Raw genomic sequence first — 98,603 nt, forward strand, 5'->3', positions numbered from 1 at the left:
TGTAGGACACGGTCTAAGGGCTGTCCCGTGAACGATCTCCAGTGGGCGAGACTCGGTTCAGGCGCGCAGCTTCCTCGGAGGCTCTGCTCGTGTGCTGTTTCAGCCCCGGGCGGGGAAGTCGGGATGGTCGGCGTAGGGCGAAGCAAGGTCACGCAAGTTGTGGCATGGCCAGGGGTCGCGGGCGTGGCGGGCCAGGATGCGCCGCTTGGCCTCGATCTCGCGCAAGACGCGGGCGGGGTCGTGGAGAGCCACATGCAAGGCAATCGTGGGGTGGAAGCCGGAGAGGTCGACCTGGCAGAAGTCGACCGTGTGTCCGCGGGCAGACCACTCCCCGCATCCGTCACCGTCGCAGCGTCGGGCCAAGTCGGCCTCCTCATCCAGTCGCGCCTCAAGGAACCTCACCAGCTCTTCAGTCATGGGGGCATTCTCGCGTTGTGCTGGGCACATGAAATGGTCGTCGTGGTCGGCCGGCCGCTCGCCGGAAACCGCAACGACTGCAAGGCATGGGAGGAATCCGGCGCCAAAGCCGCCGTCGGCAAGACCATGACGATCGCTGACGGCGGCTACCCCGGCACCGGACTCGTCATGCCCCACCGCCGCCGCAAGGGCGAAGACCTGCCCGAGTGGAAGCAGTAGCACAACAAGTCCCACAAGCAGGTCCGGGCCCGCGTCGAGCACGTCTTCGCCCGCATGAAGACCTGGAAGATCCTCCGCGACTGCGGCCTCAAAGGCGACGGCGTCCACCACGCCATGCTCGGCATCGCCCGGATGCACAACCTCGCCCGCGCCGGATAGGACTGCATGCCACACGGCAGCCAAGCATGTCCGAGCGACCTGGAGATCATTTACGGGACAACCCTTAGGGCATCCTGCTCGTCCTGCATACCGGGACCGCATGGGAGTACCTACCGCAGGTGCTCGGCTTCGGCTCGGGCACGACGTGCCGGCGGCGCCCGGCCGAGTGGACCGAGGCCGGCGCGTGGCCCCGGCTCCACGAGGCTCTCTTGGCCGAGCTCCGCAGTGTGTGGATGCCCTGGACTTCTCCCTGACGGCGGTCGACGGCTCCCACGGCAGGGCGTTAGAAGGGGCTCCAAGACGGAACGAAGTCCGGTCGACCGGGGCAGGACGGGCAGCAAACACCACTTGATCACTGATGCCGCCGGCGTCCCCCTCGCCGTCACCCTGACCGGCGCCAACCGCAACGACGTCACCCAGCTCATCCCGCTGCTCCAGGCAGTACCTCCCGTGCGGGGCAAACGTGGCTGACCTCGGCGCCGTCTCGACGCCGTGCTCGGTGACCGCGGCCACGACCACGACAAGTACCGCCGCCTCATCCGAGCGCTGGAAGTGAAGCCACTGATCGCGCGACGCGGCACCGAACACGGCGCCGGTCTCGGCACTCAACGCTGGGTTGTCGAGCGTGCTTTCGCCTACTTGCGCTGGTTCCGCCGCCTGCGGATCCGCTGGGAGATCCGCGACGGCATCCACGAAGCCTTCCTCCCCGGGGACGCGCGCTCATCTTGGCGACACCTGTCACAGCCGGTCCGGGCCCTCGCCCTCCCGCAGTAGCCATTCCCGGACCGAAGGAGCTTGGTCGAGGAGCCGTCTGACCTGCATCCCTTCTTCGCGTGAGGTAACCCTCGGCAGCGGGGTGAAGTCGTCGGGAATCACATCCAGCAGGCTCAGCACGCGGTCTCCCGCACGCAGAGTGATCAGGAGTTCGCACCGCACTTGACGTGGAACGTCCGGGCGGTGGGACAGGCTGTGCCACAAGGTCGGCCACAGGTAGTGGGTGCCGTCGGGCGCTGCATTCGCTCGTACCCACGCCGGGTCCAACCGCTGGCTCAGGCGGAGGTCAACCGCCTGCTCCTCCAGTCTGAACAGCGAGACCGAATCGATGACCTTCACCTCGCGAGGCAGCGGCTGTTCGAAGTCCATCGCCCCATGCTGCCCGACAGCACCCCACGTCAGGCAGCCGACCCCAAAGAGACAGTTCTCAGACCTCGTCGCACTCGGAGGGCTGAGCAGTCTGCGGTGGCCGTGGTCGAGCGCTTGGTGCCGGACGAGCTGCGGGAGGCTGGGTTTCCGCAGCCTGCACCGCCGGTACGAGCGCAAGTCCGAGCACTACCTAGCCTGTGCCGGGAACGCAGCCCTCATCTGCTGTCGCAGGCCGGCGGCCTGACGATCGGTGGTCGCAGATGGGACGATCCACAGCGTGATCGGATGGATGCACCACACCCCGCGCTGGGCGGTCATATCGGTCTGCGTCATTGCGTCCGCCCTGCTCTTCGTCGGCGCTTCTGCGCACGTCACCGACCTCCTCAGCCATGGTCTGCACCCGTATGACTGGGCACCGGACTGGCTCAACCTCTACTGGTCGTCGCTGGCGCTGTTCGACGCGCTCGCCGCCCTGTTCCTGATCAGGGGCAAACGTCGAGGAACCGACCTCACCTGCGCCATCATGGCGACCGACCTCGCCGCCAACTGGTACGCGGTCTACGGCATCCAGCACAGCGACCTTGCCGCCCAGCCCGGCCTTCAACGACTGACCCTCTTCGCCGCAATCGTCCTGGGAACGGCGCCGTTCATCCGACGACACCTCACCCATTGAGATGTCGTCTCCGCCAACGGGCGTGGCCGGTCGGCCCGGGTGCCCTCGCCGCGGCCCGCCCCCCCGGCGCTCCGCACGGCTGGGACTCCTCAGAATTGGTCTCGGCGCCGGGAGAATCGGTCGGTCAGGCGGCGATGCGCACCGAAGAGGTAGGCCTACCGGTCGGCGCACCCCCCAGCGGGTGTGAACCGCCACTCGGTGGGGGATCCGAGGCCTCAGGGGGTGGAACGCATGAACGATGAGGGCCGCAGTATCGGGGAGTTACTCAAGGACGAGGCCGTTCGTGAGCGGCGCGGCGCGCTGCGCGGGTGGATCAGCGCCGCTGGGATCACCGTCCAGGACATCCTGTGCTGCGAGGACAGCTCGGGATTCGTCGGGCCCGGGCACGCAGACGGGTACACCGTGGTCCTGGCCCGGTCCGGCGGCTATCTCCGCCGGATCGCCGGCGAGGAGTTCTTCGTCGACGCGAGCGGCGGTTACCTCACCCGGCCGGGCGACGAACACCGGGTCGCCCACCCGATCGGCCCCGGTGACCGGTCCACCGAGATCCGGATCGGCGCCGCACTGTTCGCCGACCGGTTCGACGGCCCGCCGCTCTCCCGTCGCTTCACGGTCACCGGTGCCACCGACGTGCACCACCGCTCCCTGCTGGCTGCGGCACGGCGCGGGGCCGAGGACTTCGAACTGGGAGAGCGACTGCACCGGTTGCTCGACGACGTGGCCGCCTCCGCCGGACACTGGCGCACGGACACGAGCGGCCGCCCCGCCGCCGCCCTCGCCCACGCCCGACTGGTCCGTGACGTCTGCGCCGTCCTGGCCGGCGGAACCCCGGGGCTCCTGCTCTCCCTGGAGGAGCTGGCCCGCGAGGTGGGGGTCTCGCCTCACCATCTCAGCCGCGTCTTCCGCGCCGTCACCGGTACGACCCTCACGCACCACCGCAACGAGCTGCGGGTCCGGGCCGTCCTGCACGCGCTTGAGGAGGGCGAGGGCAGCCTGCGCACCCTCGCGTACGCCTACGGATTCGCCGATCAGGCCCACCTGACCCGGGTCTGCCGCAGCCATACGGGGTGTGTCCCCAGCGCCTTGAGGGGTGTTCTCGCGGATCGCGCATGAATGTCCAACGCCCCGGTGCGGGGCGCGCCGCAGACTGGCGGCGGCCGGAGACCCGGCCGGCGCCGTGCCCCCGCGGGTGTTGCACGGCGCTCCGTCTTCCTCGTGGGGGAACGCGACGATGATCTTCCTGACCAGAGCCGGTACGGCCGTTGCGGCCGCCCTGGCGGCCATCGCGTGCGTGGGCTCCGCACCAGACGCCGTACCGGCCCCGTACCCCTCAGTCCCCACCGCCCCCGCCGCAGCCTCTGTCGCGGCATCAGGGCTCACCGATCCGCGTCCCTGCCCCGGACAGACCGACGTGACCTGCGCCGATCTCACCGTGCCTCTCGACCGTACGGGCGCCGTGCCGGGCACCCTGAAGCTCCGGACCGCGGTCTTCGGCACCGCCGACGCGCCCAGGGGGACGCTGCTCTTCCTCACCGGAGGCCCAGGCCAGCCGGGCGTCCCCTTCGTCCAGCGGATCCGCGAGCGGCTCCCCGAAGCCCTGGCCCAGTACCGGCTGGTGATGATCGACCAGCGCGGCACCGGCGACGCGGCGGTCGACTGCCCGGAGCTCCAGCGGGAGGTGGGCAGCAGCGACACCGTCGCCCCCACGCCCGGCGCCGTCACCGCCTGCGCCGAACACCTCGGCGTGAAGCGGAACTTCTACACCACCGCCGACACCGTGGCCGACCTGGAAGATCTGCGGCGCGCCCTCGGCGTGGGCTCCTGGACGCTCGACGGGGTCTCGTACGGCACGTTCACCGCCGGCCAGTACGCCCTGACCCATCCGCGTCGGGTCCGCAAGCTCGTCCTCGACTCCGTCGTACCGCTCGACGGTGCGGGCGTGCTGTACGAGGACGCCCTCGGCCACTCCGCGCAGGTGCTCCGCACCGCCTGCCGTGAGCAGGGGTGCCGGTTCGACCCGGCCCGCGACCTCGCGACGGTCGTCCGGCGCGACGGCAACGGGGTCGGTGTGTTCAACCTCCTCGTCATCGCGAGCATCATCGACCCGAAGCTCGACAACCCCCGGTTCGGCATCCTCGAGGCCATCCATGCCTCTGCCTCCGGTGACCGGGCCCGCCTCGACGGTCTCGTCGCCGGGTTCTCCGCGCCGTCCGATGAACCGCCTGCGGAGTTCAGCTCCGGACTGCATGCCGCGACGCTCTGTGCCGACTCCCGATGGCCGTGGGGCGATGCGTCCGCGCCCGTCGAGGGACGGGAACGAGCCCTGAACCGGGCCGTCCAACGGATCCGGCCGGCGGCGGTGTGGCCGTTCGAGCGGGAGACGGCGGGCGCGCAGGGCATCCCGCGGACCTGCCTGCCCTGGCCCGCCTCGCGCCCCAACCAAGCCGCGCCCCGCCACACCCTGACGATGCCGGTGCTGATCCTCGCCGGCGACCGGGACCTGTCGACGCCGGTGCGATGGGCCCGCGACCTGGCGGCCGTAACCCCACGGTCCGAACTCGTCGTTCTCGCCGGGGCAGGCCACTCCACCCAGAGCCGCAGCGACGGCGGGGCCCGGGCTGCCGAGACATTCCTGCTGCGCTAGAGCGCTACGGACCGTGGAGGACTGTCTACGAACGCTTCCGGCACTAGGTGTATTGCCTCGTTGGGTTGGGGACTCGGCTTGCGGGTGGTTTGCCTGCGAGTGCGGTGTGTCCGCGGTGGTGATGGTAGGAGTGGAGCCAGCCGGGGAACGCTTCGCGGCGTTCGATGTCCGACCGGTAGGGGCGGGCGTAGGCCCATTCGTCGAGCAGGGTGCGGTTGAAGCGTTCGACCTTGCCGTTGGTCTGGGGCCGGTAGGGCCGGGTTCGTTTGTGAGTGATCCCGGCCGCCGCCAGGCTGTCGCGCCAGTCGCGTGAGCGGTAGCAGGAGCCGTTGTCGGTCAGAACCCGTTCGACGGTGATCCCAGCGCCGGTGAAGAAGGCGTGGGCCCGTTGCCAGAAGGCGGTGGCGGTCTCCTTCTTCTTGTCCGCGTGGATCTCGCTGTAGGCGAGGCGGGAGTGGTCGTCGACGGCGGTGTGGAGGTAGCTGTAGCCGGCGTTCCTGCGGGTCTTGCGGCCCGCTTGCCGGCCCAGGACCTTGTGTCCGCCGCCGTCGGGGATGTTGCCGAGCTTCTTGATGTCGACGTGCACGAGCTCGCCGGGTTTCTCGCGTTAGTAGCTGCGTATGACGTGCCCGGTCGCGCGGTCGAGGTGGGTCAGGCGGGCCGGCCGGTAGCGGGTCAGGACGCGGTGGACGGTCGAGGGGACCAGGCCGAGCAGGTGGGCGATACGGGCCGGTCCCCAGCGGCGCAGGAGGCGGACCTTGATGATCCGGCGTTCGGTCCGGGTCGGTGTCCGGCGCGGCGTGTGATGGGGACGGCTGGAGCGGTCACCCATGCCCGCTTCGCCCAGGGCGCGGTAGCGGTCGGCCCATCGCTGGGCGGCAGTCGGTGAGACCTGGAAGCGTTCGGCGGCCCGGCGCAGGGGCCGGCCGTCCTCGACCACACAGCGGGCCGGACGCAGTCGGCCGGTCTCGGTCAGGGGTGCATTGCGGTGGGCACGAGGGCCGTTCGGTCAGGTGTAGACGTCGTAATCCACACCGGACCGGAAGGCCTTCACCTGTTCAAGGGGTGTGACCCAGATACGGCAGAAACCCGCCAGAACTTGATCTTGGGTTGAGCCGGCGGTTTACCACGTCTTGCGTTGTGCTGTCGTGGCTACGGGCCTTCTGACTCGCGGCATGATCTCGGGCGGCACGATGCGGCGCGGGAGGAGGCGGCGTGGGCGGCGGAGCGGATGGACGCGGATGGAGATCAGCTGGCCCTGCTGCTGGCGTTGAAGTCGTACCAGCGGATGGGCCGGTTCCCGAGGCCGGAGGAGTATCCGGAGGCGGTGGTCGATTTCGTGCGCCGCGCGGTGGAGCTGCCGGAGGCTACGCCGGTTGTGGTGGGTGGTCGTACGGCGATGCGGAAGCGGCGGGCTGGTCTGCTTGCCGGGAATCGGATCGCCATCAACGGGGTTGGTGGGGGATGAGCCGTTAATCGCCATCAACGGGGTTGGTGGGGGATGAGCCGTTATTGGAGTGTCATGCGAGCGATTCAGGTGTACGAAGTGGGCGGTCCCGAGGTGCTGCAGGAGGCCGAGGTGGACCAGCCGCGGCCGGGTCCGGGCGAGGCGATCGTGGAGGTCGCCGCATCCGGGGTCAACTTCCTCGACGTCTACCACCGCGAAGGCCGGTACAGCCTCCCGCTGCCCTTCACCCCGGGCGCTGAGGGCGCCGGCACTGTCGTCGAAGTTGGACCCGGCGTCGCTGACGTCGCAGTCGGGGACCGGGTCGGTTGGGTGGAGATTCCCGGCACGTATGCCGAGCGGGCCGTCGTGGACTCCTCCCGGCTGGTGCCGCTGCCCGACGATATCGGCTTCGAGACAGCCGCCGCCGTGCTCCTTCAAGGCATGACCGCGCACTATCTCGTCAAGGACGCCTACCCGGTTCAGGGGGGCGACACGGTGCTCGTGCATGCTGCTGCTGGTGGCATGGGGCTGCTTTTGACCCAGCTCATCACCCATCTCGGCGGCAGGGTGATCGGCACGACGTCGACCACGGCGAAGGCCGAGCTGGCGAAGCGTGCCGGGGCCGCTGAGGTGATCCTTTCCTCCGCAGTCGACGATCTCGCAGCCGAGGTGAGGCGGCTCAACGGCGGTCAGGGACTGCCGGTTGTCTTCGACGGCGTCGGCGCGCACACCTTCGATGCGAGCCTCGCCAGCCTGCGAACCCGCGGCCATCTCGTGCTCTTCGGCGCGGCAAGTGGTGCCGTGCCGCCGTTTGATCCGATTCGGCTCGCCCATGGCGGTTCGCTGACCCTGATCCGGCCCAGCCTCGGGGACTTCATCGCCGATCGGTCCGAACTGCTCCGACGGGCCGCCGATGTGTTCGAGTGGGTGCGCTCCAAGGCGCTTGAGGTCACCGTAACGGGCCGCTACGCATTGTCCGAGGCCGCCCAGGCCCACAGCGATCTGGAGGCTCGGCGTACCACCGGCAAGCTGCTCGTCGTACTCGATGCGGCCGCTATTGGACGCCGCGAGGAGACGCAGAGCTGATCGCGGGTGACGAGGTCGGGGATCTTGGAGACTGAGATATCGAGGGCATGGCCGACCGTCATCGCCAAGATCCCCGACAGCGTCAGGCACTCAGCAGGCCAAGATCAAGTTCTGGCGGGTTTCTGGCGTATCTGGGTCACACCCCTTCAAGATCCGTCAGCCGAGACCTGGCTCACCCGTCCACAACCTCCAGGTTGCCTTCGGCGTCGGCCTGGGCGAGGAGGGGGCGAAGACGCGGTCCCATGTGCCGTCGATCGCCCACGTCCGCAGTCAGCTGTATGTGCCCTTCCATGAGCCGAAACGCTCGGGGAGGTCCGTCCATGGTGTGCCGGTGCGGTACTTGAACGCGATCGCATCGATCACCTGCCGATGATCACGCCACCGCCCACCCGCTTCGGTGTCCGGTCCGGTAACAACGGCTCGATCCGCGCCCACTGCACGTCCGTCAACGACACACATCAACCAGCGATCAGATGATTCGGAGAGAAATGGCCTAGACCACGGACGGGCGGTGCGGGTCGACCGGATCGATCTCCCGCTCATCGAAGAGGCTCTCCAAGGCCTCGAGGCCGTGTTCGCGGCGGTGGTCCTTCTCCGCCCTGGTGATCGGCAGCAGCCACAAGAGTCGGGCGTGGGCCGTTTCGTCCCAGGCGCAGACCTCGAAGTCAGGGCCGTACGGGTACGGCAGGCTGATCAGGTAGTGGTCGCACGCGGAGTCGTCGAGCCACGGCCTGCCGATGGGGACGGTGTGCCCGACGTCCAGCCGCTGATGGTCCGGGCCGCAGTGGTAGTACGCGTTGACGGTGAGGCTTTCCCGGTTCCGCCAGTCGTCCCGCGGGGCCGCGAGGAAGAACTCCGCCCCGTGCCCGCCCTCCTGGGTCGCCGCCCAGCAGCCGGACGTCACGTACACCCACCACTCGCCCGGCCCACCGGGGTGGATCCGGAACACCCGGAACCCGGGCACCCGCTCCTCAATGGGGCCGTCGACGCCCGGCAACTCGTCGATGATCTGCCCGGGGAAGTGCCGCTGCAGGTGCGCGCGCAGGGCCGCCCGGGCGGCGAGCAGGGAAACGGAAGACATGCTCCGATCATGGCAGCCGCGTGGCTGTCGGCCACAACGGGGCTCCGCGCAGGGACCGGAGCCAGGCCCTGGTTCGCCGACGGCACCGGGGACCGCCTCCTGGCCCATGTCCAGTAGCACTCCGATGTCGTCGGGACCGTGGACTGGTCGATTCCGGATCGCCCGGCTGGGCTCGGGCAGGCCCCGGGCCCGGGCCCGACCGAGTCGTCGCCGACAAGGGTTACTCGGCCCGGAAGATCCATGCCTACCTACGACGACGAGGAATCGCCTGCACCATCCCGGAACGGATCGACCAGATCACTACGGACGCATCCGCCGCGGCGAGACCCGCTGTCGCCTCGACAAGGCCGCCTACCGCAGGCGGAACTTCGTCGAACGCTGCTTCAGTCGCCTCAGGCAGAACCGGGCCTCGCCACCCGCTACGACAAACGAGCCCGGCACTACCAAGCCATGGTCACCCTCACCAGTCCGCCGTTATCTACCTGGGGAAACGACCTCTTCCAGTGTCAGGGGCATCGGGTAGGTGAGCTCCGCAGGAAACAGCCGCTGTGCCTTGGTGGCGTGCCCGGTTTGTATCAGTGTCGCTGCCTTGCGGACCTGGGGGGTCAGGTCGGTGAGACTGACGATCCAGTCGTCGGTGAACGTACGGATCAGGTGGCGGCCGATGCCGACCTGGATGCTGTAGTGGTTCAGTGCCGCTCCGCGCGGCGAACGCTCCGGGTCCCACTGGACATGTACGGCTGCCTGGGCCACCGCTGCCGGGTCGGCGGTCGTCAGCACGGCCTGGGACAGGGCCTCCTCCCAGCCCTCCCGGGTGATCCGTACCGCGAGAACACGTTCCTGGCCCGGTTTGCGGGCCCAGTTGCTGCGGTGCATCAGCCACATGAACGACGGCTTGATCCACGTCATTCGGTGGAACGAGAACGGCGCAACGAAGCGGCCCGCCCTCAGCGCCGCGTCAGCGATGGCAGGCGAGTACGCCTGATAGACCACGATCGTGCGAGCGTCGTAGTCGGCACGAATCTGATACTGGGGCGTCATGCGCCGCACCCTGCCATCTGGTCCGCCGGCGCGGCGAGCCGATTTTGCCTCACCGCCCCCGGGGCAGGTTCGCACGCGCTGCTGGCCGCGACGAGGACGGTCGCCTCATAGCGAACCGCGAACCGCGAACCGCGAGCCCTGAGGCGGGGCACGCGGACTTTTTCAGCACGGGTTCGAACTGCGGCGCGTCTCCACGCTGAACAACTTCACGGCGCCGTTCGCGCCGCACCGCGGCTTTGGCGAGGTCGCCGCTCGCGTACAAGAGCAGGCTGAGTGCGGGCGACTCGCCCCGGAGAGTCCGGCTCGACGGCCCGCAGGTACCGGGCGTTCGCCTCCTCCTCAAGGCCGACCTCGCGCAGTAGATAGACCGCAGTGGTAGACGGCGCCGCGGACCGAACGACAGCAGCGAGTGGTACCGAGCGTGAGCCGTTCCGGTCTTCCTGACCGAGCCTGACCGAACCCGGCCGAGCCGCTGTCCAAGAGTCGTCAAAGACGTTCTGTGCGTTGAGCAATGCAAAACCGGGCGGGCTTCACGGGGTCGTACGTTCCTCGTGTGACTCCTCCTTCCTCTGAATCTCACATATCCGAGAGCCCTTCCGCGGCCTCTTCCTCCTCGCGCCGCACACTGCTGCGCACCGCCCTCACCGGAGCGGCGCTGACCGCCGGATCCTGGGCATGGGACCTTCCCGCGGCCGCGGCCACGCCTCGCGTGAGCGAGAAGCCGCGGCCCGCCACCCCCGCAGCGGCCTTACGCGAGCTCAACGCTGGCAACCGGCGCTGGCGCACCCACCACCAGCGACACCCTCACGAGACGCTCGCCGTCAGGAGGGAAATGGTCTCAGGACAGCATCCGTTCGCCGTCGTACTCGGCTGCATCGACTCCCGCGTCGCGCCTGAGCTCGTCTTCGACCAAGGTCTGGGCGATCTGCTCACCGTGCGTTCCGCGGGTGAGGTCCTGGACGAGGCGGTGCTGGGCAGTGTGGCATACGGCGTGCTGGAGCTGGCCATCCCGCTCATCGTGGTCCTCGGGCACCAGTCGTGCGGCGCCGTGTCCGCAGCCGTCCACGCGGAGGAGACCGGAGAGCGGCTTCCCGCACACATCCAGTACATCGCCGACCGGATCAAGCCCGCGATCGACCACTCGCACGAAGGAGCAGCCCGCATCGACGCGACCGTCTCGGCGCAGGTGCGGCGTGTGCGGTCACAGCTCGCCGCGGAGCCCGACCTCGCCGCGAGGATCGGGGCGGGACGGCTGGCGATCGTCGGCGCGCGCTACGAACTGACCAGTCAACTCGTCCATCCGGTCGACTGATCGAGAGCGCCTCGAAAGCGTTTCGAGAGCCGATCGAGAACGGATCGGCCCGATCGCGACTGATCGCGCCCTCCGCCCCACCGCCGGCCGGTGTACGCACCGGTCGGCGCCCGCTGTCCGTAGCCCTGGCCCGTCGGCTCTCTGTAGCCCTGGCCCATCGCCATCGCCATCGGCTTCAAGAGGCGTCATGCGCTCTTCCACGCCAAAAAGAGCTGATCCGGAAGGCGGTTAATGGCTGGGCGCCACCCTGCCTCGACGTGCAATGGCCCCTAGCATTCGACCATCCCCGCTCGCACCGGCGGGGTGGCCGGACAGAGTTCATTCGCATGATAGTTCAACCATTGCCGGTTGGACTACCCCGCTGCGTATTTCCGGCCCTTCCGATTCCCCGCGCCATGTCACCACCGCGGTAGGTCCCTGCCGACCACCGCACTTGAGCATGGCGCGCCGCATCCAAGCCCGTGGGCGCGGACACACCCGTGCGTCCGCGCCCACGGGAACCGAAGCACCGGATGGGAGAAACATGAGATTTCCCCTGCTCGTGAGCGGGGCGGTCGCCGCGCTGTTCGCCTCGGCACTGCCCGCCGAAGCCGGCCCGTCGTCGATCGTCGACCCGCCGCCGGACAGGATCGTCATCGACATCGCCACGGTGAACGGATCCGGCTGCCCCCTGGGCACCGCCGCCATCGCCGTATCCGAGGACAACACCGCCTTCACCGTCACCTACAGCGAGTACCTCGCGCAGGTGGGCGGCGGTTCCTCCCCCACGGCGGCCCGCAGGAACTGTCAGCTGAACCTTCTGGTGCACGTGCCGCAGGGGTTCACGTACGCGATCGCCAGCGCCGACTACCGGGGCTACGCCTCGCTCAAGCCCGGAGCCAGCAGCACGGAGAAGGCCTCGTACTACTTCCAGGGCTCGCCGAGCACCGCCTCCCGCACGCACACCTTCCGCGGCCCGTACGAGGACAACTGGCAGGCGACCGACGACACAGACTGGGCCCAACTGGTGTGGGCGCCCTGCGGTGTGCAGCGCAACTTCAACATCAATACCGAGCTCCGGGTGAACGCCGGCACGTCGAATCCGAGTGCCACCAGCTACATGACCATGGACTCCACGGACGGTGACATCAGCACGATCTATCACCTGGCGTGGAAGGAGTGCCCGGCCGACTGACGCGCGCGGCGGCCGTGGCGCACCGACGCGCCCGGCCGCCCACCGGCCGACACGACGTCTGATCGCGCCACAGGAAGAGAGCATCGGCCGAGGCCGTGCGCACCGACGCGGCTCCGGCTGCCCTGTCCGCCTCGCCGACAGCCCCGTGGCCCGTGTCGCCGCCGGGAGATCTCCCTCGCACGGACCGCCCCGGTGTACGTCTCGCTGTGGAGCCCCGACCACCGCGTAGTACTTGAGTATGACCCGGTGCCCGTACGGAGACGGACATTGCCACCGAGGAGGAACCTGGGCCCCGGACAGGCGTCTTGATCCTCGCGTCGGCTTGATCGTCGAGTCGACCCGAGGAGGTTCTGATGGCAGGTCAGGTGACGGAGAGGCCGGCGATGGCATCGGCGCCGGAGTACCAAGGCGCGCTGGGGTCATTGTCGGTGAACGCCTCACTGCCCGAGGTGCTCGCCCGGGGCGTCCGGGAACTCCGGGCGGCCGAGGAGTCCGGGGACCTGCGGGAGGCGGCGCGCTGCGGGCTGGCCGTGGCGGAGGCATGCCGCAGGCTCGGGCGGATCGAGGAGGCCGACCGGGCGTGGAAGGCGAGCTACCGGGCGGCGCGTTCGGCCGGTCACGAGGGGGCCATGGCGTGGGCGCTGTGGAGCGGCGGCACCCTGGCCCGCCAGCGCGGTGCGCTCCGGCTGGCGTACCGGCTGCTGGGGCTCGCGGCCGAGATGGGGGAGCGGGGCGGGGACGTCGTCGTGCGGGGGTACTCGCTGGCGGGACTCGCCGAGACCGGGCGCGTCCAGGGCGATTACGAGGCGGTCGGGAGGCTGCACGAACAGCTGCTGGCCGAGGCTCGCCGCCGCGGTGAGGCCCGGCACACGGTCTGGGCGCTGGAGGGCATAGCGCAGATGCACCGCAACACCGGCTCCTACGACCGGGCCCTGGCCCTCTTCGAGGAGGCGGCCGAGACGGCATCGCGCGCCGAGGACCGACGCGGATGGGCATGGGCCCTGCGGGGCATCGCCGACGTGGTGTCCGTGCGGGACGGGGACGTGGAGCGAGCCCTGTCCCTGCTGTCGCAGGCGGAGGAGGCGTGCCGGGAGATACGGCTGGCCAGCGCGCTCGCCTACAACCACAAGATGCGGGGCAACGTGCTGTACCGGGCGGGCCGTTACGAGCAGGCCCGTGAGTGGTACGCGCAGGCGCTGGAGGAGTTCCGCGAGATGGAGGAGCCGCGGGGCACTGCACTGTCGCGGCTGGGACTGGTCAAGGCCGACGCCCGCCTGGGCCGCGACGCCGCGGACACCGCCGCGGAACTGGCCGGACTCCGCACGACGCTGGACCGTATCGGGCTGCGGCACGCCCGGGACATGGTGGACAAGGCCGCGGCCGAGCTGGGGGTGGGCCCACTGCCGGACCACACCGGAGACGGACCGGGGGCGGCCGCACCGGTACTGCCGGCAGTCGGGGCGGCAGCCCTGCGGAAGGCCGACGTGGAGGGGCTGCGGTGAGCGCTCGCCCGATGTCCGCCCCGGCGGTCTGCTCACTCACCGTCGCGCCGGGTGCCACGGCCGTGACCGAGGTGAGTACGTCTCGTGTGCACGAGGCCTCGGCGACCGTTCTCCTGGGGCGGTGCCGTGACCGGGTCCGGCCCGCGCTGGTCGAGGCGGTGGGCCACTTGCACCCGTGGACCGGTGAGATGGCGGCGTACGCGCTGGGCTGGGCCGATGCGACCGGAAAGCCGGACCCGGGCGGATCCGAGGGCAAGGGGGTGCGGCAGACGCTCGCCGTGCTCGGGGCCGAGGCCGTCGGCGCGGACGGCGCCGTCGCAGTCCCGGGCGCAGTCGCCGTCGAACTCGTCCACACCTTCTCGCTCCTCCACGACGACATCATGGATGCCGACGGCCTGCGCCGGCAGCGCCCGGCGGTCTGGAAGGCGTACGGGACCGGCCCGGGCGTCCTGGCCGGCGACGCGCTCCTGGCCCAGGCCGTGACGATCCTGGCCGAGGCCCCGGGTCACCACACGGCTGCCGCGGTACGGCACCTCTGCCGCACCCTGAACGCGCTGGTGTCCGGCCAGGCGGAGGATCTGCGCTTCGAGGACCGCCCTTGGCGCGGACCCGGCGCGGTCGAGCCGGAACAGTACCGGTCCATGGCCGAACACAAGACGGGAGCCCTGCTGGGCTGCGCGCTCGCGCTCGGCGCGATCCTCGGCGGCGCCCCCGACGGGACCGTCACCACGCTCGACCGAGCCGGTCGCCATCTCGGCCTCGCGTTTCAGGCGGTGGATGACATCCTCGGTATCTGGGGCGACCCGAGAGTGACCGGCAAACCCGTCCACGCCGACCTCCGACAGGGCAAGAAGACCTTTCCGGTCCTCATCGCGCTGGCCGGCGGAGGCGAGGCCGCGCACGAACTCGCGGTGCTGCTCGACTCCGTCGAGCGCATCGACGGCGAGACCGCCGAATACGCCGCGGAGCTCGTGGAGGAGGCCGGCGGCCGGACCGGGACCCGCAGGGAAGCTCGCCGGCACCTGGACGCAGCTCACCGCACCCTGCGTGAGGCGTCCCTGATACACCCCGCAGCACAGGAACTGGACGTGCTGTTCACCCACTTGCTCGACCGCACCTGGTGACACCGGGGTCCTGGCGGGCAGCACCCCCGCTCCTGCCCGCCGGCACCCGTGCGGCCAGCAGGAACCGGAAGTGGCCCTCCACTGGCGTGTGGAGGGCCACTTTCGTGGCTCAGTGGTCGGCCGACCGGTGGTGCGGTGCTGCTACGGCGCCACCTTCAGGAGCTTGTTGGCGGTGCCGGAGGACGGGTTCTTGATGGCGTCGGCGGTGGCCGCCCCGGTCAGCGCGGTGGCCGTATCGGCCGGCGTCGCCGACGGGTTGGCCGCCAGGTACAAGGCCGCGGCACCCGCCACGTGGGGGCTGGCCATCGACGTACCGGAGATCGTCTTGACGCCCGTGTCGCTGTCGTTCCAGGCCGAGGTGATGTCCGAGCCGGGCGCGTACAGGTCCACCACGGAGCCGAAGTTCGAGAAGTCCGACTGCTCGTCGTCCTTGGTGCTGGACGCCACGGTGAGCGCCTCGGGCACCCGGGAGGGCGAACCCTGTCCGGCGTCGGAGGACTCGTTGCCGGCCGCCACCGCGAAGGTCACGCCGGAGGCGATGGCGCGCTGGACCGCCGCGTCCAGAGCCTCGTCGGCGCCGCCGCCGAGGCTCATGTTCGCGACGGAGGGGCCGGAGTGGTTCTGGGTCACCCAGTCGATGCCCGCCACGACCTGGTCGGTCGTGCCGGAGCCGTTGTCGTCGAGGACGCGAACGGCCACGACCTTGGCCTTCTTGGCCACTCCGTGGGCCGTACCGGCGATGGTGCCGGCGACGTGGGTGCCGTGGCCGTTGCCGTCGTCGGCGGTCTGGTCGTTGTCCACGGCGTCGAAGCCGTGGCTGGCCCGACCGCCGAAGTCCTGGTGCGAGATCCGGACGCCGGTGTCGATGACGTATGCGGTCACGCCCTCGCCGCCGGCGTCGGGGTAGGTGTACTTCTGGTCGCCCGCCGTGTCGGCCTGGTCGATCCGGTCCAGGCCCCAGGACGGGGGCTGCTCCTGGGTCTCGTTGATGCTGAAGCGCTTGTTCTGCACGACCGTGTCGACGGCCGGGTCAGCGGCGAGGCGCTTGGCCTCGTCGACGGAGAGACCGGAGGCCGAGAAGCCGTTGACCTCCGAGCCGTAGGAGCGCTGGAGGGTGCCGCCGTACTTCTTCGCGAGCTCCGCCTTGTTCGCGGATGCGTCGAGGATGACGACGAAGCTGCCGGAGACGGCGCCCGGGGCACCGAGTCCGTGCACGGTGCCTTCCGCCGGGGCGGCTGCCCCGGCGAGGTTGCCCGCGAACAGCGCGGCGGCTGCCGCGGCAGCGGTACCTGTGGCTATCGCCGCGTTGCGAAGTCCGTGGGATCGCTTGTGAGTTGCCATGAAGGTGGTTCTCTCCTCGTGTTGACGTGTGGGGCGTCAAACGTTCGAGAGAACCCTGTGCGGGTTGGCAGGAGCAAATCAAGTGCGAACCCCGGGTAGGCGTTATTCAACAAGGTTTCTTAAAGATCTCTCCGCACCTCCTCCATGTCGCACACGCGATCTGGCCAACTCCTGCAGGAAATGGGCACGGAGCGGTGCCGGTGCCTCGGTTCACGTCGACAGTTCGGAACGGGCGACGGTGACCGGCGTGGGAAGCGAGAGCGCCGACTGCGCGCCCTGCACGTCTGCTTGGCCCTGGCGGTCGTCCGGTCCGAGGTGACGCCATCGGCCGATGCCTCGTCATCGAGGCGGGCGTCCGTGCCGAGGTGATCTGAAGGCGGCCCCGAGGATTCTGATTGAATCGACTTTGTGTACGTCATATACTCGCGCTTATGGCATATACAGCATCGCATCTGGACGGCCTACCGCTGCGACGCTTCACCGGAATCACCGGCGTGGCGTTCACGGTCCTGCAGGTCATCGAGGTGCCGCTCTACTTCGTCCATGACGGGGCACCGCCCGACTCCAACGTGCTGACCCGCATCATGCTCAGCCTTGTCGTCCTCGTACTGCTTCTAGGCTTCGTCACCGGGGTTCGCGAGCTCGTCCGCCAGGCGGACCCGGCCTGCGGCTGGGTCGCAGACCTCGCCTACGGCGCGGCACTGGCCTACATCGCGGTCACCTTCGTTGCACACTCCCTGCAGGCCGGGGAGGTTATCGCCGCCGAAGAGCCGGTCGATCCGACCATCACCGCCGAGGGCTCCTACCTGCTGTACGGCTCGATCGGTCGCATCCTCACTGCGGTGTTCCTGGTGGCCGCCGGGTATGCCGTGGTGCGCTCAGGACTGCTGTTTCGGTGGGCCGCCCGGTCGGCGTACGCCATCGCCCTGATCAATCTCGCGTTCGTCCCGTCGCTGTACTTCGGCAACGACACCGGACAATTCTTCAGCGCCAACGGCTGGGGCACCACGGCCACCATCGCCAGCCTCTATGCCTACTGGGTCCTCGCGTGCGGCATAGCGCTGCTCCGACACCGCAATGCCCGCCACTATGCTGGGCGACCGGGATCGGCCTCGGAGAATCGGCGGTAGAAGTGTCAGCGGACAAGAGCGCGGCGGCTACCTTCCGTCTCCTGTGGGAGACGAAGGAGAGCGCGCGGTCCTCCCTCAGCGTCGGCGGCATTGTCGAGGCCGCCATCGCGCTGGCCGACGCCGAGGGCCTGGGCGCGGTGTCGATGCAACGGGTCGCCGGCGAACTCGGCTACACCGCGATGGCCCTGTACCGGCACGTCCCCGGGAAGGACCAGCTGGTCGCCCTGATGGCCGACCGAGCGCAGGGCAATCCACCAGTGGAGTCGGGGAAGGAGTGGCGCACCGAGATCCTGAACTGGGCCGATGCGGCCTGGGACTTCTACCTCGCCCACCCCTGGATACTCCGCGTAGCGACCACCGGGGCCCCGACCGGCCCGAACGAGCTGGCCTGGTTCGAGGCCCTTCTGCGTCCTCTGGCCCAGTCCGGCCTCGCCACCGAGAACCTGGTCGCCACGGCCATGTTCATCTCCAGCGCCGTCCGCGATCTGGCCCGGATCGCCACCGAGATCGTCCCGTCCGGCTCCGACTACGGGAACCTTCTCGCCCAGGTCATCCGGCCCGACCGGTTCCCCACTCTCGCGTCCCTGATGACCTCAGGCGCCATGGAAGACGACGGCGATGTCAGACCCGCCCTCGACTTCGGCCTCAATCTCATCCTCGACGGCCTCACGACCCACACTTCCTGACGCCGGCTCGTCACCCCGGTCTGCAACATCCGACCAGAAACCGCGGTGACCACCTTGGCCGGCACACCGCGACGATCATCAGCAAAGCTGGCTGGGGCTTCCGCTGGAAGGACCGGTTGCTCCTGGTGGTCGCGTACTGGCACCTGCACGACAGAGATCATGTACGCCCGGGATCAGCCTGGGAGCAATCTCAGCCGAGGAAGTCCTTCCAGAACGGCACGGACGGCCGCGGAGCCCAAGGCACGTCCTCGTCGACCTCGCCGAACTCGCGGTCGATGTAGTCGGCCAGATCGTGGCCGTAGCAGATGATGTCCGTCCCCCACATCGACAGGACCGGATGCCCCACACTGCTGCGACCTCCGGGTATGAAACGGCGCGCGTAGACGGGAACGAGTCGCGCGGCTCGGGCAAGTGCCGCTCGGGCCGCCTCCACAACCTCCTCAACGGAAGTGGGACGCACCCCCAGTCTCGATACGGCTGAACTCTTCCTCCGTGAGCCCTGGAGCCATCTCGCAGCAGTCCGCCTCTGCCAACCGCCGCGCAGCCTCCGCACCCAACCAAGCGCCGTCAAAGTCGATCACTCCGGGCACCGTACACACCCTGCATGCACGGCATCGCATCCTTTTGATCCCCGACGCGGGCCTCCAGGTCGTTGCAGGACAGCTCTTGGGCAGCCTGATCGCCAGGGCTGACAGCTGAACCGACATTCGTGGATGTGGTCGTCGGATCCGCGAGTGGCCCCGAGACCCCGCTTTATCCCGACACTTCCCGGGGTGAGTCGTTGAGGGATCGCTCGGCCTGCCAGCGGGCCCGCACTACTCCGTCCCCGTCAGGCATGACAGCGGAGAGCAGAGGGACGCGTTCATCGGCGTACATGGGCAGAAGCGCTGCAGCATCGGCACCGGCGATGAGGTCAGCCAGCTCCGGGAACTCGTCCTCGTCAGCGACGGCGCTGTGGATCTGGCCCTCCTTGTCCTGCCAGACGCCCTCGACGAGGCCTTCGGAGGGGAGGGCATCGAGGACGGCAGCGGTATCGGAGGACAGGTCCGGCCACACGGCCAAACGAGCGCGGGGAGCGAGGGCGGCGCGAACCGTGTCGATGGTGTCGCCGGTGAGGCGATGCCATCGCGAGGCGTTCTGGACGTAGATCTCTTCCAGGAGTCCCGCGCGGCCGCAGGCAACTGCGCTGTACAGGCTGGCCCAGAAGTCGTTGTCGCCCGGAGGTTGGACGCCGTCCTCGTCGGGCTCGAAGTTGTAGGGGGACACGTCCAGGCGTTCCGGGAACAGGCCGAGCTCGCGGGTACGGGACAGTGCTTCGTGGCAGGGCCGGCTGCTGCCGACATAGACGTACTGGTCCCACCCGACGTGCACAGCGAACGCCCCTTCCACCTCCAGCCTGCACCAGGCGCCGCTGTCCCGCAGCATGAGCCGCACCAGCTCCAACCCGGTGTCCAGCGGCACCTCCGCTCCGTCGTGGAAGCCGTCAAGACCGCCCGGAAGGAGAGTGCCGAGACCGAAGCCGTCCATCGGCGCCTCGAGGCCGAAATGGACGAACGTCGATACCTCCGGCTCACGGACGGACAAACGGTCGACGCCTGTTTCTGAGGCGAAGGCCTGAACCGCCTGAAGATAGGTCGCCTCCACCTTGCCGTGATCGCTGGTGACGTCCTCCGCGCCGGTGTAGTGCCCGTGATCGTCACGGTTGGCGGGGTCGTACTTACTGACGCGATAGACGTGGGAGAGCTGCACGTCGTCATCTTCCAGCGCCGCCTACAGGCAGTGCCACGGATTTGGGACAGGGCGTCAGCATGCGCCGTGAGGTCGAACCGGCCATGCAGCCGCGCACTAAGAAGCCGTCTCATTTGGTGAGTCTGCGGTAGCAGATGAGGGTGCAGGCGATGCTGGTGAAGGCGAGGAAGTGGTCGGCCTTGCGTTCGTAGCGTCGGTGGAGTCGTCGGTAGCCGGCGAGCCAGGCCATGGTGCGTTCGATGGTCCAGCGGTGACGGCCCAGACGCTGAGAGGACTCGACTCCCTTGCGGGCGATGCGGTGGGTGATGCCACGCTCGTGTAACCAGCGTCGTAGGTGGGAGTAGTCGTAACCCTTGTCGCCGTGAAGCTTGCCCGGCTTGCGCCGCCGCGGCCCTCGGCGGGACCGGATTGGGGGTATGCCTTTCACCAGAGGGATCAGGGCCTGGCTGTCGTGTAGGTTCGCCGCTGAAACTCCGACAGAGATGGGCAGACCGGTGCGCTCGGTGATCAGGTGGATCTTCGATCCGTACTTGCCCCGGTCGACAGGATTCGGACCCGTCAGGTCCCCCTTTTCATCGCCCGCATGTTCACCGAGTCGATCGCACAGCGCGACCAGTCCAGCTTGCCTCGCGAGCCGAGATCGTCGAGGACTAGGCGGTAGAGCTTGGCCCACACGCGGGCCTTCGTCCATTCCGAGAAACGCCGGTGGGCTGTCGCTCCCGACGGCCCGAACGACGCGGACGGCAACTGCTGCCAGGTGCAGCCCGGCGGGGCCACAAACACGATCGCGGCCAGCACCTCCCGGTCGCCATGCCGACGCCGGCCACCGCCCTGGGGGCGCGAGGGTGCCTCCGGTACCACTCGCTGGAACAGTTCCCACAACTCGGACGGCACCAGCCGCTCAATGATCCCCACCACGAGCCCGCACCCTACCGACCCATAGGAAGCGTGCTGTAAATGTGACGCCCTGCGATGACAGCCGTGGCAAGATCACCGGATGTCCACCGACGTTGCCTATCCCGTCTTCCGTACTCCCGACCCAGAGCTCGCCCTGTGTACGGCGCGCCGTCTCATGGAGTTCGGCCGCTGCGAGTATTCCGAGGTCTCGGCGTACGCGAAGCTTGCCTCCGTCGCTGAGGTGCGGCGGATGGCGAAGGCCATGCCCCAGGGATGGTTCCGCGGGGCGTCTGAACTGGACGAATTTGAAGGGGTGCCGTTCGAGGACCAGCCCGCTTTCGTCGTCGGTGTCGAGGCGAGCGGCTTGCCGACCGAGGAAGCCGCGTTCGAGGGACGGCTGCCGGTGGAGTGGGAGGTGTGGGACCTCCCGATCGGCAGTGTCGAGGCGGATTTCACCGCGGCAATCGGTCCGAATGTGGGCCTGATCAACTGGGATTCGCTGCAATGGCCGGCCGCGCCCGAGGCGGGATTCCACGGCGATTCCAAGCACGCTGAAGTGACACTTCTCTTCAACACCTACACCCGCGAGCTCGATGAGCCCACCGACGATCACAGCGTCCTCGTCCACGTCCGCAGCGCCGTCTTCGACGGCCGCCAGAGAAACGAGCCGTATGCCCACTGGCTCGCCGCACAGGTGGGCCTCACGGTCATCGGGCCCGCGCAACGGTGCTGAAGGGACCCGCCAACCCTCGGAACAACAGACGGAAGAGCCGCCGGAACAGCCCCCACAACTCATCCGGTACCAGCCGCTTAACGATCCCCGCCACGGCCTGCCGGCTACCCAGCCGCTGGCGGCCCAAATGGGCCGGACCGATCATCCGCTCAGCGCTATCGTCTGCCGGACAAGAGCCGTACGCCCGGGGGGAAGTGTCTTGAGACAACGGTTTCTCATGAGCGCCGCAGCCATGCTGCTGGTGACATTGGCTGGTTGTACGTCGGGGACGGAACTGCCGCGGGACTCCGCGAAGCCCGCGCGCACGAAGTCCTCGGCCACTACCCGACCGGCAGTCACGCAGCGGCCGTACGACAAGATGCCGGCGCGGCCGCTGGGCGAGGCGGCGGTCAACGATCGTGACCACGCTTTCCTGCAGGAGGCGTTTGCGATCCAGATACCGGCAGGACACAAGGTTCCACCGGCCGACGAGGTGGCCGTGATCCGTCGCATGGACGCCAAGAACGGGGAGCTGGCCTGGATGTCCGACGGACGCACCTTCTGCTACGGCAAGATCCGGGAAGGCTACAGCTCGTACAGCTGCGGCCGACTTCCTGAGGAGGCACCGGCGCCCGGTCTGCTGTTCACGATCTGGGGCGAGCCTGACCGGGTGAGCAACGGGGAGAATAACGCCGCGGTCCGTGTCGTGAGCTTTGTGATCGCCGAAGGCGGTCCGGCACGGTTCGACCACGTCAAGCGCAGTAAGGAGACGGGGCCGGTGCACCAGGCAGTCGCGAGGTTCCCCTCCGGCCGCATGGTCACCTTCCTGACCTTCGACCGTCCCTACGGGCCCATCGACCCCGAGGCGGAGATCTGCAGGAGCGACCGGAAGATCTGCTTCCCGTCCGAAGACTTGCCCCTCTGACAAGACCGCGGTGTGCGGCCCTCAGCCGCGCACCGCTCTATGGGCTCCAGTCTGTTTCAGTCCCACCAGAGTGACCACATCGTCGAGCGGGCCATCGTGTCGCCGATCCTCACCGGATCGTGCACGGTGTCGTGGCAGTAGGCGTGCAGCTCCGCGGCAGCCTGCGCGGCGCCCCGCGGGTCCAGGGGCGGCCGGTCGACGACCAACTCCAGGTAGGAGCCCTGGGCGAAGAAGAGCTCGGCGCCCCACTGCTCGTGCCAGCGGCGCAGGAGCGCGGAGGTGTCGAGGGGTGTCAGGCCGCGGTCGCCGTACCCGGACCAGCCCCACGTCGTGTAGACGAACGGCAGAAGCACCGGAACCTCGTAGCCACCACGCGCGGCCACGAAATTCACCCACCGCAGGTCCTTCTCGAAGAAGTCCCGGCTGCCGGTCGCCCACTGCGACACCCCCCGCAGCGGCCGTTCCACGGCCGGTACGAGCAGTGGTGCCAGCCGGTCGGGGTCGTAGTCGGACCGCCAGAGGTCGAAATCGTCGTCCGCATTGGCGACTTCCTCCACCGCCCATCGGCAGGCCGACACCAGTACGGACGCCGCCCTCGCGTCGTGGTCCTGAGACGCGGCTTCACCGACCCACTGCTCCAGCACGCCGGCATCCCACGCCGCATGCCCGTGCCACTCCGTCGCATCGCTCGGCGGGCTCAACGTGACGTACGGCCACCAACCGGTCTGGCCATGCCTGCCGCGCCACTCCTCCCACACCGTACAAGCCTGCTCGCGCGGCACGCGGACGCCGAGGACCTCGACACCCGCCGCGGTCACAGCCCGCTCGGCCTTGGCGGTGGGAAAGGACATCCGCAAGCGGTGAAGGAGGTCATCGGAGGAAACAAGCGGCGGGCGGCGGAACGATGTCATGAGATCAAGACTCTCAACGATCCCGGAATGGCGAGCCCCTCCCCTACCCTCGCCTCGTCGAAGCAGCAGCGATTCTGGCCGAACCGAGCCCCCTCCGGACCGGTAGCCCTCTAACGAAGGCAGCCATCGTCATCGCTGACGCATTCCACCTCACCCTGAGCCTGGCCACCCTCCATCACTGCCTGCACGAGTCCAGGACGCGTGTGCTCGCCCCCATTCGCGCGAGGCACAGGTTCGGGCGTCACGGTCCGTATCGCCAGGCTTCGTGCTCATCACCAAATGAGACGGTGTCTAATACTCCAGTGCGGTTTCGTGATCTATCCGCTGGCTTCGTGAGCTGAGCGTCGTCGGTAATGGCTGTGGCGGGCTGTTGCCTGGTGGCGTCTGCGCCAGTTCGACCAGTGCAGCAGTCTGGCTGGGGATACAACTGGTGGGTTGAAGACGGCGGTGAACAGGTGGCGGATCTCCGGAACGGTCAGCGAGATCGGGTTGCTGCCCCGGGTGTGGTGATGTGGGTCGGCTGGCCGGTCGGGGGCTGCATCGGCGGCGACGGTGGCGAGGAAGGCCAGCGCGAGCATGGCGAGCGTGACGTGCCGGTGCCATGAGGTCCAGTTCCTCACCTGGTAGTGGTCCAGGCCGACTTGGCCTTTGGCGGCCTGGAAGCACTCTTCGACGCTCCAGCGGCTGCCGGCCACGCGGACGAGTTCGGCCAGCGGTGCTGCGGTGGGTGACCAGCACAGGTAGAAGGCGAGTTCCCTCGTGGTGGGGTTGCGGCGGATCAGCAGGTGGCGGTGTTCGCCGGTGCCGATATGGATCCAGGCCCAGTCGTAATAGCGCAGGCCCTTCGCGCCGGTGCCGGCGCTTTGCCGGTGCCAGGCAGCCTTGGGCAGGCGGTCGGCGAACGTGTCGGCGCGAATCGGTGTGCGGCCGGAGTTGATCCGGACCCGGATAGAGCAGGCGACGGCCAGAACGTAGCCGGTCCCGCGGGCCTCCAGGGCGGCACGAAGCTGCGGGTCCTGTCCGTATGCCTCGTCGCCGGTCACCCACGGTGCTTCCACCCCGGCGTCCAGTGCGGCGGCGATCATCTCCCAGGCCAGGCGGGGTTTGGTCCCGAACTGCACCTCGTTGGGTATCCCGGCCGCCTGGCGGCGCTCGGGATCGGTGCACCAGGAATGCTCAGGCAGGTAGAGCCGGCGGTCGATCAGCGCCCGCCCCCGGCCGGTGGCGTAGGCGAGAAAGACACCGACCTGGCTGTTCTCAATGCGTCCGGCGGTGCCGGTGTACTGCCGCTGCACGCCCGCCGAGGCCCGGCCCTTCTTCATGAAGCCGGTCTCGTCGACGATCAGCACACCACCGTCGCCGCCGAGGTGGTCGACGGCGTGAGCGCGGACTTCGTCGCGGACGGAATCAGCGTCCCAGCGGGCACTTCGCAGCAGACGCTGCATCGGTCCGGGACGTGCGTGACCAGCCTGTTCGGCCAGCCGCCAGCAGTTCTTGCGCTCGACGCCGGACAGCAGCCCGAGCAGGTACGCGCGGGCAGTCGCCCGCGGTTCCACCCGTCGGAACCGGCCCGCGATCCGGGCCATGGCCTGGTCGAACAATGCCCGCCACCGGATCGGGTCTACGCTCTGGCTCGCGGCCACCGCACGATCTTCTGGAGTCCACACAACCCCCGATGATCACGCGGTGGCTGCTCTCGCTCCAGGCCGGGTCCTGGGCAGTGCCGAACTCCTTGCTGCGGTCCGACGGCGGCCCCTGACCGACACAATGAGCACATGGACAGCGAACCTCTGCGGATCCCGCTTGATCAGCTTCGGACGGCCTTCGAGCTGGCACTGCAACGCATCGAAGCGTCAGCCGGCAGCGCAGTGGCGCTCGAGCACGATTACTTCTGGTCTGTTCCGGGCGACGAACTCTACGACGTCCTCAACGAACCGAAAACGATCACAATCGGGCAGCTCTCCGAGTCATGGCAGCACCTTGAGGACCTCCTCGCCGACCCGAACCGGGCCGTGGGCCACCACCTGGTCTGGCTCGCCGATGTCCTCCGCGCGATCGGTCAGGACACCGCCCGATAGCCACCACACGTGCGACATGACGTGGAACTACGAAGTCACACTGGAGTACTAAGGGTTGTCCCGCAAATGATCTCCGGGGCTCGGGGGGCCTTGTCGATCATGTGTGGGACGTGCCGCCCACGGGGGAAGCGGACTTCCCGCTCTTGTCGCGGGCGGCAGCGTTGTTGTACGGATCGGGATGTACGGGCTGTGCGGTATCGAGTAGGCCGCCTACCGTTCGGATGTGAGTAGCTCTTTTCAGACGATCGTTGACCTGGACGCGACCGCCGAGGACGCCGTCGCGCACGGGGAGCGGGTGGCGGCGTGGCTGGTGGGCGAGGGAATCGTGGGGCTGCCGGATTACGGTCCTGGGCCGCGATGGGAGCAGGCGACCGGGTTCCAGGAGGCGAGCGGGAGCGATGGGCTGACCGTTGTCACTGGGCGGACGGTGTTCTTCTCGCCGCAGCACGGCGGGCCGCCGGTCTGTCCGTACTGCGTGGTGGCATTCGGGGATGAGCACCGTGAGGCGTTCTCGCCGGCCATGGACGAGTGGTGGAACACCGGCTGGGCCGAAGTGTCGTGTCCGGCGTGTGGACGGGTGGTGCCGTTGGCCGCATGGGAGTGGGCTGGTGACGGGCTCGCCTTCGCGTACCTGGGGTTCGAGTTCCGGAACGGGCCCGCGCTGCTGCCGGAGTTCGTTGCCGAGCTGGGCCGGGTGCTCGGGCACCGGACGCGGTTCGTGCGGGGAAGGATCTAGGGGCTGTCCGATGGGTCGTGAGAGCCGATCAAGGCTGTGGCCTAGTCTTCGCTGAACGAAGGGGGTCGCATGTCGCGCTACACAGCCGAAGCAGAGGCGGGGATGAAGGGGATCACGTTTCCCGCCTGGCACGGAAAGCACTACGTGACCCTGGCCGAGCTGCTGGTTCGCCTCGGCAGCTTCGGCCTGGACCTGACCTGGCGCGTCGAACTCGACTGGATCGTCGGTCCTCGCTGTGTCGAGATGGAGAGAAGGTCCGCCGATTCCGGCATGGACACGTTGACGCTGTTGTCGTTGACGACCCCCTTCCTCCAGTTGATCGACGCCGAAGCATGTGGGTTCGCCGGGGACGAGCTGGTGGTCGTCCTGACCGAATTCGACAGTTCCTTGTGGGACGTCAGGGCTGTCGACGAGCGCGTACTCAGCGACCTTCGTCGCCACTACCCGGGTGCCAAGGACCTCTGAAGGGGGAGCTTCACTCCGGGCGGAGCCATAGGCGGATCGCGGCCACGGTGACCGTTCCGTGGAAGACCTACGCGCGCTTGTCGAAGCGCGTGGCGACGGCCCGGAAGTTCTTGAACCGGTTGATGGTCCGCTCGACTTCGTTGCGGCGGCGGTAGATCGTCTTGTCGAACCCCGTGGGCCGGCCGCCTTGGCTGCCGCGGCGTTGGCGGTTGGCCCTCTGGTCTCTCGGCTCGGGGAGCGTGTGCTTGATGTGGCGTCTGCGCAGGTGACGCCGATTGCGGCGTGACGAGTACGCCTTATCGCCCCCGACATGGTCGGGCCGGGTGCGCGAGCGTCCCAGGGCCTCATCGGAGCGGTGACGTGCCGGGCTCCTGCGCCGACCCGGGATCTTCGGGGCACGAGTGGAGGCGCCGGCCGCGTGCTGATGAGCGCGGCAGGTCGTGGAATCGACGCTGACCATGCTCCAGTCGATCCGGCCCTCGGTATCGGCGTCGGCCTGGACGGCCCGCAGAATTCTCTCCCACGTGCCGTCCGCCGACCACCTGCGATGACGATCGTGGACCGTCTTCCAACTACCGGAGCAGGCAGGCAGGTCCCGCCAGGGGAGGCCGGTCCGCTGCCGGAACAGAATCCCGTTGATCACACGACGGTGGCATTGCCAGCGTCCTCCCCGCCCGCGATTCGCTGGCATGTGCGGCAGAGGCAGGCTCCACGGCCGGCCTCTTCGAACGGCGTCAGCTCCTTCGTGCCGCAGCTGTGTCACCAACGTGCCGAAACGGCGGGGGCTCAACCCGTTGAACGGGACTATCCAGGACGGCTGCGACGCCGTGATCACACCAGCCACGGCGGGAGCCTCACACGCTTCCCGCCGTGGCATGTTCTGCTGCTGGACAGGCGGAGATCTCCGGACCAGGTCTCGCACCGGACACGGCCAGAGCCGAAGATGATCTCGAGTGCGAGCCGCCCGCTGTCCGGGGCACCGTCTTCGCTGACGGCCAGTACCGTCTCGCCAAGGTGATCCGAGAACGGGGTCTCGCCCTCATCGACTCCACCCAACGACCGTACCGTCAGGCAGAGCCCCAGCTCACGCCCTCATACAAGGCAAGCCTCAGTTCCGCAGGACCTTCACGGCCCGGTCGAAGGCCGAGTCCTTGTTCTGGTCGAACTCCTCTGCGGTGAAGACCGGCTCGGTGAGGTGTGGCGGGATGCCCGTGCCGTCGAAGGTCCTGCCCGACCTGGTCAGCAGCTCCTCGTTCGGCAGCCAGACCGACATGCCGTTGGGGAGCTTCCGCACCATGACGTCCGAGAAGACACCCTGCGTGGACTGCCCGATCCGCACGGTCCGGCCGGGCCGGTCCATGAGGGCCTGGGTGAAGGTCTCTCCCGCGCTGACGGTCGAGCCGCCGGTCAGCACGGCGACCGGACCGGTGTAGCGGGGGCCCGGGGTGGGCGTGACGTACAGGGGCTGGGGGCGCGTGTGCCGGGTGGGGTCCGCGGGATCGTTGCGGGCCCGCTTGGAGTAGGCGAGGTAGGGGGTGTCGGTGAGCCGCCCGGCGATGTGGAGCCCCATGGCGTCGGAGCCGCCGCCGTTGACCCGCAGGTCGATGAGCAGGCCCTTCAGGTGCCGGGTGCGCTCCTGGTCGAGGATCGTGTCCAGCGCCTTGTCGAGCTCGGCCAGCTCGGCGGCGTAGGTGGCCTTGTCGCCTGCGTAGCCGCCGAAGCCGGAGATCCGCAGGTAGCCCTGCCCGCCGGGGAGGTCGGCGTAGGTGATCCGCCCGGCTCCGAAGTCCTGGATGTTCCGGGCGTCCTTGAGGTCGCGCTCCACGACGAGCTTCTTGACCTTGGCGTCGAGCTCCCCGCCGGGCATGACGGTGCCGGGGCGGGCCTGCCCGAAGATCCGGTCGGGGTAGCCGTCGCTGTCGCCGTCGACGTCCGCGACGGCGACGTGGGCGTCGTAGAGCGGCTCCACCATCTTGCTGAAGACGGCGAAGAGTTCGTCCGGGGTCGTCCCTTCGTGGACCGTGGGCCGGTACTGGTCGCGTACGGCGTGCCAGTCGATGCCCTTGGCGGCGAAGAACGGGTAGTTCTCCTCGAAGGACTGCCAGAAGACGTCGAAGGAGTCGAGCGGACCCTCGGGGGCGGAACGCTTACAGGCGTCGGGCAGTTCCGTCATCCGGCGCAGGTTCCGTTCGCCGACGTCGCCGTCCAGCCGTACGGAAGCGCGGTCGCGGTCCCCATGGGTGCGCACGGTGAGGACGGTTTTTCCAGGCGTGGTGTAGACGCCGGGGCCGGTCCGCCGCGCGGTGTCGCCCGGGATGCAGCTGACGGCGGTGGTCTGGTACTCCTGGAGGGTTCCGTTCCGGATGGACAGCACGGTGCCGTAGCCGTCGGTGCGCCAGACTCCGTCGGTGACGGGCTGGTGGGCGGCGGCGGTGGCGGCCGGCGCGACTGCGCCGACGAGGGCCAGGGCGACGGCGGTGGCCGTGACGATGCGCACGATCTTGCCTTCTCTGTAGGTGACTTGCTGCTACCGCTCCACCGTCGCCGACACGGGATTCACCTGGCCATCCGGCTGTCCGGCCGATCGGGGGTGGGGCCAACCCCCGCTACCCGCCGTACCCGGGACGACACGACCTGACGGACGGGCGCCTTGGTGGCCTCGCGATCGTGACGACCAGGGGGAGTTGGACCCTCACGACGTAAGGCAGTCCTGTCGGCCGTCCCCTGCCTCACAGGCTGCACGGCCGACAACCCGCCCGCCGACGACCGTTGACGAGAAGCGCGCCGCCCACGCGGATGGCGTACGCGATGCCTGCCGGCTCAGGCGCAGCGCGAGTCTGGAGATGCACGCCGGCCCACGGCCACGGCAGATCTCAAACGCGTTCTCTGACGGAGCTGCCGGCCTCTTCGTAGTCCGGCTCCGGTATCGGACCCTTCTTCTTTTCGGCAGCAGGCAAGGTAGTCAACAGCACAGCTGCTCCGAGGAGTGTGATGACCGCGATCCAGCCCGCGCCCACGTGCATAGCATGGATGAACGCATCATCAGCAGCCTGAGCAAGAGTGGGCCGATGGATAGTGGTGGCGATGTGGCGGGCCTGCTCGGCGGAAACTCGCGCCTGATCCTGTACTGGACCGGACGCACCCTCCAGTGAAGGTTCGATCGCACGGCGGTACATGATCGACATGATCGTGCCGCCGACTGCAATTCCGATCACACTGCCGGTTTGCCGCACGGTGTTGGTGACGGCCGATCCCGCACCGGCCTGTTCCAGCGGCAGGTTGCTGAGCAATGCGGCCGTAACGGGGCCGATCACCATGCCGATCGAGAGACCCTGTATCAACAACAGGATCTCGATCCAGATGAGTGGGGTGTGGAGTCCGAGGAACCCGTACCCGCCCATGGTCAGTGCAGCCATGGTGAGCGCCGGCACGGTGACAAGGCGTAGCGACAGGCGGCGAACCAGACGTGCGGCAAGGGGCGCCGCCGCGAGCGCGCCGAATGCGGTCGGGATATTGGCCAGACCCGCCTTCATCGGCGAAAATCCGAGTGCTCCTTGGAGATAGAACGCATTGTAGAAGGTAATGGCCGCCACGCCGAAGAGCAGCAATCCGAGCGCCATGTTGCCGCCACCGAATGTGCGTTGCGCGAGCAGCCGTGGATCAAAGCTGGGCGACTTGACACGCAGTTCGACGAGTACGAAGACGGCCAGCAGAACCAGACCGGCAACGATGGGAGCCCAGACGTCGGTACGACTCCATGCAGCCACCTGCCCCGCCCGGATCAGCCCGTAGGCCAGAGCCGTGAGCCCGCTGATCGACAGCAACATTCCAGCGGGGTCCAGTGGTCGCAGAGTGGGGCTGCGGAAATTTGGAACCAGCACGGCGAGCCCGACCAACGACAATGCTGCGACCGGAACATTGATCAGAAAAACCGAGCCCCACCAGAAATGATCGAGAAGGAATCCGGCCAGCACCGGGCCGGCAGCCATTCCGACACCGGCCGACGTCGAGAAAATGCCGATCGCTGCAGCCCGCGCGGGGCCGGTGAAGGTCCACATGAGGATGGCCAGCATGGCGGGCGTGATCAGCGCGCTGCCCACCCCCATCGCAGCACGAGCTGCAATCAGCTGGCCCACATTCCTTGCGTACGCCGCCCACAGTGAGGACCCGGCGAATATCGCCAACCCACTCGAAAAAACGGTTCGGTGACCGAATCGATCGCCCAACGAGCCTGCAGTGAACATCAACGTGGAGAAGGCCAGAGTGTACGAACCAGTCGCCCATTGCAGCTGACCGGGATTGGCGCCCAGTCCGCGGGCCGGGTCTGCAAGGGTCTCCAGTGCAGTAGTCAGGACGGTATTTTCTAGCCAAATCAGAACCGAACACAGCATAAGAACGGAAAGAATCAACTGCTGCCTGGACTTCGGCAACGTTGGAGGCGGGGTCATGGACACCTTCGGGTCTTGATCGGCAGGAACCTGAACGACTGGACCATAAGGAAACTCCACGACGCCGTCAAGCTTGAAGTTTTTTGTCAATACTGTTGCGGCTGAACGCGCTGTATGCCCTCTGTCGGATTGCAGACTGAAGAAATTCGTGCCCTCTGGCAGATTTGCGCTTCGAAGAATTCCATGGCTCAACGCCTGGCAGCGTCGCCGGCCGTCGATGGGGGGTGAGCCCCGGTTTCAAGGGCCTGGGTCAGGCCCACATGGCCGGGGCAGTGACGAGATCCACCATGAGCTCTGCCATCGGCATGCGCGTAACAACTACCATCAGCCATCCTGTTCGTGGCCGCTGACGAGGGGAACTCACAGTGAACGAGCGGCAGCCGATGGATCTGGACGCCTACGAGGAACGCGTACGGCGCGGGCCCTGTTTCGTGTGCGCCACCGTCGATGGGCACCCAGGCTACGAGCACCACTTGATCTACGAGGATGCCTGTCACGTTGCCTTCCTCGACCGGTGGCCCACGCTGCCCGGCAAGGTGCTGGTCGCCCCCAAACGGCACATCGAGCACGTCGTCAGCGGATTTACCGACGATGAGTACACCAACATCATGCGCGTGGTGCGCAACGTGGCCCTGGCCGTCGAGAAGGAACTCGCCCCGGAGCGCATCTACCTGCTCTCGCTGGGCGCGCAGGGCGGAAACTCCCACGTCCACTGGCACGTCGCGGGCCTGCCGCCCGGCGTGCCCTACGGCGAGCAGCAGTTCCACGCGCTCATGTCGGAGAACGGAGTGCTGGACGTTCCAGCGGAGGAAGCCGCCGCGCTGGCGGCCCGGCTCCGCGAACAACTCGCGTCATGACGATGCCTGTGTTCCGGCGTCAGTCGATGGCCGACGGACGATGCCATGCATGTGGTCCCTGGGTGGGTGTCGTCTCTCAGCGCCGAGGCCGGCGGCGCCGGGGTAGCGGCGCCGTTGTGGAGCGGTAGAAGGGCAGCGGGACTGGGCCGTGTTGACGGCGGCGTCGGGGAGTCACCTGCTTGACCTCAACCATGCTTGAGGTCATACGGTCTTCCCATGACCTGCACGGTGTGCGGGCTCCACACTGAAGTACCTGGAGGGGACATCCCATGACGACCCGGCAGACCTCCGACACCGAACTCGCCGCACAGCCCGCCGCGTACTGGACCGGTCTCGCCTACGAGGCGCTCATCGCGTTCACCCGGGCCCGGCAGGCCGAGAAGGGCTACACCCAGCCCCAGTTCTGGCTGCTGCGCAACCTGTCGGTGAACGACATCTCGTGCGACGGCGAGGGGATGACCGTGGCCGAGCTGCGGGATGCCATGTCCTCCTACATCCGTCCCGAGGACGACTTGGCGGTGGAGGCCGAGGGGCTCCTTGAACGCGGCTGGCTGGCTCAGGATACCGAGGACCGGCTGTGGCTTACCCCGGAAGGAGAACAGGCCCGCATCGACATGGCCCGCAACGCCCCCGCGATCCGCGCCGCCCTCCACGAGGGCATCGACGACGCGGACTACGTCACCACGATGAAGGTGCTTCAGCGGCTGATCCGGAACGCGGGTGGGACGGTCGCCTGATGGACCGCCGGCCGGGGCAGAACACCCCGGCCGGATACTCAAACCGGGCAGGTGTGAACCGTCAGGCAGTCACGTAGCGGAACTCGGGCCCGTAGGTCTTGCCGCCGGCGCCGGGGAGCGGACGTTCCATCAGCTGTATTGCGGGGCCCTGCAGGAAGAACATCTGCTGCACCGCGTCGTTGAGCAGCCGCTCCGCCTCGTCCGGGAGGTCCTGCTTCCATGCCTCTTGCAGCAAGTGCAGCAGGGCGCTGTAGGCGTGATTGAAGTCGTCGAGGATCTGTATCGTCTCGGCGTCCGGAGCGGAAGGTCCTGTCCGGGGCCAGCCGCCGCGGGGCACGATCCCCATGGGCAGGGTTTCGGGCATCGGGACTGGGGTGTTCTCGTCGAACTCCCACTTCCCCGTCACGGGGTTCTTCCGCAGCTTCCGTCCGTTGTGGATCTCGAGGAAGGCGTAGTAATGCGCGAGCTCTCCCGGGGCTCCCGGGTGCGGGTTCTCGGGCGACGCGGACGTTCCCTCGCCCTGTTCCTTGATCACACCGATGGCCGCCTCGACAGCGGCGAGCGTCTTGAGGGCCACGACGTTGTTTCCCTCACCGTGATGGGGCATGTCCAGGGTCAACTGTCGGGCGCCGGTGATCCGCTCGGGGTGTGCACGGAACGCTTCCAGGAGAGCGGTGTAGAAGGCCCCGATCGAGGTGTGTGCCGCCAGAGCACGCGCGAGCGGCTGGTCCGGCTCCTCGATGCAGGCGTACATCCCCGCCGACTCCTTCGTCAGGCCGCTGAGGAAGACGGAGAGTTCGGGCCGCACCCCTCCCGGCAGAGGCCCCGGGTACGTCGGCACCACCGACTCGTCGGCGAGCACGGGAGTCCCGCCGAGCGTGGTGAGCAGGTTGCACGCGAGACCGAGGTGCGACATCTCGTCGAAGACGATCTCGTGCAGCGCGTCGAAGACGGAGCTGTCCTCGCCCGTGTGCCTGATCGACCACATGGCGCACAGATACGGGGGGAGCGTGGCGAGCTCCAGCAAGATCGCCTGCTGCGCTGCTTCCCGCATCCAATCGGCGTCACGCCGCTCCGCGGGCTGCTCCATCAGTTCGACGATGCGGTTCTTCCGGGCGTACAGAAGCGTGTTCACCACCGGTCTCCTTCCGGGCGGGATGGGCGAACGGGTCCGGCACCCCCTCAGGCCTGCGCAACGTGCTCACCCAGGCAGGCCCAAGTGAGCTCGGCGACGACGCCTGTCACGGGGGACGTCCCCGAGCTGGGCAGGGCCGCCTCGCCGCTCTGGGAGGAAGAGCACTGCCGGATCGCTGGCCGGGGGCTCCGCGGAAACGGCCGCGTTCCGGAAGACGCCCCGGTTGACCGCGTCGTGCCGGAGGAGGCCCGAGCCGTTCATGTTGCACTCCCGTGTATCTGCCGGCCGGTGAGCCCCGGGGGTCCAGCAACTCGTACAGCGCTTGGGTGATCGCGTCCCGGAACTCCGTGGATCGCCCCGCACACGGGGTTGAACGTGAACTTCTCGCCTTACGACAGTCGGTCCATCTCGTTTTTTTGCGGGTGAAGTTGAACTCGCTGATCGGGCGGGTGCTCCCCGACAGCCATTCGTCCCGGTCGGCGTTGGGTATCGCCTACTTCCCGTCCAGCCGGGTGATGGTCCCGACGCCCACGACGGGGTCGGTGGGCGTGAGCCCTTCGTCCTGCTTCGCGTAATCGAGGTCGATCAACCCGTACTGGACGGCCTTCACAGGTGCACCGGACTGGCCGTCCTTGAGGTACACGCTCGAGTCCGCCGCGCGGATTCGTTCAAGAACGGGATCTCCCCTGAAACGCGCGGATTCGAGCTGCAGCGCCATGGTGGATCTCCTCCTCCGACAGCGACCGCCCTTCCATCGTCCCCCCAGGCCCGCGACGGCGCACCCCGGAGCGGGACGTCGTCAGGCGAAGCGGCGGGCCACCCCAGCGGCGAACTCCTTGCCTGTCAGGGCGTGATCGCCGTCCATCCCGGTCAGTCCCGCCGGTGGCACGTACGAGCGCTGGGGCGCACGCTGAACCTGGGGGTGTCGATGCCCCGCGACGGGCGGGCCGACCTCCTTTCACGACGACACTGACCTCGTGCAGCGGGCGCGACGGCGGCCGGGGTGGTCGCGGAGGAGACGCCTCCGGCGGCGCCTACTTCACGACGCGACCACTTCTCGTCCAGTCCGGCAACAGCTTTGCGTCGAGCACGGTCACGGCCGGCACGGCAGGCGTGAACTTACGGCACGGGCTGTCCCGGCGGTGCGGCAGGAGGCGGTTTCGGAGGCCCCGCCGGCGCCCCGGGAAAGGGCGGCCAGAACACCGAAGGCGTCGTCGCCGCAGACGGCGGGTCCGGCGCCCAGGGCGGGTCGGGAAGTGCCGGCACGAAGGGTGGTGCCGGAGCCGACGGCGCGCCCGGCGCCATGGGCGACCTCCACCACAACTGAACCCCCGCCCAGGGAACGTCACTGAGATCCTGAACGCATGCCCGAAGACTCGAACCTGCTGTCAGCCCTGTGGCCTCTCGCACCGGCCGGTGCGACCGACTGGTTGCTGGAGCTGTGCGGCGACGGTGTGACAGGGTTCATGCCGCCTGGAATGCCGGATGCGGCCTGGGTGCTCAACGCGATGTACGAGCACGAACGGGGCGCGGCCGAGGTGTCGTACCACGATGCTCGCCAAGCGCGCCTGGCAGAGGGGAGCATCCAGCCCCACCCCGTCGTCGGCATGGACCTCGACGCTGTGGGCATCGCCACGGGAGGCAGCCTGGGGCGCGCCGGGCACCCTGGCCTGGGTTGGCGGCGGCTGCCCTGGGCGGAGCTGGCCCGGCGAACCGGCGACCCCCTGGTGCCCGACGGGCTGCTGCCCTCCTACCGTTGCTTCCCCTCGGTCAAGAAGGAGGGCAGCTGGCCACTCGGCATCGCTCCACCCACCGAGGGCAGCCTCGACCGCGAGAGCTGGAACCGCCTGATCGGCATCCTCACCGACTACAGCCCCGCAGGCCCGGACACCGTCTGCCTGGTCTACTACAACCCGCTGATGCTCGGGGCCGCCGACTTCGACAACCTGCATGTACGTGTCGGGCGCCTGGGCGATGCCGAGATGCTGTACGACCACCCCGAAGTCGATTTCAGCCCTTCGAACCTCTGGGCCGAGGATCGCTCATGGGTCCTGTGCACCGACTACGACCTGTGGGCCACCAAGGTCGCGGGACCCCGGGCCCTGATCGACGCGGTGATCGACGACACCGAGATCGAGGCGGTACGACTGCCCTGGGCGCCCTGACGGCCGGTCGCCCCACGGGCACCTCAGGCGGGCTTGCGCCACACGGAGATGTGCTTCGTGGAGTCCTGGGTGAACGGTGTCCCGTCCCAGTCCGCGAGGCGACGTTCCTTCTCGAGCCCGGCGATCCGTGCCATCAGGTCGAGCTCTGCCGGCCAGGCGTAGCGGTGTCGGGAGTTTTCGCGGCGGTAGCGGAGGTCGTCGCCGTCGCTGTCGTCGTCGCGGGTGAAGTGGTGCGAGACGAGAATCTGCTCGACGAGGTCGAAGGTGTCGAAGCCGAGATGCCGCTCGGAGACGTCGAACGGCACCGCGACCTGGCCGGGCGGCAGGAACCGTAGCGGCGGCACGCCCAGCTCGATGACGAATCGGCCGCCGGGTGCCAGATGACGTGCGGCGTTGCGGAAGCACTCGATCTGCTCGTCCTGCGTGAGCAGGTTGGTGATGGTGTTGTAGACGAGATAGACCAGGGTGAACTCGCCCGGGACGACGGTGGTGGCCATGTCCCCGATGGTCACCGGGAGCGTGTCCTCGTCGATCTTGCGGCGCAGTGCCGCCGCCATGTGCTCGGACAGTTCGATGCCCGCCACCGGCACACCGCGTTCCCTCAGCGGGACGCCCACTCGTCCGGTCCCGATGGCGAACTCCAGCGCCCGGCCGTCCCCGGCGAGGTCGGCGAGAAAGGCGAGAGTCGGTCCGAGAACGGCAGCCGAGGACATCTCGGTCTCCTCGGCGTCGTAGCGGTCGGCGGTCGCACGGGTCCACAGCTCACTGCTCGTCACGGACAGGCACTCTGCCCGGTGCAGAGGGGCGCTGTCGACGCATTTCCCTTCCAGCACCTTTCCTCGTCGACGATTCCGGCGAAGGAAGGAAGAAGGAAGTCCGAACACGTCAGCCGGGGGAGGGCCGGGACCCACGTCGTGGTGCCACGGTCAGGAGTGGGACACGACTTCGGTGAGGCGGTCGGCCGCGTCGACGGCGGCCTTCGCGAGCCGGGCGCCGGGGTGTCGGGTGAGGCGTTGGATGGGGCCGGTGACCGTGACGGCGGCCACGACACGGTCGGACGGGCCGCGGACCGGAGCAGAGACGGAGGCCATGCCGGGTTCGCGCTCACCGATCGACTGGGCCCAGCCCCGGCGCCGTACGCCGCTCAGGGCCGTGGCCGTGAAGCGAGCACCCTGCAGAGCCTGGTAGAAGTGCTCGGGATCCTCCCAGGCCACCAGGACCTGGGCGGCGGAGCCGACCTTCATGGGGAGCGTGGACCCCACGGGCACGATGTCGCGCAGGCCGGCGGTCCGCTCGGCGGCGGCGACGCATACGCGCATCTCACCCTGGCGCCGGTAGAGCTGCGCGCTCTCGCCGGTGGCGTCCCGAAGGGAGGTGAGGACCGGACCGGCCGCGGCCAGCAGAAGGTCCTCGCCCGCGGCAGCCGACAGTTCGCCGATTCGGGGGCCGAGGACGAAGCGGCCCTGTACGTCCCGGCCGAGCAGACGGTGACGTTCGAGCGCGAGGGCGAGTCGATGGGCCGTGGGCCGCGACAAGCCGGTGGAAGCGACCAGCCCCGCCAGAGTGGCCGGGCCCGACGCCAGCGCGCCGAGGATCACTGCGGCCTTGTCGAGGACGCCAACACCACTAGAAATATCCGAAATGTCCATGAAAGGGGGTACTCCAGTCTCGGTCCGCGAGCCATGGCTCGCGGCGACCTCGCTCAGGGGAGGGCGAGGATGATCAGCGGGAAAGGGCCGAAACGGTCGGCCGATATGCCGCGGCGATCATGAGATGGGTACGCGGAAAGCCCGGGGCGGACAGAGCCGGGGCGAAGGACAGCACAGAGAGCACCGTGTCTCCTCATCTTTTCCCGCGCCACGTTGGCGCGGGCCGGAGTTGGCACTGATCCCGACGGCGCGGCGCGAACATGGAACGCCGAGTCGACCGGGGAGTTGCCGGGGCTTCGTAGGGCCGGTCCCTCCACCCCTCTGGATGATTCGCGAGGAACCATACAAGACTCCTGGTCGGCCTGCCAACGGCTTTCGGGCGGGCTCCAGCCGCTCGCGGATGGAGCAGGCTCTCTCGTGATGCTCAGGGCCGTGGGGTGGTGGCATCCTGCGCGGATGAGACACATGGGCAGGGTGGCGGCCGCCGCGGCCGGGACGGCTGTGGTGGCGGTGCTGATATCGGGCTGCGGCAGCGGTGGTGAAGGGGCGTCGGGGGCGCCGGTCGCAGTGAGCGAGACGCCGACCGACGATCCGACGTCCTGGGAGGAGCTGTTCCCGACCGAGGATCCGCCGCCGACCGAGGATCCGCTGCCGACCGAGGGGGAGGAGCCGGTCGATCCGGACGTGACGGGTCCGGCGGCGGAGCTGGATGCCCTCGCGGCGCAGAAGGGCTGGGAGTACGACGACGACATGTACGACTCGCCGTCGGCGTTGGTGACCAGGGTGTGCGAGGAGCTGCCGACGTCCGAGAAGGACGGGAGGTCACCGGCCCAATGGCTGGCCGAGGGCACCTCCTTCTGGGACGACGGGAAGCAGATTCTGCTGGCGGGGGTTCCGAAGCTCTGCCCGAAGTGGACGGACGCGGTGAAGGCCGCGGCGTCGGGGAAGTACGACCGTTGGTTCGGCAACGGGACGTACGCGGTGTCGTCGAAGCCCGCCGAGGCGCAGCAGGTGATCCCACCGGGCACGTACCGGTCCGAGGGAAGCACGGCGAACTGCTACTGGGTGCGGACCACGGAGTCGGGCGATCCCATCGACAGCCAGTTCGCGACCAGCCCGCGGAAGGTCATGGTGACGATCCGGTCGTCCGACGGGCAGTTCACGTCGGAGGGGTGCGCAGTGTGGAAGCCGGTGAAGTAGCCGGCCCGGGGAACGAAGGCGGCCCCGCGGACGGGCCCGGTCGGCGGCTCTTGCGGAGGGTGGCGGGTGTGGTGCCGTACCAGCGGTGGATTGACCGGCGCATTGCGCGGGCGTTGGCGTAGCCGCATCGGGATGCGATGGAGTCGATGCGCATGGCCGGACCTAGACACCCTTCGGTGACCTGGCGACCGAATGGCCGTACAACGGCAGCGAATCGCTCAACCGAAGGCACCACTGCGTACTGGCGTCTTGAGATCTATGGCAGGAACGGAAACCTGCCACAGATTGCAAGGGGAGAGTCTGAGGCGTTACGGGGTCTTGGGCGCTTGATCTTGGTGGATCTCGGTGAAGGCGAGCAGGAGTGCGGCCGTCTGCGCCGGTTCCTCCAGAATGGGTGTGTGCCCGGCACCGGGCAGCAGCTCGACTCTCGCGCCCGGAACGACGCGGTAGTCGGCCGCGGACGAGGGCCGCCATCTGCGGTCCTGGTCGCCGAAGATGACCTGCAGCGGCTTACCGAGGGGCATCAGGCGGTCCGGGAGCGCCCGCTGGTTCAGATAGGCGATGGACGCCTGCATGGCCGTGGTGAGTGCGTGGTAGGTCATGCCGCGCAGTTCGTCGACGAGTTCCTGTGGGACGTGGTAACCCGTACGGAATGCGGAACTCGCGAACTGTCGGATCTGTTCGTCGGTCGGTGGCCACTGCGTCGGGTCGATCGCGGTAGACCCCGACGGGATGAAGGCATCCATGCTGGGGCCGGTGTTGATGAGCGCGAGCGCGGTCACCAGGTCGGGTCGTTGCTCGGCGAGAGCGGTGGCGGGATAGCCACCGCTGGAGTGGCCGACGATGATGGCTCGTTCGACCCCGAGCCGGTCCAGTGCCGTGCCGATCCTGCGTCCCTGCTCCAGGGGTGAGTAGTCACCGTCGGCCGGTTCGGCCGAGCGGCCGTGCCCGGGCAGGTCGATCCGTATGACGCGATGGGATGTGGTCAGCAGGGGAACCAGTGCGTCCCACGAACGGCTCGACGTGGCGGATCCGTGGATGAGGAGGAGCGCAGGCGCGCCGCGAGGGCCGTCCTGGCAGACGTAGATGTCGCCCTGGTCCAGGTGGAGGAGCGCATCCTCGGTGGCCGGGGCGTCGCCGTTCGCCTGAGGTTGGCTGTCGGGAAGAGTCATGAGCCCACTGTCGTCGCAGGTGCGCGCCGACGGCTTGGACGAATGTTCCCCTCTCCACCTGGCCCTCTTAGCATGTGGCGATGGGGTCATCCACGAGTGAGCGTGACCACCCTGCGCTGTGGGACGTCGCGCGTCCCGAGCGGCCGAGCCGGGTGCCTGGTGTCGACATGGCCGGCTTCCGGATCCCCGGTCGGCCCGTCGGCGGTCTGCGGGTGGTTCCGCATCCGGCCGTGATGCTGATCCTGGAGTTCGGGGCGAGTGCCTCCATCGTGGGGGACGGTGCTGGGCGGCAGCATCGGGGAAGTCTCGTCGCCGGGCCAGGGTTCGGCTCCGGAGGCGGGGTTCGGGCCTGGGGCGAACATGTCGAGTGTGTGCAGGTGCGCCTGTCCCCAGCGGTCGCGGGCACGGTACTGGGCGCCTCTCCGGCCGATCTGGCCGGTTCTGTGGTGGCCCTGGATGAGGTCTGGGGCGGGGAGGCGTCACGGATTCGCGAGCAGCTGAGCGAGATCCCCTTGTGGGAGGACCGCTTCGCGTTCGCGGAGGCGTTGCTCGCCCGCCGGTCGACCCGGCGGTGGCCTGGGCCTGGAACCGGATCGTCGCCGGCAAGGGCCGCGTCCGGGTCGACCGCCTGGCGGCCGAACTCGGATGGAGTCGCAAGCGTCTGTGGACGCGGTTCCAGTCACACATCGGCATGCCACCGAAGAGTGCCGCGAAGCTGGTCCGCTTCGACCATGCCGTGCACCGTCTGGTCGCGGGTGAAGGCGTGGCCCAAGTCGCGGCGGACAGCGGCTACTACGACCAGTCCCACCTGCATCGGGACGTCATGGCGTTCACCGGTACGACCCCGGCGACCGTGCAGGGCGAGCCCTTCCTGACGGTGGACGACCGCGCATGGCCGACTGCGAAATCTCGTGAGACCGCGGGAGAAGCCCAAGCCGGCTGAACGGCATCCGTCACGCGCCGTGAGATGTGCACCAGGCTGTGCAGCCCCGGTCCCGTGGGGTGGGCGGACTACCTCGCCGGGATTCGAACCCGGGTTTCCGATTCCGGGCGAACCGGAGACCGGTGTCCTTGGCCGCTGGACGACGAGGAACAGGGCTGTCCGGCATCGTACGGGCTATGAGGTGTCCCGTAAGAGGGTTCCGCGGCCGGTGGGAGTCAGAGGAAGGCCCGGCGGGACGCCTTCTCGACAAAGAGCCGCAGGATGCCCGCCAGCCGGCGGGCGTCCTGGATGTTGCCGGTGACGGTTCTGCGGCGCGAGGGCGTCGATGCGGTCCGCAAGAGGCTCGTGCTGGTCCGCTGTCTCAAGGGGCAGGGGACCAGAGAAACCTGATGGGCCTGTCTCATTCTCCGAGTGCGAACGACGCCCGTTCTTGCCACTTCACGCCGTCGTGCACGATGAGTTCGACCGACGCGACGTGAGAGGTGAACGGGAGGCTGCCTGCGAGGTCGGCCTCGATCTTCTCCAGGACGGTGCCTTCCTGACCTTGAGCGATGGTCAGGTGAGGAATGATCTCGGTGAATCGGCCGCCATACGGCGGAGCCTCAGGCCACCGATCAGCGATCGCCTCCGTGAGCTGCCGCACCTGCATGTCAGGCTCGGGAACGAGATACAGCACTCCCGGGAGCCGCCCGAAACTCTCGAACCGCAGGTCAAAGGCCTGGTGGCTGCCCAGCACGTCCGCGAGAGCGGAGTGGACGAGCGTATCTATTCGACTCTCGTCGAGGAACGGGAAGAGCACAGTGATGTGGGCTGGGACCCCGGCCTGGGCTGAGGGGTCGAGCCGTTCACGCCACCCGCGGACGGACGGCTCCGCCTCTGGGATCCGGACGATGAGCGCCGTCTGGCCCGCCCGAAACGCACTGGTGCTGTCATCTGCCATGACACCGGATGGTGTCACCTCTGACGGCCCGAGGGATGTTCGGCGGTCACCGACGACCGGTCGCGGACATGCAGGCCCTGAACGGTGCATTGCCCGGCCATGCCCAGGGCACGCTGAACAAGTGCCCGAGCCCACCCGGGCGGCAGGGCCGATGTGAAGGAGCGGGCTGATGCGGAGCTTCGAGGTGGGGGAGAGCATCGCGCGGCGCGATGTTCACCGTTCCGGCCGAGTCTGGAGCGAACAGGCCCTTCGAGTCATCGACGACACGGACCAGGCTCTGATCACCGCGTGCGCGCCGGGAGCCCAGGTCCGCTGGCCCGCCCTCTACGCCCGGGCGCGCGCCGAGGACGACCGGTCGGTGCGCACCGAGGCGTTCGACGCGTTGGCGACGGGGGAGTGGCAGCTCGCGGACGCGGTGTGGCAGGAGACCGAGCTGGTGTTGTGGAAGCCGCCGGAGACATGGTTCAGCGTCAACGCCTTCTACATCCCCGACGAGGAGCGCGACGGTGGCCGCCGTCTGCGGAACTGGTACGTCAACTTCGAGCGTCCCACCATCCGCAACCCGGGCGGCTTCGACACCTTCGACCTCGCCGTCGACCTCCTGGTCGCCCCCGACCTCACGAGCTGGCACTGGAAGGACGAGGACGAGTACGCGCACCTACGGCGGCTCGGCGTCATCACCGACACCGAGCACCACGCCGTGAACGCGGCCCGGGGGCAGGCACTTGCGATGATCGCCCAACACACGGGCGTGTTCGCAGACGCCGAACGATGGGCGGTCTGGCGATGGGACCCGGCCTGGCCCGCGCCCACCTGGGTGTAGCTCGGGTACGGCCCCGCCCGTGACCACCGCCGCGTCGCCTGCGACCCCTGTGAGCACCTACCCCGCCGGCCGCACGGACACGGGTCAGCTGGATTTGTTCACGAGAACCGCTCTGCCTCAGCTTCCGTGACGGCCTGCCTCCATCGCTGCCGGGCGCCTCGTGCCCTCGTACGTCCCAGCCGGCTGCGCCTGCCCCTTCGCATTCGGTCGATTGCCGCGTGACCTGCACAAGCGTGGATGCGTTCATCGGGCATGCGAAAGATCATCACTTGCGGCCTGCTGGCCGCCGCGGCGCTCTCCGCCACCACGCCCGCCTTCGCCGACCACGACAGCAACTTCGGCAGCGGGGTCAACGCGGCGAACAACTGGAACTTCACCGCCGCCGACGTGTGTATCCAGGAGCTCGCCGTGGTGCCCGCGCTGAGCGACTGGACCGGCAACCACAAGAACAACTGCTCCAACGGCAACGTCATCGACCACTCCGGCGCCGGGGTGCCGCCCGGTCACTGACAGCACCAGGTCAAGGGAGCCCCGACCCGGGGCTCTGCTTGAGTCGGCTGATGCATCGCCCGACCGCGTTGCGCTGCCTGTACGCCTCAGCGTCGAAGACGGGTGGCCGGCCACCCGAACGGCCGGTCTCAGGGGCGGCCGGTCTCAGGGGCGGGCAGGGTGAAGAATCTCACCCTCCCGCTTCCCCGCCGTAATGGTGAAGTCGCCTGATTACACTGCGTGTTGATCCTTCATTCTTGCCGTACGACCCCACGGAGAGAGTCGTGAAGCTCAAGCGATTAAGCGTCATCGCCGCAGTGTGCAGCATCAGCCTCACCATCGGACTCGGCACCGCCGAGGCCACGGTCCCGGATGCGGCCGCGGCCCTCAAGGCGGGCGCCGACCAGGGTATCTCCGACGGCTACCCCGGCATCATCGGCATGGTGCGCGACGGTGCCCAGAGCCAGTACATACAGGCGGGCGTCGGCGACCGCGGAACCGGAGTGCCGGCGGACCCCAAGGCGAAGTTCCGCATCGGCAGCAACACCAAGGCCTTCACGGCGGCCACCGTTCTGCTGCTGGAGGCCGACGGCCTGCTGTCCATCGACGACACGGTGGCGAAGTGGCTGCCCGACGCCGTCAACGCCAACGGTCACGACGGTTCGAAGATCACCATCCGGCAGCTGCTCAACCACACGTCGAACCTCCCCAACTACACGATGAACATCGACGGGTTCACCACCGGTCGGGTCTGGACCCCGCAACAGCTGGTCGACGGTGCCCTGCGCAAGCGACAGCCGAACGCGCAGCCGGGTGAGAAGTGGGAGTACACCAACACCAACTACGTGCTCGCCGGCATGATCATCCGGGCTGTGACCGGCAACGAGCCCGCGGCTGAGATGAAAACCCGGATCCTCGACCGTCTCGGTCTGGCGGACACCACTCTGCCCACCACGGACAACAACATCTACGGCAACTTCCTGCGCGGGTACTACCTGGCCGGCCCCTTCATCCTGGACATGACCGTCACCAACGTCTCGGCCACCCAGACCGCCGGCGCCATGATCTCCACTCTCGACGACCTGGCCACCTTCCAGCGCGCGCTCGTGGGTGGCACCCTTCTGCCGCCCGCGCAGCAGACCGAGCTCAAGACCACTGTCCCCACCGGCGCGGGCCCCGACTACGGCCTGGGCCTCATGCGCCTGGACACCCCGTGCGGTCGTACCGCCTGGTACCACAACGGTGTTGTCCCCGGCTATTTCAGCTTCCACCTCACCAGTGAGGACGGCGCCAAGCAGGTGGTCGAGGCCAACAACGAGAGCCACCTCATCTCCGGCACTCCCGGCCAGAACCACACGGGCGCAGCCGCTGTGAACGCCTTCTGCGCGCTCTGAGCGAGCGCTCCGCTTCGTCCGTCGGGCGCGGGAGGCCACCCGTCCGCCCACTCGATGATGCGATGCCCGTCGGCGAACAGACTTCAGGCCGCCCCGTGCAGAGCGGTGCGGCCTGCGGTCGCAGCGCCGCGTGACTTCTTTCAGGTCGCATCGGCACGCTGCTTCCTCCACAGACCCGCCGCTCGGTAACTATGGTTGTCAGGAGTGAGGGTCGTGAACTATGGTTGTCGCATGATGGTGCCTGAGATCACCCGAGAAGAACAGGTCGAACTCGACAAGGCTCTGTACGACGCCTTGAATCCCTTGGCCTCGGCCATTCGCTCCCGACAGACCGGGCTTCCCGAGGACCGCATGTGGGACGCGGACCCCGTCGCAGTGGCCCTGTCCGTCCTTGCCGCTTGGAAGACGGTGGACGCGGAGGTCAGACGACTGACCGCGAACGCCGCAGCGACCGCCGGCTCCTACGGGGCAAGTTACGAGCAGTTGGGGGCCGTATGGGGGATCACCCGCCAGGGCGCCCGCAAGAAGTGGCCTGACGCCGTCACCCGCCCGGCGCCCCCGACAGCACGCACGAGCAACCTCGAGATCTTCGGCGGGACGGCCGAACTGGTCCAGGCGCCGTCCGGCGGCTGGGGCTGGACGGGCGAGGGCGCCGACGGAGCATCCGGTACGGCCGGCGAGGGGGTGTACTACGCGACCGCGGAGGAAGCCGCAGCACATGCGGGCGCATTCCTCAAGGAGCATGCCTCTGACAGCGCCGGCCGGCCCTGACCGGCTGCCTCATCGCGGCCCCCACACCGGACTCGGGACCCGTCAACGCTGAGGCGTTCCGCCGCCCTCGGCCGTGAGCAGGGCCAGCAGGGCGGGAAGGTCGGCGAAGGAGTCGAGGACGTGGTCGGGTGTGCCGGAGGCGGCGCGGTGCGTCTCGGGGAGGTACTTGCCCGTTCTCACCAGTACGCCGGTGATGCCGGACCGTTGGGCGGCCAGCACGTCGGATTCGATGTCGTCGCCGATCATCAGCGCCTCCGACGCGTCGACGCCGAGATGGGCGAGGGCGCTCGCGAAGAACGCGGGATCCGGCTTGCCCGTCACCTCCGCTTGGATGCGGGCAGCCTTCTCGAGCCCTTCGAGGAAGGCTCCGGTGTCCAGGTCGAGGCCGTCCTCGGTGCCCCAGTACAGATTCCGGTGCATCGACACCAGTCGGGCCCCGCGCTGCAGTTGCCGGAAGACCCGATTGAGGGCCTCGTAGCCGAACTCGGCCCCGGCGCCGCCGAGCACGACGACGTCGGCGTCCCCCTCCTCGACGAGCGTGACGCCCGTCAGGTCGTCCCGTACGTCACCGCTGTTGAGCAGAAGGCAGCGCGCGCCGGGAAAGTGCTCGCGCAGATACGCCGCCGTGGCCGCCGGGGCGGTCAGGATGTCTCCCGCGTCGACGGGGAAGCCCAGGTCGGCCAGGCGTGAGGCGATCGCGGCCCTGGTGCGGGACGTGTTGTTGGTGACCAGGGCGATGCGGAGTCCCGCGCCCCGCAGCTGCTCCATGGCCGAGGCTGTGCCCGGCAGGGCCTTCCAGGAGACGGTGAGGACTCCGTCGATGTCGACGAGGACCGCTCGGATTCGTTCCATGGAGCCGACGGTAGCCGCGGTGCCGGGCCCCCGCGCCTCACCTGCGTCGACGACGCCGCACGTCACTCCACCTGCGCGGTACGTGCGAGGGCGTCCAGGGCCGCTCCTTCGGCCGTGGAGCGGTCTTCCGGGACCAGGCCGATGCGGGTGCGGCGGTCGAGGAGGTCGGAGGTGTCGAGAGCGCCTTCGTGGCGGACGGCCCACACCAGCTCGGCGCCCGTGACCGGGTGGCCGGGTACGACGGGCTTGGCGAGGGCGGGGTCTTCGAGGCCGAGCGCCTGCACAGCGGGTGCCTCGGAGCCGTAGCGGTACACGAGCCGGGCCGGGACGTCGAGCCCTGCGAGGGTCTGCGGCCGGGCGGCGCCGACGAGGGGGACGGAGGCGGTACGGCACGGCCCGGCGGTCAGGCCCCCGGCGGCCACGACGGCGTCGACGGCGTCCTGGGCCATGCGGCGATACGTGGTCAGCTTGCCGCCGACGACGGTGACGACACCGGAGGGGGAGGTGAGCACGGCGTGCTTGCGCGAGATGTCGGCGGTGCGGCCCGCCGCGTCCCGGGTGTCGAGCAGGGGGCGCAGCCCCGCGAAGGCCCCGACCACGTCGGCGCGCTGGACGGTGACGTCCAGGGCGGAACCGAGGACGTCGAGGAGGAAGCCGATGTCGGTCTCGGGGACCTCCGGCACGTCGGGGATGTCGCCGTCGACGGGTTCGTCGGTGAGGCCGACGTACACGCGTCCGTCGCCCTGGGGCAGGACCAGGACGAAGCGGTTCGTCTCGCCGGGGATCGGGATGTGCAGCCCCGCGGAGAGCCGGCCGAGGTCCTCGGAACGCAGGACGAGATGGGTGCCGCGCGAAGGCCGCAGGCGTACGTCGTCGACGAGGCCGCCCGCCCAGACGCCGGCCGCGTTGATGACCGTACGTGCGCGGATCCGCAGCTCCTGGCCGGTGGTCTCGTCGCGGACCAGCGCACCGTCGCGGTGGAGTTCCAGGGCGCGCGTGCGCGTGAGGATACGGGCGCCGTACGCGGCCGCCGTGCGGGCGATCGCGGTCACCAGGCGTGCGTCGTCGGAGAGCTTGCCGTCCCAGGAGAGCAGTCCGCCGCGCAGCCCGGTGGGGCGTAGGGCCGGGGCGAGATGACGGGTCTCGACGGCGGACAGTGTGCGCGGCTGGGGGAGCGTGCTGCGCGAGGTGCGGGCGCCGACGCGCAGCATGTCGCCGGCGAGGAATCCGGCGCGGGCGAGGGCGGCCTGGCCGCGGCTGACGAGCGGGGTGAGGGGCAGGACGAAGGGCTGCGCGCGGACGAGGTGGGGAGCGGTGCGTTCCATGAGGATGCCGCGCTCGACCGCGCTCTCGTGGGCGACGTCGAGCTGTCCGGACGCGAGGTAGCGCAGTCCGCCGTGGATCAGCTTGGAGCTCCAGCGCGACGTGCCGAAGGCGAGGTCGTGGGCGTCGATCGCGGCGACGGTGAGCCCGCGGGTGGCCGCGTCGAGCGCGGCTCCGGCCCCGGTGGCACCGAGCCCGACGACCAGGACGTCGACCACGCTGTCGGCCTGGCCGTCGGCGAGCCGGTCCAGTTCGCGCAGGCGCCGCCGGGCGTTGAGGGAGGAGCCGGGCAGGGCGGGGCTGCTCGTGGGGTTCATGGGGCGATGGTCCTCTCCAGCAGGGTGCGCAGCTCGTCGAGGAAGGCGGCTTCGCTCAGTTCGGGATCGGTGTCGTCGGTCATGGTGCGCAGCGAGAGCGTGAAGGACTGGACGACGAGCAGCAGGGACCGGGCCTGCAGGTCCGCCCGGACGCGGCGCACGGAGCCGTCCTCGTGGCCGTCCTCGAGCGCCGAGTGGAGGAGCCCGAGCAGGGCGTCCTGGCTGGCGCCCCGGCGGTCGAGGATGTACGGCAGCAGCAGCTCGGGGTCGACGTCGATGATCTTGTGGAAGAGCGGGTGGGCCCGGAACGCCGCGGCTCCCGCGACGAGCCCTTCGACGATCCGCTCCCGCTCGGGCCGGTCGTCGTCGGAGGGCGGCATGGCGCCGGCGGCGACGGCGATCCACTCACGGGTCATCAGGTCGCCCACCAGGCTGCGCACGTCGGGCCAGCGCCGGTAGATCGTCATCCGGGACACGCCCGCGCGCCGGGCGATGTCGGTGAGGGTGGTTCGCCGTACGCCGACGGCGAGCACGCAGTCGCGTGCGGCGTCGAGCACGGGATCTGCGTCTTCATGGTTGTGACGAATGGGCGTCATCTGTCACAGTGTAATGCCAGCGTCGGCCGAGTGGCAGCGCCATCCGTGAAACAGACCGTTAGGAACCCTTTCGAAGTGGACATGTTGTGGAGCGGTTGGGGCGACCCGGCCAAGGCGGCACCCCTGCCCGACTCGGTCACCGGCCTGCTGCGTGACCTGCTCGGCGTCACCCCCCGTGAGAGCGGCCCGGCAGCCCTCACCGACATCGAACCGCCCGCCCCGGCGCTGCTCGCCGAGGCCCGCACCGCCCTCCGGGCGGCCGTCGGCGCGCCCGACGGCCTGCGGGAGGACGCCGAGATCCGCATCCGGCACACCCGCGGAAAGTCGACCCCCGACCTGCTGCGCATCCGCGCCGGTGAGGTCGACGACATCCCCGCCGCGGTCGTGCTGCCGGGCGACCACGACGAGGTCCTCGCCGTGCTGCGCGCCTGCGCCGAACACGGCGTCGCAGCCGTGCCCTTCGGCGGCGGAACCTCCGTCGTCGGCGGCCTCGCACCCGTAACGAAGCGCCCGTTCGTCGCGCTCGACCTGCGGCGGCTCGACCAGCTGCTCGCCGTCGACGAGGTCTCCCGCACCGCGACACTGCAGCCCGGTCTGCGCGGCCCGCAGTGCGAGGCGCTGCTCAACGAGCAGGGCTGGACCCTCGGACACTTCCCGCAGTCCTTCGAATGGGCGACCGTCGGCGGCTTCGCCGCGGCCCGCTCCAGCGGCCAGGCATCGGCCGGATACGGCCGCTTCGACGAGATGGTCCTCGGTCTGACGGTCGCCACCCCCGAAGGCACCCTGGAGACCGGCCGGGCCCCGCGCTCGGCGGCCGGCCCCGACCTGCGCCAGCTGATCCTCGGCTCCGAGGGCGCACTCGGAGTGATCACGGCGGTGACCGTGCGCATCCGTCCGCTCCCCGCGAAGCGGATCTACGAGGGCTGGCGCTTCACCTCCTTCGAGGCCGGCACGGCGGCACTGCGCCGACTGGCCCAGGACGGCCCCCGGCCCACGGTGCTGCGCCTGTCGGACGAGACGGAGACCTTCATCGGTCTCGCGCAGCCGGACGCCATCGGCAACGCCGAAGTCCCGCAGAACCCCGGCTGCATGGCCATCGTCGGCTTCGAGGGCACCGAGGAGGAGACGGCGGCGCGCCGCGCCGCCGCCCGCGAGGTCCTCCTCGCCTGCGACGGCGAGCTCATCGGCGAGGAGCCCGGCGACAAGTGGGAGCACGGCCGGTACAACGCGCCCTACCTGCGGGACGCGCTGCTCGACGCCGGAGCCTTCGCCGAGACGCTGGAGACCGCGGCCTTCTGGTCCGCCATCCCCGGCCTCTACACGGCCGTCCGGGACGCGCTGACGAGCACCCTCACCGAAGGCGGCACGCCGCCGCTCGTCATGTGCCACATCTCGCACACCTACGAGAACGGCGCCTCCCTGTACTTCACCGTCGTCTCCGCACAGGGGGAGGACGCCGTCGCGCACTGGGAACCGGTGAAGCGGGCGGCCAACGACGCGATCCTGGCCGCGGGCGGCACCATCAGCCACCACCACGGCGTCGGCACCGACCACCGCGACTGGTACGCCCGAGAGATCGGCCCCCTCGGCATCCGCATGCTGCAGGCCGTCAAGGCCGAGGTCGACCCCTCCGGTGTGCTCAGCCCCGGAGTCCTCATCCCCGTCCGCTGACCCACTGTCCGCTGACCCACCGTCCGCTGACCTTACTTCTGCCGCCCGGAGGCCAGATCCATGCGACAGTTCACCGCCGTCGTCAACCCCACCGCAGGGGGTTCCAGCGGCACGGCGGGTCTGCTCCCGCTGGCCCGTCTGCTGCGGGAGGCGGGCGCCAGGCTCGACACCGTCTACAGCCGCAGCCTGGAGCACGCACGAGAACTCGCCCAGGAAGCCGGAGCACAGGGGCACGTCGTGCTCGCCGTCGGCGGTGACGGCATGGCCGGCTGCGTCGGCGGCGCCCTCAGCGGTACGGACACGGTCTTCGGCCTGGTCCCGGCGGGGCGCGGCAACGACTTCGCGCGCGCCCTGGGCCTCCCCACGGACGCCGAACGGCTCGTCGAGAACTTGCTCCACGGCGAGCCGCGGGCCGTCGACACGATCGAGGTGGAGTCCGCCGTGCACAAGCGGACCTGCGTCCTCGGAAGTGTGTACGCGGGCGTCGACGCGGTGGCCAACCGCCATGCCAACGAGTCCCGCGTGCTGCGCGGCGCGGCCTCGTACTACGCGGGCGGCCTGCGGGCGGTCCTCGCCTGGAAGCCCGCCACGTACCGCGTCACGATCGACGGAGTGAGGCACGACCGCACCGGCTACACCGTGGTCGTGGCGAACTCGGGCTTCTACGGCTTCGGGAGGAACATCGCACCGGGCGCGCGCATCGACGACGGGCTGCTCGACGTCGTGGTCATCAAGAAGGCACCGAAACGCCTCTTCTTCGCCATGATGAACGAGCTGAAGACGGGCGTGCACGTCAACCGGCCCGAGGTCGAGATCCTCCGCGGCAAGGAGATCCACATCGAAGCGGACCGCCCCCTCCCGTACGGAGCGGACGGCGAGGTCGACGCGACCCTGCCGGTGACCCTCAGGGTGCGGCCCGCCGCTCTGAACGTCCTGGCCTGACCGGGACATCCCTCGGGACATCGGGCAACAGCCTGACGCCGGCGCCCGGAGCCACCGGTCGCCCGCCGATGGCAGCCCACAACCGCCCTACCCCCTGCCGAACCACCTGCCGCCAGCGCCACGCCGCTGGCGGCAGGTCCATGAGGACGGCTCATCCCTGCGGGGACGGGCGGCGCGCCACCCGATCGGAGCAGCTCGACCGCGATCCCGTTCACCAGCGGTGCCCTGCGCACCGTGCCCAGGGATGCCCGCCTGGTGTGGCGGGCCGCGTCCGATGGTGGTCCGGTGGGGGGGGTGACGACCGTGTGCGTCGAACCGGATCCGAGGAGGCGTGCGTGATGAGCGGTGCGATACGGCTCACCTTCGAGTACCGGGGCCAGCACATCGAACTGGTGGCCAGCGAGCCGGTCGATCTGGTGATCCCGGACGCCCCCGCCGGACAGCAGGGCTTGTCGATCGGCGTGACCACGGCCGACGTCGACGGACAGCCCGACGTATCGGTCGGCTACCGGGTGGACATGCTGAACGCGCGCGGACAGCGGATCCACAGCCGTCCGCTGGACAACCCGGTCAGGGACGAGGCGGAGGTCCTCTCCGCCGATCCGGACCGGCCCTTCACGCACCAGGCGATCAACCAGCCCAAGGGACGCTTCTTCGTACTGGTGCCCGCGTTGGCGGAGGCCAAGGAGGTGGCGCTGCTGCGCACCACCGTGCGGACGCAGACGATCGGCCGGTACCAGCTGGGACACGGGACCGAGGGAGGCGGGTCCTGATGGGAACCGGCGACGGCACCGTCCTCGGCACGACGCTGCTCCACAACAGCGGCCCGACCGCCTCGCGATGGAACCTCGTGCTGCTCGCGGAGGGCTACAGGAGCAGCGAGATGGCGCAGTGGCACACGGACGCGCAGTTCTTCGTGAGCCAGCTCTTCGCGATACCGCCGTTCAACGAGCCCGCGGTCCAGGGCCGGATCAACATCCACCGCGTGGACGTCACCTCCACCGGCAGCGGCGCCGACGACCCCGTGTCCTGTGGTGGGACGGGAGCCACTCCGAAGACCTACTTCGACGCCACCTACTGCACGGGCGGGCTCGCCCGACTGCTGACGGCCAACACGTCGACCGTGCAAGGCGTGCTCACGGCCCAGGTCCCGGCCTGGCACCAGGCGATCGTCGTGGTCAACAGCGCCAAGTACGGAGGCTCGGGCGGCACTGTCGCCGTGACCTCGACGAGCGGCAACTGGGTCACGGTCGCCGCGCACGAGCTGGGACACTCCGCGTTCGGCCTCGCCGACGAGTACGAATCCTGGGTCAGTTGTCCCTCGGAGACCGGACACGACCTCTACACCGGCACCGAACCCACCGCGCCGAACATCACCCTGGACACCGGGCGCACCACGATCAAATGGGCGGCGCTGGTGCAGGCGACGACCACGATGCCCACCTCCAGGAACGCCGACTGCTCGGTGTGCGACCCGCAGGCCAACCCCGTGGCGGCGGGCACGATCGGTGCCTTCGAGGGGGCCGGCTACTACCACTGCGGTCTGTACCGGCCGGCGTTCAACTGCATGATGCGCAACCTCACGCCCTTCTGCGCCGTGTGCCAGGGCGTGATCCGCCGCACGCTCCAGCCGTTCGAGTGGGCCCTGCGCGCGGCGGATGTGACGTCCACCATCATCGAGTGCGTCTTTGATCCTTCGGGCACGGCCGTGCCGAACGACATCGCGCCGGCCATCCGGATCACGGGTGCCACGGGATCGGGTTCGCTCCAGTCACGTCTGTACCCGCGCGGCGTCGCCGGCTCGCTCGGTGCCGGCAAGTACCCGTACGAGTACCGCGTCGACATGACACCGGTCTCGGGGCCGCTACCGGCGTCGGCCGTCCGCACGCTCAGCCTCGACTTCGGGCCCGTCAGCCGTGTCGACTACGACGGAACCGGCGGATCGGACCTCTTCGTCATCGCCCAGGGCGGCCCGGGAACGGTCCGGCCCGTCTCCGCCACGCAGCGGGGGAGCCGCCTGACCATCGACTTCGGCACCCCCGGGGTCGCGGCCGGCAACAGCAGCTTCTTCCTGGGCCTCACGTCGGACCATCCGCCGCGCGACACCACGGCCCAGATCACCGACGGAGCCGGGAACACGCACACCCTCGCCACCCGAGCCCCGGCCTTCCCCACGCCCTGAAGCGGGCGCGGAGCGAGGCGCGGGACTCGGCGCCGGACTCCATGCGGGGCCTGCCGGGACCGCGTGCGGTCGGCGGGGCCGGGCGGCCGGTCGTATCAGACGGGCAGCTGCCAGATCTGGTTCGAGGAGCCGTTGCAGTCCCAGATCTGTACGACGTTGCCGTTGGTGCTGTCGAAGGCCCGGACGTCCAGGCAGCGGCCGGACTTCGTGTTGACGATCGCGCCGTTGCCCTGGACCCGCCACTGCTGGGCGATGTTGCCGTTGCAGGGGCCGGTGTGCACCTGGGTGCCGTTGTCGGTGCGGCCGTTCCAGATGTCCAGGCACACGCCGACGGCGCGGATGGTGCCGTCGGCGCCGATCTTCCACCTCTGGTTGACGTTACCGAGGCAGTCCCAGATCTGGGTGGGCACCTTGTTGGCCATGCTGCCGCCGCGCACGTCCAGGCACTTGCCCGCGAGGCCGGTGACCTGCCCGACCGGGCCGGCCGGGACGGCGGGTCCGAACGAGACGCCGCCTCCCCACCACATGCCCGTACCGAAGCAGCTCGCGGAGGCGGTGGTGTCGCCCCTTACCCAGCCGCTCCACGCCTGCGAGAAGGTGTAGAACCCGGTGGTGAAGTCGTAGGTCGCGCAGGTGCCTCCGACGCTCCAGGTCTGCATCGGGTCGAGGCCGGTACAGGTGGCGGATGCGCCGGCTTCGGTGCAGCTCCCGACGCCGCCGGGGCCCGGGACGGTCGCTGCGGACTGCGCAGCGGCGGCAGCGGGGCTCTCGACGGCGTGGGCGGCGGGCGCGGTGAGCGCGGCGGCCCACGCGAGCAGGGCGGTGGCTAACAGTGCGGCGGTACGACGCATCGGAAGATCCTTACGGAGACGAGGAACCGGTCAACCCGCCTGCCAGGTAATCGTGGTGACGATGTGACAGTTGTGCGGGTCGGGTGAAAGCTTCAGGCGTGACATGGGCACGGTCAACAATGCGGGGTAAAGATCACGCCAGCGGTCCGTCGGGTTCGCTCGTCGGGCCGCTTGCTGCGTGCGATCAATGGCTTGATCCCGCGCTGGGCGGCGCCGGCTGCGTAGGGTGCCTGCTGCGGTGTGGATCTCGGTGAGACGCTGGAGCGGGCGGACGGCAGGCGCTGAGCCTTCCATATCGAAGCCGTCAGACCAACGGTGAGGAAGACACGCCCGGCGCGGGCACCCCACACAGGGCTGCCCGGCGCGCCTTGTCGAGGACGTTCAGAAGCGAGCTTCCCCGGTCCGTAGCTGACCAGCATGTTCCTCGTGTGCTGGTGGTACACCGGTGGCACCACCACTGACCAGGCGAAACGCACGTTGCTCAACGGGGTGATCGCAGCTTGGGCCGCAACTGGCCCGGATCTTGGTCCGCTTGGGCGAAGGGCGGACCGTCGGCCCCGGCGGAGCAGGCCGTCGACGAGATGCCGGCACGGCACTCTGAGCGACTTCACGGTCTGATCGGGTGGTCGGATGCAGCATCGTCCGGGGCTGGGTGCCGGCATGCCTCGGCCGGTCCCGGGGCGGGCTGACCGCCAAGGTCCACCTCGCCGTCGACGGCCGGGTCCTGTTGCCCTGCCGCAGGTCGCCAGCCAGGACCGGTCCGGGGCGCCGGGGCGGGATGCCGGCCTTGCGGAGGGTGCTACAGATGTCAGCCCGGAGTCCGGGGCCGAATGCGGTGGAAGCGAGCTGTCGTCAGCCTCTGAGGTAGGTGAGGACGGCGAGTACCCGGCGGTGCTGGGTGACGTCGGGCGGCAGTCCGAGCTTGGCGAAGATGTTGCCGATGTTTTTCTCCACCGCGCTGGAGGAGACCACCAGTCGCTGGGCGATGGCGGTGTTGGAGCAGCCCTCCGCCATCAGCGCCAGGATCTGGCGTTCACGTACGGTCAGCGACCCAAGGGCCTTGCCGCGGCGCTGCCCGGCCAGCAACTGAGCGATGACCTGGGGGTCGAGCACCGTCGCGCCGTGGGCGACGCGGTTCAGCGTGTCGAGGAACTCCTCGATCCTGGCGACCCGGTCCTTCAGCAGATAGCCGACAGCGCCGGAACCATCCGCGAGCAGATCGCCGGCGTAGGACACCTCCACGTACTGGCTGAGCACCAGCACGGGGGTGCCGGGCAGCTGTCTGCGGGCCGCCATCGCCGCCCGCAGACCATCGTCGGTATGGGTCGGCGGCATCCGCACATCGACGATCGACACGTCCGGGTGGTGTGCGAGCACCGCCTCGACCAGGGCAGGACCGTCACCGACCGCCGCCACCACCTCGTGACCGTCCTCAGCGAGCAGGCGGACCAGGCCCTCGCGCAGCAGCACCGCGTCATCGGCGACGACGATCCGCAGCGGATATCGGGCCGTTGGGTCCGACCCTGCTCCAGACCCTGTTTCGTCCGAGGTCAGCGGCACGGCAGCTCCGCGGTGACCGTCGTCGGGCCGTCCTCAGGACTGTCGACTTGCAGTCGGCCACCGACCGCATGCACCCGGTCGGCCAACCCCTGCAGTCCGTGTCCCTTGGCCAAGGCCGCGCCGCCCGCCCCGTCGTCCGTCACCCAGACCCGCAGGATTCCCTCAGCGTGACGCATACCGATGGTGCACCGGCGAGCATGGCTGTGCTTGGCCACGTTGGTCAGCGCCTCGGCGACCACGAAGTACGCGGTCGTCTCGACGACGGCGTCCGGCCGACGACCCAGAGGACCGGAGTCGAGCTCGGCGGGTACGACGCAGCGCGCGGCCAGAGTGGAGAGCGCCTCCCGCAGTCCGCGGTCGGCGAGGATCGGCGGGGCGATGCCTCGCGAAAGGGCCCGCAGCTCGTCCAGCGCCTGCTGGGTCTGGACGACCGCGTCGGCGAGTGCGGCCCGGACGAGTTCCGGATTGCGGTCGAAGTGATGCTGCGCGCGACCCAGTTCCATCGCCAGACGGACCAGCTGCTGTTGGGGCCCGTCGTGGATGTCGCGTTCGAGCCGGCGCAGGGCAGCCGCCTCCGCTGTCACCGCTGCGACGGCCTGTGCGACGGCGGTGTCGCGGTCCTGCTCCAGTCCGCTGATCCTGCGGTGCAACGCGGACATGTTTGACAACAGCGCCTGCCCGAGACCGGTCTGGGCCGCGACGCATACCCGGGTCACCAGCGGCAGGGTGAACAGCAGCAGCACGGCGACTGTCATCGCGAAGGCCAGCCGCTCGGCCGGCGACGTCAGCCCAAGACTCAAGGCGATGTGCGACCGGTCGCTGCCCGCGTACAGAGTCAACGGCCGCGGCGACCCAGGCGTGACCTGGCTGCGCAGGGGGTACGTGGCGGTCGCGACTCCCACGAACCACCACAGCACTGTCACCACCGAGGTGACCAGGACGACGGGGAGCACCAGCACCGTGTGCGCCAAGTCGAGCCACAGCCCCGGGTCGGCCGCATCGGCCGTCTCTTTCGACCGCGGTCGCCAGCCCGTGCCCCGGGCCCCGCCCGCCCGGGAACGCACCTGGCCGATCCGCCACCATTCCAGGTCGCCGGGCCACCGCGCCAGCGCCAGAGCCCGGGCCGCGACGGGCGACCCGCTCTGCAACAACGAACCGACTGTTCCGACGCAGAGGCCGCCGACCACCAGCGGCAGACCGACAGCAGCGCTCAACGGCGCGGTAACGAGATACACCGACTCTACGATCGTGCGACGCGCGATGCGCACGGCAAACCTGACACGTGGCCGCCACCGACCCGCGGCCACGGAAGGCAACGACTCAACCATGCCCCCAGCATAATGTTCCTCGCGCCCAGAAAGGCCGCCATTTTCACCACCCGCGTCTGACCGACTGTGATGGTGCATCACCAGCTGCCATTGAAGAGGTTCAGGAGTCCTGGATTAGGGTCTGTTGCAGTGGCCCTGTTTACCAAAAAGATCAAAATGAAGAAGAGCGACAACACTGTCGACGAAGCAGCGAACGATACCAATACACGCCTCGTTCGCCTGTCATTCGATCCCCTTCGTGCAAGCTTGTTCCACAACATCACGCTCGCACCCGTGAAGGCGAATGCTATAGGCACCGCCGCGATCTCGCGGACCACGTGGAACCGCACGTAGTCGCTGACTATTCCCTCAAGGGCAGGCCGAGCTTGTTCACTCCCGCCCGTGGAGTCAGTCAGTTGCTGCTTGATTTGGTCGACTGTATCGGCAAGCGCTCCATTGGAGGCGCCCCCCAGTAGCGGCAGGATCGAAGCGAAGGGCGCTGCCGCACCCTGGAGACTGGCCACCGCCGTCCACAAAGCGAACAGCGCGAACCCCACGACGGATACGCCGGCCGACACGAGGGCGACCTTTCTCACCCTTCCCGGTCCTCCATCTCTCAGGAACGTTTTCCAGAGAAGAGAGCCAAGCGCAACGAGAACCATCAGCAGGATGGAAGCGATCACACCCTTGACCACGTTGTAACGGAACCAGTAGTCAATAACCCTCTCCAGGCCTGGAGAGGGTTGCTCTTTCCCGGAACGCCAATATCCGATGAACGCGTCGCATAGGTCATTGACGAGGGTGTGCCTATCGGCAAGGTCGCTGTCCCGACCACGTGTCGCCAGCATGCGGGGCGCGAAGACGAGAGCTGCGAAGAGAGCGCCGGCGAGGGCGGTGAGTACAGCAACTGCACGTGTGGGGAACACTGCGGATCTCGACGGTGATATGAGCCTGCGCAAGAAAATTCCTTCGGCTCGAACGATTGCGTACATCTCGCGTTGAGGGGGTCAGTCCGACCGGGTCCCAGAACCAGGATGTGCGGAAAGGGCGCGGTTCTTGCGCTCATCGTTGCGTACTCGTGGGTGCTGGTCACTGAGGTGTGCCACCCACTTGGGGGTGTGGCCTGCCATACCAAGAGTCACCTCGGGTTGTCCGCGACAGCTGCCAGGCATGCGATCGAGTCGCGTCAGGTCCGACCGGCGTCGATCAGCGCCGTCATCGTCTCAACGACGAGCGGGCAGGCGGATAGCTCGTAGGTGACGTCTTCGTCAGGTGTGCGGCACACGAGCCGGCTTCCTTCGATCGCGACCGAGGTGAGTTCGGTGCGTTTCCATGGGCTGGGGACCACCAGGTGGAGCCGGCCGTCCTTGTGGGTGATTCGTATCGATTTCTCGACCACGCCTTCGACGACCCGCAGCACGTTGATCACGGCGATCGTGCCGTCAAGCACGTGGACCTCGATCACGTCCTGAGGGCCTGAGGCGACCGCGTCATCCCCGGTGAGCAGGCGTTGGGTGACCTGGCGCAGGATCCGATCCGTCTGGTACCGCCCGGTCACTTCGAACGACTCCGAGGTGCTGTGCCACGTCGCATCGAAACGCATGACCGTGAAGTCCTCGGAGAACGACGTGTTCCTCACTTGCGTCAACGATCGGTCGGCGGCCGGGTTCTGATCGATGTACAGCGACCGTGCGGAAGTGTCGAAGTACAACGACGGCTCGGCCGACACCCGGATCATGCCGGAGCGGTAATCCCACGAGAACACGGCGCTCTTCGGGTTCCTGACGATCTGCATTGGGTCTCCCAGTTACACAGAACAGCGATTCATTCGGTGAACCGGGCGGATGCGGCGGCTGGGTTCGTCGTGTTCAGCGTTGGCGAGCGCTCCAGACTCCGCCTCCCGCCGGTGCGACTCCGCACCGTCCGGATCACGCCCGACGACCTTCACCCTTTCAAGCCCCGACTCCAGGAAGAACGCGTAACTCCAGCGCGCTCCCAGTCGTCCGACTCGATCAGGTCGAAGAGCATAAACTGCCCGGCTTGCGATGGGATCCTGTACGTGACGGCGCTGTTCCCACAGCTCGCCACCGCCCACACCGTGTTGGCTCCCCGAGACGCACGAAGCTCCGTGGACCGCGACACCGTCGGCCACGCGCCGGGCCGCCCTCACCGAGGGCCGGACGGCACACCGGCCCGGAAACAACCTTGGGGGGCCGCCACCAACAGCTCATGCACGCGACAGTCCTTCGGTACCAGGCGTTCCTGACCCGTGTTCGTCTCCACCGCCATTCCTACTCAACGACGTCCCCAGACCAGGAACTTCCCCATGCGACGGCAACTGCCGCAGCCGGTGCTGCACGGCTCGCGTCTGCTCCAGCACGTCATCGACGAGCTCGAGGGGAGGTGCTGGGTCAGCTCGCCCAGGTGGCCGGGAGCGAAGACTCCATCCGTGACCGTGAGGGTGCGGTTGAACGCTGTGGTGGCAGACTGGCCTGACAACGGGACCTCTCGTGGCAGGAAGACTTTGATCGGTCTCCCGCTTCTACCAGGCTGACTACACGGCATTGGTACTAGCCGATCCGGCGACGGGACTCCACAATGAGGACGACGGCCTCCTCCAGAACTTCGTCGTTCACCGCGATACGGACCTCCGTGACCGTGCCGGGCCAGTCTGCGATCAGCTCCCGGCAGATCGCGTCGTTCTCCAGGACGGCCATGAGTTCGCCGCCCCGGACGGTCTGGCCGGGCTCCACCAGGACCTCGGTCACGCACCACGGCATGCCCATCACGGCCTGCGCGGTGAACACCACCGGCCCCAGCTCGCGCCAGACCGGCGGTGCCGACGGCCCGCCGATGCGCTGCTCGACCTGGTCGAGGGCTACTCCGGCGCGCCGGGCGAACGAGGAGTCGTCTGCCAGGTGCGCGCGCAGCAACGGCCCGACCGCGCGGGCGTCGCCCAGCCGCGCCAGCGTGTTCAGCGCTTCGGACCGCGTCTCGGGGTCGTCCAGGCACGCGGCGACGGCCTCCGTGTGATCGGCCGTCCCGTTCTCGGCCAGACCCCGCAGCGCTCGACGGCGGTACTCCGGGCTAGGGGTCCGCAGGTGGCGCTCCAGGAAGGGCAGAGCTCGCGGATCCTTGATGTACTCCAGCGTCTCCGTGATCGCCCATTCAAACATGGGGTCCCCCGCCGCCTCGTCGAAGAAGGTGTCCGGGAAGGCGCGGGCAAGGTGTATCTGCGCTTCTCCGGGGCGCCGGTAGTCGTCCCGGTCGTGGCGCGTGATCTCCGCCATGTCCCATCCCGGCTCGGCCCGGCCCGCCCGAATGGCGAGGAGCCGACGAAGACTCACCGGACCTGCTGCCAGCAGGCCGTCGAGGGCGCTGTCGTCCCCGTACATGTAATCCGTGAGGAGACTGTCGATCTCCTCGAGCACTAGGTCCATGGGGAGTCGGCCAACTTTCAGTAGACCAGCGGGTCAGGGTGGGCGGCTTCTCCGCCCGGCCGACGACCCCGACGGCCGCGACGTGCGTTGGCGCACATCACCAAGGGAACCGACCGCGACCGCGTGGTCTCCACCGCCGACCCCGAAGCCCGGTACATCCAGAAGAACCGTACGCGCCACCATAGTCGGACGACCCTCAGACCGCGTTTGAGATCTGCCGCGTCCCTGGGCTGGTGGGGCCGAAGGGCGGGCGACGTGAGAAGCACCCACGTCGGCGGATCGTGGACGCGATCTTCTGGGTGGTCCGCACCGGGTGTGCCTCGTGCTCTGACCGGGAAGGTTCGCCGGGTCGCTGGTGCGGTGAAGAGCCGGGTTCGGCGAAGAAAACTGGTTGTAGGGGTGTGGGCATGCCTGACACGGTGCGGGTTTCCGCAACTTCCGCGAGGTTTCCCATGACGATCTACTTCTACGGCGCCGGCGAAGTCCCTTATGGATGCTTCTCGAATTTTTCTGATCATGGTTTCGACCTCGACGGGGTCTGGTGGCCAACCTCGGAGCACTACTTCCAGGCGCAGAAGTTCAAGGGCACTCGCCACGCGGATCTCATCCGGCGTGCTCGCACGCCGCTGCGGGCAGCGGAGCTGGGCCGTGACTCGTCCAGACCTCTACGGAGGGACTGGGAGCGGGTTAAGGACGACGTGATGCGCCGTGCGGTGGTAACCAAGTTCCGCGCGCATGCCGATATCCGTGACATTCTGCTGTCCACCGGTGACGAAGAGATCGTCGAGGACACCACCACCGATCACTACTGGGGTCGAGGCCGGACCGGGACTGGCAAGAACATGCTCGGGCGGATTCTGGTGGGCACCCGTAGCCGGCTGCGCGTCGAACTCGCCGAAGACCTCGACAGCGAGTAGGCGGGCAGGGCCCGGGCCTGCACTGAGTGGTCGTGGTGGTTGGAGCTGGCGATGGCGAACTGTCGCGCGGTCCGAAGCGCACCTCGATCGGGTTGCCCACGAGGCGTAGGTCGGGGTGAAGCTTCAGCCCCGCCGCGATGAGCCGCCCGAACACTTCGCGCAACTGCCCGGCAGTGATGGTGGCGGTGTCGTCCCCGGATGCCAGGCGGAGCGCGTTCAGGGGCGGTCCACGAGCTGCGACCGGGCTCCGGCGCGCAGAGGATCGAGTACGGCCAGCCGGAATCGGGGCAGCCATCGGGTGATGTCGACGGCCAGGACAAGCCGGCAGTCGGCAGCCCGCGGCAGCGGACCCGATGCCAGCGCGAGCCGCAGCCGATCGGTGTCGGCCCGGCCAGGGTCACACCGGCGTAGAGCCCTCCGTGGCCGCGGCGGTGGACGGCTTCCAGCCCATCGGCCTGCTCAAGCCTTGGGCGTCACCCTGAGCCCGTGTCGTCCGTCGCCTCCAACTCGGGAAGCCCGGCGAGCCGTCGGGCTTGGATGATGTACACGATGTGCTTCTCCGAGTTCTGGACGTGGTCCTCCCGGAGATACCTGATGCGGTCCAGCCACCATGAGCCCCAGTCGCCTTCACCCGGTGCCGTCCCCGGTGGACGGTTGAATGGGAGCGGGTTCGGTCCCCGGAAATCCACCTCGCGAGCGATGTCCCGGTCGTAGCCCGCGGTGCTGTCTGCCCAGTTGTTGGCCGTGTCGAGAAAGACCACACCACCGTGCTCATCGCGCCCGAAGTCGAGTCTCATGGTTCTGGTGTCCCACAACCCACGCTTGTTGACGATCCTCCACGTCAGCCGCGCCACGAACACGACCGCGACGCCCAGAAGAGCCCACAGCCACCAGCTCATCGCCCACCGTCCCCCTTCGCGAGCCACTTCGGTCTCGCCCACTGCGATGGTGTCAGGTCGCGCTGACATCGTCTTGGGCTTCCACCTGTGGGCGTAGGCCCCGCAGTGCCAGGTGACGGGAGCAGTGGGCCGGAGTGTGGCCATCCGCCACGAGTGGGAACGCGGCGAAGGAGAGCAGGTCTTCCTGACGGGTCGTCCCCAAGCGCTCTGTGCCTTTTGGGAATCGCCGACAAGCATGGCTATCGCAGCCGGCCGCTGACCGATGAGCAGGTGGGCTTGCTGGAGGCGGCCCTTGGCGTCGGGCTCCCGGCCGCGTTCCGGGTGGTCCTCCTGCGAATCGGAGCAGGCACCGGACCGTACTACGGGATCTACGATGCCGAGCCGCTGATCCGGAGCGTCGGCCCTGGATGCACCCGGCCGTTCCCCGAAGGGATGGAGGGGCCGTTCTGGGCCGACGAGGACGATGAAGACGGCCTTCTGGCGGCTACCTACCCACCATCGAGGTGGGCTGTGCGGCCTCGACATCGGGCCGGTCACCAACGGCGCGCACCACGAGCTCATCGTGTACATCGATATGAACAGCTCGCGTTCGGTGATGGCCAAGAGGGGGCTACCGCGAGACGCCGCGGGCACCAGGCCGGCCTGACGCCCCGTAGGCCCCGATGCCGTCGAGCTGCAGGGCTTCGGCAGGTCCTGGCCCCGGGGCTTCCCCATCTATAGCATCAGGGCCAGCACGGCATCCGGACCCGCGAAGGTATGAGGACCGAGTCCGGGACCGTGCCCGCCGACAGCGGTCCGCCCATCCGCTACGACGCGGTGCAGGAGTGTCTGCACGTCCTGGCGGAGCACGCCAAAGAGCTGCATGCCTCGGTCCACATGCCCCGTATCGGCTGCGGCTTGGCCGGCGGCACCTGGGACCGCGTCGAACCCCTCATCACCCAGGCGCTGTGCGCCAGGCGCATCCGTACGGTCGTCTACGACCAGGCATAGCCGCTGGTGGCTCGTCGGCCGAAGGGCCGACTGCGGTCGGGGAGCGTCGTCGCGGGACACCGGTTCCCCCGCCGGCAGCCGGTCGAACAGCTCGTACCGGTCCAGGCGTGCCTTGCCGTCGCCGTCTTCCTCCTCGGTGAAGGCCTGGACGGAGAACCCGGACCGCCGGGGGTGTCACGCCGCTTCGTCGGGGTCGAGGTGTCGACCGCGTACGCCCGGGCGCCGTGCCGGCTGCGCCCACGCCCCGACCCTACTCGCGCCGGCGGCAGCAATGGCTCCACCAAGGCACAGCTTTGAATAGGACGAGGGCCTGCGGCACCAGGTGTTTCTCGCCGACACCCCCTACTCCGGTGGTGGTTCCGCCCAGTTCCTGGAGGTCCGTCACCGCGGGCATGTCGCCGTCGAGGACCACATCCGATGCGGCAAGACCACAGGCTTCGGCCGCTTCCCCTCCCGCCACTTCGCGATCAACTTGGCCTGGCTCGAACTCGGCCTCGCGGCGATCTTCCTGCTGGCCTGGATGCGCGTCCTGCTGTGGGACGGGGAGCTGGCGGCTGCCGAACCGAAGAACCTCCGCTACCGGCTGCTGCAGGTCGCCGCCCGCCTCGCCCGCGGTCAGCGACTGCGCTTCCGGATATCGCAACCCCTTTGTGGGGTTGGGGTGTGGCTACGCGTCGTTTCGGAGGGGTCTCGGGGCGAGTGTGCCGGCGTCGCGACCTTGCGCGTTCGCGCCCGTGACACCTCGCGGATCTCGCCCTTGACCGGTTGTGCGCTGCCGTGCCAACCCCTGGGCGCAGGAGGTCAACGCGGTCGGTCGGGTCGCTCGTAGCTTGAAGAAGTGCCGAGCCGCGGACGCGGCGGGCACGTTACCGATACTTCGAGAGGACCCCTCATGTTCGACATCACCAAGGTGCAGGCCGCCCCGAGCAAGGACCTGCTCACGCCCGACAACGCGGTCATGCTCTTCGTGGACCACCAGCCGCAGATGTTCTTCGGCACGGGCAGCGGCGACCGTGCCGCGATCATCAACAGCACCGTGGGTCTCGCCAAGGCCGCTCAGGCCTTCGACGTGCCGGCCGTCCTGACCACGGTGGCCGCCGAGTCGTTCTCCGGGCCCCTGCTGCCTCAGCTCGCCGAGGTGTTCCCCAAGCACGAGGTCATCGACCGTACGACGATGAACGCCTGGGAGGACGAGGCGCTCGTGGAGGCGGTCAAGGCCACCGGGCGCAAGAAGATCATCCTGTCGGGTCTGTGGACCGAGGTCTGCCTGGTTCTGCCCGCGCTCTCGGCGCTTGAGCAGGGTTACGAGGTGTACGTGGTCTCCGATGCCTCCGGTGGTGTCAGCCCCGCCGCCCACGAGCACGCTCTCCAGCGGATGATCGCCGCCGGCGCTGTCCCGGTGACTTGGGTCCAGGTCCTCCTGGAGCTGCAGCGCGACTGGGCCCGCCAGGAGACGTACGGCGCGGTCATGGAGATCGTCAAGGCCCACGCGGGCGCGTACGGCCTGGGCGTCGTGTACGCGCAGAGCATCATCGGCGCGCACGCGGCCGGCTGAGCTCCTTGGACACCGGCATTCTGATCCTGCGTCTGCTGGTGGGCCTGCTCGTCGCGGGCCACGGGGTGCAGAAGATCAGCTCGCACCTGGGCGGCAGAGGACTCGAGGGCGGCACGGAAGAGTTCCGCGCCGACGGTTTCCGCGGCGGAGCCCTCACCGCACTGGCGGCGGGCGGTGGCCAGATCGGATCGGGACTGCTGCTCGCGGCAGGCCTCCTGACCCCGCTCGCCGCCACCGGGGCCATCGGCGTCATGACCGTCGCCCTCACCGTGAAACGGCACAACGGCCTCTGGGTGCAGAACGACGGGTACGAGTACCCGCTCGTCCTCATCGGCACCGCCGCCGCCCTCGCCGCCACCGGACCCGGCGCCTGGTCCCTCGACGCGGCCCTCGGCCTCACGCCGTACCCGCTGTGGTGGGCGGCCCTCGCGCTCGCGGCCGGTCTCGGCAGTGGACTCCTCACCCGGCTCGTCCTGCACCGGACCGCCGCCCCGGCGATCGCCGAGCGCTGAGCGCGAGCCGCGCAGACCGGGTCCGGCCGCCCGCGTACCCCCCGACGGGGCGGCCGGACCCTTCCCACCTTCTCTCCCGAACAGGAGCACTCGATGGACACCCTGACGACCCCGCACGGCGGCGGCCAGCCGCTGCTGCACCAGAAGGGCGCCGAGACCCAGGCGTTCGGCACGCTCAAGCAGTTGCCGATCGGCCTCGGCCACGACACTCGCATGTACGCCTGCCAGCGGCTGAACCGCGTACTCGCCGACACGCAGATCCTGTACTCCCTCTACAAGAAGCACCATTGGCTCATGCGCGGGGCGACCTTCTACTCGCTCCACCTGATGCTGGACAAGCACGCGGAGGCCCAACTGGCCATCGTGGACGCGCTGGCCGAGCGGGTCCAGAGCCTCGGCGGCGTCGCGGTCGGAGACCCGCGTCACGTCGCGGAGCTGACGTCGATCCCCCGGCCGCCGGACGGCGTGGAGCCGGTTCCCGTCATGCTGTCGCGGCTCCTCGACGCGCACGAGCGGATCCTGATCGACGCCCGGGACGCCGCCGCCCGGCTCTCCGGGGAGGGCGACGAGGGCAGCGCCGACCTGCTCGTCTCCGATGTCATCCGTTCCGGCGAGGCGCAGGTGTGGTTCCTGGCCGAGCACCTCGTGGACACCCCTCTGGTGCGCGGCTGATGGACACGTACGACGTCGTCGTGCTCGGCGGCGGGCCGGGTGGCGAAGTCGTCGCCGACCGGCTCGTCCGGTCCGCGCTGACCGCCGTCGTCGTCGAGGCCGACACGGTCGGCGGCGAGTGCTCCTACCGTGCCTGCGTGCCGAGCAAGGCCCTGCTGCGACCCGATGCCGCCCGGGCGGAGGCCCGCTCGGTCGACGGGGCCCGGCAGGCGGTCACGGCGGCGCTCGACCCGGAGCGCGTCCTGGCCCGCCGTGACCGCTTCACCGGGCGGGGTGACGACACCGGCCAGGCCGACTGGCTCGAAGGCGCGGGCATCGCGCTCGTACGGGGGCACGGACGGCTCGCCGGTGAGCGCCTGGTGGAGGTGACGGGGCCCGACGGCACGGTCCGTACCCTACGGGCCCGGCGCGCGGTCGTGGTCTGCACCGGCACGGAACCCGCCCTTCCGCCGTTGGAGGGGCTCGACCGGATCGGTGTGTGGACCAACCGGCAGGCCACCACGGCTGACGCGGTGCCCGAGCGGCTCGTCGTCATCGGCGGGGGAGCGGTGGCTTGCGAGATGGCCACCGCGTGGCGCTCACTCGGCTCCTCCGTCACCCTGCTGGTCCGCGACCAGGCCCTTCTGATCGGCTGGGAGCCGTGCGCCGGCGAAGAGGTCGCCCGGGGTCTGAGCGATCTGGGCGTCGCGATCCGCTTCGGGGTGTCGGCCGTCCGGGTCGCCCGTGACGAGGCCACCCGCGCGGTGACCGTGGACACCGACGACGGCACCGCTCTCGTCTGCGACGAGGTCCTGGTCGCCGTCGGCAGGCGCCCGCGGACCGCGGACCTCGGACTGGACGCCGTCGGACTGGCGGCACACGACTGGCTCCCGGTCGACGACACCTGTCGCGTCACGGCAGTCGAGGGCGACTGGCTCTACGCCGTCGGCGACGTGAACCACCGTGCGCCGCTTACCCATATGGCCAAGTACCAGGCCCGCGCCTGCGCGGCGGCGATCGCCGAGCGAGCCGCGGGGCGCCCGGCCGTCACCGGAGGCCGGCAGCAGTGGAGCGCGGAAGCCGACCACGTCGCCGTCCCGCAGGCCGTCTTCACCCGTCCCGAGGTCGCGAGCGTCGGTCTCACGGAACGCGCGGCACGCGAAGCGGGTCTCGCGGTACGCGTGGTCGAGTACCGCATCGACGACGTCGCCGGTGCCGCGCTGCACGCGGACGACTACCGCGGCCTCGCCAAGCTCGTCGTCGACGAGACCCGAGGGGTCGTCGTCGGCTGCACGCTCACCGGTCCGATGGCGACCGAGCTCATCCACACGGCCACCGTGGCCATCGTGGGTGAGGTCCCCCTGGAGCGCCTGTGGCACGCCGTGCCCGCCTTCCCGACGGTGAGCGAGGTCTGGCTCCGGCTCCTGGAGGCGTACGGCCTCTGAGGCCTGGCCCCCTTCTCCCGAGCCCGGTCCCGTCCGCCCGGCCGGCGCACTCCCTCCGCCCGAGCGGCGCACCCCTCCCGCTCGACCGAGCACACCCCCACGCTTCCCCACCCGACAAGGAAACACCCACCCATGCAGCTCACGAGGCGCACCCTCGCCCTCGCCATGCCCGCGACGCTGGCCGCCCTGATCGGCGCCGTACCCGCCGCACCCGCGAGCCGCCCGGCCGCGGCCGACACCGACCGGCACGACCCCAAGCCGACGATCGTCCTGGTCCACGGAGCGTTCGCGGACGCCTCCAGCTGGAGCGGCACGATCCGGCGGCTGCAGCACGCCGGCTACCCCGTCCTGGCGCCCGCCAACCCGCTGCGCGGTCTCGCCGCGGACACCGCCTACCTGCGCAGCGTGCTGGCCGCCGTAGACGGGCCCGTCGTCCTGGTCGGCCACTCCTACGGCGGCGCCGTCATCAGTGGCGCCGCAGTGGGCAACAGCCGCGTGAAGGCCCTCGTCTACATCGCAGCGTTCACCCCGGACAAGGGGGAGAGCGCGGCCGAGCTCGCCGCCAAGTTCCCGGGCTCCACCCTCGGCGACACCGTGAACCCGCGGTCGTACCCGCTGCCCGGCGGTGGCACCGGCACCGAGCTCGTCATCGAACGAGCCAAGTTCCACGGGCAGTTCGCCGCCGACGTACCCGCCGCCGAAGCGGCGGTCATGGCCGCGACCCAGCGCCCGGTCGCCACCGCCGCGCTGGAGGAGAAGGCCGGGGAGGCGGCCTGGAAGACGATCCCGTCCTGGGCGCTGATCGCCACCGCCGACAAGAACATCCCGGCCGCCGCCGAACGGTGGATGGCCCGGCGTGCCGGTTCGCACATCACCGAAGTGGACGCGTCCCATGCAGTGGCGGTCTCCCGCCCGGCCGTGGTCACCCACGTCATCCTCGCCGCCGTGCGGGCGACCCGCTGACGCTCCGACCCGCCCCGTACAACCCCTGAAGGAGAGCCCCTCATGAAGAACCGTCCGGTCCTCGAACCCGCAGCCCAGGCCTTCGCCGACGCCACCGCCCAGCCGCCGTACCTCTACCAGATCCCCGTCGCCGAAGGCCGTAAGGCCGTGGACGACGTCCAGAACGGTGAGGGCGTCCCCCTGCCGGACGTCGACGAGGAGTGGACCACCGTCCACGGCGGCCCGACCGGCGACGTCCGCACCCGGATCGTCCGCCCACGCGGCGCCACCGGCCCGCTTCCCGTCATCCTCTACATCCACGGCGCCGGCTGGGTCTTCGGCAACGCCCACACCCACGACCGGCTCGTCCGCGAACTCGCCGTCGGCACCGGGGCGGCCGTGGTCTTCCCCGAGTACGACCTGTCGCCCGAGGCGCGCTACCCCGTCGCGGTCGAGCAGAACTACAGCGTCGCCCAGTGGGTCGCCCGCGAGGGACACCACAAGGACCTCGACGGCACCCGGATCGCCGTCGCGGGCGACTCGGTCGGCGGCAACATGACCGCCGCCCTCACCCTCATGGCCAAGCAGCGCGGCGACGTCACGCTCGTCCAGCAGGTCCTCTTCTACCCGGTGACCGACGCGAGCTTCGACACCGACTCGTACCACGCCTTCGCCGAGGGCTACTTCCTGCGCCGCGACGCGATGAAGTGGTTCTGGGACCAGTACACGACCGAGGAGGCCGAGCGTGCGCAGATCACCGCATCCCCCCTGCGTGCCACCACCGAGCAGCTGACCGGCCTGCCGCCCGCCCTGGTCATCACCGCCGAGGCCGATGTCCTGCGCGACGAGGGCGAGGCGTACGCGGCGAAGCTGCGTGCCGCGGGCGTCCCCGTCACCGCCCTGCGCGTCCAGGGCGTCATCCACGACTTCGTCATGCTGAACGCGCTGCGCGAGACGCGGGGCGCGGAGCTCGCCATCGGAATCGCCACCGACATCCTGCGCAAGGCCCTCGCATGACCGGGCCGTCGACGAGCATGCCGGTGGTGGGCCTCGTCCCCGCCCCGCGTCGGGAGCACGAGCACGCCGACCTCCTCGTCCGCAACGCCAAGGTCTTCACCGGTGACTCCGACCGACCCGAGGCCCGTGCCGTCGCGATCCGCGACGGCAGGGTCGCGGCCCTCGGCGACGACCACGACCTCGCCCACCTCGTCGGGCCGGGCACGAAGGTCGTCGACGCCCTCGGCCGCCGGGTGATCCCCGGCCTCAACGACTCGCACCTGCATGTCATCCGGGGCGGCCTGAACTACGTCCTGGAGCTGCGCTGGGACGGCGTACGAAGCCTTCGACACGCCCTCGCGATGCTGCGCGAGCAGGCCGGCCGCACCCCGAAGGGGCAGTGGATCCGGGTGGTGGGCGGCTGGACCGCCGAGCAGTTCGCCGAGCGCAGGATGCCGACCGTCGCGGAGCTGAACGCCGCCGCCCCCGACACCCCGGTCTTCGTCCTGCACCTGTACCAGTCGGCGCTGATGAACCGAGCCGCGGTCAAGGCGGCCGGGTTCACCCGGGAGACCCCCGACCCCCGGGGCGGGCAGATCGTCCGGGGCCGGGACGGCGAACCCAACGGCGTCCTCCTCGCGGCGCCGAGCGCTCTCGTCCTGTACTCGACGCTGGCCAAGGCACCTGCTCTCGACGAGGCCGACAAGCGGACGTCGACGCGCCACTTCCTGCGCGAGCTGAACCGCTTCGGACTGACGTCCGCGGTCGACGCCGCCGGCGGCTTCCAGAACTTCCCCGACAACTACGCGACGGTCACCGACCTCGCCAGGTCGGGGGAGCTGACCCTCCGGATCGCCTACCACCTCTTCCCGCAGACGGCCGGGCAGGAGCTCGCCGACCTGAAGCGCTGGACCGAGATGGTCAAGCCCGGGGACGGGGACGAGTGGCTCCGCCTCAACGGCGCGGGAGAGAATCTGACCTGGGCCGCCGCCGACTTCGAGAACTTCTCCGAGCCCCGGCCCGAGCTTGCCGCAGGGTACGAGACCGAATTCGAGAGCGCCGTCCGGCTTCTCCTTGAGAACGGCTGGGGCTTCCGGCTCCACGCGACCTACGACGAGACGATCCGCCGTGACCTGGCCGTCTTCGAGAAGCTCGCGGCCGAAGGGCTCTTCCCCGGCGGTAACCGCTGGCTCTTCGACCACGCGGAGACGGTCTCGGCCGACAGCCTGGACCGGATCGCGGCCCTCGGCGGCGCCGTGTCCGTGCAGAACCGCATGTCCTTCCAGGGCACAGCCTTCCGCGACCGCTACGGCGCAGAGGCAGCCGCCCACACCCCGCCGGTCCGCGCCATGCTCGACCGGGGCCTCACGGTGGCCGCCGGTACGGACGCCACCCGCGTCTCCTCGTACAACCCGTGGGTCGCACTCCACTGGCTGGTCACCGGGCGCACCGTCGGCGGCACGGCCCTCTACCCAGCCAGCAACCTGATCGACCGGGAGACCGCCCTCGGCCTCTACACCCGCGGCGGGGCGGAACTCACCGGCGAACAGGACGTCAAGGGCACTCTGCGAGAGGGGTGTTACGGCGACCTCGCGATCCTGTCGGACGACTACCTCACCGTGCCCGAGGCCGTCATCCCCGACATCGAGTCCGTCCTCACCGTCGTCGGCGGCCGCATCGTCTATGCGACCGCGGAGTACGAGGGTCTCGACGAGGCCGTCCCGCCGGTGAGCCCCGAGTGGAGCCCCGTGGCTCACTTCGGTGGCTACCAGAGCGGTGCCCGTCAGGCCTCGCTCGTGGCCGAGGCCGTCGCCGAGTCCGAGCAGCACCGCCGGTGGCGCGTCGCGCGCGGCTCCGTCCCTGACACACAGCCGTCGTTCGTCGACCCCTGCTTCGAGCACTGAGAGAGATCCACACGATGAGTACCGCCTCACCCACCGCCGACAGTGGCGACGACGCCCGGGCCACCCCGCCGGACGTCCCCCCGGGACGCCGTTTCGAGCCGGACCTCCGGTCGATGACCCGGATCAACCTGCGCCCGATAGCCTCACCCATGCCGCTCGGCTTCTTCACGATCGCCATCGCGTCCGTGATGACGGGCTGCCTCCAGCTCGGGATCCTCGGCGAGGAGGCCCGTGCCGCCGTCGCCCTCACCGTGCTGCCGGCCTTCGTCCTCCAACTCCTGGTCAGTTTCCTGGCCTTCGGCGCCCGTGACGTGATCGGGGCGACCCTGATGGCGGTGTTCGCCGGCAGCTGGCTTCCCTACTCGCTGATCATGCTCAGCGGTGCGGCCGACGGCCTGAAGGTCCTCGGCGTCTTCAACCTGGCACTCCTCTGCTTCGGCGCGCTGATGACCGCCGTGACCGGGCCCAAGCGGGCGCTGTGGCTCGTCCTCGCGGTCTCCCTGCCCCGCTGGGCGGCCACCGGCCTCGCGGGCGTCACCGGCGCCGAATGGCTGACGCGCACGTCCGGGGTGCTCGGCCTGCTGGTGGCGGTCGTCGCGATGTACACGGCGTTCGCCCTGATGCTCGAGGACATGCGCAGCGAGCAGGTTCTGCCCATCGGCCGCAGCGGCCCCGCCCACCTCGCCGTGGAGGGCGACCTGTCCGTCCAGCTCCGCAACCTGGAACGCCAGGCGGGCGTACGCCGCACCCTCTGAACGCAGCCACCGCCCCCGTCACACCACGACCGCACAGGAGCACGCATGGAACCCCGAGTGACCGACCGGCCCGAGAAGTCCCGGTACGAGATCCTCGCCGGCGAGGACGGCGCCGAGACCGCGGGCTTCGCCGAGTACCACCTCTCGGAGGGCGAGATCGCCTTCATCCACACCGAGATCGACGGCCGGTTCGCCGGCCGGGGCCTGGGCGGGCTGCTCGCCCGCGGGGTCCTCGACGACGCTCGGGCCCGAGGGCTGCGTGTCCTGCCGTACTGCCCCTTCATCCGGGGCTGGATCGGCAAGCACCCCGAGTACACCGACCTGGTGCCCGAGGCGAGGCGCGCCCGCTTCGGCCTGTGAAGCACCACACGAACACCACACATGCGCCTCCCGCATCCCCCATCACGCACTGAGGAGTTTCCCCATGCCCCGACACGCCCGCCCCACCGCCGTCCTGGTCCACGGTGCCTTCGCCGACGCCTCCAGCTTCGCCCGCGTCATCCCCGAACTGGCCGCCGCCGGCATGGAAGTGGTGGCCCCGGCCGTGCCCAATCGCAGCCTCGTCGACGACGCCGCGTACATCGCCTCGGTGATCCGCGCCATCGAAGGCCCCGTGATCCTGGTCGGCCACTCCTACGGCGGTGCCGTCATCACCCTCGCCGGCGTGGAGGACAACGTCCGCGCACTGGTGTACCTCGCGGGATACGCGCTGGAGGAGGGCGAGAGCCTGGGCGAGCTGCAGGGCCGCTTCCCCGACTCCGGTCTCGCCGACGCGCTCGTCTACACCCCGTTCCCGGTGGCCGGCTCCACCGAGACCGGCACCGACGTCTCGGTGCAGATCGAGAAGTTCCCCGCCCTCTTCGCGGCGGACGTCGACCCCGACCTCGCCGCGGTGCTCGCCGTCTCCCAGCGCCCCTTGGCCGCACGTGCCTTCTCGGAGGCGGCGCCTGTCGCGGCGTGGAAGGCCAAGCCCTCGTGGGGCATGGTCGCCTCCTCCGACCGCACGATCAACCCCGATGTGGAGCGCTACGGGTACGAGCGCGCCGGCATGACCACCGTGGAGGTCGACTCCTCCCATCTGGTCATGCTTGCCCAGCCCAAGGCCGTGGCGGAGCTGATACAGGACGCGGCCCGGTCCACCGCCCACTGACCCGATCGTTCTGGTTAGAACGATTAGTCGATATTGTTCGAGCGCTGGTAGCTTCTGATCGCCCCTGAGGACCCTTCGGCGGGCGATCGGAGGAGCTACACCCATGAGGTTCGGCGCGAGGCTCGCGCTCGCCGGCATCGCCCTCGCCGCCCTTGCCACCGCCTGCGGTGTTCCGCAGGGCAGTGGTTCGCAGTCGCACACCGCCGTGGACTGTGGGCCGTACGCCAGGTACGGCGAGCACCCCGGCACCAAGGTCACCGTCTACGCGGAGAACCGGGACCGGGAGGCCGACCTGTTCGAAGAGACCTGGGCGGACTTCGCGGACTGCACGGGAATCGACGTCCAGTACGAGGGCGACGGGGAGTTCGAGGCCCAGATCCAGCTCCGGGTCGACGGCGGGAGTGCGCCGGATGTGGCGTTCTTCCCTCAGCCCGGGCTCCTGGAACGCTTTGCGCGGGCGGGGAAGCTCAAGCCCGCGAGTGCCGGGGTCGTGGCCCTCGCGAAGCAGGGATGGTCGGCTGACTGGAACAGCTACGCGACGGTGAACGGCACCCTCTACGGCACGCCGCTGGTCGCGAACGTCAAGTCGTTCGTCTGGTACTCGCCGAAGTTCTTCCGCGACAGAGGGCTGAGCCTTCCCCGCACGTGGTCCGAGCTAATGGCCGTGACGGAGAAGGTCGCGGCGTCGGGTGTCAAGCCGTGGTGCGCGGGCATCGAGTCCGCCGAGGCGACCGGCTGGCCCGTGACGGACTGGATCGAGGACGTCCTGCTGCGCCAGCAGGGCACGGACGTCTACGACCAGTGGGTCGCCCACAAGATCCCGTTCGACGATCCGCGGGTGATCAAGGCCATGGACACCGTGGGGTCGATTCTCAGGAACGACCGATACGCCAACGGCGGTTTCGGCCCGGCCCGGTCGATGGCGTCGATCTCCTTCCAGGAGGCCGGCACACCGATTCTCTCCGGCGACTGCGCGATGCACCGCCAGGCCTCGTTCTATGCCGGTCTGTGGCCTGAGGGCACCGAGATCGGACCGGACAAGGACGTCTACGCCTTCCTCCTGCCGGGGGCCGACCCGGCGGGCCGGCCCGTACTGGGTGGTGGGGTGTTCACCGCGGCGTTCGCCGACCGTCCCGAAGTGCGGGCCTTCCAGGAGTATCTGGCCTCCGGGGACTTCGCGAACGCGCGTATGAAGAAGGGCCCGTTCGTCTCGGCGAACAGGGGCGTGGATCCGGCGAACGCCGCGACACCGGTCGACAGGCTCTCGATCCAGCTGCTCCAGGATCCCAGGACACAGTTCAGGTTCGACGGTTCGGACCTGATGCCCGCGTCGGTCGGCGCCGGGACGTTCTGGAAGGGAGCCGTCGACTGGATCGGCGGCGCGAACACCCGGCAGGTCGCCGACTCCATCGAACGGTCCTGGCCGAGCCACTGATGTCGTTCGACGCCGTCGCCCAGCAGCCCAAGCTGCTGTACCTGCTCCAGGGCGTCGCCGCCTTCGCGGCGGTGGTCTCCCTGATCCTGCTTGCACTGCACCGGGGTCCGGTTCGGAGAAGGGCCGCGGCCCTTCTCCTGCTCGCCCCCGCGCTGCTGCTGCTCACGGTGGGTCTCCTCCTGCCCGGTCTGCGCACCCTGGTGCTGTCGTTCACCGACAGCGGGGGAGACGCGTGGGCCGGCTTCGACAACTACGTGTGGATGATCACCGACCCCCGGGCGCTGGTGGTGCTGCGCAACACCCTGGCGTGGGTGGTGCTCGTGCCGTTGCTGGCGACCTCGGTCGGTCTGCTCTACGCGGCGGCCGTCGTACGGTCGCGGTTCAGAGCGTTCGCGCTGTCCCTCGTCCTGATGCCGATGGCGATCTCCTTCGTCGGCGCGGGTGTCGTCTGGAAGTTCGTCTACGCCTACCGTCCCGCGGAGGCCGGGCAGATCGGGCTGCTGAACCAGCTCGTCGTCGCGTGCGGCGGCGAACCGAGGCAATGGCTCGTGGACTCTCCCTGGAACGTCCTGTTCCTCATCGTGGTGATGGTGTGGACACAGGCGGGCTTCGCGGCGTTCGTGCTGGCCGGCGCGATCAGGGCCGTTCCCGGAGAGCTGACCGAGGCGGCCCGACTCGACGGCGCGTCCCCCCGGCAGATCTTCTGGCGGATCACCATGCCGTCGATCAGGCCCACTCTGCTCGTCGTGGTCCTGGCCCAGGCGATCGGCACCTTCAAGGCCTTCGACATCGTCAAGACCATGACCGGCGGACAGTTCGGCACGGGCGTCATCGCCCACGAGATGTACGACCAGGCCTTCCGCTACGGCGAGACGGGCCGCGGTGCGGCACTCGCCGTGCTCCTCTTCGTCCTCGTCACGCCCTTCGTCGCCCACCAGGTCCGGGCACAGCGGAGGGCAGCGTGAACGGCGTCCGGGAGCGTCTGGCCTCCCGCGCCTTCACGCCGATCGCCGTGGTGATCGCGGTCCTCTGGACGACACCGACCCTCGGCCTGCTGCTCTCCTCGTTCCGCCCCGAGGAGGAGATCAAGACGACAGGCTGGTGGACCGTGTTCGGCACGCCGCACCTCACGCTCGACAACTACGGCGAGGTGCTGTCCGGCGGCGGGAACGGGTCGGGGCGGCTCTCGGAGTACTTCGTCAACTCCGTCGTCATCACGCTTCCCTCGGTGCTTTTCCCGCTCGTGCTGGCGTTCTTCGCGGCGTACGCCCTGGCGTGGATCGACTTCAGAGGGCGGGACGCGCTCGTCGTCGGCATCTTCGCGCTCCAGGTCGTGCCGCTCCAGATGGCGCTCGTCCCCCTCCTGAAGCTCTTCTCCCAAGGCTGGCTGTTCCTGCCCGCGTGGAACCTCACCGGTCCCGCGCGGTTCGGCCACGTCTGGTTCGCCCACACGGTCTTCGCGCTGCCGTTCGCGGTGTTCCTCCTGCACAACTTCCTGGCCGGGCTGCCCCGGGACCTGATCGAGGCCGCCCGCGTCGACGGGGCGTCGCACGGGACGCTGCTGCTCCGGGTCGTGCTGCCCCTGGCCCGCCCGGCCCTGGTCACCTTTGCCATCATCCAGTTCATCTGGGTATGGAACGACCTCCTCGTGGCACTGACGCTGTCGGGCGGAACGGCCGAGACCGCGCCGATGACGGTCAGACTGGCGAGCTTGGCCGGGACGTACGGCAACGAATGGCAGCGGCTCACCGCAGGAGCCTTCGTGGCGGCGTTCGTCCCGCTGCTCGTCTTCATCGCCCTCAGGCGGCACTTCGCACGGGGACTGCTCGCGGGATCGGTGAAGGGATGAGCCTCGACCGGCCCGAGGGAAAAGGCACGACGGTGCCCGGGAGCACGGCGCTGAGCCGGCCGGGGCTGCGGGGCCGCGAAGCCGAGTTGCAGCGGCTGCGCGCCCTGATCGAGGCGGTGCGCGAGGGCGAAGGAGGGGCGATCGCGATGCTCCTGGGCGAGCCCGGGATCGGGAAGACCGTACTGCTGCAGGAGACCGTCTCGGTCGCGCGGGCTCACGGGTTCGTCGTCAGCCATGGACGCGCCGAGGAACTGCACGAGCTGGCACCGCTCGCCTCACTGGCCTCCGGCCTCCTGCACGGTGACCCGCCGCTGCTGTCCAGCACGGACTTCGCAGACCTTGCGGGCCATCACGACCAGCGCATCTGGCTCGTCGAACGACTCGCCCAGCTGATCGAGGAACGCTCGGCGGGCACACCCGTACTGATCGCGGTCGACGACGTCCAATGGGCCGACCCGCTGAGCCGGTTCGCCCTGAGTGTCATGCCGGCACGGCTGCTCAGCTCCCCCGTCCTCTGGCTGCTCACGGGCAGGAACGACCCGGAACTGTACGGGCAGGGGCCGCGGACGACGACCCTCCCCCTCCGGCCGCTGTCCGACACGGCCCTGGCCGAGCTGGCACGGGACGTCCTCGGCGGGGACGTGCCGACGCAGGTCGCGGAACTTCTCGACGGGGCGGGAGGCAACCCCTTCCTCGCGGCCGAGATGCTCATGGGCATAGCGGCGTCGGGCGCGGGCGTGGACGAGCCGGAGCCGCCGGAGCGGCTGGTCCTCGGTGTACGCGACCGGCTGGCCGACCTCCGGCCGGACACCCTCCACTTCCTGCGGATCGGCTCGGTCCTCGGCCGCGCGTTCTCGCTCGCGGACGCAGCCGCCCTGTGTGGCCGGCCCGCCTCCGGACTCAGCGCCGAAGTGGACGAGGCGATCGCGGCCGCCCTCCTCCACGACGAAGGCGAACGCCTCCTGTTCCGCCACGACCTGCTCCGCCAGGCGGTGTACGCCGATCTCGCCCCTTCCGTACGCCGGGCGCTGCACCGGGAGGCCGCGAGCCGGCTCGTCGCAGCGGGCCGGAGCTCCACCGACGCGGTGCCGCATCTGCTGAAGAGCGCCGAACCCGGCGACCAGGAGGCGATCGGGCTGCTCGGCACGGCCGCCACGGACGTGATCGCCGTGATGCCCGACCTCGCCGCCGACCTGGCCGTACGCGCCCTGGAACTCGTACCGCCCCATGCGTCCATGGTGTTCGACGTGGGAGAACGGGCCATCGTCGCGCTGACCCGCGCGGGCCGGTACACCCAGGCACGGGATACCGGCGACACGCTGCTCGCCCGGCAGCCGCCCCTGGACGTCTTCGCCCGACTGCAGTCCGTACTCGGCGACACGCTGTGGCACCTCGACGACATCCACGAGCTGACCCGACGGTCGACGGCAGCACTGGCAGCCGTCACCGACCCGACGATCCGCGCCCGGCTCACCGCCCGACAGGCCCTCGCCCGGTCCCGCGGGCGCGACCTCGGCGCCGCACGCGAGACCGGCGAACGGGCACTCGCCGAGGCGGAGCGGTCCGGTGACCGGGAGGCCCGTGTCCTCGCGCTGTGGGGCCTCGGCGAGATCGCCCTCAACGCGGGCGACTGCGCGGCCGCCGCCGAACACCACACAGCGCTGAGCGTGTTCGACACCGCATTCCTGCCCGAGGAGGCCGTCGCCCGGATCCACATGGACGACTTCGACACCGTACGGCGACTGCTCCGGGCTGCGGGCGACACTCCCCTGCGCCCCGCCATGCTGATCTGGGCCCAGGCAACCCTGAACATGGGGCTAGGCCGGCTCGACGACGCGGACGCCGACCTCGTCACCGCCGAGCGGCTCGAAGCGGATCTCCACGTGCCCGGCAACCTGGTCAACATCCGCGTCAACCGCGGCCTCCTCGCGATGCTGCGCGGCGACCGCGAAGCCGCGCGGGAACACCTGGACGTCGTGCGGGCGACCGTGGCCGAGCGGCCGAACACGGGCAACCACGCCACGCACCAGTACTTCGAGGCCGTCGTCGCCGACGGCGACGGCGACCACGCGACAGCGGCCGAACTGGTCCGATCCGTGCAGCGTGACCATCCCTTCCTCCGATGGCGGCTCCTGCGCCCCCATGTCGTCCAGGCCGTGAGGATCGCCCTGCGCGGCGGGGACCGGAACCTGGCCGAGGACCTCGCGGCCCAGGCCGCCGAACACGCCACCCGTAACCCTTCCGTGCCGACCGCACAAGGGACGGCCGCCCACGCGGCCGGCCTGGTGAACGCCGACCACGGACTCCTGGAGCGGGCGGTCCGCATCCTCCTCACCGGCCCCCGGCCGCTGCCCCTCGCCGCCGCATCCGCCGACCTAGGGCGCGCTCTTCTTGCGGCAGGCGACGCCGCTGCGACACCCACCCTGACCAGGGCGCACGACATCTACGCCCAGGCGGGGGCCGACGCCGAGGCAGACCGGGTCCGGGCCGATCTGGAACGGGCCACAAGCCGTACCGGCCGACGCTCCGGAGGCCGCCGGCCGCGCCTCGGCCAGGGCTGGGAAGCGCTCACGGCCTCGGAACGCAAGGTGGCCCGGCTGATCGCCGCGGGTCACACCAACCGGTCGGCCGCGGAGGCCCTCGTCGTCTCCCCACACACGGTCAACACCCATCTGGCGTCGATCTTCCGCAAGCTCTCGGTGCGCTCAAGGGTCCACCTGGCCCGGATCGTGCTCGCGGAGGGCGACGCCGGAACGGCGACCGGCGACTGAGTGACCTCTGCGCCCGCGTGCAAGGTGTGGTGCGCGGCGCGTCAACAGGAGGCGCGGGACCGGTCCTAACGTGACGGGCATACCGCGCCGCTTCGACGCGCGGACCAGCCGACCCGAATCGAGGAAGCATCCCCATGCCGTTCATTACCGTGGGCCAGGAGAACACCAACCCCATCGAGCTGTACTTCGAGGACCAGGGTGCCGGGCAGCCGGTCGTCCTCATCCACGGCTTTCCGCTCGACGGCCACTCCTGGGAGCGCCAGAGCGCCGCGCTGCTCGATGCCGGCTACCGCGTGATCACGTACGACCGCCGCGGTTTCGGGCAGTCCTCCCAGCCGACCATCGGCTACGACTACGACACCTTCGCGGCCGACCTGAACACCGTGCTGGAGACCCTCGACCTGAAGGACGCCGTCCTGGTCGGTTTCTCCATGGGCACCGGAGAAGTTGCCCGCTACGTGTCCACGTACGGCTCCGCCCGCGTCGCCAAGGTCGCCTTCCTGGCCTCCCTGGAGCCCTGCCTGCTCAAGAGCGACGACAATCCAGCCGGCGTCGCCCCGAAGGAGTTCTTCGACGGAATCGTCGCCGCCGTCAAGGCCGACCGCTACGCCTACTACACCGCCTTCTTCAACGACTTCTACAACCTCGACGAGAACCTGGGCACCCGCATCAGCGAGGAAGCGGTCCGCAACAGTTGGAACACCGCGGCCCGCGGCGGCTCCTTCGCCGCGTCCGCCGCGCCGTCGACCTGGTACACCGACTTCCGCGCCGACATCCCGGCCGTCGACGTGCCGGCCCTGATCCTGCACGGCACCGCCGACCGCATCCTTCCGGCCGAGGGCACCGCGCGCCCGTTCCACAAGGCGCTCCCGTCGGCCGACTACGTCGAGATCGAGGGCGCCCCGCACGGCCTGCTGTGGACCCACGCCGATGAGGTCAACACCGCCCTCCTCGCCTTCCTGGCGAAGTGACGCCGCACCGTTGCCCCGCCGGGTGACGCCGGAGCCCCCGGCGTCACCCCGGCCCCGGTTCCCGGCGCGGGAACCGGCCGAGCTCAGGAGAGCAGACACCCCATGCAGTTCGGCATATTCACCGTCGGGGACGTGACCCCCGACCCCACCAACGGCAGTGTTCCGTCGGAACGCGAACGCATCAAGGCGATGGTCGCCATCGCCCTCAAGGCCGAGGAAGTCGGCCTGGACGTCTTCGCGACAGGCGAGCACCACAACCCGCCGTTCGTCCCGTCGTCGCCGACGACCATGCTCGGCTACATCGCCGCCCGCACCGAGAAGCTGATCCTGTCCACGTCCACGACGCTCATCACCACCAACGACCCGGTGAAGATCGCCGAGGACTACGCGATGCTCCAGCACCTGGCCGACGGCCGGGTCGACCTCATGCTGGGGCGCGGCAACACCGGTCCGGTCTACCCGTGGTTCGGCCAGGACATCCGGCAGGGCATCAACCTCGCCAAGGAGAACTACGCGCTGCTGCGCAGGCTGTGGCGCGAGGACGTCGTGGACTGGGAGGGCACGTTCCGTACGCCGCTCCAGGCCTTCACCTCGACACCCCGGCCGCTGGACGGCGTCCCGCCGTTCGTCTGGCACGGATCCATCAGGTCTCCGGAGATCGCGGAGCAGGCCGCCTTCTACGGCGACGGCTTCTTCCACAACAACATCTTCTGGCCGGCCGACCACACCAGGCGCATGGTGCAGCTCTACCGGCGCCGGTTCGCGCACCACGGCCACGGCCGGCCGGAGGACGCCATCGTCGGCCTGGGAGGACAGGTCTTCATGCGCAAGAACTCCCAGGACGCCGTGCGGGAGTTCCGCCCCTACTTCGACAACGCTCCCGTGTACGGCCACGGCCCGTCGCTGGAGGACTTCACCGAGCAGACCCCGCTGACGGTGGGCTCTCCCCAGCAGGTCATCGACCGGACCCTGTCGTTCCGGGAGACCGTCGGCGACTACCAGCGCCAGCTGTTCCTGATGGACCACGCGGGCCTACCCCTGAAGACCGTCCTTGAACAGCTGGACATCCTCGGCGAAGAGGTCGTGCCCGTCCTGCGGAGGGAGTTCGCGAAGGGACGTCCGGCCGACGTGCCGGAGGCCCCCACGCACGCGTCCCTTCGAGCCGTCCGGGAGGTGTCCGCCGCATGAAACTGATCGTCGTCTCCGCGGGGCTGAGCACCCCCTCCTCCACCCGCCTGCTCGCGGACCGGCTGGCCGAGGCGGCCCGCGACGAACTCGCTGCCCAGGGACAGGCGCCGTCGACCGAGGTCGTGGAGCTGCGGGAACTGGCCGGCGACATCGCCAACCGCCTCGTGACCGGGTTTCCGCCGCCGCGACTGAGCGCCGCGATCGACGCAGTCACGGCGGCTGACGGCCTGATCGTGGTGACTCCCGTGTTCGCGGCTTCCTACAGCGGTCTCTTCAAGTCCTTCTTCGACGTGATCGATCCGGACGCCCTCTCCGGGAAGCCGGTCCTGATCGCGGCGACGGGCGGTACCGCCCGCCACTCCCTGGTCCTGGAGCACGCCGTGCGCCCGCTCTTCGCCTACCTTCGCGCCGTCGTCGTCCCCACCGCCCTGTTCGCGGCCTCCGAGGACTGGGGCTCGGGGGGAGACGAGTACACCGACGGCCTTCCCGGCCGCGTCCGCCGGGCGGGCGTCGAGCTCGCCGCGCTCATGGCGGCGCGCCCGGTCAGTGAAGAGCCCGAGGACGACATCACCGTCCTCGAACGGCAACTCGCCGACCTGCGCTTCGACTGAGACGGGCCCCTGGGCCGGGCGACGGCGGGGTGGTTCATATGGTTCATACTGTTCCGCCGTATGAGCGTGAACCGAGTGACGACAAGGACCGTGCCCGAGGAACCCGAGGGTGTACGGACGCCCCTCCGCGGCAGGGACGCCGAACTGGCGTTCATCGAGGCGCGGCTCGACGCGCTCGACCGGGGCGAAGGCGGGATCATCCGCGTCGAAGGCCCCGTCGGCATCGGCAGGTCCAGGATCCTTGCGGAGGCCGCGGCAGCCGCGAGGCGGCGCGGGACGAGGGTGTTCGAGGGAGCGGCGGACCCCGACGAACAGTTCGTGCCGCTCGGCCCGCTCCTCGACGGTCTGCTCTCCGGCGAGGAACCGCTGTCGGGCGCCGTCCGCCTCAGGGACCTCGCCACGACACCCGGCCAGCGCTTCTGGCTGCTCCAGGAACTGGGGGACCGCCTGCGGGAGACGGCTCGAAACGGCCCCCTGCTCGTCGTCCTCGACGACCTCCAGTGGTGCGACGACCTGACCCTTCTCACCTTCAACACCCTCGCGGCCGGACTCTCGTCGCACGCCATCCTGTGGCTGGTCGCCGTGCGCGGCGGCAGCGTGCCGTCGGGAGTGCGCACGACCCTGGACAGGATCCGGCAGGCAGGCGCACACGAGCTGGTGCTGGGAGCGCTGGACGACCAGGCCACCACACGGATCACCGAGGACGTCCTCGGCGCCGCTCCCGACCCGGACATCCTCCGCGTCGCCCGCCGCGCCGAAGGAGTCCCACAGCTGCTGGTCGAGCTGCTCGGCTCGCTGCGGGAGGCGGTGACGATCGAGAACGGCACGGCCAGGCTGTCGGCCGGACCCCCCGCCCCACGGGAACTCCCCTCTGTCGCGCGCCGCCTCGACCAGCTGTCCGACGAGGCACGAGAACTGGTGCAGACGGCGGCCGCCGTGGGCGGCCCGGTCACCGTCGCGGTGCTGGCCGAACTGCTCGGCAGGTCCTCGGCGGCGCTCATCACAGCGGTCCGGGAATCCCTCGACGCCGATCTGCTCACCGAAAGCGGCGATCGCCTCGCCTTCCGCCACGACCTGATCCGCGAGGCGGTGGAAGCCGGCCTCCCCCTGCCCCTGCGTCTGGCCGTGCGTGATCAAGCCGCCGAGCTGCCGCCGGGGAGCGCGGCCTCCGCTGTCGAGCATCCCGGGCCGTCGGCCGGGAGAGCACCGGCAGATGCGGCGGAGGCCGGGACGGGAGACGCGGCGGAGGCCGACCGGCTGCGCACCGCCGCGGCGGAGTACGCGGCCACGGCTCCCGGACCCGCTGCGGAACGCAGCCTCAAGGCCCTGGAACTCACCTCGGCGGACGCTCCGGAGCGGCCGCGGGTCCTCGCCGAGACGATCCCGCTGCTCTGGCAGACGGGCCGGGCCGCCCAGGCGCGTGAACTGGGAGCCACCGCCCTGGCGGCCGGCGGTCTCGGACCCGAGGACGAGGCGCTCATACGCCTGGCCCTGGCACGCCTCGCCGTACAGTTCGACTTCTCCGAGGCGGTCCGGCAGGCCCGAGCCGGGGCGGCACTGCCCGGGATCTCCCTGACCACGAGGGGGCGACTGCTCGCCATGCTCGCCGTCGGCCTGTCGATGTCGGGCGAACACGCGGCGGCCGAGCAGGTCGCCGCGCAGGCGTGGGACACCGCGGCGGCAGCGGGGGACCGCACCGCCGAGGCCACGCTGACGACGGTCCGCTCGGCCGTGAGCTTCCACCGCATGGACCTGACCGAGGCGTTCCGGCAGGCCGAGAGGGCCGCCGCGCTGGCCGACGCCCTGGGCGTCAGCACCTCGCTGTGGGTGCCGGAGGCCCTGTGGCACGCCCTCCTGTCGAACACCACCGGACGCACCGCGGAGGCGCTCGCCGTCGCGGAGGAGGGCATCCGGATCACCAGGGAGCAGGGCCGGACGGCCGCCACCCGCATGTGGCTCATGACCCGCACCCGCATCTATCTGGAGACCGGACGGCTGTCGGACGCCCGGGCCGACGCGGAAGCCGCGTCCCCGGCGACCGACGAACCCGGCCCGGGCAACCTCGCCGATGTCACGCTCCGGTACGTGATGCTGCGCGTCGCCCTCCACACCGGCGACCGGCAGACCGCGGAGGCGTACGCGGCGCAGGCGAGGCGCATGCGGAGCGACGACGCACCCGTCGTCCGGCACTTCGGCACCTGGATGCTGGCGCTGATGGCCGACTACGAAGGCCGGCCCGACCGCGCCATGGCCGAACTCGACGCGGTGATGACGTCGCCCGCCGCGGACCGGCCCGCCTACGCCGGCCTGATCGACCCGGCCGACGCCCCGGTGCTCGTCCGCCTGGCGCTGCGCGCGGGCAGGCACGAACGGGCCGTGCAGGCGGTCGCCATGGCCGAGAGGCGAGCCGTGCTCAATCCCGACCTCCCGTTCCTCGCCGCCACCGCCGCGCACGCCCGGGGGCTCCTCGACAACGACCTCGCCCCGCTCGTACGCGCCGTCCGGCTGTACGAGGACTGTCCTCGGGTACTGGCCCGGGCGTCGGCGCTGGAGGACACCGGACGCAAGCTGGCGGCCACCCGCAAGCCGGAAGCGGTCCCGTACTTCGAGACGGCCCTCGCGCTCTATGTGCGAGCGGGCGCCGAGAGGGACGTCGCACGCGTCCGCCGGCGTCTGCGGGCCGCTGGTGTCCGCCGCCGGCCCTCGACGGCCGGACTCTCCGGGGCATGGCCCGAGCTGACGGCCGCGGAGATACGGGTGGTACGGCTCGTGGCACAAGGGCTGACCAACCAGCAGGTGGCCGAGCACCTCTCCCTCTCGCCGCACACGGTGAGTTCGCACCTGCGCCGGGCCTTCACCAAGCTGGACATCACCTCGCGCGTGGAGCTGACCCGGCTGGTGAAGCATCGTGACAGCGGAGAGTAGTCGCTTCGTATCCCCTGTGGGCGTCATGGCAATGGACGATTCGTGTGATGTGCCGACGTCGTCGCTTCCTCAGAATGATCAAGAGCCGCGGAATGGAGAAGTCCGCGGGGAACCATTGGTCGAGAGAGGAACAGCGCATGACCGTAAGGCTCCAGCGAGCCCGCCCCGGCAGCCCCGAGCTCCAGGCGCTTGTCGACGAGCTCGCGGAGCGGCTCGGCCGGTCCGTCGCCGTCGACGACCCGTTGGTCCGCATGGTCTGCACGAGCCGCCACTTCGGCGACGAGGACCCGGTCCGCATCGGCACCCTGTTGCAGGGCCGCGCCGACAACGCGACGATCCGCTACGTCCTCGCCCAGGGCGTGACCCAGTGGCCCCGGGCCGGATTCATCGACGGCCGTGACGATCTCGGACTGCTGCCCCGTTACGTCGTACCCCTGCGCGTGCGCGGGCATCTCCTCGGACTGCTCCTGGTGGTCGTGCCCGAGAAGACGCTCGCAGAGCACGAGACGCGTGCCATCGCCCGGGCCGCGGACGCCATGGCCGCCCAGATGCACGGAGAACACATCGCCACCGACACCCGGAAGGCCGACGAGCGGGACCTCGTCCTCGAACTCGTCGGCACCGACGTCGCCGCCCGTACCGCCGCACGGCGGCGAGGCAGGGAACTCGGACTGCTCGGAGCAGCCGAGCACGTGCTGGTCACCGTCGTCCAGCTGAGCTGCGCGACCGAGCTCGTGCGGCAGTCCGAGGCGGCCCTGTGGGGGGCGCTGGAGGGGTTCCGGCAGACGCGCTCGGCCCAGGGCCTCATCGCGATCGGCAAGGAGCGGGCGACAATGCTCCAGCTGCGCGATCGCCCACCCGGCCAGGACGAGGTCACCGCACAGTCCGCTCGCATCCTGGACGAACTCCGCACCTTCCTGGGGCCGGCGGCGGACCCCGTGATCGGCGTCGGCGGCCGGCACCCTAGCCTGGACGGCGCATGGACGTCGTACGAGCAGGCGCTCGTGGCGGCACGCGCGGCACGCCGGCTGCCCACCTTGAAGAGCGCCGGTGACTGGGATCTGCTCGGAGAGCTCGCGGTGCTGCTCCAGCTCCCCGAGCACGCCCTGAACGCGTCTTTGGTTCCTAAGCCGCTCCTTACCCTGAGCGACACTCACGGCGGCGACCGCCTGCGGGACACCCTGCGCTGCTTCCTCGAACACGCGGGATCGATTCCCCGGACCGCGGACACGCTGGGAATCCACCGCACTTCGCTCTACTACCGCCTGCGCCAGATTCAGGAGGTCACCGGACTGGACCTCGACGACGGCGCCCACCGGCTCACTCTGCACCTCGGCCTCAGGATCGAGGAACTCCTCGCCCCGGGCGGCGACGGGGCCGTCTGACCACGGACTCGCTTCGACAAAGCGAGGAGGATTCACGGCCCGATTCCTACAGCTCGCGGTGGTGCGGGCGGCGGGCTCCATTCGATGATGCTCGTGACGGGCGGGGACGATGTACCGCCTCTGACCAGGGGAGAGGTCATGAAGGAACTGACTACGACGGACGGCGCACGGCTCGCGTACCAGGACACCGGCGGCGAGGGCGTCCCGCTGGTGATGCTGCACGGCTGGGGGCAGACGCAGGCGATGTTCCGCCACCAGATCGAGGGGTTGGCGCCCGGCCGTCGCGTCGTCACCGTCGACCTCCGCGGTCATGGGAAGTCCGGCAAGCCTCGTCACGGCTACCGCATCGCCCGGCTCTCCCGCGATGTGCTCGAACTCGTCGAACATCTCGGTCTCGACCGTTTCGACGCACTGGGCTGGTCCATGGGTGTCTCGGTGTGGTGGAGCTTCATCGACCAGTACGGGACCGGACGGATCCGGCGCTTCGTCGCCGTCGACCAGCCCGCGGCGGTCGCCGCCGTGCCCTGGATGACCGAGCGGGAACAGCGGGACTCCGGTGCCATCTTCGATGTGTCGGGGCTGTTGTACCTGGGCGCGGCCCTCGCGGGTCCGGAGGGCGACACGGTCCGCGCCGACTTCGTGCGCGGCATGTTCTCCGGCGAGCCCGACCCCGAAGTGCTGGCCTTCGTCGGCGAGGAGATCCGGTCGACACCCGCCTACGCGGGCGTACCGCTGCTGTTCGACCACTGCGCGCAGGACTGGCGCGACGTGCTTCCCCGGATCGATGTGCCGACCCTGGTGATCGGCTGTGAGGGAAGCCATGTGCACCCCGATTCGCAGCGCTTCGTCGCCGAGCGGATTCCCGGCGCACGCCTGCACGTCTTCGCCTCCGACGTGGCGAGCTCGCACTTTCCCTTCCTGGAGAACCCGCCGGCCTTCAATGCCGTGGTGGAGAAGTTCCTGGCCGAGGAGCCGGCGAACGGGGCGTGAATCCGCCCTCCGCCCGCACGCACCTACGGCTAGGACTCCCCATGACCCCCACACTGATGTCTCGTGCGCCCGAACGGGTGCCCCGGCAAGTGCCCGATCCGACCTCGCCCTCCTCCCGCTCGGGGTGGCTGGTCCGGATGCTTTCCGAGATGCCGGAGACGAACGACCGGACCCACGTCTACCTCGGCGTCCATGTCCGTGGGCCCGTCACCGTCGTCCACGAGCGCGCCAAGACCCTGTTGGAGCCGAACGACCTGGTCTTCTGCGACCCGGCCCGACGGCATCTGCTGCAGTTCGGAGAAGACTGCCAGATGATCTTCTTCCGGGTGCCCCGGTGCTATCTGGGCGTCACGGAGTCGGAACTGAACCAGGTGCTCGGCGTACCCGTACGCGGCGGGGAGGGGATCGGGGCGCTGGCGTCCGACTTCCTGACCGCGCTCGCCGCCAAGGCGGAGTTCCGGCGGTCCACGATCGGGGACCGGCGTGCCCGGACGGCCGTACACCTCCTCTCCGTCCTGGTCATGGAGCTCCTCGAAGCGGACACGACGGACGAGGCCGACAACGCGTCCGGGACCGTCAACGAGATGCTGTCCCGTATCCACGGCTACATCGAGGAACATCTGATGGACCCGGACCTCTCACCGGAGTCGATCGCACGTGCCCACCACATCTCCGTCCGGTACCTGCAGAAGCTCTTCCAGAACGACGGCAGCACGGTGAGCCAATGGGTGCGGCAGCGCCGGCTCGAGTTCTGCCGGCTCGAACTGGGCCGCTCCAACCGGAGGATCACCATGGCCGCGGTGGCACACCGCTGGGGCTTCAGCAGCCCCTCGCACTTCAGCCGCACGTTCCGCGGGGCCTACGGCATGAGCCCCAGCGAATGGCAGGCGCTGGCGACGTCGGCCTTCGCGCCGACGACTGCCGACACCCAGGACGAGCGAAGGCGCTGAGCCGCGTGTGCGCCGTCATGACAGCGCGGAGGCGCACACGTACAAGAGGTGCCACTTCCACGGCTCTACCGTGAGCAAGAGTCGCACGGACCTCTTGCCGGGTCCGGGCCGCCCTAGACCGTCGTGACGACGCCCCCACGTGGCCCGACACCGAGAAGAGAACTCGCATGACCAACCCCACCGTCGTCCTCGTGCACGGTGCCTTCGCCGACGCGACAGGCTGGATAGGCGTCATCTCGGAACTGCGGAGCAGCGGTATCCCGGTGATCGCTCCGCCGAACCCGCTGCGGGGGCTGACGTCGGACGCCGCCTACCTCACCTCCGTCCTCGCGCAGGTCGACGGCCCAGCCGTAATCGTCGGCCATGCCTATGGCGGTGCGCTGATCACCGTGGCCGGCACCGCGGAGAACGTCGTCGCGCTGGTCTACGTCGCCGCCTACGTGCCCAACGAGGGCGAGAGCCTAGGCCGGCTCCAGGCGAGCTTTCCCGAAACCCCCCTGACGGGCAACCTGAAGGAGTGGACGTACCCGCTCCTCGACGGTGACTCGGCGGTCGAGGTCACCATCGAGGAGACGGCCTTTCCCTCCGTCTTCGCGGCGGACCTGCCCGAGGACGTCGCCGGCGTCCTGGCGACGGCCCAACGCCCGCTCGCCACGGCCGCCTTCACCGAGACCGCGTCCGCGGCGGCGTGGCGGACCAAACCGTCCTGGGCCCTGGTGGCCGGGGCGGACCGCACGATCAGCCCCGAGGTCCAGCGCTTCGGCGCCGCACGGGCCGGAGCCGTCGTTGTCGAACTTCCGGACGCCTCCCACGCCGTCGTCCTCTCCGAGCCCACACAGGTCGCCGACCTGATCAGGGACGCGGTACGGGCGGCGAGCTGACCGGCCGACCTCCGCGACGACAGGAGCGGGACCGGCCGACTCCACCGCCGTCCAGGACCAGCCATGGCCGGCTACGACGCCTGCTGTCGGCACGAAGCTGCGGTGGGATCTCGCTGCGGATGAGGCTGGGCAGGAGGCTCTGCTGGGTCTGGCCCCTGGCAGATTGAGCATGATGGCCTGATCGCCTTCTTCTCGGAAGTCTTCGAAGATCAGTGGAAGCGCGCCGAACCGTGGTTGGGGGGTGCCGACAGCACTCCGCCGGTAGGGACTACCACCCCGATGACTGACTTCGGGCCCGCACAGCGGGACTAGCGGGCGGCCCGTCGTTCGGGTCACGACGTGACGGGGGAGGGAGTGTGTGCCTCGTCGGGGTCCGGTTCCGGCCCTTCGCCGCTGAGCTGCTCACGCAGGTAGTTCCAGAACACCGCGATGAGCGCGGCCAACGGGACGGCGAGCAGACTGCCCACGATGCTGGCCAGTCTGCCGCCGAGCGTCGACCTCGCCGAGCGGTTCCCGGCGAACAGGTCGGTGCGGTCGTCGACAGATACCACCTGTGGTGGGACCCGTACCTGGCCACTCAGATCGCACGGGCCGGCACGGTGGGCGGATCGCCTCCTGCCAGGTCTGCGACTGGACCCTGCCCCTACCCGCCGACGCCCTGCCCGGCCGCGGCCACGTCGGCGACGGATGCATCGACTTCCGCACCCTGACCGACCAGGTCACCGTCGCCGGCTACACCGCCGCGCTGGAGGGCGGCCACAGTGGCGGCCAGCCCCTCCGTTACGGGTCCGTCCAGGGCACGCCGGCCGACGAAGATGTCCACGAGTTCCCGGTCGTGCGCGGCCATGCGGCCGCGGAAGACTCCGTCGAGCTGCGGTTCCAGCAGGGCGCGTCCGGTGTCGGTGGGGGTCCGGCCGCCCACGCGTACGACCTTGTCCCGAAGGGCGTGCGGCAGGCGGCGGACAAGTACGTTGCACGCCCACTCGTCACCGCCGACGACGACGGCGTCGGCGTCGGCGTCGGCGTGCCGCGCCCGTTCGTCCAGCCGCTGGCCGAGCCGGGGGGCGGTGCGGTGCCAGGTCGCCACCGCGACCCTGCGATGCAGCCATGTAAGGGATCTCCGGAACGTGCTGGGTGATGAGGGGCATCGCGTCCGGCAGGGTGCTGTAGCGCGCGGAGTCGTGCTCGGGCGGCCAGGGAAGCTCCCCGTTCAGGACGAGCATGCCGTGGGCGGCGAAGAGGGTCTGCCCGTGCACCCCGGGCACCTCGGTGTCGGTGCCGACCACCTCCTCCAGAACGTTCAGCAGCCTCCGGTCCGCGCCCTGACGGGACAGGCTCTCGCGCAGCCGCTGCCACCGCAGCGCGATCGCCCGCTCGGGATGCTCGATATTCCGGGACGTATCCAGGTACACGGAGACGTACGGGCCCGGCTCTGCGTAGACGGGCTCAAGGAACGACAACCTCATCGCCACTCCTCGTCGATCGTGCCGATGGTCTCCCCACCTTCGATGATGCATGTCCCAGCGGGCGACGGAGCCCGACGAGCACAGAACGGTGGTGGCACAGCAGCCGCTGATCTGGTCCCGGCATGGTCCCGATCTTGGTCACGGCGCCGGCTCGCCATCCGGCTACCACGGCCGCCGCAAGGCGCGCCGCCCCGCGGACAGGGGGGCGGTCGAGGGATGACTCACGGGTGGCAGTGGCGCTCGATCAGGTCAGGCAGGCGTCCGGGGTGCCGACCACGTCACCCCATCAGGGACTCGGTTCGCGTGAGTTCTCCCGTGATGTCCAGAGAGGTCAAGGCCCCTCTATCGGTACGCCGCGCCCCTGGTAACGCTTGGGAGACCTCATGTCCGTTCGAATGGCCGCGGCGGGTCACGGTGACCCGTCGCGGCCATCAAGTCCCGCGTCGTGATCACGAGGTTTCGCCATGAGTTCAGTCAGTTGCCCACGAGTGTCGCGAAAGTCCCTGCTCGCTGCCGGTACCGCCGTCGGGCTGCCCGGTCCGGTGGCGGTGCCGGCTGCTGCGCTCGCCGAGGCGCCGGGTTCCAGGCCGATCCTGTTGGAGCCGCGCCGTTCGTGGCGTGGGCGGGTGGGGTGTGGCTTGTCGAAGGCGACGTAGAGCTGGACCACCTCGCGGGGGAAGCGGCTTCCGGTGTTGGTGATGGTGGCCTCGACGGTCCACCGTCTGTCGCCGGTCGCGGTGGTCTCCAGGTCGTCGTAGGCGAGGGTGGTGTAGGTCAGGCCGTGGCCAAAGGGGGACGCGATCGGAACGGCGAGGGTGTCGTAGTGGCGGTAGCCGACATAGAGGCCTCGGGGGATCGTCGAGAGACACCTCTTCCTCGAACACTACTGGCGCCGCACGGGTGGGCATGCCGGCGGTGCGTGGATCGTCGAGGACGCACCACACGACCTTCCGGAGGATCACGACTGGTTCAGGAGCGGTTCCTCCAGGCCGCGGCGAAGGCGAGCGGCTGGTCATGGGTTCGGAAGACCGCCCTGATCGTGCCCGTCATTGTGTTGCTGGGCGTCTACGTCACGTACGCCCTCAATCAGAGTGCGGCCCGTCGGGAGCGGCGAGCGAAGACCCTTTCCGAAGCGCTGACCGCAGTGGAGGAGTACCTGGAGATGCCGTACAGATCGCGCCGCCGCACGCGGGCGTGCAGGCAGGGCTTCACCCACGCCGAAAGCGGCGCGATCGACCGGCTGTCGGAGCTGAACACGAGCTGCCACCGTGCACTTGCCGAGGCGACCGGATACCGCATCCTCGCCGACCTGACCGAACAGCTGCTCCTGACCATCCGCCGCTACCGCGCCGTGGCGCCGATCGACGAGATGAACTGGCGCTCGGTGATCGAGCACGACGGCATCATCGGCGCCCTGCGTCGTGGCGACGCCACAGCCGCGGCTGACGCCGCCCGGGCACACACGGTGGCACAGGCGCGACACGAGGTGGGTGGCGACGCCTAGGACTTGTCCCTGCGATCACCTTCGGATCCAGATGACGAGGGCTGCTGCGATTGCGGTACCGAGGTAGTCGTAGCGGCGCTTGCTAGTTCGCCGAAGGCGAGTTCGGTGTTGGGGCGGCAGGCGTCGTCGAGCCGCTTGTAGGCGGCCTCGTCGCCGCCGTAGCACGGGATCTCGGCCCTCACCCGCCGCGCCATACCGTCCCAGAGCTCCCTTGCCCGGCCCAGGAGTACGGCCACGACGGGCTCCATCTCCGTGGGCGGGCTCGGTGTTCGGCTCATGGGCCGCGGACTGCACAGCCGGACGCCGGCCCAACCCGCCTCCGCCCGACGGGGATTCCCCGGTTCCGGGGTGGGGCTGGCCGCACCCCCGGCCGGGGGACCGTCGGATGTCCCGGTGATCAACGGATCCGTAGCGTCGTCGTCATGACCCACACCACGACCCGCACCCGCTTCCGACAGGCCATGCGGCGCAGGCGAGTACGCCGGTCCCTGGCCGCCGCGACCGCCGTCGTACTCGCCGCCCTTGCCGCCACCCCGGCAGTCGCCGCGTCCGAACCCCGCCCGGCCCAGCAGAGCATGGGGCGCGGGGCCCTTCTCGGTGTCACTCCCGTCGCCGACCTGAGCCGGGCCGAGGTCGCCGCGTTCCTCAAGGGTGCCGACATCGACCCGGCGACCGTGCGCCACGGTGTGCGCGGCTACCGCCTCACGTACCGGACCCTGACCCCTCGGGGCGAACCGACCGCTGCCACCGGCCTGTTGGTGCTCCCCAAGGGTGGCGAGCGCCGGCTCGACCTGGTGGCCGACACGCACGGCACGATGGTCCACCGCGACTACGCGCCGTCCGTCGCCGAGGACTTCGGGCTGTACGCGCCCTATCTGCACGCCGCCGCGGGCCGCGCCGTCGCCGCACCCGACTACCTCGGGCTCGGCAAGGGCCCCTGCCTCCACCCGTACATGGACACCGCCTCCTCCGTCTCCGCCTCGCTCGACATGCTGCGGGCCTCCCGAACCGCCGCACGTGCGCTGGGCAGGCCGCTCACTGGAGACGTGTACGGCACCGGGTTCTCACAAGGCGGCCAGGTCGCCATGGCGCTGGGCCGCGAACTGGCGCGGGGCGCGGACCGGCACTTCCGGCTGCGGGCGCTCGCGCCGGTCGCCGGACCGTACGACCTGCAGGGCGCCGAGATCCCCGCCCTGCTCGACGGCCGCGTCAACGACATCAGCGGTGTCTTCTACATGTCGTACTTCCTCACCGCGCAGAACCGGCTGCACCCCGTCTACGACAACCCGGCCGAGGCCTTCCGGCAGCCGTACGCGGGGTACGTGGAGGAACTCTTCGACACCCGGCACACCGAGGAGAACATCGTCACGAAGCTGCCCGGCTCGGTGAAGGAGCTGCTGACCGACGGCTTCTACGAGCGGCTGCGGCGCCCGGACGGAGGCCTGCTGGCCGCGCTCAAGGCACAGGACGGGACCTGCGACTGGAAGCCCGACGTGCCCGTTCGGCTGCACAGCGCGGCCGGCGACACGGATGTGCCGATCGCCAACTCCATCAGCTGCGCCGCTGATCTGGCCCGCAACGGTGTGACGGCCCCCGTGGTCGACCACGGAAAGGCCGACCACAACGGGTCTTTCAAGCTGGCGGGACCCCAGATCGTGCGCTGGTTCGACACGCTCGCGCGCTAGGGACTTTCAGGCCGATCATGTTCGGAGCCAGCTGGTGAGCGCTGCTGCGCTTGCGGTGCCGAGGTAGACGCAGCAGCGCTTGTCATACCGGGTGGCCACCGCTGAGGTGCCGGACGCCAAGGACGGGCAGGAGTTGAGTCAACGGTCGATCAGCCGTGGACTCGGGGCCTCACCCGTGGATTCCGCGTCGGTGTCGGCGGTGCCGACCGGGCCGTGGGGAAGCATCCGGTCCAGCCACTTCGGCAGCCACCAGTTGGCCCGGCCGAGGAGTGTCATGGTCGCCGGTACCAGCACCATGCGTACGACCGTGGCGTCGATGAAGATCGCGGTGGCCAGGCCGAGCCCGAACATTTTGGTCGAGGGGTCCTCGGCGACGGCGAAGGACAGGAAGACCGCCACCATGATGAGGGCGGCCGAGGTGATGATCCGGGCGGTGCCCGAGACGCCCTCAACGATCGCCGTGCGGTTGTCGCCGGTGCGCAGGTACTCCTCGCGTACGCGGGAGAGGAGGAACACCTCATAGTCCATCGACAGGCCGAACAGGATGGCGAAGAGGAACATCGGGATGAACGACACGATCGGAACCGTCGCTTCCAGCCCGATGAGTGCGCCTCCCCAGCCCCACTGGAAGACCGCGACCATGATGCCGTAGGACGCGCCGATGCTCAGCAGATTCAGCAGTACCGCCTTGAGCGGTACGAGTACCGAGCGGAAGGCCAGCATCAGCAGCAGGAACGACATCGCCAGCACGGCGGCGACGAACACCGGCAGGCGTTGGCTGGTGCGTTGGCCCACGTCGGACAGGCTCGCGGCGGCGCCGCCGACGTGGGCCCTGGCCGGGCCGTTCCCGATCGCCGTGGGCAGCACGTCGGTGCGCAGCCGGGCGATGGTGTCGGCCGTGGCCTTGTCCTGAGGGCTGGTGGTCGGGAACACCACGAGGGTCGCGATGCCGGTGGCCCGATCGATGTGCGTCGGCGCGACGGATGCGATGCCCGGATCCGCCGCGACCGTTGCGACGAGTCGGTCCAGCACTCCCGGATCACCGGTGGGGTCCGCGGCGATGACGAGGGGGCCGTTGGTGCCCGGGCCGAACCCCTCGGCGACGAGGTCGTAGGCCCGCCGCTCGGTACGGCTGTGGGGCAGTGAGCCGTCGTCGGGCAGGCCGACGCGCAGGCCGAGCACGGGCAGCGTCGCGGTCAGCAGCAGCCCCGCCGCGCCGACCGCGTACGGCACCGGGTGCCGGCTGACGTGCCCGATCCAGCGACGCCACCCTGAGGCCTGGGCGGCGCCTGCCACCGGGTCCCGCCGCCGTGCGAGTCGGCCCGGCTTCCTGGTCTGCAGAGCCCGGCCGATCCGGCCGGTCCGGGCCAGGCGTGGGCCGGCGGCGCCGAGGAAGGCCGGCAGCAGCGTCACCGACGCGACCACCATGATCAGAACGACGATCGAGACGGCGATCCCGCCCACCGTCATGAACGGTACGTTCGCGACCGCCAGGCCGAGGATCGATACGACGACGGTGCCGCCGGCGAAGACCACAGGCCTCCCCGCCGTGGCCACCGCTCGCCCCGCCGCCTCGCGGGGATCGAGCCCGCGCGCGAGGTACTCCCGGTGTCTGGCGAGCACGAACAGCGCGTAGTCGATGCCCACTCCGAGCCCGACCATGCTGCCCAGGACAGGGGCGAAGGTCGGGACGTCCGTCACCCCCGCCAGTACCGTCATCGTGGCAACCCCTACGGTCAGCCCGAAGACCGCCATGCCGATCGGCAGCGCGGCGGCGACGAGCGAACCGAACGCCAGGAACAGGATCGTGGCCGCGGCGAGGAGGCCGATCAGCTCGCTCGCGCCGCCGTCGGGGGCGGAGAAGGCGTAGAAGAGGCTCCCGCCCATCTCGATGCGCAGGGGCAGCTCGGCGCGCAGCCGGTCGCCGAGGTCGACGAGGGCGTCGAGGTCTTCGGCCGACAGCCGGCTCTGGTCGGGGTACTGCACCCGGACGACCGCGATCCGCCCGTCGGCCGAGACAAGGCCGCCGCGCACGGTGGTGTCCCCGCCTGCGCCGAGTGCCCCCGCCGGGTCGCTCGTGCCGAGCACGTGCGGCAGCCGCCGCACCTCGGTCTGCAGCCGTGTGAGAGCGGTGCGCGCGCTGCCGTGGTCGAAGAACGTCGCATCGCCGTCGAGGGGGGTGACGACCACTTGGGCGGTCATGCCCTCCTGGCCGGTGCCGGCCCGCTCGATCAGTTGCGCGGCCCGTTGGGAGTCCAGTCCCGGTGCGGTCATCGAGTCCGCGGTCCGCCCGCCGACGGCGATCGCGGCGAGGACGGCAAGCGTGGCGGCGATCAGCCATGCCGCGATCACCCGCCAGGGATGGCGGGCGGCGCTTGCGCCCAGGCGCAACAGGGCTTTCGAGAGCATCGGGTCCTCCAACCACCTCGTCGGCCGTCCTTGTACGGCCTCCGATGTCGAGGTTCGTCGCCACGGCGCTCTGCGGCATCGGCTCGCGGGCCGCGGATCCGTCGGCCCCAGGGCTGAGTGACACCCCGTCCTTTCGGCCGATGCGCGGCACGGCGGGGCCCCTAAGCTGAGAACCGTGCTGCGAGACGACCTGCGAACCCTGTGGACCGAACCCCGGCCGCCCGACGCGCCCGCCCGGGTGTGGCGGGACTGGGCGCTGCTCGCCGCGAGCCTGGGCGCTGTGGCGCTGGAGGCCACCCTGCGCGAGAACGTCGTGTGGCGGCCTGTGGCGGTGGTGTTCGCCGTATGGCTGTGCCTGCTGCCCCTGTGGCGCCGGACCCGCCCACTGGCGATGGTCACGCTGGGGTTCGGCTCGGTGATCCTGCTCCAGCTGGCCTCGCTGGTCGCCGCACCGCGCGAGCACGTAGGTCTGGACACCAGCATGGTCGTGCTCGTGCTGGTGTACGCGCTGCCCCGGTGGGGATCGGGACGGGAGATCGTGCTGGGCAGCGCGGTGATCCTCACGACCTTCGCGGTGGGGGTCGTCGCAGATGACACCCCGGCCGCCGAACAGGTCGGGGGCTTCGTCTTCCTGTGGCTGCCCGGCTTGATCGGGGCCGCCGTGCGGTTCTGGGGGACCGCTCGCGAGCGGCAGTTGGAGCAGCTACGCTCCCGCGAACGAGAGCAGCTCGCCCGGGAACTGCATGACACGGTGGCCCACCACGTGTCGGCCATGGTGATCATCGCCCAGGCGGGCCGGGTGCTCGCGGGCACCGACCCGTCCGCCGCCGTCGAGGCGCTGGACGGGGTCGAGGAGGAGGGGGCGCGCACGTTGGAGGAGATGCGCGCCATGGTCGCCGCGCTGCGCGACCGCGGGGTCGGCGCCGAGCTGGCGCCCCCTGCCGGCGTCGCGGATCTGGAGCGCCTGGTGCGCACCCCGGGTGGTCGCCTCAGGGTCGACCTGGGGCTCGACGGCGAACTGGACGCGCTGCCACCGGCCGTGGACGCCGCCGTCTACCGGATCGTGCAGGAGTCGGTGACCAACGCGCTGCGCCATGCGGTCGACGCGACCGAGGTCGTCGTCCGGGTCGCCGCGGAACGGCACACGGTACGGGTGAGCGTGCGGGACAACGGCCGGCGCACCGGCCGGGGTCGCGACGGATACGGACTGACCGGACTGCGCGAGCGCGCGACGCTGCTCGGCGGCACACTACAAGCCGGCCCCGGCGCCGACCAGGGCTGGCATGTCGAAGCCGAACTGCCGAGAGGGAGGATCGAGAGCGGTGCCCATCCGCGTTCTCGTCGCTGACGACCAGACCATCATCCGCACCGGGCTGCGGATCATACTGAACGCCCAGCCCGGCATCGAGGTGGTCGGCGAGGCCGCCGACGGACAGGAAGCGGTACGTCTGGCCCGCGAACTACGCCCCGACGTCTGCCTGTTCGACATCCGCATGCCCGTGATCGACGGGCTCGAGGCCACCCGGTTGGTCGCCGGCCCGGGCGTCGCCGACCCGCTGGCCGTGGTCGTCATCACCACTTTCGACCTCGACGAGTACGTCTACGGCTCACTGCGTGCCGGCGCCCGCGGATTCCTCCTCAAGGACACGGGACCGGACCTTCTGGCCCAGGCCGTACGGTCGGCGTCCGACGGGGAGGCGCTCATCGCGCCCAGCGTCACCGTCCGGCTGCTCCAGGCATTCGCGGACCTGCCCGCCGGCCGGCCCGTGGCCCAGCCGGTCGCCCCCGTCACCGCCCGCGAGGAGCAGGTGCTCCTCGCCGTCGCCCGCGGGCTGACCAACACCGAGATCGCCGATGCACTGCACATCAGCCTCAGCACGGTGAAGACGCATCTGGCCAGCCTCATGGCCAAACTCGGCGCCCGCAACCGGGTCGAGATCGCGATGTGGGCCTACGAAACGCGCCGTATCCTCCCCGGAACCTGAGCCGGGTGCCGGGCCATGTCCCCATCCGGTGGCCGCTCGGAAGGAGCGGCCACCGGAACCCTGGTCGCGTACCAGGACGACGGGGGAGCAGGTGCTGCCGTCAGTCGGGCAGGCCGACGGCGCGTTCGCCGCTGCGGCGCTGCTGGATGACGACGGCGAGGACCAGCAGGGCGCCCTGGGCGACGTTCTGCCAGAAGGAGTTGATGCCTTCGACGGTGAGACCGTTCTCGAGGCAGCCGAGCAGGGCCACGGCGAGGAGCCCAGCTCGTCCGGCAAGTCCCGCCAGGGCGAGCCGGTGCGGTACTTCCACGCGATGGCCTCCAGTGTTCGGCGGTGGTTGGCCCATCGCCGACCGTGGACCGGATCAGCCGGCATCAACGGCTTGATCCGGCCCCACATCGCATCAGTGATCACCAACCGGACTGACACATCTGATCAACCGACGAGCAGATCAAGGAGACACGCT

The 98,603-nt window shown here is 69.7% G+C and carries 91 protein-coding genes, 1 tRNA gene, 10 pseudogenes and 1 riboswitch; of the genes and pseudogenes, 61 read left to right on the plus strand and 41 right to left on the minus strand.

Annotated elements, in window-relative coordinates:
* Nucleotides 1-99 precede the first annotated feature (99 nt).
* Nucleotides 100-447, minus strand: a complete 348-nt coding sequence (locus tag SGA01_RS28375; RefSeq protein ID WP_308699077.1) for a DUF6221 family protein — start codon at nucleotides 445-447, stop codon at nucleotides 100-102.
* 3 nt (nucleotides 448-450) lie between these two features.
* Here SGA01_RS28375 and SGA01_RS28380 point away from each other — a divergent pair.
* Nucleotides 451-795: pseudogene (locus tag SGA01_RS28380) on the plus strand (transposase); the annotation flags it as partial.
* A gap of 68 nt (nucleotides 796-863) precedes the next feature.
* A pseudogene (locus SGA01_RS28385) lies at nucleotides 864-1,569 on the plus strand (IS5 family transposase); the annotation flags it as partial.
* On the opposite strand, the gene SGA01_RS28390 reads toward SGA01_RS28385, so the two are convergent.
* Complete coding sequence (locus SGA01_RS28390) at nucleotides 1,534-1,938, minus strand: hypothetical protein (protein ID WP_141299782.1); 405 nt, start codon at nucleotides 1,936-1,938, stop codon at nucleotides 1,534-1,536. The pseudogene SGA01_RS28385 and the gene SGA01_RS28390 sit on opposite strands and share 36 nt — an antisense overlap.
* A gap of 277 nt (nucleotides 1,939-2,215) precedes the next feature.
* Between SGA01_RS28390 and SGA01_RS28395 the strand changes: the two genes are divergently transcribed.
* The 3 genes from SGA01_RS28395 to SGA01_RS28405 all read left to right on the plus strand — a co-directional run bounded on the left by SGA01_RS28395 (nucleotide 2,216) and on the right by SGA01_RS28405 (nucleotide 5,255).
* Nucleotides 2,216-2,611, plus strand: a complete 396-nt coding sequence (locus SGA01_RS28395) for a hypothetical protein (RefSeq protein ID WP_229918544.1) — start codon at nucleotides 2,216-2,218, stop codon at nucleotides 2,609-2,611.
* Between the two features lie 231 nt (nucleotides 2,612-2,842).
* The gene (locus tag SGA01_RS28400) at nucleotides 2,843-3,724 is read left to right on the plus strand and encodes a helix-turn-helix domain-containing protein (RefSeq protein WP_141299784.1); all 882 of its coding nucleotides are present in this window, start codon (nucleotides 2,843-2,845) and stop codon (nucleotides 3,722-3,724) included.
* Between the two features lie 319 nt (nucleotides 3,725-4,043).
* Nucleotides 4,044-5,255: an alpha/beta fold hydrolase gene (locus tag SGA01_RS28405; RefSeq protein ID WP_218037850.1), complete on the plus strand. Its 1,212-nt coding sequence runs from the start codon at nucleotides 4,044-4,046 to the stop codon at nucleotides 5,253-5,255.
* 43 nt (nucleotides 5,256-5,298) lie between these two features.
* Here the strand turns inward: SGA01_RS28405 and SGA01_RS28410 are convergent.
* A pseudogene (locus tag SGA01_RS28410) lies at nucleotides 5,299-6,249 on the minus strand (IS481 family transposase); the annotation flags it as partial.
* A gap of 237 nt (nucleotides 6,250-6,486) precedes the next feature.
* Here SGA01_RS28410 and SGA01_RS28415 point away from each other — a divergent pair.
* On the plus strand, nucleotides 6,487-6,723 hold the full coding sequence (locus tag SGA01_RS28415) for a hypothetical protein (protein ID WP_141299788.1): 237 nt from the start codon (nucleotides 6,487-6,489) through the stop codon (nucleotides 6,721-6,723).
* Nucleotides 6,724-6,777: 54 nt separating this feature from the next.
* Complete coding sequence (locus tag SGA01_RS28420; RefSeq protein WP_141299790.1) at nucleotides 6,778-7,788, plus strand: quinone oxidoreductase family protein; 1,011 nt, start codon at nucleotides 6,778-6,780, stop codon at nucleotides 7,786-7,788.
* Nucleotides 7,789-8,058: 270 nt separating this feature from the next.
* Here the strand turns inward: SGA01_RS28420 and SGA01_RS42980 are convergent, their stop codons facing one another.
* Together SGA01_RS42980 and SGA01_RS28430 are read right to left on the minus strand one after the other, a co-directional pair.
* Nucleotides 8,059-8,331 (minus strand): transposase, encoded by a 273-nt coding sequence (locus tag SGA01_RS42980; protein ID WP_141299792.1) that lies wholly within the window; start codon nucleotides 8,329-8,331, stop codon nucleotides 8,059-8,061.
* Complete coding sequence (locus tag SGA01_RS28430) at nucleotides 8,282-8,869, minus strand: suppressor of fused domain protein (RefSeq protein WP_141299794.1); 588 nt, start codon at nucleotides 8,867-8,869, stop codon at nucleotides 8,282-8,284. The genes SGA01_RS42980 and SGA01_RS28430 overlap by 50 nt, the downstream gene beginning before the upstream one ends.
* A 148-nt stretch (nucleotides 8,870-9,017) precedes the next feature.
* Between SGA01_RS28430 and SGA01_RS28435 the strand changes: the two are divergent.
* Nucleotides 9,018-9,331 (plus strand): annotated as a pseudogene (locus SGA01_RS28435) (transposase); the annotation flags it as partial.
* Between the two features lie 12 nt (nucleotides 9,332-9,343).
* On the opposite strand, the gene SGA01_RS28440 reads toward SGA01_RS28435, so the two are convergent.
* On the minus strand, nucleotides 9,344-9,910 hold the full coding sequence (locus SGA01_RS28440) for a DUF4291 domain-containing protein (protein WP_141299796.1): 567 nt from the start codon (nucleotides 9,908-9,910) through the stop codon (nucleotides 9,344-9,346).
* Nucleotides 9,911-10,421: 511 nt separating this feature from the next.
* Between SGA01_RS28440 and SGA01_RS28445 the strand changes: the two genes are divergently transcribed.
* The 4 genes from SGA01_RS28445 to SGA01_RS28460 all read left to right on the plus strand — a co-directional run bounded on the left by SGA01_RS28445 (nucleotide 10,422) and on the right by SGA01_RS28460 (nucleotide 15,022).
* Complete coding sequence (locus tag SGA01_RS28445) at nucleotides 10,422-11,222, plus strand: carbonic anhydrase (protein ID WP_141299798.1); 801 nt, start codon at nucleotides 10,422-10,424, stop codon at nucleotides 11,220-11,222.
* Nucleotides 11,223-11,745: 523 nt separating this feature from the next.
* On the plus strand, nucleotides 11,746-12,396 hold the full coding sequence (locus SGA01_RS28450; protein WP_141299800.1) for a DUF4360 domain-containing protein: 651 nt from the start codon (nucleotides 11,746-11,748) through the stop codon (nucleotides 12,394-12,396).
* A gap of 353 nt (nucleotides 12,397-12,749) precedes the next feature.
* Nucleotides 12,750-13,898 carry a tetratricopeptide repeat protein gene (locus SGA01_RS28455; protein ID WP_141299802.1) on the plus strand — a complete coding sequence of 383 codons (1,149 nt, stop codon included), beginning with the start codon at nucleotides 12,750-12,752 and terminating at the stop codon, nucleotides 13,896-13,898.
* 71 nt (nucleotides 13,899-13,969) lie between these two features.
* Entirely contained in the window at nucleotides 13,970-15,022 is a 1,053-nt protein-coding gene (locus tag SGA01_RS28460; RefSeq protein WP_371866193.1) for a polyprenyl synthetase family protein, read from the plus strand.
* 141 nt (nucleotides 15,023-15,163) lie between these two features.
* On the opposite strand, the gene SGA01_RS28465 is transcribed toward SGA01_RS28460, so the two are convergent.
* Nucleotides 15,164-16,363 (minus strand): S8 family peptidase, encoded by a 1,200-nt coding sequence (locus SGA01_RS28465; RefSeq protein ID WP_141299804.1) that lies wholly within the window; start codon nucleotides 16,361-16,363, stop codon nucleotides 15,164-15,166.
* Nucleotides 16,364-16,794: 431 nt separating this feature from the next.
* Here SGA01_RS28465 and SGA01_RS28470 point away from each other — a divergent pair, with 431 nt between their 5' ends.
* Both SGA01_RS28470 and SGA01_RS41600 read left to right on the plus strand, forming a co-directional pair.
* Complete coding sequence (locus SGA01_RS28470) at nucleotides 16,795-17,493, plus strand: hypothetical protein (RefSeq protein ID WP_141299806.1); 699 nt, start codon at nucleotides 16,795-16,797, stop codon at nucleotides 17,491-17,493.
* Between the two features lie 2 nt (nucleotides 17,494-17,495).
* Nucleotides 17,496-18,179, plus strand: a complete 684-nt coding sequence (locus SGA01_RS41600) for a TetR/AcrR family transcriptional regulator (RefSeq protein ID WP_190133581.1) — start codon at nucleotides 17,496-17,498, stop codon at nucleotides 18,177-18,179.
* A gap of 190 nt (nucleotides 18,180-18,369) precedes the next feature.
* On the opposite strand, the gene SGA01_RS42290 is transcribed toward SGA01_RS41600, so the two are convergent.
* The 3 genes from SGA01_RS42290 to SGA01_RS28490 form a co-directional block, all read right to left on the minus strand.
* Nucleotides 18,370-18,525, minus strand: coding sequence for a hypothetical protein (locus SGA01_RS42290; RefSeq protein WP_229918541.1), 156 nt, complete (start codon nucleotides 18,523-18,525; stop codon nucleotides 18,370-18,372).
* Nucleotides 18,526-18,932: 407 nt separating this feature from the next.
* Entirely contained in the window at nucleotides 18,933-19,928 is a 996-nt protein-coding gene (locus SGA01_RS28485; protein WP_141299810.1) for an RNA-binding protein, read from the minus strand.
* A gap of 109 nt (nucleotides 19,929-20,037) precedes the next feature.
* A protein-coding gene (locus tag SGA01_RS28490; protein WP_229918545.1) for an IS5 family transposase occupies nucleotides 20,038-20,834 on the minus strand; the annotation gives its coding sequence in 2 pieces (ribosomal slippage) (nucleotides 20,038-20,499 and nucleotides 20,502-20,834; 795 coding nt in all).
* A 91-nt stretch (nucleotides 20,835-20,925) separates the two neighbouring features.
* On the opposite strand from SGA01_RS28490, the gene SGA01_RS28495 reads away from it, so the two are divergent.
* Together SGA01_RS28495 and SGA01_RS28500 are read left to right on the plus strand one after the other, a co-directional pair.
* Nucleotides 20,926-21,558 (plus strand): hypothetical protein, encoded by a 633-nt coding sequence (locus SGA01_RS28495; RefSeq protein WP_141299812.1) that lies wholly within the window; start codon nucleotides 20,926-20,928, stop codon nucleotides 21,556-21,558.
* Nucleotides 21,559-21,775: 217 nt separating this feature from the next.
* On the plus strand, nucleotides 21,776-22,462 hold the full coding sequence (locus SGA01_RS28500) for a hypothetical protein (RefSeq protein ID WP_229918540.1): 687 nt from the start codon (nucleotides 21,776-21,778) through the stop codon (nucleotides 22,460-22,462).
* 56 nt (nucleotides 22,463-22,518) lie between these two features.
* Here SGA01_RS28500 and SGA01_RS28505 read toward each other — a convergent pair whose 3' ends face one another.
* Both SGA01_RS28505 and SGA01_RS28510 read right to left on the minus strand, forming a co-directional pair.
* A complete protein-coding gene (locus SGA01_RS28505; protein WP_167534209.1) occupies nucleotides 22,519-23,313 on the minus strand; it encodes a DUF4253 domain-containing protein in 795 nt (264 codons plus the stop codon).
* A 377-nt stretch (nucleotides 23,314-23,690) separates the two neighbouring features.
* Nucleotides 23,691-24,959, minus strand: coding sequence for an IS701 family transposase (locus SGA01_RS28510; RefSeq protein ID WP_141299931.1), 1,269 nt, complete (start codon nucleotides 24,957-24,959; stop codon nucleotides 23,691-23,693).
* A gap of 189 nt (nucleotides 24,960-25,148) precedes the next feature.
* Between SGA01_RS28510 and SGA01_RS28515 the strand changes: the two genes are divergently transcribed.
* From SGA01_RS28515 to SGA01_RS28525, 3 genes are all read left to right on the plus strand, one after another.
* Complete coding sequence (locus SGA01_RS28515) at nucleotides 25,149-25,451, plus strand: hypothetical protein (protein ID WP_141299816.1); 303 nt, start codon at nucleotides 25,149-25,151, stop codon at nucleotides 25,449-25,451.
* Nucleotides 25,452-25,674: 223 nt separating this feature from the next.
* Nucleotides 25,675-26,187, plus strand: coding sequence for a hypothetical protein (locus SGA01_RS28520; protein WP_141299818.1), 513 nt, complete (start codon nucleotides 25,675-25,677; stop codon nucleotides 26,185-26,187).
* Nucleotides 26,188-26,256: 69 nt separating this feature from the next.
* Complete coding sequence (locus SGA01_RS28525) at nucleotides 26,257-26,652, plus strand: hypothetical protein (RefSeq protein ID WP_229918539.1); 396 nt, start codon at nucleotides 26,257-26,259, stop codon at nucleotides 26,650-26,652.
* 67 nt (nucleotides 26,653-26,719) lie between these two features.
* Here SGA01_RS28525 and SGA01_RS28530 read toward each other — a convergent pair whose 3' ends face one another.
* From SGA01_RS28530 to SGA01_RS28545, 3 genes are all read right to left on the minus strand, one after another.
* Complete coding sequence (locus SGA01_RS28530; protein ID WP_229918538.1) at nucleotides 26,720-27,496, minus strand: IS5 family transposase; 777 nt, start codon at nucleotides 27,494-27,496, stop codon at nucleotides 26,720-26,722.
* Between the two features lie 264 nt (nucleotides 27,497-27,760).
* The gene (locus tag SGA01_RS28540; RefSeq protein ID WP_141299820.1) at nucleotides 27,761-29,149 is read right to left on the minus strand and encodes a S41 family peptidase; all 1,389 of its coding nucleotides are present in this window, start codon (nucleotides 29,147-29,149) and stop codon (nucleotides 27,761-27,763) included.
* 376 nt (nucleotides 29,150-29,525) lie between these two features.
* Nucleotides 29,526-31,292: an MFS transporter gene (locus SGA01_RS28545; protein ID WP_229918537.1), complete on the minus strand. Its 1,767-nt coding sequence runs from the start codon at nucleotides 31,290-31,292 to the stop codon at nucleotides 29,526-29,528.
* Nucleotides 31,293-31,465: 173 nt separating this feature from the next.
* Here SGA01_RS28545 and SGA01_RS28550 point away from each other — a divergent pair, with 173 nt between their 5' ends.
* Complete coding sequence (locus tag SGA01_RS28550; RefSeq protein ID WP_229918536.1) at nucleotides 31,466-31,957, plus strand: HIT family protein; 492 nt, start codon at nucleotides 31,466-31,468, stop codon at nucleotides 31,955-31,957.
* Between the two features lie 269 nt (nucleotides 31,958-32,226).
* Nucleotides 32,227-32,694 carry a MarR family winged helix-turn-helix transcriptional regulator gene (locus SGA01_RS28555; RefSeq protein ID WP_141299822.1) on the plus strand — a complete coding sequence of 156 codons (468 nt, stop codon included), beginning with the start codon at nucleotides 32,227-32,229 and terminating at the stop codon, nucleotides 32,692-32,694.
* A 61-nt stretch (nucleotides 32,695-32,755) separates the two neighbouring features.
* Here SGA01_RS28555 and SGA01_RS28560 read toward each other — a convergent pair whose 3' ends face one another.
* Together SGA01_RS28560 and SGA01_RS28565 are read right to left on the minus strand one after the other, a co-directional pair.
* Nucleotides 32,756-33,829 carry a ferritin-like domain-containing protein gene (locus SGA01_RS28560; protein ID WP_141299824.1) on the minus strand — a complete coding sequence of 358 codons (1,074 nt, stop codon included), beginning with the start codon at nucleotides 33,827-33,829 and terminating at the stop codon, nucleotides 32,756-32,758.
* Nucleotides 33,830-34,322: 493 nt separating this feature from the next.
* Nucleotides 34,323-34,547 carry a hypothetical protein gene (locus SGA01_RS28565; RefSeq protein WP_141299826.1) on the minus strand — a complete coding sequence of 75 codons (225 nt, stop codon included), beginning with the start codon at nucleotides 34,545-34,547 and terminating at the stop codon, nucleotides 34,323-34,325.
* Between the two features lie 646 nt (nucleotides 34,548-35,193).
* Here SGA01_RS28565 and SGA01_RS28570 point away from each other — a divergent pair.
* The gene (locus SGA01_RS28570; protein WP_141299827.1) at nucleotides 35,194-35,994 is read left to right on the plus strand and encodes a hypothetical protein; all 801 of its coding nucleotides are present in this window, start codon (nucleotides 35,194-35,196) and stop codon (nucleotides 35,992-35,994) included.
* 23 nt (nucleotides 35,995-36,017) lie between these two features.
* Here SGA01_RS28570 and SGA01_RS28575 read toward each other — a convergent pair whose 3' ends face one another.
* Nucleotides 36,018-36,770, minus strand: coding sequence for a class I SAM-dependent DNA methyltransferase (locus SGA01_RS28575; RefSeq protein WP_141299829.1), 753 nt, complete (start codon nucleotides 36,768-36,770; stop codon nucleotides 36,018-36,020).
* 150 nt (nucleotides 36,771-36,920) lie between these two features.
* The gene (locus SGA01_RS28580; protein WP_141299831.1) at nucleotides 36,921-37,643 is read right to left on the minus strand and encodes an IclR family transcriptional regulator; all 723 of its coding nucleotides are present in this window, start codon (nucleotides 37,641-37,643) and stop codon (nucleotides 36,921-36,923) included.
* 190 nt (nucleotides 37,644-37,833) lie between these two features.
* Nucleotides 37,834-37,975: riboswitch (SAM riboswitch) on the minus strand.
* A gap of 124 nt (nucleotides 37,976-38,099) precedes the next feature.
* Here SGA01_RS28580 and SGA01_RS28585 point away from each other — a divergent pair.
* Nucleotides 38,100-38,843 (plus strand): Rv1352/Rv1906c domain-containing protein, encoded by a 744-nt coding sequence (locus SGA01_RS28585; RefSeq protein WP_141299833.1) that lies wholly within the window; start codon nucleotides 38,100-38,102, stop codon nucleotides 38,841-38,843.
* Nucleotides 38,844-39,151: 308 nt separating this feature from the next.
* On the opposite strand, the gene SGA01_RS28590 is transcribed toward SGA01_RS28585, so the two are convergent.
* Nucleotides 39,152-40,015 carry an alpha/beta fold hydrolase gene (locus SGA01_RS28590; RefSeq protein ID WP_141299835.1) on the minus strand — a complete coding sequence of 288 codons (864 nt, stop codon included), beginning with the start codon at nucleotides 40,013-40,015 and terminating at the stop codon, nucleotides 39,152-39,154.
* A 167-nt stretch (nucleotides 40,016-40,182) separates the two neighbouring features.
* Between SGA01_RS28590 and SGA01_RS28595 the strand changes: the two are divergent.
* A pseudogene (locus tag SGA01_RS28595) lies at nucleotides 40,183-40,958 on the plus strand (AraC family transcriptional regulator).
* 68 nt (nucleotides 40,959-41,026) lie between these two features.
* On the opposite strand, the gene SGA01_RS41235 reads toward SGA01_RS28595, so the two are convergent.
* From SGA01_RS41235 to SGA01_RS28600, 3 genes are all read right to left on the minus strand, one after another.
* Nucleotides 41,027-41,108, minus strand: a tRNA-OTHER gene (locus SGA01_RS41235).
* A 65-nt stretch (nucleotides 41,109-41,173) separates the two neighbouring features.
* Nucleotides 41,174-41,296 carry a hypothetical protein gene (locus SGA01_RS42295; RefSeq protein ID WP_255325278.1) on the minus strand — a complete coding sequence of 41 codons (123 nt, stop codon included), beginning with the start codon at nucleotides 41,294-41,296 and terminating at the stop codon, nucleotides 41,174-41,176.
* A 62-nt stretch (nucleotides 41,297-41,358) separates the two neighbouring features.
* Nucleotides 41,359-41,898 carry a 2'-5' RNA ligase family protein gene (locus tag SGA01_RS28600; RefSeq protein WP_141299837.1) on the minus strand — a complete coding sequence of 180 codons (540 nt, stop codon included), beginning with the start codon at nucleotides 41,896-41,898 and terminating at the stop codon, nucleotides 41,359-41,361.
* 169 nt (nucleotides 41,899-42,067) lie between these two features.
* Here SGA01_RS28600 and SGA01_RS28605 point away from each other — a divergent pair, with 169 nt between their 5' ends.
* The 4 genes from SGA01_RS28605 to SGA01_RS28625 all read left to right on the plus strand — a co-directional run bounded on the left by SGA01_RS28605 (nucleotide 42,068) and on the right by SGA01_RS28625 (nucleotide 45,375).
* The gene (locus SGA01_RS28605) at nucleotides 42,068-42,721 is read left to right on the plus strand and encodes a ribonuclease FAU-1 family protein (RefSeq protein WP_141299839.1); all 654 of its coding nucleotides are present in this window, start codon (nucleotides 42,068-42,070) and stop codon (nucleotides 42,719-42,721) included.
* 252 nt (nucleotides 42,722-42,973) lie between these two features.
* On the plus strand, nucleotides 42,974-43,231 hold the full coding sequence (locus SGA01_RS28610; RefSeq protein ID WP_141299841.1) for a hypothetical protein: 258 nt from the start codon (nucleotides 42,974-42,976) through the stop codon (nucleotides 43,229-43,231).
* A gap of 263 nt (nucleotides 43,232-43,494) precedes the next feature.
* On the plus strand, nucleotides 43,495-44,604 hold the full coding sequence (locus SGA01_RS28620) for a serine hydrolase domain-containing protein (protein WP_141299843.1): 1,110 nt from the start codon (nucleotides 43,495-43,497) through the stop codon (nucleotides 44,602-44,604).
* Between the two features lie 231 nt (nucleotides 44,605-44,835).
* Nucleotides 44,836-45,375, plus strand: coding sequence for a hypothetical protein (locus tag SGA01_RS28625; RefSeq protein WP_229918535.1), 540 nt, complete (start codon nucleotides 44,836-44,838; stop codon nucleotides 45,373-45,375).
* Between the two features lie 42 nt (nucleotides 45,376-45,417).
* On the opposite strand, the gene SGA01_RS28630 is transcribed toward SGA01_RS28625, so the two are convergent.
* The 3 genes from SGA01_RS28630 to SGA01_RS28640 all read right to left on the minus strand — a co-directional run bounded on the left by SGA01_RS28630 (nucleotide 45,418) and on the right by SGA01_RS28640 (nucleotide 48,463).
* The gene (locus SGA01_RS28630) at nucleotides 45,418-46,227 is read right to left on the minus strand and encodes a TIGR01458 family HAD-type hydrolase (RefSeq protein ID WP_174867532.1); all 810 of its coding nucleotides are present in this window, start codon (nucleotides 46,225-46,227) and stop codon (nucleotides 45,418-45,420) included.
* A 62-nt stretch (nucleotides 46,228-46,289) separates the two neighbouring features.
* Entirely contained in the window at nucleotides 46,290-47,867 is a 1,578-nt protein-coding gene (locus SGA01_RS28635) for a glycerol-3-phosphate dehydrogenase/oxidase (RefSeq protein WP_141299845.1), read from the minus strand.
* On the minus strand, nucleotides 47,864-48,463 hold the full coding sequence (locus tag SGA01_RS28640; RefSeq protein ID WP_079037795.1) for a TetR/AcrR family transcriptional regulator: 600 nt from the start codon (nucleotides 48,461-48,463) through the stop codon (nucleotides 47,864-47,866). Before SGA01_RS28640 ends, SGA01_RS28635 begins: the two co-directional genes overlap by 4 nt.
* Nucleotides 48,464-48,538: 75 nt before the next feature.
* On the opposite strand from SGA01_RS28640, the gene SGA01_RS28645 reads away from it, so the two are divergent.
* From SGA01_RS28645 to SGA01_RS28660, 4 genes are all read left to right on the plus strand, one after another.
* On the plus strand, nucleotides 48,539-50,134 hold the full coding sequence (locus SGA01_RS28645; RefSeq protein ID WP_141299847.1) for an FAD-binding oxidoreductase: 1,596 nt from the start codon (nucleotides 48,539-48,541) through the stop codon (nucleotides 50,132-50,134).
* 60 nt (nucleotides 50,135-50,194) lie between these two features.
* Entirely contained in the window at nucleotides 50,195-51,076 is an 882-nt protein-coding gene (locus SGA01_RS28650) for a diacylglycerol/lipid kinase family protein (protein ID WP_141299849.1), read from the plus strand.
* Between the two features lie 338 nt (nucleotides 51,077-51,414).
* The gene (locus SGA01_RS28655; RefSeq protein ID WP_141299851.1) at nucleotides 51,415-51,849 is read left to right on the plus strand and encodes a hypothetical protein; all 435 of its coding nucleotides are present in this window, start codon (nucleotides 51,415-51,417) and stop codon (nucleotides 51,847-51,849) included.
* Complete coding sequence (locus SGA01_RS28660) at nucleotides 51,849-53,258, plus strand: M64 family metallopeptidase (RefSeq protein ID WP_141299853.1); 1,410 nt, start codon at nucleotides 51,849-51,851, stop codon at nucleotides 53,256-53,258. The genes SGA01_RS28655 and SGA01_RS28660 overlap by 1 nt, the downstream gene beginning before the upstream one ends.
* 95 nt (nucleotides 53,259-53,353) lie before the next feature.
* Here the strand turns inward: SGA01_RS28660 and SGA01_RS28665 are convergent, their stop codons facing one another.
* From SGA01_RS28665 to SGA01_RS28695, 7 genes and pseudogenes are all read right to left on the minus strand, one after another.
* Nucleotides 53,354-54,109 carry an RICIN domain-containing protein gene (locus tag SGA01_RS28665; protein WP_141299855.1) on the minus strand — a complete coding sequence of 252 codons (756 nt, stop codon included), beginning with the start codon at nucleotides 54,107-54,109 and terminating at the stop codon, nucleotides 53,354-53,356.
* An 852-nt stretch (nucleotides 54,110-54,961) separates the two neighbouring features.
* Nucleotides 54,962-55,606, minus strand: coding sequence for a response regulator transcription factor (locus SGA01_RS28670; RefSeq protein ID WP_141299945.1), 645 nt, complete (start codon nucleotides 55,604-55,606; stop codon nucleotides 54,962-54,964).
* Between the two features lie 53 nt (nucleotides 55,607-55,659).
* Nucleotides 55,660-56,937, minus strand: a complete 1,278-nt coding sequence (locus tag SGA01_RS28675; RefSeq protein WP_229918534.1) for a sensor histidine kinase — start codon at nucleotides 56,935-56,937, stop codon at nucleotides 55,660-55,662.
* Nucleotides 56,938-57,074: 137 nt separating this feature from the next.
* The gene (locus SGA01_RS28680; protein ID WP_141299859.1) at nucleotides 57,075-57,935 is read right to left on the minus strand and encodes a hypothetical protein; all 861 of its coding nucleotides are present in this window, start codon (nucleotides 57,933-57,935) and stop codon (nucleotides 57,075-57,077) included.
* Between the two features lie 227 nt (nucleotides 57,936-58,162).
* Nucleotides 58,163-58,771: a DUF8184 family protein gene (locus SGA01_RS28685; RefSeq protein ID WP_141299861.1), complete on the minus strand. Its 609-nt coding sequence runs from the start codon at nucleotides 58,769-58,771 to the stop codon at nucleotides 58,163-58,165.
* Between the two features lie 534 nt (nucleotides 58,772-59,305).
* Nucleotides 59,306-59,475: pseudogene (locus SGA01_RS28690) on the minus strand (transposase domain-containing protein); the annotation flags it as partial.
* Between the two features lie 71 nt (nucleotides 59,476-59,546).
* Nucleotides 59,547-60,416, minus strand: coding sequence for a HEAT repeat domain-containing protein (locus SGA01_RS28695; RefSeq protein ID WP_141299863.1), 870 nt, complete (start codon nucleotides 60,414-60,416; stop codon nucleotides 59,547-59,549).
* Between the two features lie 452 nt (nucleotides 60,417-60,868).
* Between SGA01_RS28695 and ybiA the strand changes: the two genes are divergently transcribed.
* Nucleotides 60,869-61,333 carry a riboflavin biosynthesis intermediates N-glycosidase gene (gene ybiA / locus SGA01_RS28705; RefSeq protein WP_141299865.1) on the plus strand — a complete coding sequence of 155 codons (465 nt, stop codon included), beginning with the start codon at nucleotides 60,869-60,871 and terminating at the stop codon, nucleotides 61,331-61,333.
* Nucleotides 61,334-61,460: 127 nt separating this feature from the next.
* Here the strand turns inward: ybiA and SGA01_RS42300 are convergent.
* Both SGA01_RS42300 and SGA01_RS28715 read right to left on the minus strand, forming a co-directional pair.
* Nucleotides 61,461-61,767, minus strand: a pseudogene (locus SGA01_RS42300) (NF041680 family putative transposase); the annotation flags it as partial.
* 39 nt (nucleotides 61,768-61,806) lie between these two features.
* Nucleotides 61,807-62,232 (minus strand): hypothetical protein, encoded by a 426-nt coding sequence (locus tag SGA01_RS28715; RefSeq protein ID WP_141299867.1) that lies wholly within the window; start codon nucleotides 62,230-62,232, stop codon nucleotides 61,807-61,809.
* Between the two features lie 756 nt (nucleotides 62,233-62,988).
* Between SGA01_RS28715 and SGA01_RS28720 the strand changes: the two genes are divergently transcribed.
* From SGA01_RS28720 to SGA01_RS28835, 24 genes and pseudogenes are all read left to right on the plus strand, one after another.
* Nucleotides 62,989-63,222: a macro domain-containing protein gene (locus SGA01_RS28720; protein WP_371866191.1), complete on the plus strand. Its 234-nt coding sequence runs from the start codon at nucleotides 62,989-62,991 to the stop codon at nucleotides 63,220-63,222.
* A 304-nt stretch (nucleotides 63,223-63,526) separates the two neighbouring features.
* Nucleotides 63,527-63,844 (plus strand): annotated as a pseudogene (locus SGA01_RS42305) (transposase); the annotation flags it as partial.
* 270 nt (nucleotides 63,845-64,114) lie between these two features.
* Nucleotides 64,115-64,777, plus strand: coding sequence for a hydrolase (locus tag SGA01_RS28730; protein ID WP_141299869.1), 663 nt, complete (start codon nucleotides 64,115-64,117; stop codon nucleotides 64,775-64,777).
* 5 nt (nucleotides 64,778-64,782) lie between these two features.
* Nucleotides 64,783-65,289 carry a DoxX family membrane protein gene (locus SGA01_RS28735; protein ID WP_141299871.1) on the plus strand — a complete coding sequence of 169 codons (507 nt, stop codon included), beginning with the start codon at nucleotides 64,783-64,785 and terminating at the stop codon, nucleotides 65,287-65,289.
* A gap of 93 nt (nucleotides 65,290-65,382) precedes the next feature.
* Nucleotides 65,383-65,961: a Dps family protein gene (locus SGA01_RS28740; protein WP_141299873.1), complete on the plus strand. Its 579-nt coding sequence runs from the start codon at nucleotides 65,383-65,385 to the stop codon at nucleotides 65,959-65,961.
* The gene (locus SGA01_RS28745) at nucleotides 65,961-67,385 is read left to right on the plus strand and encodes a dihydrolipoyl dehydrogenase family protein (protein ID WP_141299875.1); all 1,425 of its coding nucleotides are present in this window, start codon (nucleotides 65,961-65,963) and stop codon (nucleotides 67,383-67,385) included. Before SGA01_RS28740 ends, SGA01_RS28745 begins: the two co-directional genes overlap by 1 nt.
* 132 nt (nucleotides 67,386-67,517) lie before the next feature.
* Nucleotides 67,518-68,348 carry an alpha/beta fold hydrolase gene (locus SGA01_RS28750; RefSeq protein WP_141299877.1) on the plus strand — a complete coding sequence of 277 codons (831 nt, stop codon included), beginning with the start codon at nucleotides 67,518-67,520 and terminating at the stop codon, nucleotides 68,346-68,348.
* 42 nt (nucleotides 68,349-68,390) lie between these two features.
* A complete protein-coding gene (locus SGA01_RS28755) occupies nucleotides 68,391-69,344 on the plus strand; it encodes an alpha/beta hydrolase (protein WP_141299879.1) in 954 nt (317 codons plus the stop codon).
* On the plus strand, nucleotides 69,341-71,227 hold the full coding sequence (locus tag SGA01_RS28760; protein ID WP_141299881.1) for an amidohydrolase: 1,887 nt from the start codon (nucleotides 69,341-69,343) through the stop codon (nucleotides 71,225-71,227). Before SGA01_RS28755 ends, SGA01_RS28760 begins: the two co-directional genes overlap by 4 nt.
* A gap of 14 nt (nucleotides 71,228-71,241) precedes the next feature.
* The gene (locus SGA01_RS28765) at nucleotides 71,242-71,982 is read left to right on the plus strand and encodes a GPR1/FUN34/YaaH family transporter (RefSeq protein WP_141299883.1); all 741 of its coding nucleotides are present in this window, start codon (nucleotides 71,242-71,244) and stop codon (nucleotides 71,980-71,982) included.
* Between the two features lie 45 nt (nucleotides 71,983-72,027).
* The gene (locus SGA01_RS28770; protein WP_141299885.1) at nucleotides 72,028-72,342 is read left to right on the plus strand and encodes a GNAT family N-acetyltransferase; all 315 of its coding nucleotides are present in this window, start codon (nucleotides 72,028-72,030) and stop codon (nucleotides 72,340-72,342) included.
* Between the two features lie 64 nt (nucleotides 72,343-72,406).
* Nucleotides 72,407-73,132: an alpha/beta fold hydrolase gene (locus SGA01_RS28775; RefSeq protein ID WP_141299887.1), complete on the plus strand. Its 726-nt coding sequence runs from the start codon at nucleotides 72,407-72,409 to the stop codon at nucleotides 73,130-73,132.
* Between the two features lie 103 nt (nucleotides 73,133-73,235).
* Complete coding sequence (locus SGA01_RS28780; protein ID WP_141299889.1) at nucleotides 73,236-74,567, plus strand: ABC transporter substrate-binding protein; 1,332 nt, start codon at nucleotides 73,236-73,238, stop codon at nucleotides 74,565-74,567.
* Entirely contained in the window at nucleotides 74,567-75,532 is a 966-nt protein-coding gene (locus tag SGA01_RS28785) for a carbohydrate ABC transporter permease (protein WP_141299891.1), read from the plus strand. Before SGA01_RS28780 ends, SGA01_RS28785 begins: the two co-directional genes overlap by 1 nt.
* Entirely contained in the window at nucleotides 75,529-76,416 is an 888-nt protein-coding gene (locus tag SGA01_RS28790) for a carbohydrate ABC transporter permease (protein WP_141299893.1), read from the plus strand. Before SGA01_RS28785 ends, SGA01_RS28790 begins: the two co-directional genes overlap by 4 nt.
* On the plus strand, nucleotides 76,413-79,187 hold the full coding sequence (locus tag SGA01_RS28795) for a helix-turn-helix transcriptional regulator (protein WP_141299895.1): 2,775 nt from the start codon (nucleotides 76,413-76,415) through the stop codon (nucleotides 79,185-79,187). The genes SGA01_RS28790 and SGA01_RS28795 overlap by 4 nt, the downstream gene beginning before the upstream one ends.
* A 134-nt stretch (nucleotides 79,188-79,321) precedes the next feature.
* The gene (locus SGA01_RS28800; protein ID WP_141299897.1) at nucleotides 79,322-80,158 is read left to right on the plus strand and encodes an alpha/beta fold hydrolase; all 837 of its coding nucleotides are present in this window, start codon (nucleotides 79,322-79,324) and stop codon (nucleotides 80,156-80,158) included.
* Between the two features lie 102 nt (nucleotides 80,159-80,260).
* Nucleotides 80,261-81,346 (plus strand): LLM class flavin-dependent oxidoreductase, encoded by a 1,086-nt coding sequence (locus tag SGA01_RS28805; RefSeq protein ID WP_141299899.1) that lies wholly within the window; start codon nucleotides 80,261-80,263, stop codon nucleotides 81,344-81,346.
* A complete protein-coding gene (locus tag SGA01_RS28810; protein ID WP_141299901.1) occupies nucleotides 81,343-81,957 on the plus strand; it encodes an FMN reductase in 615 nt (204 codons plus the stop codon). Before SGA01_RS28805 ends, SGA01_RS28810 begins: the two co-directional genes overlap by 4 nt.
* Nucleotides 81,958-82,017: 60 nt before the next feature.
* Nucleotides 82,018-84,882 carry a helix-turn-helix transcriptional regulator gene (locus SGA01_RS28815; protein ID WP_141299903.1) on the plus strand — a complete coding sequence of 955 codons (2,865 nt, stop codon included), beginning with the start codon at nucleotides 82,018-82,020 and terminating at the stop codon, nucleotides 84,880-84,882.
* A 137-nt stretch (nucleotides 84,883-85,019) separates the two neighbouring features.
* Entirely contained in the window at nucleotides 85,020-86,267 is a 1,248-nt protein-coding gene (locus SGA01_RS28820; RefSeq protein WP_141299905.1) for a PucR family transcriptional regulator, read from the plus strand.
* 138 nt (nucleotides 86,268-86,405) lie between these two features.
* On the plus strand, nucleotides 86,406-87,257 hold the full coding sequence (locus tag SGA01_RS28825) for an alpha/beta fold hydrolase (RefSeq protein WP_174867534.1): 852 nt from the start codon (nucleotides 86,406-86,408) through the stop codon (nucleotides 87,255-87,257).
* Between the two features lie 149 nt (nucleotides 87,258-87,406).
* Entirely contained in the window at nucleotides 87,407-88,207 is an 801-nt protein-coding gene (locus SGA01_RS28830; protein WP_229918533.1) for a helix-turn-helix domain-containing protein, read from the plus strand.
* Nucleotides 88,208-88,374: 167 nt separating this feature from the next.
* On the plus strand, nucleotides 88,375-89,088 hold the full coding sequence (locus SGA01_RS28835) for an alpha/beta fold hydrolase (RefSeq protein WP_141299911.1): 714 nt from the start codon (nucleotides 88,375-88,377) through the stop codon (nucleotides 89,086-89,088).
* A 332-nt stretch (nucleotides 89,089-89,420) separates the two neighbouring features.
* Here the strand turns inward: SGA01_RS28835 and SGA01_RS28840 are convergent.
* Nucleotides 89,421-89,582, minus strand: a pseudogene (locus tag SGA01_RS28840) (AI-2E family transporter); the annotation flags it as partial.
* A 149-nt stretch (nucleotides 89,583-89,731) separates the two neighbouring features.
* Nucleotides 89,732-90,175 carry a baeRF2 domain-containing protein gene (locus SGA01_RS42310; RefSeq protein WP_229918532.1) on the minus strand — a complete coding sequence of 148 codons (444 nt, stop codon included), beginning with the start codon at nucleotides 90,173-90,175 and terminating at the stop codon, nucleotides 89,732-89,734.
* Between the two features lie 1,418 nt (nucleotides 90,176-91,593).
* On the opposite strand from SGA01_RS42310, the gene SGA01_RS28850 reads away from it, so the two are divergent.
* The gene (locus tag SGA01_RS28850) at nucleotides 91,594-92,058 is read left to right on the plus strand and encodes an FCD domain-containing protein (protein ID WP_141299913.1); all 465 of its coding nucleotides are present in this window, start codon (nucleotides 91,594-91,596) and stop codon (nucleotides 92,056-92,058) included.
* On the opposite strand, the gene SGA01_RS28855 is transcribed toward SGA01_RS28850, so the two are convergent.
* Nucleotides 92,055-92,336, minus strand: a complete 282-nt coding sequence (locus SGA01_RS28855; protein ID WP_141299915.1) for a hypothetical protein — start codon at nucleotides 92,334-92,336, stop codon at nucleotides 92,055-92,057. The genes SGA01_RS28850 and SGA01_RS28855 overlap by 4 nt on opposite strands.
* Nucleotides 92,337-92,480: 144 nt before the next feature.
* Between SGA01_RS28855 and SGA01_RS28860 the strand changes: the two genes are divergently transcribed.
* Nucleotides 92,481-93,743: an alpha/beta hydrolase gene (locus SGA01_RS28860; protein WP_229918531.1), complete on the plus strand. Its 1,263-nt coding sequence runs from the start codon at nucleotides 92,481-92,483 to the stop codon at nucleotides 93,741-93,743.
* A 138-nt stretch (nucleotides 93,744-93,881) separates the two neighbouring features.
* Here the strand turns inward: SGA01_RS28860 and SGA01_RS28865 are convergent, their stop codons facing one another.
* On the minus strand, nucleotides 93,882-96,152 hold the full coding sequence (locus SGA01_RS28865) for an MMPL family transporter (protein ID WP_141299917.1): 2,271 nt from the start codon (nucleotides 96,150-96,152) through the stop codon (nucleotides 93,882-93,884).
* A 175-nt stretch (nucleotides 96,153-96,327) separates the two neighbouring features.
* Here SGA01_RS28865 and SGA01_RS28870 point away from each other — a divergent pair, with 175 nt between their 5' ends.
* Nucleotides 96,328-97,500, plus strand: coding sequence for a sensor histidine kinase (locus SGA01_RS28870; RefSeq protein ID WP_141299919.1), 1,173 nt, complete (start codon nucleotides 96,328-96,330; stop codon nucleotides 97,498-97,500).
* Nucleotides 97,475-98,137, plus strand: a complete 663-nt coding sequence (locus SGA01_RS28875; RefSeq protein WP_141299921.1) for a response regulator — start codon at nucleotides 97,475-97,477, stop codon at nucleotides 98,135-98,137. Before SGA01_RS28870 ends, SGA01_RS28875 begins: the two co-directional genes overlap by 26 nt.
* A 100-nt stretch (nucleotides 98,138-98,237) precedes the next feature.
* Here SGA01_RS28875 and SGA01_RS28880 read toward each other — a convergent pair whose 3' ends face one another.
* Together SGA01_RS28880 and SGA01_RS28885 are read right to left on the minus strand one after the other, a co-directional pair.
* Nucleotides 98,238-98,447: a hypothetical protein gene (locus SGA01_RS28880; RefSeq protein ID WP_229918530.1), complete on the minus strand. Its 210-nt coding sequence runs from the start codon at nucleotides 98,445-98,447 to the stop codon at nucleotides 98,238-98,240.
* Nucleotides 98,393-98,566 (minus strand): annotated as a pseudogene (locus SGA01_RS28885) (transposase); the annotation flags it as partial. The gene SGA01_RS28880 and the pseudogene SGA01_RS28885, both read right to left, overlap by 55 nt.
* Nucleotides 98,567-98,603: the final 37 nt, after the last annotated feature.

This window comes from Streptomyces gardneri, assembly GCF_006539185.1.
GTDB lineage: Bacteria > Actinomycetota > Actinomycetes > Streptomycetales > Streptomycetaceae > Streptomyces > Streptomyces gardneri.

Bases quoted from the DNA above. Each gene is read 5' to 3' on its own strand.
- SGA01_RS28375 (WP_308699077.1), bottom strand. From the start codon at position 447: ATGTGCCCAGCACAACGCGAGAATGCCCCCATGACTGAAGAGCTGGTG.
- SGA01_RS28390 (WP_141299782.1), bottom strand. From the start codon at position 1,938: ATGGACTTCGAACAGCCGCTGCCTCGCGAGGTGAAGGTCATCGATTCG.
- SGA01_RS28400 (WP_141299784.1), top strand. From the start codon at position 2,843: ATGAACGATGAGGGCCGCAGTATCGGGGAGTTACTCAAGGACGAGGCC.
- SGA01_RS28415 (WP_141299788.1), top strand. From the start codon at position 6,487: ATGGACGCGGATGGAGATCAGCTGGCCCTGCTGCTGGCGTTGAAGTCG.
- SGA01_RS28420 (WP_141299790.1), top strand. From the start codon at position 6,778: ATGCGAGCGATTCAGGTGTACGAAGTGGGCGGTCCCGAGGTGCTGCAG.
- SGA01_RS42980 (WP_141299792.1), bottom strand. From the start codon at position 8,331: ATGAGCGGGAGATCGATCCGGTCGACCCGCACCGCCCGTCCGTGGTCT.
- SGA01_RS28430 (WP_141299794.1), bottom strand. From the start codon at position 8,869: ATGTCTTCCGTTTCCCTGCTCGCCGCCCGGGCGGCCCTGCGCGCGCAC.
- SGA01_RS28440 (WP_141299796.1), bottom strand. From the start codon at position 9,910: ATGACGCCCCAGTATCAGATTCGTGCCGACTACGACGCTCGCACGATC.
- SGA01_RS28445 (WP_141299798.1), top strand. From the start codon at position 10,422: ATGCAAAACCGGGCGGGCTTCACGGGGTCGTACGTTCCTCGTGTGACT.
- SGA01_RS28450 (WP_141299800.1), top strand. From the start codon at position 11,746: ATGAGATTTCCCCTGCTCGTGAGCGGGGCGGTCGCCGCGCTGTTCGCC.
- SGA01_RS28455 (WP_141299802.1), top strand. From the start codon at position 12,750: ATGGCAGGTCAGGTGACGGAGAGGCCGGCGATGGCATCGGCGCCGGAG.
- SGA01_RS28465 (WP_141299804.1), bottom strand. From the start codon at position 16,363: ATGGCAACTCACAAGCGATCCCACGGACTTCGCAACGCGGCGATAGCC.
- SGA01_RS28470 (WP_141299806.1), top strand. From the start codon at position 16,795: ATGGCATATACAGCATCGCATCTGGACGGCCTACCGCTGCGACGCTTC.
- SGA01_RS28495 (WP_141299812.1), top strand. From the start codon at position 20,926: ATGTCCACCGACGTTGCCTATCCCGTCTTCCGTACTCCCGACCCAGAG.
- SGA01_RS28500 (WP_229918540.1), top strand. From the start codon at position 21,776: ATGAGCGCCGCAGCCATGCTGCTGGTGACATTGGCTGGTTGTACGTCG.
- SGA01_RS28505 (WP_167534209.1), bottom strand. From the start codon at position 23,313: ATGTCCTTTCCCACCGCCAAGGCCGAGCGGGCTGTGACCGCGGCGGGT.
- SGA01_RS28510 (WP_141299931.1), bottom strand. From the start codon at position 24,959: ATGGCCCGGATCGCGGGCCGGTTCCGACGGGTGGAACCGCGGGCGACT.
- SGA01_RS28515 (WP_141299816.1), top strand. From the start codon at position 25,149: ATGGACAGCGAACCTCTGCGGATCCCGCTTGATCAGCTTCGGACGGCC.
- SGA01_RS28525 (WP_229918539.1), top strand. From the start codon at position 26,257: ATGTCGCGCTACACAGCCGAAGCAGAGGCGGGGATGAAGGGGATCACG.
- SGA01_RS28555 (WP_141299822.1), top strand. From the start codon at position 32,227: ATGACGACCCGGCAGACCTCCGACACCGAACTCGCCGCACAGCCCGCC.
- SGA01_RS28565 (WP_141299826.1), bottom strand. From the start codon at position 34,547: ATGGCGCTGCAGCTCGAATCCGCGCGTTTCAGGGGAGATCCCGTTCTT.
- SGA01_RS28570 (WP_141299827.1), top strand. From the start codon at position 35,194: ATGCCCGAAGACTCGAACCTGCTGTCAGCCCTGTGGCCTCTCGCACCG.
- SGA01_RS28580 (WP_141299831.1), bottom strand. From the start codon at position 37,643: ATGGACATTTCGGATATTTCTAGTGGTGTTGGCGTCCTCGACAAGGCC.
- SGA01_RS28585 (WP_141299833.1), top strand. From the start codon at position 38,100: ATGAGACACATGGGCAGGGTGGCGGCCGCCGCGGCCGGGACGGCTGTG.
- SGA01_RS28590 (WP_141299835.1), bottom strand. From the start codon at position 40,015: ATGACTCTTCCCGACAGCCAACCTCAGGCGAACGGCGACGCCCCGGCC.
- SGA01_RS28600 (WP_141299837.1), bottom strand. From the start codon at position 41,898: ATGGCAGATGACAGCACCAGTGCGTTTCGGGCGGGCCAGACGGCGCTC.
- SGA01_RS28605 (WP_141299839.1), top strand. From the start codon at position 42,068: ATGCGGAGCTTCGAGGTGGGGGAGAGCATCGCGCGGCGCGATGTTCAC.
- SGA01_RS28610 (WP_141299841.1), top strand. From the start codon at position 42,974: ATGCGAAAGATCATCACTTGCGGCCTGCTGGCCGCCGCGGCGCTCTCC.
- SGA01_RS28625 (WP_229918535.1), top strand. From the start codon at position 44,836: ATGATGGTGCCTGAGATCACCCGAGAAGAACAGGTCGAACTCGACAAG.
- SGA01_RS28630 (WP_174867532.1), bottom strand. From the start codon at position 46,227: ATGGAACGAATCCGAGCGGTCCTCGTCGACATCGACGGAGTCCTCACC.
- SGA01_RS28635 (WP_141299845.1), bottom strand. From the start codon at position 47,867: ATGAACCCCACGAGCAGCCCCGCCCTGCCCGGCTCCTCCCTCAACGCC.
- SGA01_RS28640 (WP_079037795.1), bottom strand. From the start codon at position 48,463: ATGACGCCCATTCGTCACAACCATGAAGACGCAGATCCCGTGCTCGAC.
- SGA01_RS28650 (WP_141299849.1), top strand. From the start codon at position 50,195: ATGCGACAGTTCACCGCCGTCGTCAACCCCACCGCAGGGGGTTCCAGC.
- SGA01_RS28655 (WP_141299851.1), top strand. From the start codon at position 51,415: ATGAGCGGTGCGATACGGCTCACCTTCGAGTACCGGGGCCAGCACATC.
- SGA01_RS28660 (WP_141299853.1), top strand. From the start codon at position 51,849: ATGGGAACCGGCGACGGCACCGTCCTCGGCACGACGCTGCTCCACAAC.
- SGA01_RS28665 (WP_141299855.1), bottom strand. From the start codon at position 54,109: ATGCGTCGTACCGCCGCACTGTTAGCCACCGCCCTGCTCGCGTGGGCC.
- SGA01_RS28685 (WP_141299861.1), bottom strand. From the start codon at position 58,771: ATGCAGATCGTCAGGAACCCGAAGAGCGCCGTGTTCTCGTGGGATTAC.
- SGA01_RS28695 (WP_141299863.1), bottom strand. From the start codon at position 60,416: ATGGACCTAGTGCTCGAGGAGATCGACAGTCTCCTCACGGATTACATG.
- ybiA (WP_141299865.1), top strand. From the start codon at position 60,869: ATGACGATCTACTTCTACGGCGCCGGCGAAGTCCCTTATGGATGCTTC.
- SGA01_RS28715 (WP_141299867.1), bottom strand. From the start codon at position 62,232: ATGAGCTGGTGGCTGTGGGCTCTTCTGGGCGTCGCGGTCGTGTTCGTG.
- SGA01_RS28720 (WP_371866191.1), top strand. From the start codon at position 62,989: ATGAGGACCGAGTCCGGGACCGTGCCCGCCGACAGCGGTCCGCCCATC.
- SGA01_RS28730 (WP_141299869.1), top strand. From the start codon at position 64,115: ATGTTCGACATCACCAAGGTGCAGGCCGCCCCGAGCAAGGACCTGCTC.
- SGA01_RS28740 (WP_141299873.1), top strand. From the start codon at position 65,383: ATGGACACCCTGACGACCCCGCACGGCGGCGGCCAGCCGCTGCTGCAC.
- SGA01_RS28745 (WP_141299875.1), top strand. From the start codon at position 65,961: ATGGACACGTACGACGTCGTCGTGCTCGGCGGCGGGCCGGGTGGCGAA.
- SGA01_RS28750 (WP_141299877.1), top strand. From the start codon at position 67,518: ATGCAGCTCACGAGGCGCACCCTCGCCCTCGCCATGCCCGCGACGCTG.
- SGA01_RS28755 (WP_141299879.1), top strand. From the start codon at position 68,391: ATGAAGAACCGTCCGGTCCTCGAACCCGCAGCCCAGGCCTTCGCCGAC.
- SGA01_RS28760 (WP_141299881.1), top strand. From the start codon at position 69,341: ATGACCGGGCCGTCGACGAGCATGCCGGTGGTGGGCCTCGTCCCCGCC.
- SGA01_RS28765 (WP_141299883.1), top strand. From the start codon at position 71,242: ATGAGTACCGCCTCACCCACCGCCGACAGTGGCGACGACGCCCGGGCC.
- SGA01_RS28770 (WP_141299885.1), top strand. From the start codon at position 72,028: ATGGAACCCCGAGTGACCGACCGGCCCGAGAAGTCCCGGTACGAGATC.
- SGA01_RS28775 (WP_141299887.1), top strand. From the start codon at position 72,407: ATGCCCCGACACGCCCGCCCCACCGCCGTCCTGGTCCACGGTGCCTTC.
- SGA01_RS28780 (WP_141299889.1), top strand. From the start codon at position 73,236: ATGAGGTTCGGCGCGAGGCTCGCGCTCGCCGGCATCGCCCTCGCCGCC.
- SGA01_RS28785 (WP_141299891.1), top strand. From the start codon at position 74,567: ATGTCGTTCGACGCCGTCGCCCAGCAGCCCAAGCTGCTGTACCTGCTC.
- SGA01_RS28795 (WP_141299895.1), top strand. From the start codon at position 76,413: ATGAGCCTCGACCGGCCCGAGGGAAAAGGCACGACGGTGCCCGGGAGC.
- SGA01_RS28800 (WP_141299897.1), top strand. From the start codon at position 79,322: ATGCCGTTCATTACCGTGGGCCAGGAGAACACCAACCCCATCGAGCTG.
- SGA01_RS28805 (WP_141299899.1), top strand. From the start codon at position 80,261: ATGCAGTTCGGCATATTCACCGTCGGGGACGTGACCCCCGACCCCACC.
- SGA01_RS28810 (WP_141299901.1), top strand. From the start codon at position 81,343: ATGAAACTGATCGTCGTCTCCGCGGGGCTGAGCACCCCCTCCTCCACC.
- SGA01_RS28815 (WP_141299903.1), top strand. From the start codon at position 82,018: ATGAGCGTGAACCGAGTGACGACAAGGACCGTGCCCGAGGAACCCGAG.
- SGA01_RS28820 (WP_141299905.1), top strand. From the start codon at position 85,020: ATGACCGTAAGGCTCCAGCGAGCCCGCCCCGGCAGCCCCGAGCTCCAG.
- SGA01_RS28825 (WP_174867534.1), top strand. From the start codon at position 86,406: ATGAAGGAACTGACTACGACGGACGGCGCACGGCTCGCGTACCAGGAC.
- SGA01_RS28830 (WP_229918533.1), top strand. From the start codon at position 87,407: ATGCCGGAGACGAACGACCGGACCCACGTCTACCTCGGCGTCCATGTC.
- SGA01_RS28835 (WP_141299911.1), top strand. From the start codon at position 88,375: ATGACCAACCCCACCGTCGTCCTCGTGCACGGTGCCTTCGCCGACGCG.
- SGA01_RS28855 (WP_141299915.1), bottom strand. From the start codon at position 92,336: ATGAGCCGAACACCGAGCCCGCCCACGGAGATGGAGCCCGTCGTGGCC.
- SGA01_RS28860 (WP_229918531.1), top strand. From the start codon at position 92,481: ATGACCCACACCACGACCCGCACCCGCTTCCGACAGGCCATGCGGCGC.
- SGA01_RS28865 (WP_141299917.1), bottom strand. From the start codon at position 96,152: ATGCTCTCGAAAGCCCTGTTGCGCCTGGGCGCAAGCGCCGCCCGCCAT.